Here is a 113,804-nt window from a genome sequence, read left to right as displayed (position 1 = left end):
GGGAACGCCCTCAAGCCCGCCCTCGTCGCCGATCTGCGCACGGCTCTCGTCGACTACCCGGGCGACCGTGCGCTGAACGGCCTTGTCGAGGAACTGCGTGCCACCAGTGCGGAGTTCACCCGGCTGTGGGACGAGGGCGTCGTCGGTCCGCATGTCTCGGCCCGCAAGACCGTCGTGCACCCGCAGGTCGGCGAGGTGCGGTGCGACTGCGACGTCCTCACCGTCCCGGGCTGCGACATCCGGCTCGTCGTCTACACGGTGGCCGCAGGATCCGCCGACGCGGAAAAACTGGAGTTCCTACGGGTCACGGGCGGCGTCCGCGCCGACGGCCCCTCGCCTCCGGGGCCGGGTCTGTTCTCCACGCCGTAGCAGGAGCGCCGGCCGGACCGACCAAGGGCAATTCGCCGGTGAGGCGGCGCCGGGGGTGTCGGTGGGACCTCGCCGACACCCCCGTGCCGAAGGGCTCAGGCCACGGCCGGGGCGGCGGGCCCGTCCGCCTCGTCCAGCAGGTCCATCAGGGTGGCCCGGGCGCGGGCCACGCGGGAACGGACCGTGCCGATCGGGCAGTTGCCTGCCTCGGCCGCCTCCGCGTAGGGCAGGCCGACCAGTTGGGTGAGGATGAACGCCTCGCGGCGCTCGTCCGGCAGGGACTCCAGGAGATCCAGCAGGGCGATGCCGTCGTCGAAGCCGGGCAGGTCGCGCGGCTGCGCGTTCTCCACGGCTATCTGCCAGTCCGGTGTGTCGGACAGGCGCGGCCGGGCGGCGGCGTACCGGTAGCTGTCGATGACCGCCCGGCGGGCGATGGACAGCAGCCAGGCCCGGGCCGAGGAACGGCCCTCGAACCGGTGCAGGCTGCCGAGCGCGCGCAGGAACGTGTCCTGTGCGAGATCGTCGACGGCCTGGGGGTCTGCGCAGAGGTGCGCGACATAGCGCTTCACGTCGAGGTGCAGGGCGCGTACGAAGTGCTCGACCGCGTCCGCGTCACCGCCGCGGGCGGCGAGCGCCCACGCGGTTGTCGAGTCGTCGAGCGATGCCGTTCTCTCGCCGGCGCGCGGCGAGACGGGCAGGACAGAAGTGATCACCTGGTGTCCTTCGTCATCCGTGATCCGGACCGGCGGCGCGCGCGGGCGGGCGCGGGCGGTCCGTGAGTGGGGAGACGGCCGTACGACGCCGGTGCGGGCGTACGACCGATGCCCGAGGCGCGCACAGGCGTGACCTCGGGACGCCGGCTGTCGTCAGGCGACAGCGGTCCCCGGAGGCGGACCCCGAGAGGTGATCGCGTGGACGAGGAGACGAAGGACGGGTGCCCGGTCCGAGCGGGGTCGGGGCACTCCGAGGCGCGGCCGGTCCGAGACGACGGGCAGGGCGAACAGCAGCCGGAGCGGCGCCGCCAGCCAGCCGGCCACGGTGCGCAGGATACGGAACGCGGCCCGCTCGCCGTGGGCCAGCCACAGGCCGGTGAGCAGCGCGGCGAGCAGGTGGGCGGCGAGCATGCCGAACGACGACGACCCGCCGCCCTCCATGAGATGCCCCGGGTGATCCATGTGGCCCATGCCCATATGGCCCGGGTGACTCATGTCCATGGAGCCCATCCGCATGGCCCCCATGCCGCTCATGTCCATGGAGTCGGCGCCCCCGGCCCCCGCCGCTGACTGGGCGAGCGAGAAGGCCGAGTGCAGTCCGGTCTGGGCGGCGACCACGACGGTCACGACCAGCGGCAGCCCACGTTCACGGCCCGCCAGGCCCCAGCCCACGGCGCCGGTCGCGGCAAGGCCCGCGGTCAGCGCCCACGCCGGGACGTCGGCGCCGGACATCATGACGTGACCCAGGGCGGCGAGCAGCACACAGACGGCCGCGAACACCGCGGCCCGTACCGTGCGAGAACACCACCCTGCTGTCATGGCGCCTCATCCTCGCATCCGACAACGGGCCGGCACCCGTGCGAGCGGATATTGCTCAGCCTTCGCACGCGACTCACAGCGCGTCGCTGCTCGGGCGCACCACCACCGCCAGGGTTCTGACCGCCTCGCTGTGCTCGAAGTACAGCGTGAAGGAGACCAGATCGCCGGCCTGCCAGTCCTCCTCCGCCCGCAGGGTGATGTCCAATCCCTGTGGCGACATGGACAGTTCACCGCCCGCCGGAACGGCGGCCGACGTCACGTCCTCCCGGGAGGCGGCGTTGCTCCCGGCCATGCGGTGACGGCTGAGGGCGATGTCTCCTCCGGTCTCGGAGGACGTCACCGCGACCAACCGGTCGTCCGCGCCACCGGTGTTGGTGAGGTCGAAGAAGGCCGCGGTCGCCGTGGTGTCGCCGTACGGCAGGAAGACCCGCCCGTTCGAGACGCCGATCCGGGCCGGGCTGCCCGCCTTCCCGGCGCCGACCCAGGTGGTCAGGCCGCCGAGGGCGATGCTGCACACGGCGATGGGCGCGAGCGCGGCGGACAGGGTGTCGGTGAGCCGACGGCGGGTCGGCCGCCAGGATGCGGTGTCGGTCATCGGGCGGCCTTCCCTCGCCCGGGCTCCGGCTGCCAGGCGCGCAGTCGCAGGCTGTTGCCGACCACGAGCAGCGAGCTGACCGACATCGCCGCCGCGGCCGGCATCGGGCTGAGCAACCCGACCATGGCCAGGGGCACGGTCACCACGTTGTACCCGAACGCCCACACCAGATTGGCGCGGATCGTGCCCAGCGTGCTCCGGGCCAGTCGTACGGCGTCCGCCAGCGCCTCGATGTCACCGCGGACGAGCGTCACGTCGGCGGCGCCGATCGCCACGTCCGTGCCGCCGCCCATGGCGATGCCGAGGTCGGCGCCGGCCAGGGCGGCGGCGTCGTTGACACCGTCGCCGATCACCGCGACCCGGCAGCCCGCTTCCTGAAGGTCCCGTACGAGAGCGGCCTTGTCCTCGGGGGTGCAGCGGGCGTGCACCTCGTCGATGCCGAGTTCCTTCGCGACCGCCCGGGCCGGTGCCTCCCGGTCGCCGGTGGCGAGCACCGGGCGGACACCGAGGCGGCGCAGCCGGTCGACGGCCCGGTAGCTGCCGGGTCGTACGACGTCCCCGACCTCGATCAGGGCTTCGGCCACGCCGTCGATCCGCACCAGGACGGGCGTGTGCGCGGCCGAGGGGTCGATGGTCAGGGTGGCGGGCAACTCGTCGTCGGGCGCGCCGACTTCGACCAGACGGCCCTCGACCCGGCCGCGCACACCCCGCCCGGGCTCGGCACCGAACTCCGTCACGTCGGGCAGCGTGCCCACCGTCCTGCGCGCATACGTCGTGACGGCCCGCCCCAGCGGATGCTCCGAGCCCTGCTCGACCGCCCCGGCCAGCCGCAGCACCGCCTCCCTGCCGAGCCCGTCGGGGACCGCCGTCACCCGGGCGACGGTCATGTGACCGGAGGTGAGGGTGCCGGTCTTGTCCAGTACGACGGTGTCGAGGTGCCGCAAGCCCTCCAGTGCCTGTGGTCCGCTGACGAGGACGCCGAGTCGGGCTCCCCGGCCGGTGGCGGCCATCAGGGCGGTCGGCGTGGCGAGGCCCAGCGCGCACGGACAGGCCACGACCAGGACGGCGACGCTCGCGGTGATCGCGGCCTGCGGTTCGGCTCCGGCGCCGAGCCAGAAGCCGAGCGTGGTGACGGCCAGCGTGAGAACGGCCGGTACGAAGCCGCCCGCCACCGAGTCGGCCAGCCGCTGCGCATTCGCCTTGCCGGCCTGCGCCTCGGTCACCAGCCGGGTGATGCGGGCGAGCTGGGTGTCGGCGCCGACCGCCGTGGCCCGTACGAGCAGCAGACCGCCGGCGTTGACGGCCCCGCCGGTCACCGCAGAGCCCGGCCCGACCTCGACCGGTTCGCTCTCTCCTGTCACCAGGGACAGATCCACGGCCGAGCTGCCCTCGACCACCTCGCCGTCGGTGGCGGCCCGCTCCCCGGGCCGGACGACGAAGACCTGCCCGGCTCGCAACTCCTCGATGGGGACGAGGCGTTCCGTGCCGCCCTCGCGTACCGACACTTCCTTGGCGGCGAGTTGGGCGAGCGAGCGCAGCGCCGCTCCGGTCCCACGCCGGGCCCGCGCCTCCAGGAGCCGTCCCGCGAGCACGAACAGCGGTACACCGACGGCCGCTTCGAGATAGATGTGGGGGACGCCGTCGGAGGCGGAGGGCACCAGGGTGAACGGCATCCGCATCCCGGGATCGCCGGCGCCGCCGAGGAAGAGGGCGTACGCCGACCAGGAGAAGGACGCGACGACGCCCAGGGAGACGAGGGTGTCCATGGTGGCGGTCGAGTGCCGAAGTCCGCGCACCGCGCGCAGATGGAAGGGCCACGCACTCCACACGGCAACCGGCGCGGTCAGCACGAAACACAGCCACTGCCAGTTGCGGAACTGAAGTCCGGGCACCATCGACAGCACGAGCACCGGCACCGCGAGCACGGCGGTGACCAGCAGCCTCTCCCGCTCCTGCCGGGCCTCCTCGGTCTCCGGGTCGCGCTGCCGCTGCTCCTTATTCGGCGGCTCGGGCAGGGCGGCGGTGTATCCGGCCTTCTCGACGGCCGCGACGAGTTCCTGCGGGGTGATCCGCGGCGGATGGTTCACCCGGGCCCGTCCGGTGGCCAGGTTCACGGTCGCGGTGACCCCGTCCAGCTTGCCGAGCTTCTTCTCGACGCGCCTGACACAGGCGGCGCAGGTCATGCCGCCGACGGTCAGGTCGGTCGTCACGGGGACGATCACCGGCTCGGCACCCATCAGTGGCCGCCTCCGTCCATGCCGGGCATGTCCTCCATGCCGCCGCCCCCTCCGCTGTCACCGTCACCGTCACCGTCGCCCGGGGTGCCGGCGGTGCCGTGCATGCCGGGGGCGACGGGTCCGGCGGCGGCGCCGACGCCGTACGAGACCGCGAAGATCAGTGCCAGCAGGAGCAGGAAGCCGCAGAGCGCGGGCGGGGGTGCCGACTTGCGCAGCACGCCGCCCGCGCGGGAGGGGGATTGTCTGGGCTGGTCCATCGCCGGGTCTCCAGATCGCGTCGTACGGCATCGGCCGGGGGTGGCCGTACCGGTTCAGAAGTCGGAGCGGTCGGAGTCCGGGTTCCGCGACGGGAGCGTGGCGCCTGTCACACACAATGCGGCGGTGGCGGCGGGGAGTTGTCGTGCGGTGTCGTGTGCGCGGCCTAGGTCTGCGGGATGTCCCTGACGAACACGATCCCGTCGTGGCCGGCCAACTGCGCCGGGTCCAGCGGGGCATAGCCGAAGTACGGGGACACCCGGGTGGCGGGCGGCGTCGCGGCGAGGGTGGTGGCGAGCCGGGGGGCGTCGATGAGGCAGGGGGTCTCGGGGAGGGCGTAGAGGAGTCCTTCGAGGGTGTCCGGGGGCGGGGTGTCCACGCCCTGGTGCCGGATGGTGCCGAGGGCGGTGGCCAGGAAGGCGTACCGCTCGCCCAGGCGGGCGCTCACGATCGCGCCGGCGCTCCACCACTCCACCGGCGGCTGGTCCCACATCCGCATCGAGCTTTTGTGCCGCTGGAGATGGCCGTTGTGGGCGTGGACGAGTGTCGGGCCCCGGTCGGCGAGGGCGAGGAGGTTGTCGGCCATCATCTGGTCCCGCAGGCTCACCATGCGTGTCATGCGGTTCGGCGCGGTGTCGGCCATCCAGTGGTGGTAGCGCAACAGGCCGGTGGCGGTACGCCCGTACAGGCGCGCCCGGTCCCAGTCCTCCCGCGAGGTCGCCTGGACGAGGTGCGGGGTCTGTGAGTCGAGCAGCGTCACCAAGTCGTCGGCGTACAGGCGCAGTTGACGGGCATCGGCGGACTGCCCGACAGAGCGGGCGGGGTCCAGCATGGCGGCGGGTTCGGTCCACCGGTCGTCGGCGCCGAGGAGCCGGTCGAGTGTGTCGGCGGCGCACGGGAGCAGGTCCGCGGGCACCTGGGCCGAGAGGTGGTCGTGGAGTGCGGTGAGGGCCTGCCGGGGGCTCGCGGCGGCGGTGATCTCCAGCGGGCCGTCGAATCCGGCGAAGCGCACTCGCTCGGACGCGGGCCGGGTGGCGTTGTGGTCGCGCATCCAGTGCACGAGTGCGCGGTTGGCGGCGGAGCGGCCGAAGCCGTGGCTGAAGCCGCGCTCCATGACCTCGTCGAGGGTGCCGGTGCCCGACGTGACGTAGTCGTCGACGATCAGGCCCATCAGGCAGTCGCTCTCGATCGCGATGGTCCGGTAGCCCTCCTGCTCGACGAGTTGCCGGAAGAAATCGTTGCGCACGTCGAGGAGGAGATCCTCGCCGTGGGTGGGCTCCCCCAGGGCGAGCAGCCGTGGCCGGGCCGGGAGCAGCCGCATGACAGCGACTGCTTCCACGGCGTGGACGGTGTCCTTGATGTCGGTAGCCATGCCCTCAACGCTATCGTTGAAGCTTCGGTTGAAACTTTCTCGCGTTGTCGGCAGGAACATGGGACGAAACCTTCAAACCACGGAGCGGCTCAGGCCGGTAGACCTGGCCCGCGGGCACGGTCTGTCCACCCAGGCGGTCAGGAACTACGAGGAGGCGGGCATCCTCCCGGCCGCCGAGCGCACCGCCCACGGCTACCGCACCTACACCCCGCTGCACGCGCGGGCCCTGCGCGCGTTCCTCGCCCTGGTGCCCGGTCACGGCCACCGGACGGCGACGGCGATCATGCGGGCGGTGAACGAGGCCGCCACCGAGGAGGCGTTGCGTCTCGTCGACGAGAGCCATGCCCAACTCCTCGACGACCGGCGGACCCTCCAGGCCGTGGAGCGCGCCCTCCGCGACCTGGAGCCCGCCGAGGCGGCCACGCCGACCGCCGGCATGTTCATCGGGACGCTGGCGCGACAACTCGGCCTCCGTCCGGCGACCTTGCGCACCTGGGAGCACGCCGGGCTGGTGCGCCCGAGCCGCGATCCGCGCACCGGCTACCGCGTGTACGACGAGGCCGACGTACGGGACGCCCGGCTGACCCACCAACTCCGGCGCGGCGGCTACCTGTTGGAGCAGATCGCCCCGCTGATCACCCAGGTCCGGGCAGCCGGCGGCACGGAACCCCTGGAGGCCGCCCTGCGCGACTGGCACGGCCGGCTGTCCGCCCGCGGGCGCGCGATGCTGACCGGCGCCGCGGAGCTGGAGGCGTACCTGCGCGCACGCGGATGAGCGATCCGCGGCCGGCCGCCACGCGTCGCGCGGTTCAGCGCACCTGGCGGAGGAAGTCGGTGAGCGTCGCCGTGAGTTCGGCCGGTGTGTCTTCCTGGACGAGGTGGCCCGCGCCGGCGAACCGTTCCAGTCGGGCGCCCGGGATGAGGGCGGCGAGTTCTCGGCCGCGGTCCACGGGGATCCAGGTGTCGTCCTCGCCCCAGCAGATCAGCGTGGGGATCGTGATGTCGGCGTAGCGCTGCTGTATCTCGTCGGTGTGGCGCTGGGTGGCCTGGGCGATCTGGCGGTAGAAGGCCGCCTGGCCGGGGTCGCCGAGCCAGGGTTCGACGAGTCGCTCGAGGACGGCCGGGTGGAGGCCGGGGCTGCTGGCCGAGCCGACGTATTCGCGCACCAGGGCCCGGTGCAGTGCGGGCGGCAGTTGTTCGAAGACCGCGGAGTGGTCGCCGACGAGGCGGAAAAACGGGGAACCCCAGGGGGCCACGGCGACCGGGTCGACCAGGGCGAGGGCACGGTAGCGGGCTCCGTGCAGGAGATGGGCCCGCAGACTCACCGCACCGCCGAAGTCATGGGCGACCACCAGGGGTTCGTCGAGTCCCCAGTGCGCCAGGAGTTCGGTGAGGACCCGGCCCTGGGCGGCCAGGGAGACGTCCTGGCCGGGGGCCTTCTCCGAGGCCCCGTAGCCGGGCATGTCCCACACGAACACCTGGTGCCGGCGGGAGAGTGCACGGGCCACGGAGCGCCAGACGTACGACGAGAAGGGCGTGCCATGCAGCAGCACGACCGGGTCCTGGCCCGGTGGGCCGAGGCTGTGCCAGCGCACGTCGCCCGACGTACTGCGGAAGCTCTCTGCCAACTCCCAGTCACCCACGGATGCCGCTCCTCTCGCCCTCTGCACGGTCAAGGGCGGCACCGTCGGATGTATTCCCTACGCGGGTCCTCCGGCGAGGCGGGAGGCGACGCAGGGCGGGAGGTTGGGGGCGTCCGTGGACAACCGGACATAGACCATGCCGTCCTCGACGAGTACCTCGTGCGTGCGCACCGGGAGCTTGGCCGGCGGGGCGTCCACCGCCCCCGTCCTCAGGTCGAACTTCGAGGCATGCAACGGGCACTCCACCTCGCACCCCTCCAGCCAGCCGTCCGCCAGCGAGGCGTCCTGGTGGGTACAGGTGTCGTCGATCGCGAACAACTCGCCCTCGTCGGTGTGGAACACCGACACCGGCGGATCGACATCGAGCCGGTGGGCCTCGCCTCGCGGAAGATCCTCGAGACGGCACGCGGGAATCATCATGACACCTCGGTGCGTATAGCGGAACGGATTGCGTTAAGCGCAACGCCAGTCTGAAGTCGCCCCCACCCCTTGTCAAGGCATCACGAGACCGTCAAAAACCCCGATCGATCCACACCTGGAGATGTGGGGCCTCGGCACCGATGACGGTCGCGTCACCGTGGCCCGTATGCACGGCCGTGTCCTGCGGCAAGGTCAGCAGCCGGTCGCGGATCGAGTCGATGATGGTCGGGAAATGGCTGTACGACCGTCCCGTGGCCCCCGGCCCGCCCGCGAACAGCGTGTCGCCGCTGAACAGCGCCTTCAGGGCCGGCGCGTACAGGCAGACCGCTCCTGGGGCGTGCCCGGGGGTGTGCAGCACCGTCAGCTCGACACCGGCCACCGACAGGCCCTGGCCGTCGGTCAGTTCGGCGTCCGGGGCCCGCTCGGGATGGGTCTGCTTCCACAGCGGAAGGTCGTCCGGGTGGAGGAGGACCGGGGCACCAGTGCGCTCCGCGAGTTCGGGCGCGGCGTCGATGTGGTCGTTGTGGGCGTGGGTGCACACGATCGCGGTCAGACGGCGGTCGCCGACGGCTTCGGCGATCGCCGCGGCGTCGTGCGCCGCGTCGATGACGATCACCTCGGTGTCGTCGCCGACGATCCACACGTTGTTGTCGACGTCCCAGGTGCCCCCGTCGAGGGAGAACGTGCCCGAGGTGACGAGGCGTTCGATACGGGCGGCCATCAGAGGATCACCACCGAGCGCAGGACGTCACCGTGGTGCATGCGCTCGAAGGCCTTCTCGACCTCGTCCAGCGCGATGGTCTCGGTGACGAAGGCGTCCAGGTCCAGCCGGCCCTGGAGATAGAGGTCGATGAGCATCGGGAAGTCCCGGGAGGGCAGACAGTCGCCGTACCAGGAGGATTTGAGGGAGCCACCGCGACCGAAGACGTCCAGCAGGGGCAGTTCCAGCTTCATGTCCGGTGTGGGCACCCCGACCAGGACGACCGTGCCGGCCAGGTCACGGGCGTAGAAGGCCTGCTTGTACGTCTCCGGGCGACCCACCGCCTCGATGACCACGTCCGCGCCGTGGCCGCCGGTCAGCTCACGGATCGCCTCGACCGCGTCGGCCTCCTTGGAGTTGACCGTGTGGGTGGCGCCCAGCTTCCGGGCCGTCTCCAGCTTGCGGTCGTCGATGTCGACGGCGATGACCTTCGCCGCGCCCGCCAGGCTCGACCCGGCGATCGCGGCGGCTCCGACTCCGCCGCAGCCGATGACGGCGACCGAGTCGCCCCGGCCGACGTTGCCGGTGTTGATGGCCGCACCGATGCCCGCCATCACGCCGCACCCCAGCAGACCAGCGGCGGCCGCCGACGCCTTCGGGTCGACCTTGGTGCACTGCCCGGCGGCGACCAGCGTCTTCTCCGCGAACGCGCCGATCCCGAGGGCGGGCGACAGTTCCGTCCCGTCGAGCAGGGTCATCTTCCGCTTCGCGTTGTGGGTGTTGAAGCAGTACCACGACTCGCCGCGCAGACAGGCCCGGCAATTGCCGCACACCGCACGCCAGTTGAGGATCACGAAGTCACCGGGGGCGACGTCGGTGACGCCCTCGCCCACCGCCTCCACGATCCCCGCCGCCTCGTGGCCCAGCAGGAACGGGAAGTCGTCGTTGATGCCGCCCTCCCGGTAGTGCAGATCGGTGTGGCAGACCCCGCAGGCCTCGACCTTCACCAGGGCCTCACCCGGGCCCGGGTCCGGCACGATGATCGTTTCCAGGCTGACGGGGGCGCCCTTGCCCCGCGCGACGACAGCACGGACCTGGTGCGTCATGGCCACTCCTCGGCTGATCGGAACTCACATCAGATGTTGCTCATTACGGCACGCATCTCACGTGCCGCAACACAGCATCGTCGAGCACCGACCGGGGGTCAAGGCACTCGACGAGGGTTCCCGTGGAGCGTGGCCGGAGCCCGGGACGGCAGCGCGAACGCCCGGCGGAGCCGTGGCCGACCAGGTCGGTGCCACGGCCCGCCGGGCGCGGGTCCGGCCGCTCTCAGTGGGCGGTGGAGGCGGGCTGCGTGGGCTGCGCGGATTCCTCGGACGGACCTGGTTGCGAGGCGTCCGGGCCGTCGGTGGGCGCACACGGGCCGATCTGCAGCTCGAAGTCACCGTCGTACTGCTCGTGTCCGGCGATGACGGCCGTTTCGATGGCCTCCTCGCCCCTGCGCCCGCGGATGATGAGCGGGTCATGGCGCAGATCGCGGGTGAGCGCGACGCACAGACCGACCATCACCAGGGTGAACGGGGCCGCGGCCAGGATGGTGAGGTTCTGCAGTCCGGTGAGCGCGTCGCCCTTGCCCCCGCCGATGAGCAGCATGACCGCGGCGACCGCGCCGGTCAGCACGCCCCAGAAGACGACGACGCCCCGGGTCGGCTCCAGGCAGCCGCGCTGCGAGAGCGTACCCATCACGATCGAGGCGGCGTCGGCGCCGGAGACGAAGAAGATCCCGACCAGGATCATCACCACCACGCTCGTCACCGTGGCGATCGGATACTGCTGGAGCACGTCGAAGAGCTGCCCCTGTGCGGTCGAGGCGTCACCGAGGCGCTTGTCCTCCTGAAGATGCATCGCCGAGCCGCCGAAGATGGCGAACCACAGCAGACTGACCGAGCTGGGCACGAGGATGACCCCGCCCACGAACTGCCGGATGGTGCGGCCGCGGCTGATCCGGGCGATGAACATACCGACGAACGGCGTCCAGGAGATCCACCAGGCCCAGTAGAAGACCGTCCAGCCGGCCAGCCAGTCGGCGACGCCCTCGCCGCTCGACGCCTCGGTACGCCCGGCCATCTGGGTCAGGTCGCCGAGGAAGGCCCCGATGGAGGTGGGCAGCAGGTCGAGGATGAAGATGGTCGGCCCGACGAGGAACACGAAGGCCGCGAGGGTCACCGCCAGCACCATGTTGATGTTGGACAGCCACTGGATGCCCTTGGCGATCCCGGACACGGCCGAAGCGACGAACGCCACGGTCAGCATCGCGATCACGACGACCAGCAGGCCGGTGCCTACCGAGCCCAGCCACCCGAGTCCCGTGAAGCCGCTGCCGATCTGGAGGGCGCCGAGCCCCAGGGAGGCCGCCGAGCCGAAGAGGGTGGCGAAGATGGCGAGGATGTCGATGACCCGGCCGCCCCAGCCGTTCGCCCTCCGCTCGCCGATCAGCGGGGTGAACACGGCGCTGATGAGCTGTCGGCGGCCGCGCCGGAAGGTGCTGTAGGCGATGGCCAGACCGACCACCGCGTACATCGCCCACGGATGCAGCGTCCAGTGGAAGAGGGTGGTGGCCATGGCGGTCTCCATGGCCTGGTTGGCGTCGGCCGGGTCGGTGCCCGGCGGCGGTGTGACGAAGTGCGACAGCGGTTCGCTCACGCCGTAGAACATCAGGCCGATGCCCATGCCCGCGCTGAACATCATGGCGATCCACGAGACGGTGCGGAACTCCGGCTGCTCGCCCTCCTGACCCAGGGTGATCCGGCCGTAGCGGCTCATCGCCAGCCACAGGGCGAAGACCACGAAGCCCGAGGCGGCGAGGACGAAGGCCCAGCCGCCGTTGCGTATGGTCCCGTCCAGCAGCCTCCCGGACACACTCTCCAGCGTGTCGGTCGCCGTGGCTCCCCAGACGACGAAGGCGAGGGTGAGGGCGGCGGCGACACCGAAGACGACCCGGTCGGTACGGGGGCGGGCGGAGGCCGTCGGGCCTCCTGGGGGTTCCGCGTCGACCGGATGGCTTCGACTCCCGTTCCTTTCACGGGTTTCGTTCATCGGCTCGTCCTTTCCACATACGGCGGCGGAATCTTCGTCGCGGACGACGAGAGAAGGGGAGGCGAGCGGCCGCCATGCCGTTCGTTGCGGATGGCGCATCAGACACCGCTATGAGCAACAACCATCTGGGCGCAGGACAGGGCTGTCAAGAGTGCGGACACGCGAACTGCCCGGACGCACCCGACGCCACCGTCAGCAGCCGGCGCGCCTTGAGCAGCGTCTCGGCCCATTCGCGCTCCGGGTCGGAGTCCCAGGTGATCCCGGCGCCGGTGCCGAAGCGCAGAGACGGACCGCCGGGAGCGGTGCGGTCGATCCAGAACGTCCTGATCCCGACGGCGAGTTGCCCCGTTCCGCGGTCGGCGTCCACCCATCCGAGGCCGCCGCAGTACGGGCCGCGAGGCACGGTCTCCAGCGCCGCGATGACACGCAGCGCGCTGGACTTGGGGGCACCCGTGACGGACCCGGGCGGGAAGGTGGCGGCGAGCAGCTCGGGCCATCCGGTGCCTTCGGCGAGTTCGCCGCGCACGGTGGAGACCAGGTGCACCAGACCCGGGTGTTCCTCCACGGCACACAGCTCGGGGACGGTCACGGAACCGACGGCACAGGCCCGCCCCAGGTCGTTGCGGACCAGGTCCACGATCATGACGTTCTCGGCGTGGTCCTTGGCGAGAAGGTCCGCCGCGGTACGGCCGGTGCCCTTGATGGGGCCGGACTCGACGGTGCGTCCGTCCCGGCGCAGGAACAGCTCGGGCGAGGCCGTGGCGATCTCGACGCCGTGCGCGGGCAGCCGTACCGTGCCCGCGTACGGGGCCGGATTGCCGCGCGCCAGCAGGGCGGTGAGGGCGTCGACGTCCGCGCGCTCGGGGTCGGGCAGCGGCGCGGACAGCACCCGGCACAGGTTGGCCTGGTAGACCTCCCCGGCCGCGATGTGCTCGCGGATGCGCCGGACCCCGGCGACATAGGCGGCCCGGTCGAGCGAGGACGCCCAGGTGTCAGGACCGGGCCCGCGCCATGCTCCGGGCGCGGCGGAGGGCACGGGCGCCCGGCGTACGTCCCCGAAACGCGCGCAGACCAGGTGGCCCTCGAAGTCGGCCACCACGGCCCAGAACCCGGTGGAGTCCAGGGCTGCGGGATCGCTGGTCACATCCCGCAGGTCGGTGGCGACCAGCGGGCCGAACCGGGCCAGCGGGGTGAGCTCGCGCAGGGGCCCGCTCATCGGTCACCGCCTCTCGGGAACCGTCAGCACTCGATGACGTTGACGGCGAGTCCGCCGCGGGCCGTCTCCTTGTACTTGACCTTCATGTCGGCGCCGGTCTCCTTCATGGTCTTGATGACCTTGTCGAGGGAGACGTGGTGCCGGCCGTCGCCGCGCAAGGCCATCCGGGCGGCGGTGACGGCCTTGACCGCGGCCATGCCGTTGCGTTCGATGCAGGGGATCTGGACGAGGCCGCCGACCGGGTCGCAGGTCAGGCCGAGATTGTGTTCCATGCCGATCTCGGCGGCGTTCTCCACCTGTTCGGGGCTGCCGCCGAGCACCTCGGCGAGACCTCCGGCGGCCATCGAGCAGGCGGAGCCGACCTCGCCCTGACAGCCGACCTCGGCGCCGGAGATGGAGGCGTTCTCCTTGAAGAGCATGCCGATCGCGCCCGCCGCGAGGAGGAAGCGGACGATGCCGTCGTCGTCGGCGCCCGGCACGAAGTCGAGGAAGTAGTGCAGGACCGCGGGGATGATCCCGGCCGCGCCGTTCGTCGGGGCAGTGACGACCCGGCCGCCCGCGGCGTTCTCCTCGTTCACCGCCATCGCGTAGAGCGTCACCCATTCCATGGCGCGGGCCGCCGGGTCGCCCTCGCTGCGCAGGGCCCGCGCCGCCGCCGCGGCCCGGCGACGGACCTTCAGCCCGCCGGGGAGGATGCCCTCCCGTCCCATCCCGCGTGCGACACAGGCCGCCATGACCCGCCAGATCTCCAGCAGACCGGCGCGGATCTCCGCCTCGGTGCGCCAGGCCTTCTCGTTCTCCAGCATCAACGCGGAGATCGACAGACCGGTCTCCTTGGTCAGGCGCAGCAGTTCGTCACCCGTGCGGAACGGATGCGCCAGGACGGTGTCGTCGGGCTTGATCCGGTCCGCGCCCACAGCGTCCTCGTCGACGACGAAGCCACCGCCCACGGAGTAGTACGTCTTCTCCAGCAGCGGCACCCCGTCGCCGTCGTACGCGAAGAGGGTCATGCCGTTGGCGTGGTACGGCAGCGAGCGTCGGCGGTGCAGGACCAACTGGGTGGAGGCGTCGAAGCCGATCTCGTGCGCCGGGCCGATCTCCGCGCCGAGGAGACGGATGCGCCCGGTGCCACGGATCCGCTCGACGTCCAGGTCGGCGCGGGCCACGTCGACCGTGTGCGGCTCGTTGCCCTCGAGGCCGAGCAGCACCGCCTTGGGGGTGCCGTGGCCGTGGCCGGTCGCGCCGAGGGAGCCGAACAACTCCGCCCGCACCGCGGCGGTCTGGGCGAGCACGCCGTCCTGCTTCAGCCGGGCGACGAACATCCCGGCGGCGCGCATCGGGCCGACCGTGTGCGAGCTGGACGGGCCGATGCCGATGGAGAACAGGTCGAAGACGCTGATTGCCACGCCGTACTCCGGGAGTTCGGGGAAGCGTGCCGAGTGGTCACGGACACGCCGCTGCGGGGAGGTGGTGGTCGGTCACAGGCCGGGGTACAGCGGGTGCTTGTCCGCCAGTGCCTTGACCCGGGCCTTGAGGTCCTCGACGTCGTACGAGGGCTTGAGTGCCGAGGCGATCACGTCGGCGACCTCGGTGAAGTCCTCGGCGGTGAAGCCGCGGGTGGCCAGGGCCGGGGTGCCGATCCGCAGACCCGAGGTCACCATCGGCGGACGCGGGTCGTTGGGGACGGCGTTGCGGTTGACCGTGATCCCGACCTCGTGGAGGCGGTCCTCGGCCTGCTGCCCGTCCAGCTCGGAGTCACGCAGGTCCACCAGGATCAGGTGGACGTCGGTGCCGCCGGACAGCACGTTGACACCGGCCTCCCGGGCGTCCGGGGCCGTCAGACGCCCGGCGAGGATCCGCGCACCCTCCACCGTACGCGCCTGGCGCTCCTTGAACTCCGCGCTCGCGGCGACCTTGAAGGACACCGCCTTCGCGGCGATCACATGCTCCAGCGGGCCGCCCTGGAAGCCCGGGAAGACCGAGGAGTTCAGCTTCTTCGCGAACGCCTGCTTCGCGAGGATGATGCCGCCGCGCGGCCCGCCCAGGGTCTTGTGGGTGGTGGAGGTGACCACGTCCGCGTGCTCGACCGGGTTGGGGTGCAGGCCGGCCGCGACCAGCCCGGCGAAGTGCGCCATGTCCACCCACAGGAACGCCTCGACCTCGTCGGCGATCCGGCGGAACTCGGCGAAGTCGAGTTGGCGCGGGTAGGCGGACCAGCCCGCGATGATGACCTTGGGGCGGTGTTCCTTGGCCAGGCGCTCGACCTCGGCCATGTCGACCAGGCCGGCCGCGTCGACGTGGTAGGCGACCACGTTGAACTGCTTGCCGGAGAAGTTCAGGCGCATGCCGTGGGTGAGGTGGCCGCCGTGCGCCAGGTCCAGGCCCAGGATGGTGTCGCCGGGGGAGGCCAGCGCGAACAGGGCGGCCTGGTTGGCGGAGGCGCCGGAGTGCGGCTGGACGTTGGCGTACTCGGCGCCGAAGAGGTCCTTGACGCGGTCGATGGCGATCTGCTCGGCGACGTCGACGTGCTCGCAGCCGCCGTAGTAGCGCCGGCCGGGGTAGCCCTCGGCGTACTTGTTGGTCAGGACCGAGCCCTGGGCCTCCATCACCGCCAGCGGCGCGAAGTTCTCGGAGGCGATCATCTCCAAGGTGGACTGCTGACGGTCCAGCTCGGCGTCGACCGCGGCCGCGATCTCCGGGTCGAGCTCATGCAGGGGCAGGTTGAGCAGGGTCATCGGCGGGCTCCTCGGGTGTGGGCGCGACGGTCAGGTCAGGCGACGGCGGCCGCTGCGGCCGGGACGAGGGTGCGGCGGAGCCGGTTGAAGAACTTCGGCTGGTTCAGGGAGAGCACGGCGACGGGGGCGCCTTCGCGCCGGTAGACGGCCGTGAAGGCGCGGCCGGCGATGTCGCCTTCGACGATCTCGGGCTCGGCTCCGGGGACGACGCATCCGGCGACCTGGATACGGACCCCGTACTGGTCGGACCAGAAGTAGGGCGCGGTGACCGGTGCGGGGGCCGAGACGCCGGTCAGCAGCGTACGGACAGCGGTCTTCGCCTGTTCGGTGGCGTTGGTCCAGTGCTCGACGCGGGCGTGCCGTCCGGTGAACGGATGCGGGCAACGGGCGACGTCACCGACGGCGACCACGCCCGGGACGCCGGTCGAACAGCCCGCGTCGCACACCACACCGTCGTCCACCCGCACCCCGGAGCCCACCAGCCAGTCGGTGTTGGGTCGCACCCCCACGCCGACCACGACGACGTCGGCGGGCAGCACCCGCCCGTCCGCCAGCCGTACGCCGGTGACCCGGCCCTCGCCGATGAGTTCCGCCACGCCGATGCCCGACAGCAGGCGGACCCCGTGGTCGTTGTGGAGCGAGGAGCACACCAGCCCCATCTCACGCCCGAGTTGGCGCTCCAGGGGCACCGGGAGGGCCTCGACGACGGTGGCGGGGAGCCCGAGCCCGCGTGCGGTGGAGGCCACCTCGGCGCCGATGAACCCGGCGCCGATGACGACGACCTCCGGCCGGCCGTCGAGCAGTTCGGCGCGCAGGGCCTGCGCGTCGTCCAGGGTGCGCAGGGTGTGGACGCCCGCCAGACCGTCCGTGCCGGGCAGGGTGCGGGGGGCGGCGCCGGTGGCGACGACGATCCCGTCGGTGCGCACATGCCGTCCTCCGGTGAGGGTGACGGTGCGGGCCACGGGGTCGAGCCGCACGGCACGCTCGCCGAGCAGCCACTGCACGTCGAGGGCCTCGTACTCGTCGGCGTCGCCGAGCGCGAGCCCCTCGGCGCCGATCGCGCCCTTGAGGAAGTCCTTGGACAGCGGGGGCCGGTCGTAGGGGGTGTGGCGCTCCTCCCCCACGACGACGACCTCGCCGTCGTAGCCCTCTGCGCGCAGCGCGCGGACCGTGCTCAGCCCTGCCAGCGACGCTCCGACGACGGTGATGCTCCTCATGCGGGCTCCAGACGGGGTTGTCTCACACATCCATGTCTCACATACCACAACTACATGCGCTATACGCAACATGCTTCCGGCGCGCAGCGCCGCTTGTCAAGGGCGGTGCCCCACCTCAGCGCCGAACGTCGAGCTTGTTCTGGAGCCAGGTGTGGAACTCGCCGATGTGGTGCTCGCTGGGCACCAGCACACCGCCCTTGGCGTATGCCTTCGAGCTCATCGCCGGCTGGGTGCGCTCACAGGCGTCGAAGTCCTGCTGGTTGACCCGGTGGAAGAGTTCCACCGACCGCTCCACGTCCCTGCCGCTCTCCACCACGTGCGGCAGGTACAGCCAGTCGCACTCGACGACCGTGCGGTCGGGTGCCATCGGGTACATCCGGTGGAAGATCACATGGTCGGGCACGAGGTTGATGAACACCTGCGGCCGGACGGTGATGGCGTAGTAGCGACGGTCCTGGTCCTCGGCGACGCCCGGGATGCGGTCCAGTCCCTCGGAGCCGTCGACGGTGAAGCCCTGGACGTCCTCGCCGAACTCGGCGCCGTGGCCGACGTAGTACTGGGCCGCGTAGCCGTCGGCGAACTCCGGCAGGACCTCGGTGAGTTCGGGGTGGATCGTGGCGCAGTGGTAGCACTCCATGAAGTTCTCGATGACGAGCTTCCAATTGGCCTTCACGTCGTAGGTGATACGGCGGCCCACCTGGAGGTTCTCGATGCCGTAGCGCTCGATGGACTCGACGTCGCCGAGCCGCTCGACGACCGCGCCCAGCACGTCCGCCTCGAAGGACGGCGGGTCGTCGGCCAGGCAGACCCACACATACCCGAGCCACTCCCGCACATGGACGTTGACCAGGCCGTACTCGGTCCGGTCGATGTCCGGCATCGACGTCAGGTTCGGCGCGGCGACCAGCTTGCCGTCCAGGCCGTAGGTCCAGGCGTGGTACGGGCACTGGAAGGCGCGCTTGACCTCGCCGGACTCCTCGGTGCACAGCTTGGCCCCGCGGTGCCGGCAGATGTTCAGGAACGCCTTGATCGAGCCGTCCCGCGCGCGGGAGATCAGCACGCTCTCGCGGCCGACCTGGTAGGTGCGGAAGGCGCCGGGCTTGGCCAGTTCGGGGCCGCGAGCCACGCAGAACCACATGTTCTCGAAGACCCGCTCCTGCTCCTGGGCGAAGATCTCGGGGTCCGTGTAGTACTCGCCGGGCAGCGTGGGGATCAGGCTGGGCGGCAGGTTCGTGATGGTCATCTCGCTACCTTCGGAAGATGTCGCACGCGTACGTGGCGGGGTCGGACAGGGTGAGTCAGTGGTCGGCCGGGGTCGCGGTCACAGGAGCACCACCGAGCGCAGCACGTCGCCGTGGCGCATCCTGGCGAACGCCCTCTCCACGTCGTCCAGGGTGATCGTCTCGGTGACGAAGTCGTCCAGGTCGAAGCGGCCCTGGAGGTAGAGGTCGACCAGGGCGGGGAAGTCCCGGGAGGGCAGACAGTCGCCGTACCAGGAGGACTTCACCGCCCCGCCGCGGCCGAAGACGTCCAGCAGGGGCAGTTCGAGGGTCAGCTCCGGCGTGGGCACGCCGACCAGGACGGCGGTGCCGGCCAGGTCGCGGGCATAGAAGGCCTGTCTGAAGGTCTCGGGGCGGCCCACCGCGTCCACCACGACGTCCGCGCCGAAGCCGCCGGTGAGCTCACGGATCGCCTCGACGGCGTCGGTCCTGGAGGAGTCGACGGTGTCGGTGGCGCCGAACCGCTCGGCCCACTTCAGCTTCCGCTCGTCGACGTCGACGGCGATGACGCGGCCGGCGCCGGCCACCTTGGCGCCCGCGATCGCGGCCATGCCCACGCCGCCGCAGCCGATCACCGCGATCGAGTGACCGCGGCGCACGCCGCCGGTGTGGACCGCGGCACCGAATCCGGCCATCACCCCGCAGCCGAGCAGTCCGGCCACGGCCGGCGCGGCGGTCTCGTCGACCGTGGTGCACTGACCGGCGGCGACCAGGGTCTTCTCGGCGAAGGCGCCGATGCCGAGGGCCGGGGACAGCGGGGTGCCGTCGGCCAGCGTCATCGGCCGGCCGGCGTTGCGGGTGGCGAAGCAGTACCAGGGCCTGCCCCGGCCGCAGGCCCGGCAGGTGCCGCAGACGGCCCGCCAGTTGAGGACGACGTAGTCGCCGGGGGCGATGCCGGTGACGCCTTCGCCGACCGCTTCGACGACGCCCGCGGCCTCGTGGCCGAGCAGGAAGGGGAATGCGTCGCCGATCCCGCCCTCCCGGTAGTGCAGGTCGGTGTGGCAGACGCCGCAGGCCTCCACCCGCACCAGCGCATCGCCGGGGCCGGGGTCCGGCACCAGGACGGTCTCCACCGAGACCGGTCCGCCCCTCCTTCGGGCGACGACGGCGCGTACCTCGTGTGTCACGGTCGATCCCTCTCGGTTGCGCATACCGCAACTACATTCGCTATAAGCAACGACTGCCCAAACTGTCTCCCCGCGGACATCCACTGTCAAGAGTCCGGCCGAGCCGACTTGTCGTCCGGCGAGGGGCACCGCTGTCTTCCATCAGCAGCGCGCGCCGTGCGACCATGCGGGCGACCGGATTCGGCCACCCCAGCCGACTCCCACGGACCCCTCGGGTTCATGGACCGCCGTGCGTATAGTTGCGCTATGAGCAACTACACCGCAGAGAGCGAAACAACAGGCCCCGCGGTGAACGGGGTTCAGTCCGTCGACCGCGCCGTGAGCGTCCTGGAGATCCTCGCCCAGCGCGGTGAGGCGGGCGTCAGCGAGGTGGCCGCCGAGATCGACGTCCACAAGTCGACCGCGTTCCGTCTGCTCGGCGCCCTGGAGGCGCGCGGTCTGGTCGAACAGGCCGCCGAGCGGGGCAAGTACCGGCTGGGCTTCGGCATCGTGCGGCTTGCCGGCGCGGTCACCGGTCGCCTCGACATCACACAGCAGGGCCGGGCCGTGTGCGAGCGGCTCAGCGAGGAGATCGGCGAAACGGTCAACATCGCCGTCCTCCAGGAGCACTACGCGGTCAACCTCCACCAGGTACGGGGCCCAGGCGCGGTCGGCACTCACAACTGGGTCGGGCAGCTCACGCCGGTGCACGCCACCTCGAGCGGCAAGATCCTGCTGGCGCATCTGCGGGACACCGAGCGCGCCGACGTGCTCGCGGCGTCCGGGGTGCAGAAGCTGACGCCGCGCACCCTGACGTCCAGGACCGAGCTGGAGAAGGACCTCGCCGCGGCGCGCGAGCGCGGCTACGCGGTCACGCTGGAGGAGCTCGAGATCGGGCTGCACGCCGTGGCGGCCCCGATCCGGTCCCGCGACGGCGAGGTCATCGCGGCGCTCAGTGCTTCCGGCCCCGGGTACCGCTTCACCGAGGAGCGCATCCACGAGTTCGCACCCGCGCTGATCGGCGGCGCGGACGAGATCAGCCGGCGGATGGGCTATCTGGGCTGAGGCTCCCGGCCGGGGCGTGGCCGGCCGGCGATCGTGTCGGCGCCGCTTCGAGGCCCAGGCGGGCCGTCACCCGTACCGCGTCGGCCGTCGAGGCGACATCGTGCACACGCAGGCACCAGACGCCCTGGGCGGCGGCGAGCGCGGACACGGCGGTGGTCGCGGCGTCGCGCAGCCGGGCGGGCCGGGGGCGGCCCGTCGTCCGGTCCGCCAGCAGAGCGCCCAGGAACGACTTCCGTGAGGCGCCCACCAGCACCGGGTGCCCCAGGGCCAGCACGTCCCCGAGACGCCCCAGCAGCTCCCAGTTGTGGTCGGGTGTCTTGGCGAAGCCCAGTCCGGGGTCCACGACCAGCGAGCCGGGCGCCACTCCGGCCGCCAGAGCGGCGTCGATCCGCAGGCGCAGTTCGTCCAGCACGTCGGTGACGACGTCGTCGTAGACGGCGCTCGCCTGCATGCCGGCGGAGTGCCCGCGCCAGTGCATCAGCACGTACGGCGTCCCCGCCCGGGCCATCAACGGCAGCATCGCGGGGTCGGCGAGGCCCCCGGAGACGTCGTTGACCAGCCGCGCGCCCGCGTCCAGCGCACGGGCGGCGACCTCGGCCCGCATCGTGTCGACACTCACGCTCGCGCCCGCCGCCGCCAGCCGCCGTACGACGGGCAGGACCCGGCGCAGCTCCTCCTCGACGGACGGACGGGTCGCGCCGGGGCGGGTCGATTCGCCTCCCACGTCCACGAGGTCCGCGCCCTGTTCGAGCAGCGCGAGCCCGTGCGCGACGGCCGCGTCCGGGGCGAACGACAGCCCGCCGTCGGAGAAGGAGTCCGGCGTCACGTTCACGACGCCCATGACCAGCGTCCGGCCGGGCCGGGGCAGCCCGTACGGGTGGCGTGCGGGCGTTCCCGGATGCGCGGGGGTGGTGGGGGCAGCCGTGACGCTCACAAGGGCCGGCCTTCCATGAGGGGGGACTCCATGCGGCTCAGACGTACTCCGCCGCCGCGTCGAGCAGCCAGTCCGCCAGATATCCGGCGAACGTCGACCGCACCAGGACCCAGAACCCGGCCCTGGGCTCGTCCCGGGCGACCAGGACGACCTGGGTGCGGCCCAGCGTCGTCTGGGCGCAGCGACCGGCGCCGAAGACGCGCGGATGCAGATCCAGCGGACAGCCGTGGGCCAGCAGGTCCAGGGCGAGAGGGCCCGTGACGAGGAGCGTGGTGCGCTGCGCGGAGACGTCGGTGACCGAGACGTGCTCGTCCCCCGCCGCCTCCCGGATCCGGTTCTCCAGATCCCGCTCGCCGCCCGGTGGCCCGACCAGCAGCCACTCGTCCGGGCCGAGCCACACCGCGGTCAACTCCCCCGCGCGGACGACGGTGTTCGGCTGGAGCGGCAGTTGCAGGTCCAGCGCGAGCCCGACGGTCTCCGCGGCGGCGCCCTTGGCGTCCAGGCGCACGTTGAGCTGCGTGAGGAAGGGGAGTTCGGCCAGCCGGATCGCGCCCCCGGAGGCGCGGGTCGCGGCGGCCAGCCGGTCGGCGGACTGTGCCAGCGGACTGCGGAGCGGGGCGGTAAGGGCGGTGTCAGCCATCGCGACGGGCTCCCTCGGGGTCGTAGAGGACGGGACTTGCGACGGTCACCGGCACCAGCCGGTCGCCCACGGGGGCGTACAGACGCTCGCCGATGCGCTCCCGGCCGCCCTTGATCAGGGCCAGCGCGAAGGTCCGGCCCAGGGCAGCGCTGCGGTAGCTGGACGTGACATGGCCGAGCATCGGGACGGGCGGCGCGGGCAGCACGCTGTCGGCGACCAGGTGGGTGCCCTCCGGCAGGAAGGTGCCCGGGTCCTCGGGGAGCAGGCCGACCAGGTGCTTGCGGTCGGGTCGGCCGGTGTCGGCGCGGGCGTAGGACCGCTTGCCGATGAAGTCCGGCTTCTTCTTCGACACCACCCAGTTCATGCCGAGATCCTGGGGGGTGACGGTGCCGTCGGTGTCCTGGCCGATGATCGGGTAGCCCTTCTCGGCGCGCAGGACGTGCATGGTCTCGGTGCCGTACGGGGTGATGCCGTACGGGGCGCCGGCCTCGTGGACGGCCTCCCACAGGGCGAGGCCCTGCCACGGCGACACGTTGATCTCGAAGGCGAGTTCGCCGGAGAAGCTGATCCGGCAGACCCGCGCCTCGATGCCCGCGACGGTCGTCTCCCGCCAGGCCATGAACGGGAAGTCGTCGTTGGCCACGGCGAGTCGGGGCGCGAGGGAGGCGAGGACCTCCCGGGACTTCGGGCCGACGAGGGCGACCGTGGCCCACTGCTCGGTCACGGAGGTGCAGTGGACCTTCAGCTCGGGCCACTCGGTCTGGTGCCACTCCTCCATCCAGTCCAGTACGGCGGCGGCGTTGCCCGTCGTGGTGGTCAGGAGGAAGCGCTCCGGGGCGACGCGGATGACGGTGCCGTCGTCGAAGACCATGCCGTCCGGGCGGCACATGACGCCGTAGCGGATCATGCCGACCTTCAGGGTGCTCATCATGTTGGTGTAGAGCAGGTCGAGGAAGACCCCGGCGTCCGGTCCCTGCACGTCGATCTTGCCGAGGGTCGAGGCGTCCATGAAGCCGACGCTCTCGCGGGTGGCCCGGCACTCGCGCAGCACCGCGGCCTCCATGTCCTCGCCGGCCTGCGGGTAGTACCAGGGGCGCTTCCACTGGCCGACGTTCTCGAACAGGGCGCCGTGCGCGACATGCCACTCATGGAGCGCGGTCGTGCGGACCGGGTCGCTCAGCGCGCCCCGGTCGCGGCCCGCGAGGGCGGCGAAGGAGACCGGGGTGTACGGCGGGCGGAACGTGGTCGTGCCCAGCGCGGAGATGTCCACCCCGAGGAGTTCGGCGACGACGCCGCTCGCCAGGACGCCGGAGGTCTTGCCCTGGTCGTTGGCGGTGCCGGCCGTGGTGTAGCGCTTGGTGTGCTCGACCGAGCGCAGTCCGGCGCCGGTCGCGCGGGCCAGGTCCTCGACGGTGACGTCCCGTTGGAGGTCGACGAAGCGGGGAGCTTCCGTGCCGCCCGGGACGACGTACACATGCATCGGGGGCGTGGGCGTAGGCTGCGCGGCCGTGGCGGGCAGGCGGGGTGTCTCCGGCTGGTAGCCCTCAGCCTCGACGGCTCGCGCTCCGGCGGCCGCGCCCTGCGCGAGGACCGTGGCCGCGTCCAGGGCACCGCTCGCGCTGCCCACGACTTCGAGCGCCTGATGGCAGGTGTCCGGGACGAAGGAGCCCAGCGTCTCGTCGTGGCGCAGCTTGCCGCCGGACTGGCTGAACAGGTGCGCCACCGGGTTCCAGCCGCCCGAGACCAGCAGCAGGTCGGCGGCGAACTCACGGCGCCCCACGGACTCTCCGTACGGCGCGACGGTCACGGCGCTGAGACGGGCCTCGCCCTCCGTCCCGGTGACGGCGTGCCCGGCCAGCACCTCGATGCCGGCCGCCCGGGCCCGCTCGGCCCACTCCCCCGGTTCGGGGCGGGCGTCGACGATCGCCGCGACGGCCAGGCCCGCCGAGGCCAGGTCCAGTGCGGCCGCGTAGGCGCTGTCGTTGGTGGTGAAGACGACCGCGTGCCGGCCGGGGAGAGCGCCGTGCCGGTTGACGTGGGTGCGGGCCGAGGAGGCCAGCATCACGCCGGGTCGGTCGTTGTCGGCGAACGCCAGCGACCGTTCGTGGGCGCCGGTGGCGAGGACGACCCTGCGGGCGCGGATACGCCAGACGCGTTCGCGGGAGACGTGTTCCGGGGCGGCGGCGCCGAGGTGGTTGGTGCGGCGTTCGACGGCGAGGAGGTGGTTGTCGTCGTAGTAGCCGAAGACGGTGGTGCGGGACAGCACGCGGACCTCGGGGGCGGCCTCGAGACGTGCGCGCACCTCGCCCACCCAGTCGAGGTGCTCGCCCGTGCCCAGGAGGCTGCCGCCGGGTTCCGGCTGGTCGTCGGCGAGGATGACGCGGGCGCCGCTGTTCGCCGCGGCGGCCGCTGCCGCGAGGCCGGCCGGGCCGGCGCCGACGATCAGCAGGTCGCAGTGGGCGTGTACGGCGTCGTAGCGGGCCGGGTCGGGGTCGGTGGCGAGGCGGCCCTGGCCGGGGAGGCTGCTCGCGACCAGGCCGTCGTAGAGCTCGACGGTCGTCGCGGGGAGCATCGGCTCGGGGAAGGGTTCCTCGATCTGGATGACCGCGTTGGGTTCTTCGACTCCGGCGGAGAAGATGCCGCGGGGGCGGCCGAGCTTGATGCTGGTGCCGGCCTGGATGACGCCGTTCGCCAGGAGGGCGGAGGCGAGGGTGTCGCCTCGGTAGCCCTGGTACTCGGTGCCGTCGAAGGTGAAGGTGAGGGGGGTTTCGCGGTCGATCCGGCCTCGGGTGGGGTGGCGGAAGGGGTTTTCCTCGCCCCCGCCGCCCCTACCCGTCCCATCCTGAAGGGGCTCCGCCCCTTCGACCCCGTTCGGCCCTGAAGGGGCCTCGTCCTCAAACGCCGGACGGGCTGGCAGCAGCGGCCTCGCCTCAGGAGTTTCCGGCCGTTCCTCTCCCGTCCTGTACACCGTCAGGATCTCGTTCGTCGACGTGTCCCGGACCGCGTTGAACCAGCGGCGGCAGCCCGCGGCGTGGCTCCAGCGTTCGGCGAAGGGGCCCTTGGGGTTGTCGCGGAAGAAGAGGTAGCGGGCCCAGTCCTCGTCGGAGAGGGACGCCGGGTCCGGGGGGTAGGCCACGTGGGCCTGGCCGCCGTAGTGGAACTCGGCCTCGTCGCGGGGCCCGCACCAGGGGCAGGGGATGAGCAGCATGTCGTTCGGCTCCCTTGAGGATCCCTAGTGGGCCACCGCGGCCGCGCCGTGCTCGTCGACGAGCGCGCCGGTGGTGAAACGGTCGAGCGAGAAGGGGGCGTTGAGGGGGTGGGGGGTGTCGTGGGCGATGGTGTGGGCGTAGACCGAGCCGACGCCGGGGGTGGCCTTGAAGCCGCCCGTGCCCCAGCCGCAGTTGAGGTAGAGGTTGTCGACGGGGCTGAGGCCGATGATCGGTGAGGCGTCGGGGCTCACGTCGACGATGCCGCCCCAGGTGCGCAGGACATGGGCGCGGGCGAAGACGGGGAAGAGCTCCAGGGCCGCCGCCATCTGCTCCTCGATGATGTGGAAGGCGCCGCGCTGGGTGTACGAGTTGTACGCGTCGATGCCCGCGCCCATCACCAGCTCGCCCTTGTGTGCCTGGCTGACGTACACGTGGACGGCGTTGGACATGACGACCGTCGGGTGCACCGGCTCCAGCAGTTCGGAGACCAGGGCCTGCAACGGGTGGCTCTGGACGGGCAGTTCGATGCCCGCCATGGCGGCGAGGACCGAGGTGTGGCCCGCCGAGCAGAGCGCGACCTTGCCCGCCGCGATGGGGCCGAGGTTCGTCTGCACGCCCACCACCCGGTTGCCGACCACGTCGAGGCCGGTGACCTCGCAGTTCTGGATGATGTCGATGCCCGCCGCGTCCGCCGAGCGGGCCAGGCCCCAGGCGACGTAGTCGTGCTTGGCGATGCCGGCGCGGGGCTGGTACGTGGCGCCCAGGACCGGGTAGCGCACGTCCTGCGAGATGTTGACGATCGGGCAGACTTCCTTGACGCCGTCCGCGTCGAGCCATTCCGCGTCCACGCCGTTGAGACGGTTGGCCTCCACGCGGCGCACGCTGTCGCGCACGTCCTGGAGGCTGTGGGCCAGGTTCAGCACACCGCGCTGGGAGAAGAGGATCGGGTAGTCGAGCTCCTCCGCCAGGCCCTCCCACAGCTTGAGCGCGTGCTCGTAGATGCCGGCGCTCTCGTCCCACAGGTAGTTGGAGCGGATGATCGTGGTGTTGCGGGCCATGTTGCCGCCCCCGAGCCAGCCCTTCTCCAGCACCGCGACATTGGTGATGCCGTGGTTCCTGGCGAGGTAGTGCGCGGTGGCCAGGCCGTGTCCGCCACCGCCGACGATGACGACGTCGTACGACCGCTTGGGCTCGGGGTTGCGCCACAACCAGTCGGGGTGGTCGGGGAGGTCGGCGCCAGGGGCGTGGGGACTCATCGCACGTCTCCGTTCAGCACGTTCATACGGTGTTCGCGTTCCTCTCGGCGGCCTCGACCACGTTGGCGAGCAACATCGCCCGGGTCATGGGGCCCACTCCGCCGGGCATGGGCGCGAGCCAGCCGGCGACCTGGGCGGCGTCCGGGTGGATGTCGCCGACCAGCCCCTGTTCGGTGCGGGTGATGCCGACGTCCAGGACCGCGGCGCCGGGGCGCAGCATGTCCTTGGTGACCAGTCCGGGCGAGCCGGCGGCGGCGATGACGATGTCCGCCTCGCGGGTGTGCCAGGACAGGCCCTTGGTGCCGGTGTGGCACAGGGTGACGGTGGCGTTCTCGGAGCGGCGGGTGAGCAGGAGGCCGATCGGGCGGCCCACCGTGATGCCGCGGCCGATCACGCAGACGCGCGCTCCGGCGAGGGGCACGTCGTAGCGGCGCAGGAGTTCCACGATGCCGCGCGGGGTGCACGGCAGCGGGGCGTCGACTCCGAGGGTGAGCCGGCCGAGGTTGACGGGGTGCAGTCCGTCGGCGTCCTTGGCCGGGTCCATGCGTTCCAGTACGGCGTTGGCGTCGAGGTGGCGCGGGAGCGGGAGCTGGACGATGTAGCCGGTGCAGGCGGGGTCGGCGTTGAGTTCGTCGATGACGTCCTCGACCTGCTCCTGTGAGGCGTCGGCGGGCAGGTCCCGGCGGATGGAGGCGATGCCGACCTGGGCGCAGTCGCGGTGCTTGCCGCCGACGTAGGCGCGGCTGCCGGGGTCGTCGCCGACCAGGACGGTGCCCAGGCCCGGCGGCCGGCCGTCGACGGCGGTCAACTTGGCCACCCGCTCCGCGAGTTCGCGGCGGATGTCGGCGGCGGTCGCCTTGCCGTCGAGCAACGTTGCGTTCACCGGCGGTGTTCCTTCCCTCGGAGTCGACGCGGGGTGTCAGCCACGCAGGCGGGACATGGTGGGGTCGAACAGGGGCTCCTCGGCGACGACCGCCTCGACGCGCTCGTCGAAGTAGCCGATCTGTACGGGCGTGCCGGGGGTGGTGAGTTCGGCCGGGAGCCACGCGTAGGCGATGCCCTTGCCGATGGTGTAGCCGTAGGCGGCGCTGGTGACGTAGCCGACCGGGCGGTCGCCGTCGTACACCGGTTCCTTGCCCAGGACGACCGAGCGCGGGTCATCGATGGTGAGGCAGGTCAGCTTGCGCCGTACGTTCTCCTTGCGGCGCTCCAGTGCGGCCTTGCCGACGAAGTCGCCCTTGTCGAGCTTGACGGCGAAGCCGACGCCGGCCTCGTAGGGGTCGTGCTCGTAGGTCATGTCGGTGCCGAAGGAGCGGTACCCCTTCTCCAGGCGGAGGCTGTTGAAGGCGCCGCGGCCGGCGATGACGCCGCCGAGCGGCCGGGCCGCCTGCCAGAGGGTGTCCCACAGCTTCTGGCCCTGGTCGGCGGTGGTGTACAGCTCCCAGCCGAGTTCACCGACGTAGCTCAGGCGCATGGCGGTGACGGGTACCGAGCCGATGTAGGCGCGCTTGGCGCGGAAGTACTTCAGGCCGTCGTTGGTGAAGTCCTCGTCGGTGAGGGGCTGGAGGACCTTGCGGGCCAGCGGGCCCCACAGGCCGATGCAGCAGGTGCCGGGGGTGATGTCGCGGACCTGGACCGTGCCGTCGGCGGGCAGGTGGCGGCTGAACCAGTCGAGGTCGAGGTTGCCGTTGGCGCCGACCTGGAAGAGGTCGCGGGCCAGGCGGGCGACGGTGACGTCGCTGCGGATGCCGCCGTCGTGGTCCAGGAGCAGGGTGTAGGTGACCGAGCCGACCGACTTGGCGACCTTGCCGGTGCACAGGCGCTCCAGGAACTCGGCGGAGCCGGGGCCGCTCACCTCCAGGCGCTTGAGGGCCGTCATGTCGTACAGGGCGACGGTCTCACGGGTGGCCTGGGCCTCCGCGCCGACGATCGGGGACCAGAACTGCGCCGCCCAGTCGTTGGGGGTCGGGATCGTGCGGCCTTCGACGAGGTCCGCGTTGGCCTCGTACCAGTGGGGGCGCTCCCAGCCGTTCGCCTCCAGGAAGAACGCTCCGTGCTCCTGCTGGCGGGTGTGGAAGGGGCTGGTGCGGATCGGCCGCGGGTCTCCGGAGGGCTGGAGCGGGTGGAGGATGTCGTAGACCTCGACGAAGTTCTGGCAGTCGCGGGCCAGGACGTACTCCGGGGACAGCTGGTGCGGCTCGAAGCGGTTGACGTCGCACTCGTGCAGGTCGAAGGACGAGCAGTGGCCGTCGACCAGCCATTCGGCCATGGCCCGGCCGACGCCCGCGGAGTGGGTGACCCACACCGCTTCGGCTACCCAGAAGCCCTTGACGTCCTGGGACTCGCCGAGCAGCGGGAAGTTGTCGGTGGTGAAGGAGAACAGGCCGTTGATGCCCTCCTCGACCTTCGCCTCGCGGGTCGAGGGGAGCAGGGACTGGGTCTCCGCCCAGGCCGGCTCGAAGTCCTCCTCGGTGAACTTCAGGACCGAGGGCATCTCGGCGTTCTCGTCGAAGGCGCGGATGTCGTCCGCGGAGATGGGCATCGGGCGGTGGCCGTAGTAGCCGATGCCGATGCCGTCGTAGCGGTCGCGGTAGTAGAGGTCGGCGTCCTGGTGGCGCAGGATCGGGCGGACGGCCTCCTCGGTCTGGCCGGCGAGGGCGGGGACCGGGCCGGTCCAGGCGAGCTGGTGGGCCAGCGGGGTCAGCGGCAGGTTCATGCCGACCATACGGGCGATCTTGGGGCCCCAGATGCCGGCGCAGCACACGACGATGTCGGCGGGGATCTCGCCCTGGTCGGTCAGGACGCCGGTCACCTCGCCGTCGGCCTTGAGGACGTCGAGGACCTCGTGGCGGGCCAGGAAGCGCACACCGCGCTCGGTGGCCCGGCGGATCTGCGCCTCGACGGCGAGGACGGCCTTGGCGAGGCCGTCGGTGGGGACGAGCAGGCCGCCGAGGACCCGGTCGCGGTCGACCAGGGGGTGCTGTTCGACGCACTCGTCGGCGGTCAGGATCCGTGACTCGATGCCCCAGGCGGTGATCCAGCCGTGCCGGCGGTGCAGTTCGGTCAGGCGCTCCGGCGTGGTCGCCACTTCGAGGCCGCCGACCTGGAGGAAGCAGGGCTTGCCGTCGACGTCGAGGGAGCAGAACTTCTCGACGGTGTAGCGGGCCAACTCGGTCATGGTCTTGGAGGAGTTCGTCTGGAAGACCAGGCCCGGGGCGTGCGAGGACGAGCCCCCGGTGGCCGGGAGCGGGCCCTGGTCGACCACGGTCACTTCGGTCCAGCCTCGCGCGGAGATCTCGTCCGCGAGTGCCGCACCGACGACTCCCGCTCCGATGATGACCACTCGGGGTCCCGCCATCGCCGCACCTCCGGTTGAGTTGCTTTCTGCGCAACGTGCTTCAGGTTGCGCAACTCAATGTGCCTTCCGTCCGGGTGGGTGTCAAGGGTTGCGGGACCTCGGAAAACAGGCCGGAAAACAGGCCTGGACACAGCGACGCCCGGCGGGTGGTGCGCAGGGGCTGCGCACCACCCGCCGGGCGGGTTCGGACCGGCTTTCGGCTCTCTCGTCGCCGGCGCTACTTGATCCAGGCGTCCACCTTGGCGCGGTTGGCGTCGACCCACTTCTTCGCCGCCGCCTCGGGGGTCATCTTGTCGACCGCGATGTACTTGGCCACGACGTTCTGGTCGTCGTTGGTCCAGGTGAAGTTCTTGACCAGGTCATAGGCCGGGCTGCCCGACTTGGCGAACTTCGCGCTGACGATCTTGTCCAGCTTGTACACCGGGTAGTCGCAGTCGACCTTGTCGGGCTCGGCGTCGCAGCCCGCCTTGTAGTCGGGCAGCTTGACCTTCTTCAGCGGCACCTCGGACATGAACCACTGCGGCTCGTAGAAGTAGCCGATCACCCATTCCTTGTTCTTCTCCGCCTTGCGGAAGGCCTGGATGAGCGCGGTCTCGCTGCCCGCGTACACCACCTTGTAGTCCAGCTTCAGGTTCTTCACCAGCGCCTCGTCGTTGGTGACGAACGACGGGTCGCCGTCGAGGAGCTGGCCCTTGCCGCCGGACTCGGAGGTCTTGAACTCGGCGGCGTACTTGTCGAGGTTGTTCCAGTCGAGGATGTCCGGGTGGGCCTTGGCCAGCCACGGCGGCACGTACCAGCCGATGAGGCCTTCGTTGCCGGTCGGGCCGGCCTCGACGGCCGTCTTCTGGTCGGTGATGTACTTCTTCTTCAGGTCGTCGTGGCCCCAGTTCTCCACGACGGCGTCGACCTCGCCGGTGCCGAAGCCCTGCCAGGCGATCTCCTCCTTGAGGTCCTTGGAGTTGACCTTGCAGCCGAGGTCGTTCTGCGCGACGTAGGCGAGGACCGCCGCGTTGGCCTCGTAGCCCACCCACGGGTTGACCGCGAGGTTGAAGGTGCCGCACTTGCCGGAGCTGCCCGAGCCGCCGGCGTCCGAGGAGCTGTCGCCGACCTTCGCCCCGCCGCAGGCGGTCAGGGTGAGGCCGAGGACCGCTATGCCGGCCGCGCCGGCCCGCCAGTGTCTTGCCATGATGTGGAGCTCCTTCATGCGGTGGTGCGGCGAGCCGCTGCCTGAGTGATCCGGTCGAACATGACTCCGAGAAGGACGATGGCCAGCCCTGCGGCGAGGCCCTTCCCGAACAACTGTCCCTGCGAGAAGCCGGCCACGACGTCGTAGCCGAGGGCGCCGGCTCCCACCAGGCCGCCCACCACAACCATCGACAGCACGTAGATCAGGCCCTGGTTGAGCGCGAGCGTCAGGGCGCCGCGTGCCATCGGCAGCTGGACCTTGGTGATGATCTGCCAGGTGTTGCACCCGGCGGAGGTGGCCGCCTCCACGGTCGTCGCCGGCACGTTGCGCACCCCGTCCGCGATGATCTTCATGGCGACGGGGGCCGCGTAGACGATGGCCGCGACGATCGCCGTGAAGCGGGTCGCCCCGAACAGGGCGAGGAACGGCACGAGATAGACGAACGGCGGCATGACCTGCGCCGCGTCCAGGGTGGGCCGCAGCAGCCGGTCCACCAGCGCGCTGCGTCCCATCCAGACGCCGAAGACGACGCCGAGCAGCATCACGAGCACGGTGGCGACGAGCGTGGACGCCAGCGTGGTCATGGCGTCGGACCACACGCCGGTGGCGACCAGCAGACCCACGCAGACGGCCGTGGTGACACCGGCGCGCCAACCGCCGAGGACGACGGCGAGCGCGATCAGTGCCGCGCCGACGAGCCACCACGGGGAGTCCGTGAGCAGCGCCTGGAAGGGGTTGAGCAGACTGTTGGTGAGGGCGTCCCGGAAAGCGTTGGTGAGGCCCGAGAGGTTGTCCTGCACCCAGGTGGTCACGCTGTCCGCCGTGCTCCTGATGTTGCTGCCGGTGCTCCCCTCGCCGGGGAACTCCGCCGCCCACAGATAGGTGTGGGACAGATAGGCCAGGACCACAGTGACCGCCGCGCCTGCCGCCAGCAGCGGGCGTCGCCAGGTGGCGAAGCGGTTCTTCGAAAGGCGGGCGGCCTCCTCGCGTGCGCTGGCGGCGGTGGTGACCCGGTCCAGCACGATGGCCATGACGACGATGGCCAGACCCGCGTTGAAGGCCGTGCCGACGTCGAGCGTCTGGAGTGCCTGGACGACGGTCTTGCCGAGGCCGGGCGCGTCGATCAGGGCCGTGATGGTCACCATGGCCAGGGCGGCCATGATGGTCTGGTTGACGCCCATCACCACGGTCCGCTTGGACATCGGCAGCAGGACCTTCATGAGGGACTGCCGTCGCGTGGCACCCAGCGAGTCGGCCGCCTCCACCGTCGTCTCGGGGACGGAGCGGATGGCGTGCGCGGTGATGCGGATCGTCGGCGGCGCCGCGTAGATCAGGGTGGCGATCGTGGCGGAGGCCGGGCCGATCTGGAAGAACAGCGTCATCGGGGCCAGGTAGACGAAGGTCGGCATGGTCTGCATGAGGTCCAGGAAGGGCGTCACGAACCCGTTGAACCGGTCGGACAGCCCCGCCCACACACCCAGCGGGATCGCGAACAGCAGCGCGACGAACACCGCGGAGAGGGTGAGCGCCAGGGTGTCCATGCTCTCCTGCCACAGGCCCTGCAGGCCCAGGAAGGTGAAGCCGGCCACCGCCAGCAGGGCGACCCGCCAGTTGCCCACGGCCCAGGAGACATAGCCGGTGATGCCGACGACACCGAGCCAGCCGATCTGCGGGAGGGGCCGGTCGCCGGAGGGCTGGGAGATCAGCTCCTGGACGAAGGTCACCACGGAGTCGATGACCAGGCGGATCTCGTTGAAGAAGTACAGGAACAGCGGGTTGGAGTTGCGGTTCGCGCCGATCGAGTCGTTGACGTCGTTGAACCACCGGTGCAGATCGGTCAGGTCGGCCGCCGCCAGCGCGAGGGTCTGCTTGCCGCGCAGGATCGCGAACAGCACCAGCCAGACGACCAGGATCGCGCCGAGCACCATGGACCGGCTGACCTTGCGCACGCTCTTGGCGGGAGGGGGCGGTTCGACGGTCCCGGTCTTCTGCGGTTGCTCCGTCTTCTCCACGGCGACGGTCATCACGCGCCGCCTTCCTGCCCGGCGACCACCGCGAGGATCTCCTCGTCGCCGACGATGCCGAGCAGCTTGCCGTTCTCCACGACCTTGACCGGCTTGTCGGCGGCGAGCACGGCGCGGGTGGCCTCCTTGACGACGACGTCCGGGCCGAGCTCCGGGCCGTCCAGGGGGTCGCCGTCGGCCGGCGGCCGCATGATCCAGCGCAGGGTGAGCACATCGCCGCGCGGCACGTCCTTGACGAACTCGCGCACGTAGTCGTCGGCGGGAGCGCCGACCAGCTCGTCACCGGTGCCGCACTGGACCATCTTGCCGTCGCGCATGATGAGGATGCGGTCGCCGAGCTTGAGGGCCTCGGAGAGGTCGTGGGTGATGAACACCATCGTCTTGCCGACCTCGTGGTGCAGCCGGATGACCTCGTTCTGCATGTCACGCCGGATGAGAGGGTCGAGCGCGGAGAACGGCTCGTCGAAGAAGAGCACGTCGGGGTCGCCGGCCAGGGCGCGGGCCAGGCCCACGCGCTGCTGCATACCTCCGGACAGCTGGTCGGGGTAGGAGTTCTCGTAGCCCGCGAGGCCGACCAGTTCGACGACCTCCTGCGCCCGCCTGGTGCGCTCGGCCCTGCCCATGCCGCGGATCTCCAGCCCGAACGCCACGTTGTCCACGACGCGCCGGTGGGGCAGCAGACCGAAGTGCTGGAAGACCATGGAGAACTTGCGGCGCCTGAGGTCGCGCAGCCGCTTGTCGTCGGCCTGGCGGATGTCCTCGCCCTCGAAGACGATCTCGCCGGCGGTGGGTTCGATCAGCCGGGTCAGACATCGCACCAGCGTGGACTTGCCGGAGCCGGACAGGCCCATCACGACGAAGACCTCGCCGGGCGAGACGTCGAAGTGGACGTCGCGTACGGCGGCGGTGCATCCGGTGCGGTCCATGAGCTCGCGGCGGGTGAGGCCGCACAGCTCCTCGGACTCCGGCACCCGGTCGGCCTTCGGTCCGAACACCTTCCACAGCCTGCGCACGGAGATGACCGGGGTGGAGCCCGAGTCCTGGGGCGTGCCGCGCCGCTGCGGCACCTCGGTCTGTGTGGTCACGTTCGACCTTCTTTCGGCGTTCAGCCGCGGAACCAGTGCTGCGGCCGGGGTTGGATGTTCTGCCAGATGTGTTTGGGCTCTCGGTACTCGTCCAGGCCGGTCGGTCCCAGCTCCCGGCCCACGCCGGAGTGCCCGAAGCCACCCCATTCCGCTTGCGGCACATAGGGGTGGTAGTCGTTGATCCACACCGTGCCGTGCCGCAGCCGCCGGGCGACCCGCTGGGCCTTGCCCGCGTCCTGGGTCCAGACGGCTCCGGCGAGTCCGTACTCGGTGTCGTTGGCGATGCGTACGGCGTCGTCCTCGTCGGTGAAGCGCTCCACGGTCAGGACGGGGCCGAAGGACTCCTCGTGCACCACGCGCATGTCCTGGCGGCACTCGTCGAGCACGGTCGGCGGGTAGTAGTGGCCGCCCGCCAGGGCGGGGTCGGTGGGGCGTGCGCCGCCGCAGCGCAGTACGGCGCCCTCGGCGAGACCGGCGGCGACGTAGGCCTCGACCTTCTCGAGGTGCTGGGCCGAGATCAGTGCGCCGGTCTCGGCCTCGGCGTCGAACGGGCCGCCCAGGCGGATCTGCCGGGCCCGGCGGACGACCTCGTCGACGAACCGGTCGTGCAGCGAGTCCTCGACGATCAGCCGGGCGCCGGCCGAGCAGACCTGTCCGGAGTGCAGGAAGACGGCGGTGAGCGCGAAGTCCACGGCGGTCTCGAAGTCGGCATCGGCGAAGACGACGTTGGGGTTCTTGCCGCCGAGCTCCAGCGCGACCTTCTTCACGGTCGCGGCGGCGGTGGCCATGATGCGCTTGCCGGTCTCCAGACCTCCGGTGAAGGAGACCATGTCGACGTCCGGGTGCTCGGAGAGCGGGGCACCGACCTCGGGCCCGGCGCCCAGGACGAGGTTGGCGACGCCGGCGGGGAGTCCGGCCTCCTCCAGTGCCCGCATCAGCAGGATCGAGGTGGAGGGGGTGAGCTCGCTGGGCTTGAGGACGATCGTGTTGCCGGCGAGCAGCGCCGGGGCGACCTTCCAACTGGCTTGCAGCAGCGGGTAGTTCCAGGGGGTGATCAGGCCGCACACGCCAATCGGCTCGTGGACGACGCGGCTCACGGCGTCGTCGCGGCCGGTGTCGATGACCCGTCCGGCGCTGGTGCCACCGAGTCCGCCGTAGTAGCGGAAGCAGGAGGCGACGTCGGCGATGTCGTACTCGCTCTCCACCAGTCGCTTGCCGGTGTCCAGGGACTCGGCGCGGGCGAAGGTCTTGGCGTCGCGTTCGATGATGTCGGCGGTGCGCAGCAGCAGGGCGCCGCGCTCGCGCTCGGGGGTGTGCGGCCAGGGGCCGGCGTCGAACGCGCGGCGGGCCGCGGCGATCGCGGCCTCGGTGTCGGGGCGGGTCGCCTCCGATACGGTCGTGGCGAGCGTGCCGTCGGCGGGACATCGGATGTCCCGCTGCCCGCCCGCGACCGGCTCGCGCCATTCGCCATCCACATACAGGTCTGCCACGCGACGAGCCTTTCAATGTGAATTCGTTGCGCATTGTGCACCGGATTGCTTGTGGTGGAACACAGTGTCGAATGGACAGACCGGCGTCAAGAGGTTGGCCGATGACGATTTCGCCATGCGCACCTTTACCCCTCCGCCCTTGACCGCAAGCCGCACCGAGCCGACCATGTTGCGTATCGCTCACCATGTTGTGCAATACGCACCAACGGAGGCCGCGCATGTCCCCTCGCCCGCAACCTGGCCGTGAGTACGTCCTCACCCTCTCCTGTCCGGACAGCGCCGGACTGGTCCACGCGGTGAGCGGCTTTCTCGTCAGGAACTCCGGAAACATCCTGGAAAGCCAGCAGTTCGACGACCGACTTCAGGGCCGCTTCTTCATGAGGGTCCACTTCGACGTGACCGACCCCGACGTCGAACTCGACGGTCTGAGCTACCGGTTCGGCCCGGTGGCCCAGGCCTACGGCATCACCTGGGCCCTCAACGAGGCGGCCACGCCGACCCGGACGCTGATCATGGTGTCCAAGTTCGGCCACTGCCTCAACGACCTGCTCTTCCGCCGGCGCACCGGCGCGCTCAACATCGAGATCCCCGCGATCGTCTCCAATCACCGGGACTTCGAGGGGCTCGCGGAGACCTACGGCGTCCCCTTCCACCACATCCCGGTCACCAAGGACACCAAGCCCGAGGCCGAGGCGCGGCTGCTGGAGCTGGTGCGCGAGCTGGACGTCGACCTCGTGGTGCTGGCCCGCTACATGCAGGTCCTCTCCGACGACCTGTGCAAGCAGTTGGAGGGCCGCGCCATCAACATCCACCACTCCTTCCTGCCCAGCTTCAAGGGCGCCCGCCCCTACGACCAGGCCTACCAGCGCGGGGTCAAGCTGGTCGGCGCGACCGCGCACTATGTGACGTCGGACCTGGACGAGGGCCAGATCATCGAGCAGGACGTGGTGCGCGTGGACCACTCCCTCGACCCCGGCGACCTGGTCACCGTCGGGCGGGACGTGGAGGCGCAGGTGCTCGCGCACGCGGTGAAGTGGCACAGCGAGAGCCGCGTGATGGTGGACGGCAACCGCACGGTGGTCTTCCGCTGAGCCGCGTACAACCGCATACAAAGGGGGGCGGGACCGGATGCCGGTCCCGCCCCCCTTTCGTATACGACGCCGCCGGAACGCCCGGCTCAGCCGCCCAGCCGGTCCAGCAGGGCGCGCCGCCACCGCTCCGTCTCGGCGATCTGGTTGAACGTGAACAGGTGCAGGCCCGCCACGCCCGCCGAGGGCTCGGTGAGTGCCTCCTGCGCGCGCGACAGCAGCCGTTCGGGCGCATAGCCGCCGGGCGCCGCGAAGCGCACGAACCACGAGGCGTGCTTGGTCAGGAAGCGCGTCGACTCCCCCACCCCGATCTTCGTGGCCATCGCCAGCAGCTTCGCCCGCTGCACGGGTCCGGCGATGCCCACATGGACCGGCAGCGTGACGCCCCGGCGCCGGATGCGCACCAGCCACTCCCCGAGCACCCGGGCATCGAAGCACAGGTTGCTCACGAGGTACGTGGCGTGCTCGCGCTTGTCCCACATCGCCTGGACGGTGATGTCGTCGTGGAGGAGCGGATGGCTCTCGGGGTAGCCGGTGACGCCGACCCGGGCGAAGGGCCCGCCCAGCTCGCCCAGCCTGCGCAGGACCGGCAGCGCCCCGTCGTAGCCCCCGGCGGGCGGGTCGGCGTCGCCCGCCGGGACGAAGACGTCGCTCACCCCGGCCTCGACGAGCCGGCCGACCACCTCCTTCAGGTGGACGTCGTCCCGCAGCAGCCGCGCGGGCACGTGCGGAACGACGCGATAGCCGTGCGCGGCGAGCCGCCCGGTGAGTTCGAGGGTCGGTTCCAGGCCCTTGACCGGCGACGCCGTCACGGTGACGACGACGTCGCGCGGCACATGGGCGAGGACCTTGTCCTCGGTCGTCCTCGCGGGCAGCACCTCGTAGCGGACGCTGTCCAGCAGCGTCCGTAGCCCTGTGGCGGCCAAGGTCTACCCCGCCTGCTTCTGGGCGTCGCGGTGGCGGTAGAACGCAGCCTTGGAGGGCGCCAGCGGCTCCTTGCCGAGGATCAGGTCGGCGGCCTTCTCGGCGACCATCATCACCGGGGCGTAGATGTTGCCGTTGGTGACGTACGGCATGACGGAGGCGTCGACGACCCTGAGACCCTCCATCCCGTGCACACGCATGCTGGTGGGATCGACGACGGCCATCTCGTCGGAGGAGGGGCCCATCTTGCAGGTGCAGGACGGGTGCAGGGCGGTCTCGCCGTCCTTGGCGACCCAGTCGAGGATCTCCTCGTCGGTCTCGACGGCCGGTCCGGGCGAGACCTCCCCGTTGTTGAAGGGGGCCAGCGCGGGCTGGTTGAGCAGCTTGCGGGCCACCCTGATCGCCTCGACCCACTCACGGCGGTCCTGCTCGGTGGAGAGGTAGTTGAAGCGCAGGGCCGGGTGCTCGCGCGGGTCCTTGCTCTTGATCTTCACCGAGCCGATCGCGTCGGAGTACATGGGCCCGACGTGCACCTGGTAGCCGTGTCCGCCGGCCGGCACGGAGCCGTCGTAGCGGACCGCGATGGGCAGGAAGTGGAACATCAGGTTGGGGTAGTCCACGTCCTCGTTGCTGCGGGCGAAGCCGCCGGCCTCGAAGTGGTTGGTGGCGGCCGGGCCCTTGCGGAAGAGCCACTGGAGCCCGATGAAGGGGGCGCGCCACTTCGCCAGGTAGGGCTGCATGGAGACGGGCTGCTTGCAGGCGTACTGGATGTACACCTCCAGGTGGTCCTGCATGTTCTCGCCGACACCCGGGAGGTCGTGCACGACGTCGATACCGAGGGCGCGCAGTTCCTCGGCGTTGCCGACGCCGGAGAGCTGGAGCAGTTGCGGGGAGTTGATGGCCCCGCCGCACAGGATGACTTCCTTGGCGCGGACCTGCTGGAGGGCGCCCTTGCCGCGCTGGTACTCGACGCCCACGGCCTTCTTGCCCTCGAACAGGACGCGGGTGACGAGGGCGCGGGTCTTGACGGTGAGGTTCGGGCGCTTGCGCACGGGCTTCAGATACGCCTTGGAGGCCGACAGCCGGCGTCCGCGGTGGACGTTGCGGTCGAACTTGGCGAAGCCCTCCTGCCGGTAGCCGTTGACGTCGTCGGTGGCGGGGTAGCCGGCTTCCTCGGTGGCCTTCTGGAACGCCGTGAAGAGCGGGTTGGTCGCGGGGCCCCGTTCCAGGACGAGGGGGCCGTCGTGGCCGCGGAACTCGTCGTCGGGGTCGGCCGCGAGACAGTTCTCCATGCGCTTGAAGTACGGCAGACAGTGCGCGTAGTCCCAGCTCTCCATGCCGGGATCGGCGGCCCAGCGCTCGTAGTCCAGGGGGTTGCCGCGCTGGAAGATCATGCCGTTGATGCTGCTGGAGCCGCCCAGTACCTTGCCCCGGGCGTGGTAGACGCGCCGGCCGCCCATGTGGGGCTCGGGCTCGGACTCGTACTTCCAGTCGTAGAACCGGCTGCCGATCGGGTAGGTCAGCGCCGCGGGCATGTGGATGAAGACGTCCCACGGATAGTCCGCCCGGCCCGCCTCCAGGACCAGCACCTGGTTCGCCGGGTCCGCGGAGAGCCTGTTCGCCAGTGCGCTGCCGGCCGATCCGCCGCCGACGATGACGAAGTCGTATTGCAGGGGAGCCATGGTGCCTCGTCTCGCTCGCGCCGTAGATATGCGAGGCATGCTAGCGCCGTAGCGTTATACGCACCAGGTTGCGAACGGCGCAACTTCGATGCTCATGTTTCGATGCCGTTGCTTGCAGTCGCGTTGTTTACTACGCGTATAGTTTCACTGTGAGCAACTACAGCACTGACACAGAAACGTCGAATTCACAAGCCGGCGGCGTGCAGTCCGTGGACCGTGCCATCAGCGTCCTGGAGATCCTCGCTCAGCGTGGCGAGGCGGGCGTCAGTGAGGTGGCGGGCGAGATCGAGGTACACAAGTCCACCGCGTTCCGCCTGCTCGGCGCCCTGGAGGCACGCGGTCTGGTGGAGCAGGCGGGCGAGCGCGGCAAGTACCGTCTCGGCTTCGGCATCGTGCGGCTGGCCGGCGCGGTGACCGGGCGTATCGACATCACCCAGCAGGGCCGCCCGGTCTGCGAACGTCTCGCGGAGGAGATCGGCGAGACGGTCAACATCGCCGTCATGCAGGAGCACTACGCGATCAACCTGTACCAGGTGCGCGGCCCCGGGGCCATCACCGCGCACAACTGGGTCGGCCAGCTGACCCCGCTGCACGCCACGTCCAGCGGCAAGATCCTGCTGGCCCATCTGCCGACCAAGGAGCGCGCGACGCTGCTGGCCGAGACCGGCATGAAGAAGGTCACCGCGCGGACCATCACCGCGAAGACGAAGCTCGAGAAGAACCTGGCCGACGCCCGCGAGCGCGGCTACGCCTTCACCCTCGAGGAGCTGGAGATCGGCCTGCACGCCATGGCCGCCCCGGTCCGCAACCGCGACGGCGAGGTCATCGCCGCACTCAGCGCCTCCGGACCCGCTTACCGCTTCACCGAGGACCGACTGCACGAGCTCTCCCCGGTGCTGCTCAAGGGCGCCGAGGAGATCAGCCACCGTATGGGCTACCTGGGCTGAGTCATCCCTGGGCGCCACCGAGGCGCTCGGTCACCCAGTCGTGGAAGGCACCGATGTGGTGCTCGCTGGGCACCAGCACACCTCCCTTGGCGTACAGCCGGGAGCTCATGCCGGGCTGGGTGCGCTCGCACGCCTCGAAGTCCTGCCGGTTGACCCGGTCGAAGAGCTCCACGGACCGGCTGACGTCCTTGCCGCTCTCGACGACGTGCGGGAGATAGAGCCAGTCGCACTCGACGATCGTGCGATCGACGGCCACCGGGTACATCCGGTGGAAGATGACGTGGTCGGGCACGAGGTTGATGAAGACCTGCGGTTTGACGGTGATCGCGTAGTAGCGGCGGTCCTGGTCGTCCGCCACCCCGGGGATGCGGTCCAGGCCCTCGGAGCCGTCGACGGTGAAGCCCTGGACGTCCTCGCCGAACTCGGCGCCGTGGCCGACGTAGTACTGCGCGGCGTAGCCGTCCGCGAACTCGGGGAGCACCTCGGTGAGTTCGGGGTGGATCGTGGCGCAGTGGTAGCACTCCATGAAGTTCTCGATGATGAGCTTCCAGTTCGACTTCACGTCGTAGACGATCCGCCGGCCGACCGAGAGGCTGTCGATGTCGTAGCGCTCGATCGACTCGACGTCGCCGAGGCGGGCGACGACCTCACCGATGACGTCCTCCTCGAAGGAGGGCGGGTTCTCCGCGAGGCAGATCCACACATAGCCCAGCCACTCACGCACGGCCACGCTCACCAGGCCGTACTCGGTGCGGCCGACGTCGGGCATCTTGGTGAGGTTGGGCGCCGCGACGAGCTTGCCGTCCAGGCCGTAGGTCCAGGCGTGGTACGGGCACTGGAAGGCCCGCTTGACCTCGCCGGACTCCTCCGTGCAGAGCTTGGCGCCGCGATGGCGGCAGACGTTGAAGTAGGCGCGGATCGAGTTGTCCCTGGCACGGGTGACCAGAATGCTCTCTCGGCCCACGTCGACGGTGCGGAAGGCGCCGGGCTTCGCCAGTTCGGAGGCGCGGGCGACGCAGAACCACATGGTCTCGAATATCCGCTCCTGCTCCTGGGCGAAGATCCCGGGATCGGTGTAGGAGGAGCCGGGCAGGGTGGCGATCAGACTGTCCGGCAGGCTGGTCGAGGTCACGGGGCACTCCTCGGGAGAACGTCGTGGCGGGGTCGGTCACACGCCGGGCAGGGCGACTCCGGACGGTGTTGTGCTGAGAGGTGTTGTGCAGAGAGGTGTTGTGTATAGATGTGTTGTGTATAGAGCAACGCCGCGTGCCATATGCAACCGCAGCATGGGATGCCGCCGGGGCGGTGTCAAGACGCGGCGGCGAGTTGCCTGCGCCAGCGCGTGAACAGCCGGGGCTGGTTCATCCCGAGCACGGCGACCGGGGTCCCGGCGCGCCGGTAGACGGCCAGGACGTCACGGTCGTCGGCGGCGCCCGCCTCGACGGTGACGCTGTCCGCGCCGGCCGCGTGACCGGTGAACTGGATCTTCACTCCGTACTGGTCGGACCAGAAGTACGGCGGCCGGGGCGGGCCCGGTTCCACGGCGCCGCCCGCCAGCAGGACGGCGACGGCGGCGTCCGGCCGCTCCCGGGCTCCGGTCCAGTGCTCGACACGGCGGTGCGCGCCGGCCCGGGGGTCGTACCAGTTGGCGCAGTCGCCGACCGCGACCACCGAGGCCAGGCTGGTGCGGCCGTCGGCGCCGCACTTGACGCCGTTGTCGAGAGCGATGCCGGAGCCCTCCAGCCACTCGACGCTCGGGCGCGCGCCCACGCCGACGACGACGATGTCGGCGGGGATGCTGCGGCCGTCCTCCAGCAGGACGGCGTCCACCCGCCACTGTCCGCTCAGCCCCTTGACGCCCACACCGCACACCAGTCGTACGCCGTGGTCGGCGTGGAGGGCGGAGACGACGGCGCCCATGGTCTCGCCCAGGGGGCCGGCGAGCGGGGTCGGGGCGGCCTCGACGACGGTGACCTCGAGGCCGAGGGCCTGGGCGGTGGAGGCGACCTCGGCGCCGATGAAGCCACCGCCGATCACCACCAGCCGTCCGCCGGCGGCGAGTTCGTCGCGCAGGGCGCGGGCGTCGTCCAGGGTGCGCAGGGTGTGCACCCCGGCGAGCCCCTCGGAGCCGGGCAGCTCGCGGGCGGCGGCGCCGGTCGCGATGACGATGCCGTCGGCGCGGACCTCTCGTCCGTCGGCGAGCCGGACGGCGCGCGCCGCGTGGTCCAGGCCGGTGGCCCGCACGCCCAGCAGCCACTGCGCCCCGAGGTCCTCCTCACCGGCCTCCAGGGCGAGGTCGGCCTCGCCGAGGGTGCCGGCCAGGAACTCCTTGGACAGCGGCGGCCGGTCGTACGGGCGATGGAGCTCGTCGCCGATGACGACCAGGCGTCCGTCGTAGCCCTGCTTGCGCAGTGAGCGGGCCGCCGACAGGCCGGCCAGCGAGGCGCCGACCACGGCGACCGTCCTCACGCGGGTCCTCCGGCGAGGCGGGAGGCGACGCACGGCGGCAGGTTGGGGGCATCCGTGGACAGGCGGACGTAGACCATGCCGTCCTCGACGAGCACCTCGTGCGTGCGCACCGGGAGCTTGGCCGGCGGAGCGTCCACCGCCCCCGTCCTCAGGTCGAACTTCGAGGCATGCAACGGGCACTCCACCTCGCACCCCTCCAGCCAGCCGTCCGCCAACGAGGCGTCCTGGTGGGTACAGGTGTCGTCGATCGCGAACAACTCGCCCTCGTCGGTGTGGAACACCGACACCGGCGGATCGACATCGAGCCGGTGGGCCTCGCCTCGCGGAAGATCCTCGAGACGGCACGCGGGAATCATCATGACACCTCGGTGCGTATAGCGGAACGGATTGCGGTAAGCGCAACGCCAGTCTGAAGTCGCCCCCACCCCTTGTCAAGGCATCACGAGACCGTCAAAAACCCCGACCGATCCACACCTGAGGACGTGCCCTCGCCGGGCCTAGTCGCTCGCGTTGAGCGCGTCCACCGCGCCCCGGGCGTCGCCGACCGTCGCGTAGTCCACCGCGATGAAGTTCACCGGCCTGCCGCGCTCCCGTTCACAGCGCTCGGCACGGTCCAGGACGTACTGGCGCGTGTTGACCTCGCCCGCGTCCAGCCGGCTGCCGCCGTTGGCGGTGATGAAGTGGTTGAGCAGGAACAGGCGCTTCCCGGTGCCGCCCCGATGGGGCACGCAGCTCATCTCACCGGGGCTGCGGAACGCGAACGGCGTCTCCATGCCGTAGCGGTAGAAGTTGCGGTACCAGGGGGCCGGGCCGTCCGCCTGTTCGGCGAAGACGACGAGACGGCGACCGTCGTCGATCATGTCGCCCAGCGTCGGCCACGGCTCCGAGGGGTCGGGATCCGGCGTGTATACAAGGTCGGCGAGTCCGGCCCGCTCCACTGCCTCGGCGGTGTCCTCGGCGGAGATCGCGTCCTGGACGATCAGGGTCAGCACCTCGGTCGGATGGTCCCGCAGCCAGTCGCCGATCTCGCGCAGCGTCGGCACGAGCTGGATCGCCCCCGCCCGGCACACGGCGTGGCACAGCCACAGGCCCTCGCGGGGCGGGTTGACCTTGTTGACGGCCGCCGCGACGAACGCCCGCTGCTCCGGGGTGAAGTCGGACTCGGCCAGCCGTGCGGTGATCTGGTCGGGCCGCTCCCAGCGGTAGGTGTCGAGCTGAAGGGCGCGCACCCCGTCGTCCAGTTGAGTGGTGATGGCCGGGTCCTGGAGCGGTCCGATGAACCGGTCGATGGTGGTCGACATGGCGTTGTGCGAGGTCAGATACACCACCTCGTCATACGGCCGGTCGCACAGCGCCACGCTGCCCTGGCACCGGCGCGGTGCCGAGGGGCTCGCGACGAGCGGTACCAGCACCAGACCGGCCAGGGTCACCGCGCACGTCCCGAGCGCCACCCACCGCACGTACGGCGCGGCAGTCCGCAGCGTGGGCCGGGTCTGGAGGGCCCAGCCGAATCCGGCGAGCAGCGCGCCGGCGACCAGCGGGACCAGTGCCGTGGACAGGGCCGCGGTCACGATGTCGTCGACGGCCCGGCGCTGGAGGTCGTCGACCAGTCGGGCCAGGTCGGGCGGCCAGCTCGCCGGTGGGTCGATCAGCCGGTCGCCGTTCAGCGCGCGTACCAGGACGACGACGAGCGCGGTGAGGGCACCTCCCGCTGCCAGGGCCCAGCCCAGCACGACGGGCCGCCGGCCGGGCGCGGCGGACGTGGTCCACCACAGCACCGCGAGCGTCGCGATCAGCAGGGCGGCGGCGACGGCCTCCACGATCCCGAGGCCGACCACCGTGTAGGTACGGGCCCGGTGCACGCCGCTCAGGTCGTTGCCGGACGTCTCCAGCGCCTTCTCCAGGTTCCAGCCGTTGCCGCCGGCGAGCGTCCGCAGCCGGGCGGTGGCGTCGGTGGTGCGCTCGGTCACCGCGAGGGGCGCCACGGCGGCCAGCGCGCTCGCGATGTCCCCGTCGGCCAGCGCCACTTCGAGCTCGTCGCGCAGCCCTTCCCGGTCCCGCGCGGGCAGGGCGCCCAGGAGTCCGTCGGCCGCCTGGGCCGCCTGTGCGTCGGACAGCGGCAGGGCGGGCAGCGCGCCGGGGGCGCGTCCGGCCACCACGTCCTTCAGCGCGGCGGACAGTCCGGCGGAGAACGCCGGGAAGTCCGGCTCGGACCGCTCCTGTACGGCGGCGACCAGGTCTCCGAAGTAGATCTGCGCCAGGTCGTTGATGTTGCTCAGCACCGGCCGCAGATCGACGGTCAGGGTGAGGTCGTCCCGGTCGCCGCCGAGGTAGCCGACCACGGCGTCGATCTGCTCGTTCGTGAGGTCCCGGACGGTCTCCGGGGGCAGGACCAGCTTCACGTTGGACGTGACCACGGCTTCGGGCACCGGCAGCCCGGCCAGCAGGCTGCGGGTCACGGCGGCCGCCCCGGGTTCGACCAGGACTTGGTCGTAGAGCCGGTCGTAGGCCGACTCCTCGTCCAGGACCGACTGGTAGAAGGCCGGGGAGACGACCGTGTCGCGGGCGGTGGCCGCCACGGTGACGATCACCGTGCAGAACGCTGCCACGGCGAAGGCGAGGACGCGCAGCCAGCTGCGCGGGGGCACGGTATCCATGGGCTGTCTGCTCCTCATGGTGATCGCGCCGCGTGGAAGCCGCAAACGGGGGGTGCGGTCCGCCGGAGAGGCGGTCGCCGGGCACCTACCGCTACGGCCTCGCGGGCGGCCCGGTGCCGGATCTCAGAGGCCGGCCTCCGCGAGGATGCGGTCCATCCGGGCGGGCCCGAGCGCCGGGTTGGCGGCGGCCTCGTCGGCGACCTCGGGTTCCGGATCCGCCAGCAGCCGCTCCAGCAGCTCGTCCGTGATGTTCGGGTGGCGGGCGACGCCGCGGCGCAGGAAGGGTTCCTCGGCGTCGGCGAGCCGCCGAAGGGCCGCCTCGGGCAGCTCGGGGTCCTGGAGGGCGACGTAGCGCGCGTTCGGGTTCGGTTCCTCGACGAAGGTGCGCAGCGTGTGGCGGGGGAAGTTGGGGTGTTCCACATGCAGTGGCCGGATGTGGAACACGTCGCCGTGGGCGCGGACCAGCCGCTCCAGGACGTCCGGTGGCGCGTCCGGCCGGCGGGCGGCGGCGCGGCGGACGCCCAGGTCCGGGTCGTCGTCCAGGCGGCGCCACGCCTGCTCGGGCAGGTCCCGGGAACCGGCCAGGACACGCCGGAAGATCGCGTGCGGGCAGTCCAGGTAGGTCAGCCGCTCCCCCAGGGGCGCTTCGCGCAGCCAGCCCGGTTCGGTGAAGTTCCAGGTCAGGGCCGCCTTCGCCTCATCGGCGTACAGCCGGTCGCGGGTGGCGGCGTCGATGTGGCGGCTCTGTGCCACGACGGCCCGCACCATCGGGTCGTCGAACTCCAGCAGCCGGGCCACCATGGCGGCCGAGAGATGCGGGTTCGCGGCCACGGCCAGCCGGATGTCCTCGTCCTCGGTTGCCGTGAGCTCGGTGAACTGGTCCCAGGTGAGCGGGACATACCAGGCGACGTTGCCCCGCACCGCCGGGTCGGCGAGGCAGCGGTCCCGCCACTCCGCCGGGACACCCGGGCTCGGTTGCACGGTGGCGGCCGCGCGCACCCGTGGATCCGGGTCGGCGAGCAGCCGCGTCTGCACCGCGAGCGGCCGGTCGTACCAGGCGCCCGCGACCGCGGCACGCAGCTTCGGATCGGGGTCGTCGGCGAGCTCCGTCCGGGGCCGGCCGTAGACCTGCTCCAGGTCGCCGAGATCCGCCCTCACCTCGCGGTCCACGAGATGCCGGACGAAGTTTGCGCGGGCGTCACGGATCGCCGGATCGGGATGCTCGGCGATCCTGCGGCGCATCGCCGGGGAGATCCGGTCCTCGCGCAGACCGACCACGACGATGTCGTCGCCGTGCGTCAGCAGGGCCTCGACCACGGCGTCCGCCAACTGCCCCCGGCGCAGCGCCATCCCGTGCCGGCCGGCCCTGTGGGCGGTCAGGCGCATCAGGACCTCGTCGGGGGCCGCCGGGTTACGTCCCAGGCCGGACAGACGCGGGTGATGCAGGTTCGTCATGGCGCCAACCTATGCGGCCCGTGCGGCAGGCCGTCCGTCGCCTTCCGTCCGTCGTCTTCGCTGTCGTGCCGCGGAGGAGTCGCCTTCCGTCCGTCGCCTTCGCCGTCGTGCCGCGGAGGCCCGGCAGCCGACCCGGGCCCCGCGCGACCTCCCCCTCGCCGAAGAGGTCGTACGGTCATGGCTCCGGGTCGGCCGGTCCGGGGTCAGGCGGCGGGCGCGCCGTTGAGGACCTCCACGCGGCCGGTGTCCAGCGAGTAGTACGCGCTGACCACGCCCAGGTCGCCCTTCTTGGCGAGCGGGGCGAGCGAGGTGTTGGTGCGCAGCGCGGCGGCGGTCTGCCGGGCGTGGATCCGGATCATGGTGTCGACGGGGTCGGCGGTCTTCTTCGCGACGGTCGCCTCGTACGCGGTGCGCAGCGAGTCGGCGATCGACTGGAGGTTGCCGGGCAGCGTCGTGCGGTCGTGCAGCGCCTTGTACGCCGCCTTGATGGCACCGCAGCGCTGGTGCCCCAGCACGACGATGAGCGGGGTGCCCGCGGTGAGGGGCCCGTACTCCACGGAGCCGGTGACGACCGGCGCGACCACCTGGCCGCCGGTGCGTATCACGAACAGGTCGCCTATCCCAGTGTCGAAGACGAGCTCCGGCGGCACCCGGGAGTCGATGCAGGACAGCACGACGGCGTACGGCTTCTGCTCCTCGGCGACCGCCTCACGCCGACGCGGGTCCTGGTCGGGGTGGAGCAGCGCGCCCTTCACCCAGCGCCGGTTGCCCTCCATGAGCCGGGTGAAGGCGGCGTTGGGCGAGGCCGGCGGAGCGCTCGCCGACGGTGACGGGGTCGATGCCGTGCCCGCGGCCCCGACCTGTGCCGCGGGCGTGGCGCCGGCGTTCGACGAACATCCGGTCAGCAGGGCGGCGGCGGTGGCCGCCAAGCCGCCGGTGACGATGGTCCTGCGCTGCGGATACCCGATGGTGCCCATGAACTGTTCCCCTCTGGCCTCCCGCACGGTGCGCCCTCGGGGGGCCGCGTCGTACCGAGACTCACGTGACTGCTGTGACGTGCCGCCACTCTTGCTGGCGGCCGGCAAGCGCAGATGCAGCACTGATGCAGCGCAGGGGAAGCGTTCGTCCAAGACCCGAGGGGACCTCACACCACCCGCCCGGGACGCCCGGACGACCCGGGCAAACCGCCCGCCGGTGCCGGGACTTGCGCCTCAGGCGGCGGGGTTCACGGGCTGGCCACCATGACGTCCTGCCGCCCGTGGGAGCAGCTCGCGGAGCGGTTCACACCGAACTCGCAGGAGACGTCATGAACAAGGGCATGGTCCAGATCGCGCTGGTGGGTCTGACGGAGGTGATCGCCCGTTCCATCGGGCTGACGGCGGACGCGGTCGCCGCGAACCGGCTCGGCGGCACCCGGCCGGACGCTGCGGGCGACACCGCTTCGGCGGACTCCGCCGACGGCACCGCCACCGACCACTCTCCGTCCCTGTTCGTGGGGGCACAGGCGGCGGAGGTGCGGCTGCAGAGCCGTGACGACAGCACCGTCTTCCCGACCTGGTTCTGGGGTGCGACGGCGCTGAGCGTGCGCAACGACGGCTCCTCGTACGGTGAGGCGCGTGTGCAGACCGTTCTGGGAGCGGACCCCGAGTGGCTCCCGCTGGCCCCGGGCGAGACCAAGACGGTGCGGCGCTGGTGGGGAGCCGTGCCGGTCCGGGTCACCAACAACGCGGACTCGCCGCTGACCGCCTGGACCAGGTGAGCCCGTGACAGCGGAGGCCCCGTCCCGTGCGGTTCGCGGGCCGGGGCCTCTCTTCGTACGGACGGATCCACCCGGCTTTGACACTGACATGCCCTGAACACAGGCCCGTTGTTCTCCGTACCGATCCGAAAGGGCCGTGATCGGAGCGTCATCGCGGCGCCGCTGTCGAGAGGTCGGTAGTCAGGTGAGGAAAGCAAGGCGAGCAGCGTCCGACGAGGCGACTTCGGGCCCCCCGGCGCCGGTCGCCCCTCGTCCGCCGGGCGCCCCGCCCCGGCCGGATCGGTCGCCCGGACGGCCGCCGAAGATGTCCCTCACCCGCAACTGGCGGGTGGCCCGGCGGTTGCGTGCCATCCTCCTCATTCCGGTCCTCGTCACGCTCGTGCTCGGCGGATTCCGGGTGTCGCGTGCCGTGGACACCTGGCAGAGCGCCGACGACGCGGTCCGGGTCGCGGAACTGGTGCAGGCGGCGAACAAGTACGCCAGCGACGCGATCAACGAGCGTGATCTGTCCGTCGTCCCGCTGCTCAAGGGCGACACCGACTCCGGCGTCGTCGCCCAGGCGCGCAAGGTCACCGATCAGGACCGGGCGGCCTTCGACAAGGCGGTCGAGCGGATGCCCCAGACCGCGCGGCTGCTGAGGCGGGTCGCGGTCGTGCAGAGCGGCGGCAAGCAGCTCGCCGGCATCCGCAAGGCGGCGTTCACGTCCGCGCTGCCCGGGGTGCAGACCGAGGAGAAGTACCACCTGATCCAGCACCCGCTGATGGAGCTCTCCAACGAACTCGGCTTCGGCAGCAGCAACCAGGCCAGCTTCGGCCGGGCCCTCTACGCCATCTCCCTCACCCAGGCGGCCGAGTCCCTGACCCGGGCCATCGGAACGCACATCCTGGCCCAGGACCGGGACAAGCTCCAGGAGGGCGAACTGGCCACCCAGCTCGCCTCGTTCCGCTCCTACGCCTATCTCCAGCGGGTCGCGTTGGTGGAGTTCGACGGCGCCGCCACCAGCCAGGACTCCGCGCGGCTCCAGAAGGCGCTGGCCGCCGCGCAGACCAAGGGCAAGCAGCAGGTCACCGAGGCCGCCGCGCAGGCCGAGGAAGCCGGGGAGGATTTCGTCGCCCCGCCGAGCATGACGACGATGATCAGCGAGATCGCGTCGGGGAAGCCCGCCTCGGAACTGGCGAAGCAGGGCATCACCACCGACTCCTTCTTCGCCGCCTCCACCCTGTCCTTCGACGCGTACCGCCAGGTCGAGGTCTATCTGAGCGACACCGCGCTCGCCAACGCCAAGGACATCGCCGCGAGCGCCCGCCGGGACGCCATCGTCCTGTCGGTCGTCGTGCTCGGCGCGGTGCTCGCCGCGTTCCTCATCGCGGCCGGGGTGGCCCGGTCGATGAGCAGCCGGATGAGCGTGCTGCGCGGCTCGGCGTTCCAGATCGCCGAACAGCGGCTGCCGGCGCTGCTCTCCCAGCTCAACCGCGCCACTCCGGGACGCGTCGACACCCGGGTGGCACCGATCCCGATCACCTCGACCGACGAGATCGGCGAGGTCGCCCGCGCCTTCGACCAGGTCCACCGGGAGGCCGTGCGCCTGGCCGCCGAACAGGCGGCGCTGCGGAGCAACATCAACGCCATCTTCACCAACCTCTCGCGCCGCAGCCAGTCGCTCGTCGAGGGGCAACTGGCCCTGATCACCGACCTGGAGAACAACGAGGCCGACCCGGACCAGCTGGAGAACCTCTTCCGGCTGGACCACCTGGCGACCCGGATGCGCCGCAACGGCGAGAACCTCCTGGTCCTCGCCGGCGAGGAGTCCAACTACCACGGGATACAACAGCTCGCCCTGGTCGACGTGTTGCGCGCGGCCGCCTCGGAGGTGGAGCAGTACGAGCGCATCGAGCTCACCGGGATCCCGCAGGCCGAGATCCACGGCCGGGCCGTGAGCGACCTCGTGCATCTGGTGGCCGAACTGCTGGAGAACGCCACCGCGTTCTCCTCACCGCAGACCAACGTGTACGTCACGGCGGGCCGGCTGCCCGACGGGCGGGTCATGGTGGAGATCCACGACAGCGGTATCGGCCTGACGGCCGAGGACTTCGCGGCCATCAACCACAAGCTGGCCCATCCGCCGACCGTGGACGCCAACATCTCCCGCCAGATGGGCCTGTTCGTGGTCGGCCGGCTCGCCGACCGGCACGGCATCCGTGTCCAGCTGCGACCCTCCCGTGAGCAGACGGGCACGACCTCGCTGATCATGCTGCCGCACACCATCACCTACACGGCACCGAACGAGGTCCCGGCCGACGCGACCGCCGACTTCCCCTACCCGCTGGAGGACACCCAGCCCTTCCCGGCCCTCGCCGGAGCCGCCCCGGAGTCCGCCGGCAACGGAGGGCACGCGCTGCGGGACCAGTCGGCGACGGACGCGATGAGCCGCTATCTCCACCGTGAGGAACGGCGCCGGCAGACGGGGCACGGCGACCACATGGACACTCCCCGGTAGCAGCGCGGCAAGTCCGGAGCGCGGCGCCCGCCCAACGCGGCGCCGCGCTCCGCGCGTTGGCGGCACATTCAAGATGTTCGACCTGTCGGACATTGTTCGAAACCTCTTGACGCTGCACCACACCCCGTTTGACACTCTCGCAACACGACGTCACACAGCCGAAACTCCAGGGTGTCCACGGCCGCGGCCACCCTCGTTCCCGGCCTGCTCACCCATGCCTTTCCCTCCCCCGTCAGCCATGCCTCAGCAGGGAAACCCCACATGACGTACTTCGCACGTCCGCGCACCCGCGCGAGACGCCGGGCAGGCCGGCTCGCCGGTCTGACCGTCGCGTCGCTGTTCCTGGGCCTCGTCGCGCCCCTCGTCCCCGCGCAGGCGGCGGACACCGCGGACGTCACCGACGGACTGGCGCTCTGGTACAAGCTCGACGCCTCCTCCGGCACCACCGTCACCGACGCCTCCGGCAACGGCCGCGACGGCACGGTCAACGGCACCGCCGGCTGGACGGGCACCGGCCAGGGCCTCGCCTTCAACGGTTCGGACACCTACATCAAGGTGCCCAACGACGTCATGAAGGGCATGAACTCCATCAGCGTCTCCATGGACGTGCAGATGGACGAGTCGCAGGTGGGCCCGTACTTCATCTACGGCTTCGGCAACACCACCAGCGGCGCGGGCAACGGCTACCTCTTCGCCACCGGCAACTCGCTGCGCACCGCCATCGCGTCCGGCAACTGGTCGACCGAGCAGAACACCCGGCCCACCGACTCGCACAACCTGACCCGCTCGGTGTGGAAGCAGCTCACCTACACCCAGACCGGCAACACGGCCGTGCTGTACGAGGACGGTGTGGAGGTCGGCCGCAACACCTCGGTCACCATCACGCCGGGTTCCATCGGCTCGGGCACGACGACCGCCAACTACATAGGCAAGTCGGTCTACACCAGCGACAAGCTCTTCAAGGGCAAGATCCGTGACTTCCGGATCTACGACCGCGCGCTCGCCGGCTCCGAGGTCGAGCAGCTCTCGCTCCCCATCGCCGAGGAGGGCCTGGCCGCCGACAAGGCCGCCCTCACCCTCGGCGACACCAGCGCGGTGACCGCCGACCTGAGCCTGCCGAAGACCGGCACGGCCGGGGGCTCCACCATCACCTGGGACAGCGACAACACCGACGTGGTCTCGGACTCCGGCGCGGTGACCCGCCCCGCCGCCGGGCAGCCGAACGGCCACGCCACACTGACGGCGACCCTGAAGAAGGGTCCGCTGAGCGCCACCAAGACCTTCGAGGTCACGGTCCTGCCCGCCTTCGACGACACGACCGCCGTCCAGCGGGCCGCCGAGGCACTGACCGTGCACAACCTCGACGACGTCCGCGGCAACCTCACGCTCCCGGCCACCGGCGACCTGGGCACCGAGGTCTTCTGGTCCTCCGCGAACCCGGACGTCGTCTCCGCCGAGGGTGTGGTCCACCGCCCCGCGCACGGCGAGGGCAGCGCGACCGCCGAGCTGACCGCGACCGTCACCAAGGGCGACGCGACGAAGACCCGCGTCTTCACCGCGAAGGTCCCCGAACTCCCCAAGAAGGAAGCCCTCAAGGGCTACATGTTCAGCTACTTCACCGGTGAGGGCACCTCGGACGGCGAGCAGCTGTACGCCGCGCTCAGCAAGGGCAACGACCCGCTGAAGTGGCGGGAGTTGAACGACGGCAAGCCCGTCCTGACCTCCACGCTCGGTGAGAAGGGTCTGCGCGACCCGTTCATCATCCGCTCCCCCGAGGGCGACAAGTTCTACCAGATCGCCACCGACCTCAGGATCTACGGCAACGGCGACTGGGACGCCTCCCAGCGCACCGGCAGCAAGTCCATCATGGTCTGGGAGTCCACGGACCTGGTGCACTGGACCGACCAGCGCCTGGTGAAGGTCTCCCCGGACGCGGCCGGCAACACCTGGGCCCCCGAGGCGTACTACGACGAGAAGCTCGGCGAGTACGTGGTCTTCTGGGCCTCCAAGCTGTACACCACCGCCGACCACTCCGGCGACACGTACAACCGCATGATGTACGCGACGACCCGGGACTTCTACACCTTCAGCGAGCCCAAGGTCTGGGTCGACCGCGGCTACTCGGTCATCGACTCCACGGTCATCCAGCACGACGGCGAGTACTACCGCCTCTCCAAGGACGAGCGGAACAACACCTCCTCCACGCCCAACAGCAAGTTCATCTTCGAGGAGAAGAGCGACACGCTCCGCAACCTCTCCTGGACCCCCGTCGCCGAGGGCATCGGCAAGGGCGCGATGAACGCCGCCGAGGGCCCGCTGGTGTTCAAGTCGAACACCGAGGAGAAGTGGTACGCGTTCCTCGACGAGTTCGGCGGACGCGGCTACATCCCCTTCGAGACGACGGACCTGGACTCCGGCAACTGGACCCCGTCCGCCGGCTACGACCTGCCGTCCAAGCCCCGGCACGGCACGGTGCTCCCGGTCACCCAGGCCGAGTACGACCGGCTGCTCAAGACGTACCAGCCGGACCAGATCATCACGAGCGCCGAGGACGTCAAGGTCGAGACGCGTATCGGCCAGGCCCCGGTGCTGCCCGCCACCGTCATCGCCGAGTCGGCGGACGGGGTGAAGCGTCCCGTCGCCGTCACCTGGGAGGACGTGGCCGCATCGCAGTACGCGCAGGCCGGCGTCTTCACCGTGAAGGGTGACCTGGCGGGCGACTCCGCGATCGACGTCAGCGCCGAGGTCACGGTCTCCACCGAGGGCCCGGACGTGCCGGCAGACCTGCTCCTGCACTACGACTTCGACGAGAGCGGCGGCTCCATCGCCCGCGACACCAGCGGCCACGGCAACCACGGCACCTACGTCCGTACGCCCGACTTCGGCACCGGCGTCGAGGACGGCTCGTTCAAGATGTCCGGTGACTCCGCCACGTCCCCGTACGTCAAGATCCCGAACGGCGTCCTGAAGAACGCCGACAGCGTCACCGTCTCCACGTACGCCAAGTGGAAGGGCGGCAGCAGCTTCCAGTGGCTGTTCGGGCTCGGCCCCGACAGCAACAAGTACCTCTTCGCCACCCCCTCCAACGGCGGCAACAGCCTCTACTCGGCCATCACCAAGGCCAGTTGGTCGGCGGAGTCGAAGCTGACCGGCGGCTCGCAGCTCACGCCGGGCGAGTGGGAACACGTCACGGTGACCCTCGACGGCGCGAGCGGCACGATGGTCCTCTACGTCGACGGTGTCGAAGCCGCGCGGACGACGACCGCCATCAAGCCGTCCGACATGTACGACGCCGCCAAGGACTACAGCGGCTACATCGGCCGCTCCCTGTACTCCGCCGACCCCTACTTCGCCGGCGAGGTCGACGACTTCCGCATCTACAACCGGGCGCTCACCGCGTCCGAGGTGCTGGAGCTCAGCGGCAACACGACGGGCATCGCGAAGGCGACCCACCCGTCCCTGAAGGTCGACGCGATCGTCGACGACGCCGACAGCAAGGTCACCCTGCCGCTCACCGAGGGCACCGATCTCACCACCCTGGCACCGGAGTTCGCCCTCGCCCACGGCGCGGCGATCAGCCCCGCCTCGGGCAGCGTGCACGACTTCAGCAAGCCGGTGACGTACGAGGTGACCGGCTCGGACGGCAAGAAGCGCACCTGGACGGTGTCGGCGCAGATCATGAAGAGCCCGGTCCTGCCGGGGCTCAACGCCGACCCGAACATCGTCCGCTTCGGCGACACCTTCTACATCTACCCGACCACCGACGGCTTCGAGGGCTGGAGCGGTACGCAGTTCAAGGCGTACTCCTCCACCGACCTGGTCCACTGGAAGGACCACGGTGTCATCCTCGACCTCGGTCCCGACATCTCCTGGGCGGACAGCAGGGCCTGGGCGCCGACGATCGAGGAGAAGAACGGGAAGTACTACTTCTACTTCTGCGCCGACGCGAACATCGGTGTCGCGGTGTCCGACTCGCCGACGGGTCCGTTCAAGGACGCGCTGGGCAAGCCGCTGCTCAAGGCGGGCGACTTCAGCGGCCAGATGATCGACCCGGCGGTGTTCACCGACGACGACGGTCAGTCGTACCTCTACTGGGGCAACGGGCACGCCTATGTGGCGCCGCTCAACGACGACATGACCTCGCTCGACCTGACGAAGATGAAGGACATCACCCCCAGCGGCTACAACGAGGGCACCTTCGTCATCAAGCGCAAGGGCACCTACTACCTCACGTGGTCGGAGAACGACACGCGTGACCCCAACTACCGTGTCGCCTACGCCACCGGCCCCTCCCCCACCGGTCCCTGGACCAAGCGGGGCGTGATCCTGGAGAAGGACCTCTCCCTCGGGATCAAGGGTCCCGGCCACCACTCGATCGTCCAGGTGCCGGGCACCGACGACTGGTACATCGCCTACCACCGCTTCGCGATCCCCGGCGGTGACGGCACGCACCGTGAAACGACCATCGACAAGCTGGAGTTCGACGCGGACGGCCTGATCAAGAAGGTCGTGCCGACGCTGACCAGCATCGACCCGGTCACCATCGTGCACGCCGGTCCCGACGCCAAGGGCGCCGAGGGCACCGCGATCAAGTTGGACGGCACGCTCTCCGGCGCGGGCAACGCCAAGTGGACCGCCGAGGAAGGGGCGCCCTGCACCTTCGCCGACGCCGGGGCCGCGAGCACGACGGTCACCTGCACCGACAACGGCACGTTCAAGGTGACGCTGACCGGCGGCCGCAGCAGCGACACGGCCACCGTCACGGTCACCAACGCGGCGCCGGCCCTCACGACCGTCACCGGACCGAAGTCCCCGGTGTCGGTGGGCAAGCAGGTGGTCGTCACGGCCGGGTTCACCGACCCGGGCACCAGCGACACCCAGACCTGCGCGGTGGACTGGAAGGACGGCACCCAGCCGACGACCGGCACGGTCACCGCGTCCGGCTGCCGGGCGGAGCACACCTACCGCAAGGCCGGCATCCGCAAGCCGGTGATCACGGTCACCGACGACGACGGCGCCTCGGACAGCAGGACGCTCTCCGAGCTGATCGTCTACGACCGCGACGCCGGACCCGCGTTCGGCACCGGTCTGTTCACCTCGCCGGCCGGGGCCTTCCCCGCCAAGCCGACGCTGACCGGAAAGGCCGGGTTCTTCTTCACCGCCTTCTACACCAAGCCGTTCACCGCCCCCCTCGGGCAGATGTCCCTGGACTTCGGACCGGCCAAGCTCAAGTTCCGTTCCACCGGCTCCGACTGGCTCGTGGTCACCGGCTCCCAGGCCGTCTACCAGGGCAGCGGAACGGTCAACGGCGCCGAGGGATACGGCTTCCGGGTCACCGCCACCGATACCCCGGACAGCTTCCACGTCAGGATCTGGAAGAAGTCCGGTGGTGACGTCGTCTACGACAACGTCACCGGCTCGAAGATCACCGGCATCGTCACCATCGGCAGCCGTCGAGAGTGAACCCCCGGCCGGGCGTACTGGTCGTGCCGTCCCCCCACACTCGACGGCCCCACCCCCACAGGAGGACCCGCATGAGTCCAGACCGGAACCAGAAACGCACCCGTACGGCCATACCCTGGCGCACCAAGCTCGTCGTCACGGCCCTGGCAGCAACGCTGCTGGCAGGGCCCGGCGTCGCCCAGGCCGTCCCGAAGGCGGCACCGGCGCCCCGGGAGCAGGTGGCCGCGGCCACCATCACCTGGACCCTGGAGCGGGCGAGCAACCCGACGCAGGACCAGCAGAGCGCGTACAACCTCATCACGGCGGCCATGAACGCCGCCGTGGCCCGCTACAACAACGTCAGCGACCTCGGTAAGTCCATCACCGTCCGCTACGACCCGAGCGTCCCCACCGCCGACGGCAACATCAACGGCACCATCCGCTTCGGCAACCGCGGTTACATGACCGAGCGGACGGCCCTGCACGAGATCGCCCACACCATCGGGGTGGGAACCAGCTCCGGCTGGTCCCGGCTGGGCGGCAGCGGCACCTGGACCGGCGCGCAAGCCACGGCACTGGTCCGGCAGTTCGACGGATCCGCCGCCAAACTGTCCACGGGCGGCGGCCACTTCTGGCCGTACGGCCTGAACTACGAGAACGAGATGTCCGGTACGGCGGCCGACCGCCATGTACAGATCGTCGCGGCGATGGTGCGCGACGGGCTGTAGGTCTCACGGCGCAGGGCATGGGGATGGCCCGGAGGTGTTCACCACCTCCGGGCCATCCCCTCATCCGTGCAGGGCTAGTTGCTCGGCGAGGTCCGTCAAGTCGGTCGCGTACAGGTCGAATCGGTCCGAGGGGGCGGGCGGGTCGCCCACCGGGCGGGCCACGTTGGCGGTGCGCAGGCCGAGGCTCTGCGCTCCGCGCAGGTCCCAGGCATGGGCGGCGACCATCAGCAGTCGCTCCGGCGGTCGCCCGGAGACGGTGACGGCCAGCCGGTAGACGGCCGGATCCGGCTTGTAGCTCCGGGCGTCCTCGGCGGACAGCGCCTGATGCCAGCGCAGTCCGGCGTGGGCGTTGACACCGAGGAGCGCCACCCGGCTCGCGTTGGAGAGCCCGATCAGCGGAAAGCGTTCGGCGAGCCGAGCGAGGCCCGCGACGGTGTCGGGCCACGGCGGAAGCCGACGACCGGAGAGAGCCACCGTCGCCACGACCGCCGGGTCGTCGACGCCGGCCGCCTCGGCGACGATCCGGGCGGCCTCCCGGTCCAGGACGTCACTGGCGACGAAGGGCCGTCGGCCCTCGACGATGCGGCGCTGTTCGCCGTCGATGTGCCGCTGCCACAACGACACCAGCTTCTCGATCCCGGGATCGTCGAGGGAGGGGTCGAGTGCCCGGATGCCGTCACGCAGGCCGGCGGGTTCGTCGACGAGCGTGCCGAGGACGTCGAACACGAGGGCGTCGATCTCCGGTTCCGGCATGGGAGAGGTCTCCTGGTGGAGTCGGGGCGCGCGAGCAGTTGTCCTGCCCAACCCCTGGGACGCCCTTCCGATTCCCGGTGCGGCTCATGCTCGGCGGCGTCGGCCGCTTCAGCTCACGGCCTTCTTCACGAGGGCGCTGATCTGCGCCTCCACCTCGGCGGTCAGGTCCGTCAGGGCGTAGGCGGTCGGGAACAGCGGGCCGTCGTCGAGGTTCGCCAGGTCGCTGAAGCCGAGCGTGGCGTAGCGCGTCTTGAACTTCTGCGCGCTCTGGAAGAAGCAGACGACCTTGCCGTCCCTGGCGTACGCCGGCATGCCGTACCAGAGCTTCGGCGTGAGTTCCGGCGCACTGGCCTTCACGACGGCGTGCAGCCGCTCGGCCAGAACCCGGTCCACCTCCGCCATCTCCGCGATCTTCGCGAGGACGTCGACCTCCGGATCCGCCTTGGCGGCGCCCCGTCCCCGGCGCGCGGACGCCTTCAGCTCCCGGGCGCGCTCCTTCATGGCGCCCCGCTCCTCGTCCGTGAAGCCGTCGTACTTCTCGCCGGACTCGGTGGCGCTCTTGCCGGAGGTCTGGGAGGCCTTCATGGCTGATTCCTCTCGTAGGAGCCCTGGTGGGATGACACCAGGTTAGGAATCCTCCGGCGCAGCGGCTTCTCCGAAACTGACCGGATGAAGCCCGGGGGACCACCGTCGCGCGGAGCGTGTGTGCCCCGCGCGGTGAACGGGTCGTGCTCGACCCTGGGTCGACAGGAAAGCAGCGTTCACCGGGCGTTGTCAGCCCCCGTGGCCGAAAGTCGCGACGGGTGGGGGTACAGAGGCGTATCGCTACGGCAGGGTCGGCGGGGCCTGCTCCGCGAACGCGAGGATCCCCGGCACCGCCGCGCGCAGGGTGGCGAAGTGACGGTGTACGCCGCTCACCGCCACCGCGGCGTTGACGCCCCACACCGTCATACCGGCCCGCAGCCCCGCCTCCACCCCCGACGGCGCGTCCTCGACGACCAGGCAGTCCTCGGGGCGCACCCCGAGCCGTCGCGCGGCCTGGAGATACGGCACGGGCGAGGGCTTGCCCTCCCGCACCGCGGCGGCATCCACGACGACGGGCGGCACCGGCAGGCCGGTGCGGGCGAACCGTCCCCGTACCCGGTGCTCGTAGTTGGAGGTCACCAGCGCCCAGGTCTGCGGCGGCAGCGCGCCCAACAGCTCCGACGCGCCGTCGAAAGCCGTGTAGACACCGGATCGGACGTCGTCGTCCTCCAGTTCGTGCAAGGCGGCCAGGCACTCGTGCGGATCGCGGTCCGGGACGACCTGGGCGAAGGTCTCCAGCGGCCGGGTCCGCAGCGCCACCCGGTAGACCGCGTCCGCGTCCAGTCCGTAGCGGCCCGCCCACGTGCCCCAGACGCGACGCTGGTTGTCGACGGCGTCGATCAAGGTGCCGTCGACGTCGAAGAGGACGCATTTGCGGGAACGGTCGGGCTGCACACGGTCACTGATCACCCGGTGATGATGCCAGGAGGCCCCCGGTCCGGCCTCGGGCTCCGACGCGCATGGCAAGATCCACAGGCATGAGCACCATCGAACCCACGGACCGCCCTGTCGCCCTGGTCACCGGGTCCACCTCCGGCATCGGCGAGGCGGTCGCGCGTCGGCTCGCGGCGGACGGCATGCGGGTCGTCGTGCACTCGCGGCGCAGCGCGCAGGCCGGCGAGGCCCTGGCGGCTGAGCTCGGCGGCGTGTACGTGCGGGCCGACCTCGGGATCGAGGACGAGGCCCGCGCCCTGGTCGAGGAGACGCTGGACCACCACGGCCGACTGGACGTGCTGGTCAACAACGCCGGTATCAGTTGGCCCATCCCACACGACGACCTGGCGGCCGCGACGCCGGCGGACTGGCGGCAGCTGCTGGAGGTCAACCTGATCGCGCCCTGGGTGCTCTGCACGGCCGCCCTGCCCGCGCTCCGCCGGTCCCCCGCCGGTGGCAGCGTCGTCAACATCACCAGCCACGCCGGGGTGCGCCCCAAGGGCTCGTCGGTGCCCTACGCGGCGAGCAAGGCCGCACTCAACCACGTCACCCGGCTTCTCGCCGCCGCCCTCGCCCCCGACGTCCGCGTCAACGCCATCGCCCCGGGCCTCGTCGACACCCCCATGACCAAGGACTGGACGCAGGCCCACGAACTGTGGCGCGACCGGGCCCCCATGGGACGCCCCGCCCAGCCCTCCGATGTCGCGGACCTCGTGGCGTCGGTCATCGCCCACACCTACCTCACCGGCGAGGTCATCGTCCTCGACGGCGGACTCAACCTGACCTGAGCGCCGGGCCGCGCCACGCGCCACAGTGGAGGCATGGACACCACCGACAAGAACTCGCTGGCACGCGGCCGAGTGGCGACCAGGCTGCCCGCCCAGGACCTGGAGCGGGCCCGGCGCTTCTACGCCGAGAAGCTGGGACTGGAACCCGTCGACGAACGCCCCGGCGGACTGCTCTACCGCTGCTCTGGCACGGAGTTCGCCCTCTTCGCCTCCACGGGAGCCTCGCCCGGCACCTTCACACAGATGGGCTGGGAGGTCGACGACGTCGAGGCCGTCGTGGCGGAACTCAAGCGGCGCGGCGTGGAGTTCGAGGACGTCGACCTGCCCGGGTTCCGCACGAAGGACTCCCTCGCCGACATCGACGGCAACTATCCCAGCAAGGGCGCCCGAGGCGAGCGGGCCGCGTGGTTCCGGGACAGCGAGGGGAACCTGCTGGGCATCGGACAGCCTGTCATCTGACCGAGGTTCCGTAGCCGACCCGCATGGGGCCGATCACCCCCGGCCGTGGCCAGCTACTCTTCCGCCGTGTACGCGTACGAGGAACTCACGGCGGCGGAACGACAGTTGTGGGACGCCTATCCCACGGGCCGTACGGTGGACTTCCGTACCGGCGGCGCGGAGGACGACCCCGAGCACGGGGGCGGGTGGGGCGAGGAACGGACCGTCAGGGCCGCTGTCGTGGCCGGTCTGCTGCTCGGAGTGATCCCGGCCGAGCCCGGACACGTGCCGGCGCTGAGGGTCGCGGGGGCTCGGATCAGCGGTGCGCTGGAGCTCGACGGCGCCGAGATCGGGCATGAGATGCGCTTCGAGGGGTGCTCGTTCGAGGAGGGTGTCGGGCTGGCCGGCGCCGGCACCCGGACGGTTTCCATCAAGGGCTGCAGGCTGCCGGGGCTCGACCTCACCACGGCCCGGGTGGAGGGACGCCTCTCCTTGCGCCGAACCGTGGTCAACGGCGAGCTCCAACTGCTCAACGCGCGCCTGACCGGGGAGTTGATCCTCACCGACGCCGTGCTGTCCCGCCCGGACGGCTGGGCTCTGCTGGCGGGCGGGCTCGTCATGGAGGGCGCGCTGTTCTGCCGCAGGACCACCGTGCACGGCGGTGTCCGGCTTCTGGGCGCCCAGTTGCCCGGCGGCCTGCACATGGAAGGGGCGCGGCTTCACCACCCCGGCGGCGTCGCACTGCTCGGCGACCATGCCGTGGTGCGCAGCCTCGCGCTGTCCAAGGGGTTCACGGCCGAGGGGACGGTCAGCCTGCGGGACGCGCAGATCACCGACCAGGTGAGCTTCGACGGCGCGGTCCTGCTCGGCAACGGTACGGCGCTGGACTGCGCCCGTATGCAGGCGGGCGTACTCGCCTTCACTCCGGCCGAGGCGCCCTCCGGCCTGGTGAACCTCGAGGACGCCCGGGTCACGGCCGTCCACGACCGTGAGGGCGCCTGGCCCGAGACCCTTCGACTCCAGGGCTTCACCTACGGCTCCCTGCACGAGAGCGGCGAGCATCAGGCGTCCTCCGTGGAGCGTCGCGCGGCGTGGATACGGCGGCATCCGGGCTACGCCGCCCAGCCGTACGAGCAACTGGCGGCCTGGTACCGGCAGATCGGCCACGACGACGACGCCCGGCGCGTCCTGCTGGACAAGCAGCGCCACCGCAGGAGGACCCTGGGCCTGCCCGCCCGGCTGTGGGGGCACCTCCTGGAGGCCACCGTCGGTTACGGCTACCGCCCCTGGCGTGCGGGACTGTGGCTCGCGGCGCTCGTCGCGCTCGGCAGCGCGGTCTTCGCGACGCACACACCGAAGGCGACCGAGCCCGGCCAGGTGCCGCCCTTCAACGCCTTCGTCTACACCCTCGACCTGCTGATCCCCATCGGCGGTCTCGGTCAGCGCACGTCCTGGTACTGGGAGGGCGGAACGGCCGCCTGGCTGTCGTACGCCCTCATCGCCGCGGGGTGGATCCTGACGACCGCGGTGCTCGCCGGCATCACCCGGACCCTCAACCGGAGCTGACTCCGCCGCCATCACCACTCTCCTGCAACCGATGGTTGCGCAATGCCCGGCCCGGTCGTAGGGTGATACGCAACCGATGGTTGCGAAAGGGAGTCGGGCATGGAGTACGGCAGCATCGAACGCGACATCCACGTCGACGCCTCGCCCGAGGTGGTCTTCGAGGTCGTCAGCCGCCCGGAGCACATGCGGGAGTGGTGGCCCGACGACGCGCGGTTCGAGCCCGCCGAAGGAGCGCCCGGGGAGCTCTTCTGGCGTGACGAGGCGACGGGCGAGACCATGACCGTCGCACTCACCGTGGTGGAGGTGGACCCGCCCAAGCGGTTCTCGTTCCGGTGGTGCCACACCGGCGCCGAACGCTCCGGGGACGCGCTGCTGGTCACCTTCGACCTCGTACCGACCCCGACGGGGACCCTGGTGCGGATGACCGAGACCGGGTTCCGCGAGATGGGGTGGGAGGTCGCCGTACTCGAGGAGCAGTACCGCGAGCACGCGAGCGCCTGGGACCACTACATCCCCCGGCTGGGCGCGTACGTCGCACGGCTGGGGTCGGCCCGATGAGCACGCCGGTCGACGACGACCTGTGGTCGGCCATCGGCGACCCGACCCGGCGCACGATGATCGACCTGCTCCTCGCCTCCGGGCCGGGCACCGCCACCTCGCTCAGCGCGAGCCTGCCCGTCACCCGGCAGGCGGTGGCCAAACACCTCGCCGTCCTGGACCGGGTCGGGCTGGTCCACGCGGAGCCGGCCGGACGGGAGCGGCGCTACCGCGTCGACGAGGCCCAACTCGCCCGCGCGGCCGCCCAACTGGCCGCCGTCGGGGCCACCTGGGACGCCCGGCTCCGCCGTATCAAAAGCATCGCGGAAGCCATTCAACGAAGCCGCACCACCACGGAAGGAGCATGAAAATGGTCGACATCCTGCATCGCGTCGGCGCCGTCGCGCCGCTGGACGAGGTCTACCGGGCCATCGCGACCCCCGAGGGCATCGCCGGCTGGTGGACCACCGACACCACGGGCAAGAGCGAGGTCGGCGGCCGGCTGGCGTTCCGCTTCGGCGACGTCGGCGGCTTCGACATGGAGATCCTGGAACTCGACCCCGCCGGCCATGTGCGCTGGCGGGTCACGGACGGCCCCGCGGAGTGGATCGGCACCGAGATCGACTGGCGGCTCAGCCGGCACGACGACTACACCGTCGTCCTCTTCAAGCACGAGGGCTGGCGCGAGCCGGTCGAGTTCATGCACCACTGCGGTACGAAGTGGGCGATCTTCCTGATGAGCCTCAAGGAGTACGCCGAGACCGGCCACGGCAGGCCGGCACCCGACGACGTCCGGATCAGCGACTGGCACTGAGCGCTCCGCTGGAGGTGGGGGGACGGGTCGCCGTTCGTCCGCGGCGCCGTCGTGGCCGGCCACGACCGCCACCCGGCCCGCTCAGCTGGTCGTCCGGCGGGACGCTGAGGGCGCGCCGACGACGAACCGGTCCAGAGCGGCGGCATCGGCCGTGCCGGACGCATGGCGGGATCCGATGCGGTCTGGGCAGACCACGAATTCGTTCAAGTCACGCAGGACGCCGCAATCCGCGTTGAGCGGGGGCCCGGTCCGTCCTACGGTGGCCCGGTGAGTGATGTGAAGCACGACGTGTTCTGCGCCGAAATCGCCACCCGTACCGACGAGTTGCGCGCCGCCGTGCGGGCCGCCGAGGCGGGGGCGGCCGGGACCTCCGTGCCCGGCTGTCCCGGCTGGAGCCTCGTCCAGCTCGCCCGGCACGTCGGAGGGACCCATCGATGGGCGGCGCGGATCGTCGGTACGCGGGCCGCCGGTCCCGTCCCGCACGACATGGTGGACGACGTTTTCTCGCCCGGCCCCGAGTCCGCCGCCGATCTGGACGCCTGGCTCGCCGAGGGCGCCGCGGAGCTGGTCGGCGCCCTGCGGGAGGCGGGACCGGACGCCCCGGTGTGGACGGTCGCGCCGAGTGGCCTCGCGGGATTCTGGGCCCGGCGGATGACTCACGAGACGACCCTGCACGCCGCCGACGCCGCCTTCGCCACGGGCGTCCCCTTCGCCGTACGCGAGGATCTGGCGCGGGACGCCCTGGACGAGTGGATGGGGTTCGGCGCGCTGCCCCGGGTCCTGGAGGCCGCCGGACCCGATGCCCCGCCGCTCACCGGACCCGGCCGCACCCTGCATCTGCACGCCACCGACGCGCCCCACGCCGAGTGGCTGGTGGACCTCACGGCCGTACCGGTCACGTGGCGGCACGCCCACGAGAAGGCCGCGGTGGCAGTACGGGCCCCGCTGACCGACCTCGTGCTGCTGCTCTACGGCCGCCGCACCCCGGCCGACGCCTCGGTCGAGGTGTTCGGGGACGCGGAGCTGCTGTCCCTGTGGCTGGAGCGCTCCGGCTTCTGGCTCCGCAAATAGCTCACGGCGCCGGGATCTTGAACTCCACCCACAGCGGATAGTGGTCCGAGATGTGCCAGGACAGCGCGTTCAGCGTCCGGTCGCCGCGCAGCTCGGGCACGAAGTCGATGTGGCCCCCGGCTCGGGCCTCCAGCGTCAGGACCGGCCGGCGCTTCTGGCCCTTGGTGAACCAGGCGATCTGGTCGTAGAAGTGCTCGGCGCCCGGGTCGTCGAAGATCGTGCGCGGCAGACCGTTCAGGGCCGGGGCGGGCACCAGGCCGGTGGAGGTGAAGGCCTGGAACAGGGGGTCGCCGGCGCGGTCGATGTTGAAGTCGCCCAGGGCGATGAGGTTGTGGTCCCAGCCGAACTCCTGCTCCGCCCAGTCGGCCAGCCACCGCGCGATCGCCCGCAGTTCCGGGACCCGGTCCGCGGCCTGGTCGCCGAACAGGACATGCAGGGTGACCAGGGTGAACGTCTGGCCCTGGGAGAAGAAGCTCACCGCGTAGGGGGTACGGGCGAACTGGCGGCCCAGATCGGCCTCCGGTACGCCCGCGTCCTCCTCGATGGGCACCACCAGTTCGCAGGCCAGCCCCGACAGCTTCACTCTGCGGGTGTCGAACAGGAACGCCAGCCGCTCGCTGTTGCCCGCGTCGCCCCGTGTCACATCGGTGAGGATGAACGCCCACTCCGCACCGAGGACCTTCAGCAGATAGCGCAGCGCGCGCAGGTTGCCGCGCACCTCCTGCACCGCCACCACGTCGAAGCGGCGAATCACCGACGCGATCAGGTGGATGTCGGTGAAGTTCCGCTTCGGCGAGACGCCTTCCGGAGTGGTCCATGCCTTGGTGAGGTCGGAGAAGGCGCGCAGGTTCCAGGTCGCGATCAGCAGGTTGGTCCCGTCGTCCTTGCCCGGTACCTGCCCGTCGAGGAAGGCGTCCCAGCGTGCGACCTGTTCGACCACCCGCTGGGGCGGCGCCAGGATGTCGGCTTCAGCGGGCACGGGTCCTCCTCGACGCCGGGAACGGGGCGATTCGAGCGTGCGAGATCCCCCGCACAGGGGGCAAGAGCCCGTTTCGGTGACTCGCCCCCGCCCCCGCTGCGGCGAACCGGCAGCGGGCCGACCCTGCCCGAGGTGCGCTCCGACCTGCCTCATAGGGTCGGAGACATGGTGAACCGATTCAGCGACGCGTTCCTTCTCGAGGCCGAACGGCATGCCGCGTGGGGCGCGGCTCAGCTCGAGGCGCTGAGCACGTTTCTGCCCGAGGGGCCGTGGACCGCCGATCTGCCCTCGTGCCTGTACCAGCAGGGGGACCTGGAGCTGCGGGTGGCCGTGCTGGGCACCTACGACATGGAGCAGCGGACCTGGATGTGGGGCTGGGCGAACCCGGGGCTGCGGGGCACCGAGGTGGCGGCGCTCAGCGGCGCGGTCCGGCGGTACGGGCGGGTGCACCGGATCACCGAACTCGCCGAGGGGACCGTGTCGTTGGCCGGGTTCGACGATCCCCGCCGGGCGGCGGAGATGCTCGCCTTCACGGGGATGGGGGTGGCCGAGGCGCCCGGGTACATCGGCGTTCCGGCGGGTCCGGCCACGCGGGTGTACTTCCTGCCCGACGACGCCCGGGTCCCGCGGGCCGGCCTGGACCCGGTCTCGCTGCCACGCACGCTGCTCACCGGAGCGGGACTGATCGGGTACTCGGCCCGGCATGTCGTCGGCGGCTACTTCGACCACCACGATGTGGCCCACCGGGTCGAGGGGGACCGGCTCGTGGCCGACCTGGGCGACGGCACCGCGGTCGAGGTGGACTTCGACGAGGTGGGGCGGATCGCGGGGGTTCAGGTGAAGGTACTGCCCTGAGGCGGCGCCCTGTCCCCGTGCGGGCGGTCAGGTCAGGCGCAGGCCGCCCGGCAGTTCGTCCTCGATGATCCCGACCAGCCAGTCGAAGACGGTGGGACCGCGTCCGGCACGGGCCTCCGCCAGATCCGCGCCCACGGAGGGCCTGTTGGCCGGGTGGCAGCGCGCGAGCCGCAGTTCGAGCTGCCGAGCGGTCTCCGGGTGCCCGAGGTGACGGCGGGACAGCTCGTGCTCACGCCACTCGATCACGTAGTCACCGTCGTCCGGCGTACCGAAACCGCCGCGCAGGCAGTCGGCGAAGGCGTCGAGGTTGCGGCCGAAGTACCCGTCGCTCCCGATGCTCTCCCCCACCACGAGCCAGAAGTCCTCCAGCGTCGTGATCCGCGAGCCGTCGAGTACGTAGGTGACCGTCACAGCCCGCAGGATACTTTCTGGGGCACGGAAGGCGATTGGCGGCGAAGATGGCTCCATGACCAAAGCATCCGGATCGTCGGCACAACCCGCCTGCTCCTCGAACTCCGTGCTGTCCCTGTGGTCTCAGGACTCGGTGCTGTCGATCGGTTCCGTGGGATCGGTGCTGTCCATCGGGTCGGTCGGCTCGGCACTGTCCGTCGGATCGATCGGGAGCGCGCTGTCCGTGGGTTCGATCGGTTCGGCCCTGTCCCTGGTGTCGTTCGGGTCCTGGCTGAGCACGGGCTCGTGTCTGTCCGCGCAGTCGCGGTGGTCGGTGCTGTCCTGGGGCTCCTCGCGCGGCTTCCGATCGGCCGGGGCGCTGGGGTTGGCGGGCATGGCCGCCCTGGTGGTGGCTCGGCAGGCGGGGCGAGCGAGGTAGCGGGGTCGGGGACCCTTCGGGGCGCCAGGCGCGGGGGCCCTCGCGGACCGTCGCGTCCCGGCGTGGCGGTCAGTCGCGTTTGCGGGCCACGCCGCCGTAGAAGCCGATCTGTTCGGAGCCGGGCGGCGGTGGGGTGTCAGGGCGCCAGAAGGGGGCCTGGACGAGGCCGGGTTCGATGAGGTCGAAGCCGGCGAAGCAGCGCTCGATCGCGGTGTGGGACCGGAGGTTGAGGCTGGCGGTGGCCTTGGTGTAGACGGCCTGGGCGGCGGTGCGGTCGGCGAAGTCGCCGGTGGCGTGGGAGAGGACGAGGTAGCTGCCGGACGGGAGCGCGTCACGGAGGGTCGCGATGATCTCCGCGGGCTGCTCGGCGTCGGTCAGGAAGTGCACGACGGCGACGAGGAGCAGGGCGACCGGCTCGTCGAAGTCGATGATCCGGCGGATGGCGGGGTGCTCCACCAGGGCGCGCGGGTCGCGCAGGTCGCCGAGCACGATGCCGGTCGCGCCGTCGCCGCTGAGCAGGGCGTCGCCGTGGGCCTTGACGATGGGATCGTTGTCGACGTAGGCGACGCGTACCTCGGGGGCGGCCTCGTGGGCGATCTCGTGGATGCCCGGCGAGGTGGGCAGGCCGGTGCCGATGTCGAGGAGTTGGCGGACGCCGCCCTCGGCGACGACGTGGCGGACGGCGCGCCGGAGGAAGCCTCGGTTGGCGCGCAGGCCGACCCGTACCTCCGGTGCGGCGGCGGCGAGTTCGTCGCCGGCCCGCCGGTCGACCTCGTAGTGGTCCTTGCCGCCCAGCAGATAGTCGTAGATCCGGGCCGGGTGCGGTCTGCTGGTGTCGATCTCCTCGGCACGCACACCGTTCCCGGTCACCCTGTGCTCCTCTCGACGACCGCCGCGGCCCGCGCCGCGTCCGGCGGGGATCAGCCTCGCACATCAACGCCCTTGCCCACGGCCCGAGTTCAGGCGTGGTGCAGTTCCACCGAGAGGTGCTCCGACAGTGCGTCGAGGAAGTCGGCCGCGTCGAAGATCTCCCCGGCGGAGGCGACGCCGACCGTCCTGGTGCGGCCGGTGAGGATGCGGTGGACGGCCTCGACGGCGAGGGGCGCGGTGATGGCGTAGATGTCGCGGCCCCGGGCCACGGCGCGCCGTTCGGTGCCGCCGGAGCGTACGACGGCGTCGACGAGGAAGGTCTGGTCGGAGCGGCCGTCGTCGTCGGCCGCGGTGGGCTCCGGGGTGTCGGGGGCGGCGAGGTCCCGGGCCGCCTCGGTCGCCATGTGGGTGCTGACCTCGGGGACGGCCAGGTGGCTGGGGATGGTGACGACGTCGGCCATGGTGAACTCCGCCATGACGTCCCGGATGCCCATCGGCTCGGGGAAGTGCCACTTCAGGACCGTCGGCTGGTCATCGTGGTAGTCGAGCCGACCCTTGGTGTAGCGGACGCGCTGTCCGCCGCGTCGGCCGTGGGAGACCGCGCCCGCGGCACGGGTCCCGGCGGTGGGGTGCCAGCTGCTCAGCCCGTAGGCGATGTGCGCCTCGTCGGCCGTCTCCCAGTCGCCCATCGCGACGGTGGCCAGCAGGTCGCCGAGACCGCCGTAGAAGGCCATCGCGGGGACGATCACCGCGTTCGCCTGTCGGGCGCGGAACGCGAAGTGGGTGAAGGTGTCGACGTTGGCCTCGATCTCGGCGGCCACGTCCACGTACGGGATCCCGGCGCGCAGGGCCGCCTCGATCACGGGAGCGGCGGTCGTGGCGAACGGCCCGGCGGCGTTGATCACGGCGTCCGCGCCGGCCACGGCCCGGTCGAGCGCGGCCGTGTCGTCGACCGCGGCGGGCCGGACCTCCAGTCCCGGGAAGTCGGCGGCCAGCGCCCGCAGTTTGCCGGCGTCGCGACCGGACAGCACCGGGACAAACCCGCGCTCCCGCAGGTGCGCCACCACGAAGCGGCCGGTGTGCCCGTACGCGCCGTACACCGTGACCGTCTGTCCCGATCGCATGAGCTCTCCCCTGTAGGCATGGATCAACTGTCCGACTGCCCACCGCTGTTCGGCGGGCTGTCGCTGATCGACTGAGACCATCCTGTCGAGTTCGGACGGCTCCCCGTGAGTGTCCGGAACGACGAGCCCCGTACACTTTCGGACATGACCACGGTCGCGCTCCCCCTCACCGAGGGCATGCTCCACTTCGAACTCTCCATGGCCTACGAGGTGTTCGAGGCGCGCCCCGTCGGGGTCTCCGTCCCCTGGTACGACGTGGCGCTGTGCGGTTCCGGCGCCGTGCGGGTCGGCCGGTTCCGTCTCGAGCCCGACGAGGGGCTGGACGGGCTGCGGCGCGCCGACACCGTGATCGTCCCCGGCTGGGCGGACGTCGATGTGGAGCCGCCCGCCGAACTGGTCGACGCGGTGCGGGCCGCCCATGAGGCGGGGGCCCGGGTGGCCTCCCTGTGCACGGGGGCGTTCGTGCTGGCCGCCGCCGGTCTGCTGGACGGCCGGCAGGCCACCACGCACTGGGCGCACACCGACATCCTGGCCTCCCGCTTTCCGCAGGTGGAGGTCGACCCGGACGTGCTCTACGTCGACAACGGCAGTGTGCTCACCTCCGCGGGCAAGGCCGCCGCGATGGACCTGTGCCTGCACCTCGTCCGTCTGGACCACGGCTCGGCCGTCGCCAACGCCGTGGCCCGCCGGCTGGTCGTGCCGCCGCACCGGGCGGGCGGTCAGGCGCAGTTCGTCGCCGCCCCGGTGCCCACCCGGGACGACCATCCGCTGGGCGCGCTGCTCCCCTGGGCGATCGACCGCCTCGACCAGCCGCTGACCGTGGAGGACCTGGCCCGCCGGGCGCGGATGAGCTCCCGGCACCTGGGCCGTCACTTCAGGGCGGCGACCGGCACCACCCCGCTGCAATGGCTGCTCACCCAACGCATCCGCCGCGCCCAGGAGTTGCTGGAGACCACCGACGACAGCGTCGACGCCATCGCCACGGCCACCGGCATGGGCACCGCCACGACCCTGCGCCGCCACTTCAACCGCACGCTCGGCGTGCCCCCGGACACCTACCGGCGCACCTTCCGCGCCGAGTCCCCCGGTTCAGTGTGATTCACGGCTGACGTCCGAACCGCTGGAGCCGATGAGGAAGTCGAGGTCGGCTCCGGTGTCGGCCTGGAGGACGTGGTCGACGTAGAGCCGCTCCCAGCCGCGTCGCGGGGCGGCGAAGCCGTCGAGCGTGGCCTGGTTCGGCTGGCGGCGGGCGAGTTCGTCGTCCGGTACGTCGACGTCGATCCGGCGGGCCTCGACGTCGAGGACGATGAAGTCGCCGGTGCGCACCAGGCCCAGCGGCCCGCCTGCCGCGGCCTCGGGGGCCACGTGCAGCACGACCGTGCCGTACGCCGTGCCGCTCATCCGGCCGTCGCAGACCCGGACCATGTCGCGCACCCCCTGTTCGAGGAGCTTCTTCGGCAGCGGCATGTTGGAGACCTCGGGCATGCCCGGATAGCCCTTGGGTCCGCAGCCGCGCAGGACGAGGACGGAGTCGGCGTCCACGTCCAGGTCGGGGTCGTCCACGCGGGCGTGGAAGTCCTCGATGGAGTCGAAGACGACGGCCCGGCCGCGGTGGCGCAGCAGGTGCGGGGAGGCCGCGGCGGGTTTGACCAGGGCGCCGTCGGGGGCGAGGTTGCCCCGCAGGACGGCGATGCCGCCCTCGGCCACCAGGGGTTCGGCGCGGGTGCGGATGACCTCGGCGTCCCAGATCGGGGCGTCGTCGAGCGCGTCGACCAGGGGCTTGCCGGTGACGGTCAGCGCATCGGGGTCGAGCAGGTCGCGGACCTCGCGCAGGACGGCGAGGAGTCCTCCGGCTCGGTGGAAGTCCTCCATGAGGAAGCGTCCGGCGGGCTGGAGGTCGACCAGGACCGGGACGTGGGAGCCGATGCGGTCGAAGTCGTCGAGGGTCAACTCGATGCCCAACCGGCCCGCGATCGCGAGGAGATGGACGACCGCGTTGGTGGAGCCACCGATCGCGGCCAGCGCCACGATCGCGTTGTGGAAGGAGGCCTTGGTCAGGAAGGTGCCCGGCCGCCGGTCCTCGGCGACCATGTCCACCGCCAGCCCTCCGGTGACGTGCGCGGCCTCCAGGAGCCGGCTGTCCGGCGCGGGCGTCCCGGCCACACCCGGGATCACCGTGCCCAGCGCCTCGGCCACCAGCGCCATCGTGGAGGCCGTGCCCATGGTGTTGCAGTGGCCGCGGCTGCGGATCATCGAGGACTCGGAGCGGGTGAACTGCTCCTGGGAGAGCGTGCCCGCCCGCACCTCCTCCGACAGCTGCCACACCCCGGTGCCGCAGCCCAGCAGCCCACCACGGAAGGTGCCGTTGAGCATCGGACCGCCGGGGACCACGACCGCGGGCAGGTCCACCGAGGCGGCGGCCATCAGCAGCGACGGGATCGTCTTGTCGCAGCCGCCCAGCAGGACCACGCCGTCGATGGGGTTGGCGCGCAGCATCTCCTCCGTCGCCATCGCGGCCATGTTGCGCCAGAGCATGGCGGTGGGCCGCACGTTCGTCTCGCCGAGGGACACCACGGGCAGGTCCAGCGGGATGCCGCCCGCCTCGTAGACGCCGTTGCGGACCGAGGCGGCGACCTCGTCGAGGTGGGCGTTGCAGGGGGTCAGGTCGGAGGCGGTGTTGGCGATGGCGATCTGGGGCCGGCCGGTGAAGGCGTCGCCGGGCACGCCCCGGCGCATCCAGGCCCGGTGGATGTAGGCGTTGCGGTCCTGACCCGCGTACCACTGTGCGCTGCGGAGCCTCACCATGGAATCCCTTCCAATAGTCGGTACGGCGGTCTACTGTTCGAAACACGATGAAGCCTACGCAGACGTACGACGTACCGACAGACCCCGGCGCCGACGCGGCGACCGGCCTGGACGCCGCGACCGGCGACGACGGGTCGACCGCCGTGGACAGCGGCCGGCTCGTGGGCTCGGACCGGGTGCTCGCGGTCCTCAAGGAGCTCGCCCGGTATCCGCAGGGCGTGGGTCTCGAGGAGCTGACCCGCGTGATCGGCAGCCCCAAGCCCACCGTGCACCGGGCACTGGGCGCCCTGCGCCGGGCGGGGCTCGCCGACCAGGACACGCGCGGCCGTTACGTACTCGGGGACGAGTTCCTGCGCATGGCGTTCGCCCATCACGAGGCGCGGCCCGACCATGTCCGCATCCAGCCCGTGCTCGAAGCGCTGGCTCACCGGTTCGGGGAGACGGCGCACTACGCGGTGCTCGACGGCCACGAGGTCGTCTACCGCGCCAAGGTCGACCCGCCCGCCGGCGCCGTGAAGCTGACCTCGACGATCGGCGGACGCAACCCCGCGCACACCACGGCCGTCGGGAAGCTGCTGCTCGCCCGGGAGTTGACCGCCCTGGAGGAGGTCGAGGCCTGGGTCGCCGAAGCCGCCCCGGAGCGCCGTACACCCCGGAGTCTGTGCACGGCGTCCGACCTGCACCGTGATCTCGCCGCCACCCGGGAGCGGGGGTACGGCGTCGACGACCAGGAGAACGAGACCGGGGTCAACTGCCTTGCCCTGCCGGTGTATCTGACCTCGCCCACGATCCCCTCCGGAGCGGTGAGCGTCAGCGCGCTGGCCTACCGGACGCCGCTGGCCTCCCTGGTCGGCGCTCTCGACGAGATCCGCGCGCTGCTCACCGGCCCGAACAGCTGAAGCCCCACCGACCCCAGGAGACAGTCCCCGTGTACCTCATGCGCATCGGCGCCCCGGGCGCCGAGAAGCCCGTCGCCCGCCTCGACGACGAGACGTACGTCGATCTCTCCGACGTCGTCACGGACTTCGACGAGGCGTTCTTCGGCTCGGGCGGCCTGGACCGCGTCCGCCCTGTCGTGGCCGAGCGGGTGGCGGCGGGGCGGGTGTCCCGTTTCGCCGGGGAGCGGGTCGGGGCGCCCGTCGCGCGTCCGCACCAGATCCTGTGCATCGGGCTCAACTACCGGGACCACGCGGCCGAGAGCGGCATGGCGGTGCCCGAGGAGCCGATCCTGTTCACCAAGTCGCCCAACACCCTCGTCGGCCCCGACGACGACGTGCGCATTCCGCGCGGTGCCACCAAGACCGACTGGGAGGTGGAGCTCGGCATCGTGATCGGGCGGCGCACGAGCTATCTGGATTCGGTGGCCGAGGCGCGGGACGCCATCGCCGGCTATGTGGTCGTCAACGACGTGAGCGAGCGCGGCTTCCAGCTGGAGCGCGGCGGGCAGTGGGCCAAGGGCAAGTCCGCGGAGACCTTCAATCCGGCGGGGCCCTGGCTGGCCACCGCCGACGAGATTGACGACGTGCTCGCGCTGGACATGTGGCTCGACGTCAACGGGGTGCGCCGGCAGACCGGCAACACCAAGACGATGATCTTCGATCCGTACTTCATCGTGCACTACCTCAGCCAGTTCCTGGTCCTGGAGCCCGGCGACCTCATCAACACGGGCACCCCGCCCGGGGTGGGCATGGGCCTCAACCCGCCCGTGTACCTCCAGCCGGGCGATGTGATGGAACTCGGCATCGAGCGGCTCGGCACGCAGCGTCAGCGCGTGCTCGGGCCCCGGTGAGCCGCCCGGTATGCGCGCGTTCGTACTGACCGGCCCCGGCACCTACGAGGTCCAGGACCTCCCGGCGCCGGTGGCCGGTCCCGGCGAGGTCGTCGTCGACGTCGAGCGGGTCGGGGTGTGCGGCACCGACGTGGAGTTCTTCACCGGCGAGATGGCCTACCTCCACCAGGGACACTCCGCCTATCCCATGCGGCTGGGCCACGAGTGGTCCGGGCGCGTCACCGCGGTCGGCGACGACGTGGACCCCGGCTGGCTGGGCCGCCGGGTCATGGGTGACACGATGCTCGGCTGCGGCACATGCCGCCGCTGTCTGCGAGGGCGGCGGCATGTGTGCGAGAAGCGGCAGGAGGTCGGCATCCGAGGGGGCCGGGCCGGCGCCCTGGCGGAGCAACTCACCGTGCCTGCCTCCTCGTTGCACGCCCTGCCCGAGTCCGTCGACGCCGAGCTCGGCGCGCTCGTGGAGCCCGGCGGGAACGCGCTGCGCGCGGCCCGGGCCGCCGAGCCCCGGCCCGGGGACCGTGCCCTGGTGCTGGGTCCGGGGACGATCGGGCTGCTGGTCGCGATGTTCCTGCGGGCCGCCGGTGCCGAGGTGCACCTGATGGGTGTCACCGAGAGCTCCCTCGGCTTCGCCCGCGACCTGGGCTTCGCGCACACGTGGACCGAGGAGGCGCTGCCGGACCTGGCGTTCGACTCGGTCGTGGACGCCTCGACCGCGCCCCATCTCCCCAACCGCGCGCTGGAGTTGGTGGAGCCGACCGGCCGCGTCGTGTACATCGGACTGGCCGGCGAACCCGCCCGGCTCGACCATCGCACGCTCCTCCTCAAGGACATCACGGCGGTGGGCGTCCTGTCCGCGTCCCCCGGTTTGGACGCGACGATCCGGGCCTACGCCGACGGCTCGGTGGACCCCCGGCCGCTGGTCGCCGCGACCGTGGGGCTCGACGAGGTCGGTCCGGTGCTCGCCGGTCGGCGCCCGGCGGGGGCGGGGCCGGGGCCCAAGATCCACGTCGATCCGAGGCTCGGCGGGAACGGGCGAGCCTGAACCGCAGTCGGGACCCGCACCGGCCGCACAGGGTGCCCTGAGGTCGGCCCGGTGCTCGCCGGACGGCGCCTGCCCGGGGCGGAACCGTCGGGCGAGCCTTACCGCGGCCGGGCCCGCGCACGCCGCATGGGGCACCCCCAGCGCATGGGGTGCCCTCAGGCCGTACACATCCCTCTCACAGCTCGGCGCGGGAGGGTCGGCGCATGTCTGGCTTCTCCGCTCACCGTGACGGCACGGTCCGCGTCCTCATCGTCGACGACGAACCCGAGCTCACCGAGCTGCTGTCCGCGGCGGTGGCCGAGGTGGGCTGGCGGCCCTTCGCCGCGGCGGACGGCCGTGGCGCGCTGCTGATCGCCCGGGACTGCTCCCCGCACCTCGTCGTCCTCGACGGGATGCTGCCCGACGTGGACGGCGTCGACGTACTGCGCAGGCTCCGCGGCGAGAACGCCCGGCTGCCCGTACTGATGCTCACCGCCCGCGACGCTCTGGAGCACCGGATCGACGGGCTGTCGGCGGGCGCGGACGACTATGTGACCAAGCCCTTCTCCCTGGAGGAGGTCATGCTGCGCCTGCAAGGGCTGCTGCGTCGGGTCCGCCCCGACGAGGCGCCCTCGGGGGAACCGGTGCGGGTGCTCGGCGACCTCGTCCTCGCGGAGAGGACCCGCGAGGTACGGCGGGGCGGCACGCCGATCCCGCTCACGGCCAAGGAGTTCGACCTGCTCGGCTTCCTGATGAGCCACCCCCACCAGGTGCTGAGCAAGGCCCAGATCCTCGAGCACGTCTGGAACGCCTCGTTCGACGGCGAGGGCAACCTCGTCGAGGTGTACGTCTACAGCCTCCGCTCCAAGATCGACAAGGGGCGGGCGTCGATGATCCACACCGTGCGGGGTGTCGGGTACGCGATCAGAGCCGCGGACCACGGGGCATGACGGCACTCGAGCACGGTGCGGGGCTCCCCCGGCCCCGGCTGGGCCGCCGCTCGCTGCGGGCCCGGCTGGTGCTCTTCATCTCCGTGACCATGGTCGTCGTGTGCGCGGCCATGGCGCTCACGACGGTGTTCGTCCAGCGTGCCTATCTGCTGGGGGATCTGGACCAGCGGGTCACCGACGCCGCCGAGCGCGGTCAGGGCGGACTGCAACGACGCACGGGCGGCGCGACGGACCTCGGCTTCCTCAACGAACGCGGACAGCCCACCGGGACCCTCGCGGCCCGCTTCGGCGACGACGGCGTCATCGCCGCCGAGGTCGTGACGGAGGACGGCCGCCGACAGGTCCTCACGGCGGCCCAGCGCGCCGCCCTCGACGGGATCACCACGGACGGCTCGCTGCACACCCGTACCGTCCCCGGCCTCGGCACCTACCGGGTGACCGCCATCGCAGGCGACGGCGTCCCCGTCCTCGCCGGACTGCCCATGGGCGACGTACAGCGCATGATCGACCGTCTGGTCGTCGTCGAGGTGGTGATCGCCGTCGTCGGGCTGGCCGCCGCGGCGGGCGCCGCGACCGTGGTCGTACGACGTCAGCTGCGCCCTCTCGGCCGGGTCGCCGCCACCGCCGCCGAGGTCGCCCGCGTCCGGCTGGACCGCGGTGAGGTCACCGGCCTCACGCGTGTCCCCGCCGCGGACACCGATCCCGGCACCGAGACCGGTCAGGTCGGCGTGGGGCTCAACCGGCTGATCGACCATGTGGAGTCCTCGCTCGCCGAACGCCAGCGCACCGAGGACCGCATGCGGCGCTTCCTCGCCGACGCCAGCCACGAGCTGCGCACGCCGCTCGCCTCGATCGCCGGCTACGCCGAGCTGATGAAGCGCGGCACGCGCCGGATGGAACCGGAGCTGGCCTGGCACCGGGTCGCGGCCCAGTCGTCCCGGATGACCGGGCTCGTGGAGGATCTGCTGCTCCTGGCGCGCCTCGACGAGGGACGACCGCTGCGGTCGGAGGAGGTCAACCTCGCGACGCTGGTCGCCGAGGCGGTGTGGGACGCGCGGGCCGCGGGCGGCGCGCACGACTGGCGGCTCGCCCTGCGTCTCGACGGTGGGCGGGCGGCCGTGGTCGGAGATCCCGCCCGGCTCACCCAGGTGCTGGCCAACCTGTTGGCCAACGCCCGTCAGCACACACCCCCGGGCACCGGGATCACCGTGGTCGTGGAGGCCACGGACACGCACTGCGTGGTCCGGGTCCAGGACGACGGCCCCGGCATCCCGACCGACCTCCTCCCCTCGGTCTTCGAGCGCTTCACCCGCGCCGACGCCTCCCGTTCCCGGGTCCCCGGCGAGGAGGGCGGCGCGGGGCTGGGTCTGGCCATCGCCGCGGCGATCACCGAGGCGCACGGCGGGCGCATCGACGTGCTGAGCGAGCCCGGGCGGACGGAGTTCGCGGTCACGCTGCCCGCCGCCGACGGCGGCCGAGCTGACTGCCAGGGACTCTAAGCATCTCCACATGTTCGCAGGTCAGTTGGGTCGTACCCGGCCGTCCGAACCCTCGCCCCGCCCACCCTGAAGGGCCCGTTTCAGCTCCGACTCAGTTCGCTCCCCCACAGTGATCACCAGGCGGCCGTCCGGCGGGGACGTGCCCCTCACGAAGGGAATCAGCGACGATGACCGAGCTCGACACCGGTGAGCCCACGGCCCAGGAGCCGCAGTCCGAAGGCGGCCGCCGTGCTCACGCGAGCCGCCGCAACTTCATGCGGAAGGTCTTCTTCGCCAGTGGCGCGACGGCCGTCGTCACCATGGGCGGCGCTGGAGCCTTCGCCGCGATGGCCGACGACACCACGGGCACCGCCGACGCCACGGCGAGCGCCGCACCGAGCGGTGCAGCCGGCGAGGGCCCGGGCGGCGGCACCGGCGGCCCCGGAAACCAGTCGATCACCGAGGAGTTCTTCGGTCTCACCACCGACGGCAAGCGGGTCGACGACCTGTTCACGATCCACTCCACGGGCGTGGCGACCGCTCCGGTGATCTCGGCCGCGAACGCGTTCCTGGCCGGGCTGAGCGACACCCAGAAGTCCTCGACGCAGTTCACGATCCACTCCACCGAGTGGCGGCTGTGGAGCAACATCGACTCCTACGAGCGCCAGGGCGTCTCCCTCGCGGACCTGAGCGACGATCAGAAGGCCCTGGGCACCGCCCTGTTGAAGGCCGCGCTGAGCGCCGACGGGCTGGAGACCACCGAGAAGATCCGGAAGATCAACCAGGCGGCCGGCGAGGCGATCGGCAACACCGGCTCCTTCAACGAGGACGCCTACTACTGGACGTTGATGGGCACCCCGTCCGCGACCGAGCCCTGGGGCTTCCAGTTCGACGGCCACCACCTGGTGATCAACTACTTCGTGCTCGGCGACCAGGTCGTCATGAGCCCCTGCTTCTGGGGCTCCGAGCCGACCTCCATGGAGATCGACGGCGAGACCGTGAGCGTGTGCCGCGAGGAGGTCGTCGCGAGCCTCGCCTTCATCAACTCCCTGACCGAGGCGCAGCAGAAGGTCGCCATCGAGACCGCGACCAAGTCGAACGAGTCCATGAAGGCGGGCGCGTTCTCCGACAACACCGTTCAGGCCTACACGGGCCTGCGCGGCAACGCCCTGACCGGCAGGCAGAAGACCAAGCTCCTCGGGATCGCGGAGTCCTTCGTCGGCCGCGCCAAGGCCGACGTGGCGAAGGTGAAGCTGGCCGAGGTCCGCAAGCACCTCGACGACACCTACGTCACCTGGGCCGGGGGCACCGGCGACGACGACGCCTTCTACGTCCGGGTGCACAGCCCGGTGGTGTGGATCGAGGTGGACTGCCAGGCGCCGGGTCCGCTGGCGGGCGCGTACGGCGCCACGCAGGGCAGCGGGGCGACGCAGAAGCACGTGCACCCGATCATCCGCACCCCGAACGGCAACGACTACGGAAGGGAGCTCCTCAGGCAGCACTACCTGACCTCGCCGCACCACCAGTGACACGGGCGGCGTGACCCCGAAGTTCCCGTCATGGTGAAGGGCCGCACCCTCTGGAGGGTGCGGCCCTTCGCCGTGCGCCGTCAGCGGCGCAGTTTCACCTTGCTGATCGCGGCCACGCCAAGGGCCGCGAGGGCGATCTGGATGAGCCACTCGACCCAGTCGACGCCCTCGGTGTCGGCGACGTCGAGGCCGGAGGCGATGCCGGTTCCGATGAACGCGGCGACGATGCCGATTGCGATCGTCCACAGAATGCCGATGCGCTGACGGCCGGGTATGACCAGCCGGCCGAGCACACCGATCACGATGCCGATCACGATCGCGCTGATGACGCCTGATATCTCCATGAGCGGTATGCCACCCCTCACTTGGTTGGTGACATACGAGTGCCCGTTCGGATCGATGCCACTCCGATCCGTCGCGCGGACATGAAATCCGGTGCGGCCGGGGGCCGCGAAGGCCTACCCTCCGGCTGTGCGTTGATCTTCCGAGCGGTGGCCCAGTGCCGCCGCGGACGGTACTGGCGCCCGCGCCGCGGGCCGCCCCGCAGGCATGCCGTCAGCCTCCTCCCGACACCGGAGGCCGGACACCGGAGATCACCCATGACCGCTGGACAACCGCTCACCTACGACGCCTTCGTGGCACGCGCCACCGCCGACCCCGCCGTCGTCGGCCTGGTCCTCAAGGGCTCCCGAGCCCACGAGGACATGGTCACCGAGCACTCCGACCACGACCTGTACGTCGTCCTCGCCGACGCCGCGGCCACGGAGCTCACCCGCTTCGGGGGCCACCGCACCCCCGGGCTCGATCTCGTCGTCGTCTCGCTCACCGAGTTCCGCGCGGCCGGCATGCCCGGCTTCGAGCGCTACGCCCTCGCCCGCGCCCGGATCGTGCTCGACCGGCTGGACGGAGGCATCGCCCGGATCCTGGCCGCCAAGGCACACCTGGACGCAGACGAGGCGCGCGGGGACGCACAGGGCTGGCTCGACGCCTACGCGAACTCCCTCTACCGGTCGATCAAGAACGCGCGCGACGGACAGGGGCTCGCCGCCCGTCTCGACGCCGCCGACAGCGCGCGGTTCCTGCTGGAACTGCTCTTCGCCCTCGACCGCCGCCCCCGTCCCTACAACAAGTACCTGGAGTGGGAGCTCGCCCGGCATCCGCTCCCCGGCTGGGACACCGGCCTGCTTCTGGACACCGTGGACCGCGTCGCGCGCACCGGAGACGTGGCCGAGCAGCGGCGCCTGTTCGCCCGCGTCGAGAAGGTGGCCCGGCGGGCCGGGCACGGGGCGGTGCTGGACGACTGGGGTGCGGACCTCGGCCTGATGCGGCCCCGGTGACGGACCGAGGTCAGTTCCGGTCACGGGCGGCCCGTACCAGGGCCGCCTGTACGAGGGCGTCGAAGAGGCCTTGCTGGGCCGGGTCCTCGTGGGCGGTGTCCTCGGGGTGCCACTGGACGGCGGTGAACCAGCCGCGCGCGGTGGGGAGTTCGAGCCCTTCCACCGTGCCGTCGGCGGCGCGCGCGGTGACCGTCAGTCCGGCGCCGAGGCGGTCCACGCGCTGGTGGTGATAGCAGGAGGCCTCGGCCTTCTGGGCCCCGGTGGCCCGCTCCAGCAACGTGCCCCGCTGGAGTTCCACCGGGTGCACGAGGTGCCGGTGTTCCCCGCCCGGTCCGCCCATGTCCTGCTCCAGGGTGCCGCCGAGGGCGACGTTGACGACCTGAAGGCCCCGGCAGACCGCCAGCAGGGGCAGGCCCAGGTCCAGGGCGTGCCGGGCGACTTCGAGGTCGAAGGCGTCCTGTGTCTCGTCCACGTCGTAGACGCTGTCGTGGACGCCGGGCGCCCCGTAGCGGTGCGGGGCGAGGTCGCCGCCGCCGGGGAGCAGGACGCCGTCGAAGCGGGCGAGGCGGGCGGGGACGTCGGTGGTGGCGGGGTGGATGCTCGCCGGTTCGCCGCCGGCCCGCCAGACGGCCTCGATCAGGGCGCGGGCGTTGACCTCGGCGGCGTAGCGCAGTGCGGAGGTGGTGGCGGCGAAGCGGGCGGGGACGGCGATGAGCGGTCGTACGGGCGTCGTCACAGCTGGATCCAGGTGGTCTTCAGTTCGGTGTACTTCTCGAGCGCGTGGGCGGACTTGTCGCGGCCGTTGCCGGACTGCTTCATGCCGCCGAAGGGGACGGTGAGGTCGCCCTCCTCGTAGCAGTTGACCCAGACCGTGCCCGCCTTGAGGCGGCGGGAGACCTGGTGGGCGGTGGTCAGGTCGGAGGTCCACAGGCCGGCCGCGAGGCCGTACTCGGTGGCGTTGGCCAGGCGTACGGCCTCGTCGAGGTCGTCGAAGGTGAGGACGGACAGGACCGGGCCGAAGATCTCCTCGCGGGCCAGCCGCATGCCGGGGTCCACGTCGTCGAAGACGGTGGGGGCCAGGTAGCTGCCGCCGGTGTCGGCGAGCGCGCGTTCGCCGCCGGTGCGCAGCCGCGCGCCCTCCTCGACTCCGGTGCCTATGTGGTCCAGGACCCGCGCGAGGTGGCTCTCGCCCACCAGGGCGCCCATCTCGGCCGCCGGGTCGAGGGGGTCGCCGACCCGCAGTTCCCGGGCGCGGGCCACGATCGCCTCGGTGACGCGCTCGGCGACGGAGGTGTGCACCAGCAGCCGGGAGGGGGCGGTGCACATCTCGCCCTGGTTGAAGAAGATGCCCCAGGCGGCGGTGGCGGCGGCCCTGTCCAGGTCGGGGGCGTCGGGGAGGACGATGTTGGGGGACTTGCCGCCGAGTTCGAGCCAGACGCGCTTGAGGTTGGAGTCGGCGGCGTAGCGCAGGAAGTGGCGGCCCACGGCGGTGGAGCCGGTGAAGGCCAGGACGTCGACGTCGGGGTGCAGGCCGAGGGCGCGTCCGGTGACGGGGCCGTGGCCGCCGACGACGTTGAGCACGCCGGGCGGCAGTCCGGCCTCGGTCGCGATCCGGCCCAGCAGCAGTGCGGACAGTGGGGAGTTCTCGGAGGGCTTCAGGACGACCGTGCAGCCCGCCGCGAGTGCCGGGGCGACCTTCCAGCCGGCCAGGGTGAGGGGGAAGTTCCAGGGCACGACGGCACCGACGACGCCGGCCGGTTCGCGGGTGACCAGGGCGAGGGCGTCGGGTGCGGTGTGCGGGGACTCGTCGGTGAGTTTGTCCGCCAACTGCCCGTACCAGCGGAAGGTGTTGATGACGGCGCGCAGTTCGATCTCGTAGGCGTCGGTGATGGGCTTGCCCATCTCCAGGCTGACGGTGAGCGCCAGTTCCGCGCGCCGCTCCTGGAGCAGGTCGGCGATCCGGATCAGCAGCCGGCCCCGTTCGGCGGGCGCGAGGCGGGGCCACGGGCCGGTGTCGAAGGCGCGGCGGGCGGCGGCCACGGCCGCGTCCACCTCGGCGGCGCCCCCGTCGGCGACCTGCGCCAGCACCCGGCCGTCACGGGGTGAGACGGCTGCGAAGACCGCGCCCGACCCACCTTCGTCGACCCCGTCGATGTGATGGGCTCCGGACGGTTCCAGGGACTTGGCGCGGCGCTGCCACTCCTCGTGGGTGATGTCCAGCATGCGGAGACCTCCAGAGAACTTATTTGAACCCAAACGATAGAATGCGTACGGAGCCGCCACAAGGGCTCGAGGGATCGATCCGGCAGGTCCGCGGACCCCGGGGAACGGAGCACACCGTGCGCGCACTCGTCGTCCGGCACGAACACATCACCGAGCCCGGCGCGGTCGGCGCCCGGCTCACCGAGCGCGGCTACGACCTCACGGTCCTCACCGTCGTACCGGAGGCGCGGCATCACACCCCGGACGTCCGCTTCGACTTCCCCGACGCCGGCGAGTGGGACCTGATCGTGTCCCTCGGCGCCCCGTGGTCGGTGTACGACGAGGGGGCCATAGGCACCTGGATCGGCGGTGAACTCGCGCTGCTGCGCAAGGCCCACCACCTCGGCGTCCCGGTGCTCGGAGCCTGCTTCGGCGCGCAGGCGCTCACCACCGCGCTCGGCGGCTCGGTCGAGGCGTCGCCGCGCCCGGAGATCGGCTGGGTGGAGGTCGAGACGGACGACCCCGCCCTGGTGGGGCCCGGCCCGTGGTTCCAGTGGCACTTCGACAGCTGTCTGCTGCCGCCGGGGGCCGTGGAGGTGGCCCGGAACGCGGTGTGCGCGCAGGCGTTCCGGGTCGGACGGAGTCTGGGGGTGCAGTTCCATCCGGAGATCACCACCGCGATGGTCAGTGGCTGGCTCGCCCACGGGGGCGCGGAGCAGTGCGTACGGCAGGGAGTGGACCCCGAGGAACTCCTGGACCGCAGCCGGGCGCTGGAGCCGGTGGCGCGGGCGGGGGCGCGCCGGCTGGTCGACGGGTTCCTCGATCGAGTGGCCGGCTGACGCGGATCGGGTGCGGCCGGTCCGTTCCCTGGGGAGCGGGAAGGGACCGGCCGCACCGCGCGGTGGTGGCCTCAGAGCTCGGCCGGCGCCCGGTCCCGCGTCACGCGGGCGGCTACGACGCCGAGGACCAGGACCGCCGGGACGGTGAGCTCCAGCCAGGTCGCCGTGGTCGAGTCGCCGCCGATGAGGGTCGTGAAGTTGGCCAGGATCACCCAGATCGCACCGGCGATGCCCACCGCGCCCAGGACGGGGGCGATCAGGGTGTTCCACGGGCGGGTGTCGAGCCGCTCACGGCGGAAGAACACCACGACCGACACGGAGGTCAGGAAGTACAGGAGCATGATCGCCAGCACGCCCACCCCGCTGAACCACGAGAAGAGGGTCAGCACCGGGTCCTTGCCCAGCAGGGCGAAGGGCAGCACGAACGCCACGGCGATCACGGTCTGCACGGTGCCCGCGACCCACGGGGAGTGACGGCGGTTGATCGCGCAGAGCCCGCCGGGCAGCAGGCCCTCGCGGCCGAGGGAGAACAGGTAGCGGTTGGCGGAGTTGTGGAAGGCGAGCAGGCCCGCGAAGAGGGAGGTCGCCAGCAGGATCGGCAGCACGTCCCCGGCCCAGTCGCCGAACTCCGCGGTGATCGGCGCGAAGACCCAGGCGGCGGCGTCCCCGCTCTCCAGCGCCTTGCCCGCCTCGGCCGTGGCCTGTGAGGCGCCGTGGGCGGAGACCAGCATCCACGAGGTGAAGGCGAAGAACCCGGTGACCACGGCGACGGAGAGATAGGTGGCCCGGGGCACGGTCTTACGGGGCTCCCGCGCCTCCTCGCCGTAGATGGCGGTGGCCTCGAAGCCGAACATCGACGCGACGGCGAACATCAGCGCCACGCCCGGGGCGCCCTGGAGCGCGGCGGACGGCGAGAAGCTGTCGGAGAAGCCGAGGCCCTCGGGACCGCCGCCCTTGAAGAGGGTGACCACGGCGAAGACGAGCAGGATGGAGAACTCGGCGAGCACGAAGACGGCGAGGATCCGGGCCCCCATCTCGATGCCCAGGGCGCCCAGGAGCTGAACGACCACCATGGTGCCCAGGGCCCAGACCCACCAGGCGATGTGGACGTCGGCGTGGTGCTCGACCAGGCCGCTCACCGTGGCGCCGTAGAGCCCGTACATGGCGGCCTGGATCGCGCAGTAGGCGAAGAGGGCGACGCCGGCGCTGCCGGAGCCCGCGGTGCGGCCGAGCCCCTTGCCGATGTACCGGTAGAAGGCGCCCGCGTCGACGACATGGCGCCCCATGGCGACGAAGCCGACGGAGAACAGCAGGATGACGGCGCCGGCCGCGGCGTAGGCGGCGGGGGCGCCCGCGCCGTTGCCGATGGCGACGGCGATGGGCACGGCGCCGGCGATGCCGGTCAGCGGTGCCTGCGCGGAGAGGACGAAGAAGAGGATGCCCAGAACGCCGAGGGAGTTGGGCTTGAGTCGGCCTGCGGTGGGCTCGTCCTGCACGGTCGGTTTGCTCGGGACCGTTTGACTGTCCACGCGGATCACCTGCCAGAAGAGGGAAAGGGCGGATTGTTTTGAGCCAAACGAGTTGCCTCATAGTGGTGGGGAACTATCCACCTGGCAAGGGGTTCGGCGATGATTTTTCCGGACCGGAACAAGGCCCCGGAGCAGGCGCGTCCGGGGCCTCGTGAAGTGCGGCTCAGGGCCTACTCGTCAGCGGTGCCGCCGTCGGCGTCGAGCAGCCGCAGCAGGTTGCGCAGCTCCTCCACGGCGGCGTCGGTGACCTCCGGCTCGCCGAAGACGAGCTGGTGCAGGACGAGCCCGTCGAGGGCGGCGAAGACCAGCCTCGTCAGCGCGCGGTCGGCGCCGCCCGGCAGGATGCGCCCCAGCTCGCGCCCGGTGGCGTCGAAGTACTCGTCGTACAGCTCGCGCAGCGGTGCCGACAGCTCCGGCCTGCGCCGGGACTCCAGCAGCAGTTCGTACTGGAAGGCCTGGGTGTCCGGGTCGGACGTGACCATCTCCGACAGGCCCACCGAGAAGTCCGCGACCTTGCCCGTGCCGGGCTCGACGTCGCTGACGTTGAGGCTGGTCCGCACGGCGTACGCCAGCGACTCCTCGATCAGCGCGTCCCGGGAGCCGAAGTGGTGCACCACCAGCCCGTGCGTGACCCCGGCCTCCTCCGCGACCGCCCGATAGGTGAGCTTGCGCAGGCCGCCGCGCGCCACGACGCGTACGGCGGCGTTGAGCAGGGCCTCCCGGCCCTCTCCGTAGCCGACCCGGCGGCGGCGCGCGCGTGGCTCCTCGGGGGTGTCGGCGGAGTCGCTCATGCAGGTGACCCTACCCGCCCCATTCCGTGCGGGGACGTCACCGCCGGGGCGGGCGGATACCGCGGAACTCCCAGTCGCCGCCGAGCGCGGTGGACAGCACCTCCTCGGACTCGGTGGGCTGGGCGCCGACGTCGGTGCGGATGGCGGTCGGGCCGGTGACGACGTGGTTGGTGAGCCGGCCGAGGCCCTCGACCTCCACCTCCACGACGTCACCGGGCTGCACGGGCCGGGAGTTGGCCGGGGTGCCCGACAGGAGCACGTCGCCCGGATACAGGGTGATGGTGCGGGCGATGTCGGCGACGAGGTAGTGCATGTCCCACTGCATCTCGTCGGTCGAACCGTCCTGCACCACCTCGCCGTTGACGTACGTCCGCAGGCTCTTGCCGTGGAAGTCCCAGTCGGTGACGAGTCCCGGGCCGAGCGGGCAGAGGGTGTCGGAGCCCTTGACCCGCAGCATCGAGCCGGCGTCGGTGTCGCGGAAGTCGTGCAGGCCGTAGTCGTTGGCGACGGTGTAGCCCGCGATGTACTCCCCCGCCTCGTCCGGGGAGATGTTCCGCGCGGTCCGGCCGATGACGATGGCGACCTCGCCCTCGTAGTTGAGCCATTTGCAGCCCTCGGGGCGGACGATCGCGCCCCGGTGGGAGTTGAGGGCCGAGGTCGGCTTGTGGAAGTAGGTCGGGGTGTCCGGGAGGCTGATCCCGAACTCGTCCACGCGGCTGCGGTGGTTGAGGTGGACGGCGATCACCTTGGACGGGACGACCGGCGGCAGGTGGCGCGCCTCGTCGGTCTTGACGCGGCGGCCGTCCCCGGCGACGAGTTCGTCCCCGTCGACGGTGACCTGCACGGCGGCGCCGTCGAGGAGGATGCGGCGGTACTCGGGCATAGGAGCTCCTAGACGCGGGAGTGGGGGTTGTGCGGGGCGGACAGGCCGGTGCCGGTCCAGCCGTCGGCCGGGCGGTCGAACCACAGATGCGCCTGGCCGGTGCCGACGGAGTTCTCGTACTCCCCGTACTGACGGGCCCTGGCGACACAGCGCTGCTCGCCGAGGGCGCCGGCCATCATCAGGTAGTGGAAGAACTTCGCCTCGGGCTTGTGCTTCCAGAACTCGTCCATGGTGTCGAGGACCTTGTCGTGGCGGCCCTCCTTGAACCAGGCGATGCGTTCGTGGTCCGCCGCGCGGGCTTCCGGTGTGCGGATGTGCGCCGGGTCGCTCGCCTCGTGGTCGCGCAGCTCGCGCAGCGGCCAGAAGGTGTGCGAGAGGGCGCCGGAGGCGATGACCAGGACCCGGCGCCCGGGGGTGGCGGCGATACCGTCGGCGAGCGCCCGCCCGAGGCGCAGATGGTCCTCCATGTCGCCGGTCTGGCAGACGCCGACGGTGACCCACCGCTTGTCCGGCAGGCCCTCGCCGAGGAACTTCCAGAGGTTGGTGGTGGCGTAGTAGATCGGCAGGTACTCGTCCTCGATCGCGGTGATCCAGGTGCCGTGCTTGTCGGCGAACTTCTCGACGTTGCGGGCGAGTTCGGGGTCGCCGGGGAAGTCGTAGGGCATCCGACACATTCCGCGCGGCAGTTCCTCGGAGGTGAAGAGACCGGCGCGGCGCTGCTGGGCGGTGATCACGAACTCGACGGTCGTGGCCCAGTGCGAGTCCAGGACGACGACGGTGTCGTAGTCGTCGCGTTCGAAGACATCCCGGCGGAGCTGCCGGAGGCCGGTGACGAGGGTGATCTCCTTGCCCTCGTTGAGCTCCAGCCGGTCGGCCTCCGGGAGCACGATGGTGGGGACGTGGGCGAGCAGGCCCGCCCCGACGATCTCACCCATGGTTGGTCCATCCGTTCGGTGCGGTGACCGTGTTCTTCAGGTCGCAGTAGAAGTCGAAGCTCCAGGTGCCGCCCTCGCGGCCGACACCGGAGTGGCGGGAGCCGCCGAAGGGGGCCTGGAGGTCGCGGACGAAGAAGCAGTTGACCCAGACCGTGCCGGCCACCAGCCGCTCGGTGACGCGGGCGGCGCGCTCGGGGTCCCTGGTGGCGACGGTGGCGGCCAGTCCGAAGCGGGTGTCGTTGGCGAGGCGGACCGCCTCGTCCTCGTCGGTGAAGGTCTGGAGGGTCAGGACGGGCCCGAAGACCTCCTCCTGGACGATCTCGGAGTCCTGGGCGACGTCGGTGAGCAGGGTCGGCGCGTAGTACTGGCCGTCCTTGCGGTGCCCGCCGATGACGGCCCGGGCCCCGGCCTCGACGGCCCGCCGCACGAACCCGTCGATCTTCTCCAGTTGGCGGGGGTGGATGTTGGGCCCGATGTCGGTGGCCGCCTCCCGCGGGTCGCCCTGGGTCAGCTGCCCGGCCTTCTCCACGAACCGTCGCGTGAACTCCTCGGCGACCGACTCCTCGACGAGGAACCGGGTGGCGGCCAGACACACCTGACCGGCGTTGTCGTACTGCTCCACCGCGAGGTCCACCGCGAGGTCGAGGTCGGCGTCGGCGAACACCAACAGCGGTGACTTGCCGCCCAGTTCGAGGCTGAGCGGGGTCAGGTTGGCGGCGGCCGACCCGGCGATCCGCCGGGCGGTCGGCACCGAGCCCGTGAAGCTGATCCGCCGTACGTCCGGGTGGGAGGTGAGGGCGTCGCCGATCTCGGAGCCGTAGCCCTGGACGACGTTCAGCACGCCGGCCGGCAGTCCCGCTTCGGCGGCGATGTCGGCGAGCAGGGACGCGGTCAGCGGCGACCACTCGGCCGGCTTCAGGACGACGGTGTTGCCGGCGGCGAGCGCCGGGGCGACCTTCCAGGTCGCCAGCATCAGGGGCGCGTTCCACGGCGTGATGAGCACGGACGGCCCCGCCGGGTCCCAGCTGACGTGGTTGGTGTGGCCGCGCGTCTCGAAGTCCTCGTGGTCCAGGTTCAGCAACCAGTCCGCGAAGAAGCGGAAGTTGTGTGCCACGCGGGGCATCACACCCCGGCGGTGCGAGCGCAGCAGGGCGCCGTTGTCGGTGGTCTCGACGATGGCGAGTTCTTCGAGCCGCTTCTCGACCCCGTCCGCGATGGCGTGCAGGATGCGGGCGCGTTCGGCGCGGGAGGTGGCGGCCCAGGCGGGGAAGGCGGCCTTGGCGGCGGCGACTGCGGCGTCCGTCTCCTTGGCGGTGCCGCGGGCGATCTCGCCCAGGACGCTGCCGTCGATGGGTGAGATGTCCTCGAAGGTGTCGGCGGAGGCGACGCGTTCACCGCCGATCCAGTGCCGGGTGTCGACGGTGACCCCGGCGACGGTGAGGGTGTGCTGTGCGGTCATGGTGTCCGGATCTCCCAGTCCTCGATGTCGTACGCGGGTCACTCGGCGCCGGAGGTGTTGGACTCCAGCAGGCGGCCGCCGTCCCAGACCACGCCGACCTGCCGGTAGTACGCGGCGATCGGCTCGCGGATCTCCAGCCGGGCCAGCTCCTCCGTGGGCGCCTCGAAGAGCTCCAACTCGGCGTCGCCGACCCAGGCTTGGCCGCCTTCGAAGGAGGCGGCGCCGGTCTCGATCAGCTCGTCCAGGGCGAGCCCCTTGCCCTTCTCGATGGAGGGCAGCCAGCGGTGGTGGGCCATGGGGTGGCTGTTGACGAAGCCGTTCGTCTCCGACGGCTCCCGCAGGGTCACGACGGCCTGGGCGAGACGCCGGTCCGCCGCCGCGAGGGTCGCCCCGAACCGCGCCCCGGCCTCGATCCGCGGGGCGGGACCGTACGGATGGGGACGCGTCTGGTGGATGGACCCGAGCTTCTTCGGATACCCCTGGTGCAGACCACGGGCGATGGCGAAGTCCTTGTCGACCCAGATGTACACGCACCGGGTGTAGGTCTGACCCCGGTACGTGCAGCGAACGACCGCGAAGGCCTCCTTGTACTGGCTGAGCACCGGGTCGAGCAGTTCCGCGCCGGACTCCGAGCAGGACTGCCAGTCGGCCCAGATCAACGCGACGGCGCCCGGGTCCTCGTCGGCCAACTCCAACGGCTCGGGCAGCAGTTCACGTACCCGCGCCGGATCGGTCCGGTACTCGACGGTGAGCAGGTCGCCGGAGTAACGCCAGGGCGGTGACGGGATCAGCGACGAGGCACCGCTCGCCGTCTTGGGATGGAAGTAACCACGGACAGCAGACATGGCGGGGATTCCTTACGCGGTGAGGGCGGGCTGCTCGATCAACTGGGCGCGGTACTTGGCGGCGCCCGTCGCGGCGCTGTGGCCGCCGAGCGCCACGACACCGACCAGCCGGTCGCCGGTGTGGTAGCCGACCAGCACATCGCCGTGCGGGTCGCCGTCCAGCACGCGGACGTCGCCGAGGCCGAGGACGGGGGCCCCGAAGGACTGCAACCGGAAGTCGTGCTGGTCGCTCCAGAAGGTGGGCAGCGGCGCGAAGGGCGCCAACTCGGTCTCGGTGTCGGTGAGATGGGCGACGAGGGCCTTCGCGGCGTGTTTGGCGGTGTCGGTCGGGATGGACCAGTGCTCCACGCGGCGGGGCACGCCGTCGTAGCGGGCGTTGGGGAAGCGGGCGACGTCTCCGACGGCGACCACCTCGGGCCGTCCGCCGACCCGGAGCCGCTCACAGGTGAGGACACCGTCGGCGAGGTCGAGCCCGTTGCCCTCGAGCCACTCGACGTTGGCGACCGAGCCGACCGACTCGACCACGACATCGGCGGGCAGCACCCTCCCGTCGCTCAGCACGACGCCCGTGACGCGGTCCTCGCCCTCGAACCCGGCGACTCCCGTGCCGAGCCGGAAGCGCACCCCGCGCTCCTCGTGCCGCTCGAGCAGCGCCCGGCCGAGGAGTTCGCCGAGCGGTCCGACCATGGGCAGGGGCAGCGGGTCGACGACGGTCACCTCGCGCACACCCAGCCCTACGGCGGTGGCGGCGACCTCGCAGCCGATGAACCCGGCGCCGACCACGACCAACCGGATGCCGGGGCGGGTCAGTTCGTCGCGCAGGCCCTGGGCGTCGGCGAGGGTGCGGACCGTGTGCCGGCCGGTGAGCGGTCCGGGGCAGCTCAGCCGCCGGGGGCGCATTCCGGTGGCGACCACGAGTCCGTCGTACGAGAGGGTGGTGCCGTCGTCGAGTGCGACGGTGCGTTCGGCGAGCCGGGCGGCGGTGACCCTGGTGCCCAGGCGCCACTCCACGTCGGCGGCGGCCGCCTTCGGGGTGAAGGCCAGTGACTCGAAGGGTGCCTTGCCGGCCAGTACGTCCTTGGACAGCGGAGGCCGGTTGTAGGGCATGTGGGGCTCGTCGCCGACGACGGTGATCGCACCGGTCCAGCCGGCCGCCCGCAGTTGCTCGGCGGCGCGCAGGCCGCCCATCGAGGCGCCCGCGACGACCACGCGTGCGGTCATGGGGCTCAGCCCTCGATCCGGATGGCCTGGAGCGGGCAGACGTCGGCCGCTTCCTCGACCTCCTCGCGCAGGGTGTCGTCGGGGTCGGCGACGTACAGCAGGTGTCCGTCGTCGTCCAGCGAGAAGACGTCGGGGGCGGCGAAGACGCACTGGCCGTGGTCCTGGCACTTGTTCATGTCGACGACGACCTTCATGGCGGTCCTCCTGGGGCCACGGCGGGATGGAAGGGCCCGGCCGGAGGCGGCCGGGCCCCGGGCCAAAGGGGTGCGAGAGCCGCACCCCTGACTCGTTTGGCTTCAAACAACATAGGAAGCCGCCCGGCCCTGGTCAATAGCTGTCCAGATGGATAAATTTTTCGGGCGACCCCCTTGCGAGCGGCGACACCCCTCCATATCGTTCGGAACCAAACGACCAACCGGGGGCTGCCCTCTCTCCCGCACCCCGGCTTTCTCTCCCCCACGCCACCCATCCGTCCGAGGAGACATCGGTGAGCGCATCCGACATCCCAGACATCCGCCGGCACATGGAACGGCTCGCCGCCGAAGGCGTCGACGTGGTCCGGGTGGTCTACCCCGACCTGATCGGCACCGACCGCGCCCGTGACGTGCTCCTCGACCATCTGCCGTCGGCCTGCGAGCACGGTCTGGCCTTCTGCCGCGCCGTCTACCACACCACCCCGCAGGGCGACGTGGTCCCGGTCGCGGGCGGTCTGGACGCCGGCCTGCCCGACGTGCACGTACGCCCCGACCTGTCGACCCTGGCCGTACTGCCCTGGGAGCCCGGGGTCGCCACCTGCCTCGGCGAGGTCCTCGACCCGGCGACCTCGGCGCCCGCCCCCGAGTCGCCGCGCGACCTGCTGCGCACCGTCCTGGCACGCTGTGCCGAGCAGGGCCTGCACCCGGTCGTCGGCCCCGAACTGGAGTACTTCCTGCTGGAGCCGGCCCCCGGCACCCCCACCGGCTGGCGCCGCTCACCGGAGACCACCGGCGCCGTCTACACCGCGGGACTGCGCTCCGACCCCGACAACCATCTGCTGCGCACCCTGCGGCAGCTGCGCGATCTCGGCCTCGGGGTGGTCACCGGCAACCACGAGTTCGACGGCGGCCAGTACGAGATCAACCTGACCCACTCCGCGGCCCTCGACGCCGCCGACCGCGCCTTCCGCTTCAAGGCGGCCGTCAAGGAGCTGGCCCGCAAGGAGGGCAACCTGGCCACCTTCATGGCCAAGCCCTTCGGCGACGCGGGCGGCTCCGGCTTCCATCTGCACCTGTCGTGCGAGACCTCCGAAGAGGAAGGCGCCGGCAACGCCTTCGACGACCCGTCGGGCGCCTACGGCCTCTCGGCCACCGCCCGGCACGCCCTCGCCGGCATCCTCGCCCACGCCCCCGCGCTCGCGGCCCTGGCCAACCCGACCGTGAACTCCTACAAGCGCTTCGGCCCGGACACCCTCGCCCCCTGGCTGATCGACTGGGGGCTCGACAACCGCAGCGCCATGCTCCGCATCCCCCCGGAGCGCGGCTCCGGCACCCGGCTGGAGCTGCGCCTCGGCGACGCGAGCGCCAACCCTTACCTGCTGATCGCGGGCACGGTCGCCGCCGCCCTCCTCGGCGTCCGGGCGGGCGAGGAACCACCGGCCCCGCTGGAGGGCTACGGCTACGACACCGACCGCTCGGCCCTGCTGCCGACGACTCTGACCGGTGCCCTGGACGCGCTGGAGGCGGACACCGACCTGGCCGACGTCCTGGGCAAGGAGTTCACCGCCTCCTTCCTCACCTACAAACGCAACGAGATCGAACGCTTCCAACGGCACGTCACCGACTGGGAGTTCACCGAGTACGCCTACCACCTGTGATGCCCGGGAGCCACCGATGACCGAGATCCTGACCCCCGCCGTGAACGAGCCGATGCCCTTGTCGGACGTGAATCTCGCCGACCTCGACAACTTCACCGACGGTGTGACGCCCTGGCGGATGTTCCACACCCTGCGCCACGAGGACCCGGTGCACTGGCAGCCGGAGGAGGCCCCCAACTCCGGTTTCTGGGCGGTGACCCGGCACGCCGACATCGCCCGCGTCGACCGCGACGCGGAGACCTTCACCTCGACGAGGTTCGTCAACCTCGAGGAGGTCGACGACGACCAGATCAAGAAGCGGGCCTCCATCCTGGAGATGGACGGCGTCCGCCACCGCGCCCTGCGCAGCGTGATCCAGCGGCAGTTCGGCGCCGGCGTCATCAACAGCTACACCGACTTCCTGCGCGGCCTGACCGCCAAGACCCTGGACGCGGCCCTGACCAAGGGCACCTTCGACTTCGTCGCCGACGTCTCCGCCGACTTCCCCATCAACGTGCTGGCCCGGCTCCTCGACGTGCCGCCGGAGGACAACCAGCAGCTCATCGACTGGGGCAACCGCATCATCGGCAACACCGACCCCGACTACGCGGACGTACTGCTGCACAGCGAGGAGAGCGAGAAGTACCGCGACCTGCCGTTCCGCTCCCCCGCGTCGATCGAGGTCTTCGAGTACGGCCGGGAACTGGCCCGGCAGCGGCGCGGCGGCGACGGCCAGGACCTGGTCTCCAAGCTCGTCAACACCACCCCGCGCGACGGGATCCCGCTCTCCGCGCAGGACTTCGACAACTACTTCCTGCTGCTGGTGGTCGCCGGCAACGAGACCACCCGGCACACCATCACCCACTCCATGCTGGCCCTGCTCCAACACCCCGAGCAGCTGGCCCGGTTGAAGGACGACCCCGCCCTGATCCCCACGGCGGTCGAGGAGTTCCTGCGCTGGGCCTCCCCCGTCTACCACTTCCGCCGCACCGCGACCCGGGACGTCGAACTCGGCGGCAAGCGGATCAAGGAGGGCGACAAGGTCGTCATGTGGTACGCCTCCGGCAACCGCGACGAGGAGGTCTTCGGCAACCCCTACGACCTGGACGTCGCCCGGCAGCACAACGACCACGTCACCTTCGGCAAGGGCAGCCCCCACCTGTGCCTGGGCAACCTCCTCGCCCGCACCGAGATCCGCATCATGTTCGAGGAGCTCATCCCGCGCATCGCCGACATCAGGCTGGCCGGCGAGGTCCCCCGGGTCCGCTCCAACTTCGTCAACGGCATCAAGAAGCTGCCGGTCGAGGTCACGCTCGCCTGAGAGGGCCGAGGGCGCGGGTCACTCGGGCAGGGTGGCGGCCGTCAGGAAGAACGTCACCGCGTACGTGAACCGGCCCGTGCGCACGGCGTCGTCGTAGAGGGCGACGAACCGGTCCGCGTCCGCGGGGTCGACGTGCCCGCGGGCCGCGGCGGTATGGGCCCAGGTGCGCAGGCCCATGACGTTGTCGACCGCCGACGGATCGCGGACGACCAGGGTGCGGGCCTCCACGGTGAGGTCGTGCAGTCCACGGGCGGCGAGGAGACCGGCCTGCCGGTGGGCCAGCGTGCCGTTGCGCAGCAGCACGTCCGCGCGGAAGCGCAGCACCCGGCGGGCGAGTTCCCGATCGTCGATGTCGAGTACCTGGGTGTCGTAGTCCGGATCGGCCAGTGCGATCCGGCCGCCGGGGCGGATCACGCGCAGCAGCTCGTCCAGGACCCGGTCGGGGTCGGCGACGTGCTGCAGGACGCGGTCGGCCCAGGCGCCGTCGAACCGGTCGGCGCCGAACGGCAGTCGGTGTCCGTCCGCGACCACGGCACGGGCCAGTCCGCGTGTCCGTGCCCGCGCGGCCATCGTCAAGGAGCTGTCGAGCGCGACGACTTCGGCGTTCCAGCGTGCGCGCAGTGCCCGTGCGGCGTCGCCCGTCCCCGCTCCGACCTCCAGGAACAGCTCGCCCGCCGTGGGGCGCAGCAGCTCCCGCAACCGTCGTTTGTAGGCGGCGTAGAACGGCTCCGCGGCCACTCGGTCCAGAACGGTCACCCAGTCGCCGGGCCGGGTCTGCGAGTCCACCGATGTGAAGCCGTGAGCGGCGCCGGGTTCGTCCATGAGGACAGGCTAGTGACGCACCGCCGCGTCCAGGAGGGGGCCGAGTTCCCGGGCCACGGTTCTCAGGGCGCGGACGTCCTGCTCGGCGCGGGCCATGAGGAGGGCTCCCTCCAGGCTGCTGATCATGAGCGTGGCGAGCGCGACGGTCCGTTGCTCGGGTACGCCCATGTCGGCCAGGGCCTGGGCCACCGGTCCGGTCCAGGTGGCGAACGCGGCGGACGCGGCCTCTCGCGTGGAGGCGGTGGACTCCGCGCAGTCCACCGTGGCGGCGGCCACGGGACAGCCGCCGGCGAAGCCCTCGGCCTCGTACTCGTCGGTCCACTGCCGCACCATCTCGGCGAACAGTCCGCCGGGCGTCGGCTCGTCCAGAGCGGCGACGAAACGGGCGACGCGCTTGCCCGCGTACCGGCCCGCCCAGCCGACCGCCTCGTTGACCAACTGTTCCTTGCCGCCGGGGAAGTAGTGCTGGAGCGAACCGCGGGGCGCTCCGGCGTGCGCGGCGACCTCCCGCATGCCGGTGGCGGCGACCCCGTCGCGCCGGATGAGCTGGGCCGCGCTGAAGACCATCCGCTCACGCGGCCCTCGTTCGGACATCCTCGGTCTCCCGTTCGCCCAATGGTGCGACTCCCACTCTATGACCGCTGTCATAACGACGGCTACTATGACCGCTGTCATAGCGGGAAGCGGCAGACCGGCCACAGGGTGAGCCGGAAAGGCGGCGCGTCATGTACGTCGGTTTCGTCGGCCTCGGGCTCATGGGGCAGCCCATGGCGCTCAACCTCGCCCGCGCCGGGACCCCGCTCGTCGTGTGGAACCGCACGCCGGGCCGTGCCGAGCCGCTGCGCGCGGCGGGGGCCGAGGTCGCGGCGAGTGCGGCCGAGGTCTTCGAGCGGGCCGGGACCGTGATCCTGATGCTGGCCGACGAGGCCGCCATGGACACGGTGCTGGGGCGTGGCACCCCGGACTTCGCCGAGCGGGTGGCCGGGCATGTCGTGGTCCACATGGGGACGACTTCGGCCGAGTACTCGCACGGGCTTCAGGACGACATCAGGGCCGCGGGCGGCCGCTATGTGGAGGCCCCGGTCTCCGGTTCCCGTGTCCCGGCCGAGCGAGGCGAGCTGGTGGGGATGACGGCGGGCGACGAGGACGCCGTGGCGGCGGTACGGCCCCTGCTGGCGCCGATGTGCCGGGAGACGTTCGGGTGTGGTGCGGTGCCGGGCGCGCTGCTGATGAAGTTCTCGGTGAACCTCTTCCTGATCACCCTGGTCACCGGGCTCAGCGAGGCGTTCCACTTCGCCGACGGGCACGGACTGGACCGGGGGCTGCTACGGGACGTCCTGGACGCGGGTCCGATGGCCAGTGCCGTCTCCCGGATGAAGGGGCCCAAGCTGCTGGCCCGCGACTTCGGCGCCCAGGCGGCCGCCGCGGACGTACTGAAGAACAACCAGTTGATCGCGGAGGCGGCCCGCAAGGCCGACATCGCCTCCCCGTTGCTGGATGTCTGCCACGCCCTCTTCGGCGAGACGGTCGACCAGGGTCACGGCGGCGAGGACATGGTGGCGGTGCTGCACGCGCTGGAGACCCGCACCGCGCTCGGCTCCCCGGGGAACCGCGAACCGGGCCGCGAGCGTTGTGATGAGGGAGTGGAGGGCGGGCCCTGACCCTCCGGCGACGGGAATGAGGACGACCCCATGAGCGACAAGGCCCGGATCCTGTTCGAAGCCCTCGACCTCGACCGGAACGGGACCCTGACCCGGGCGGAGATCATCATCGCCCTGCGGACGAAGGGACCGACGCTCGCCGCGTCGGGTGCGCTGCCGTTCTGGGCTCTCGGTGACGCCGACGCCTCCTCGGCACTGTTCGACGCCGCCGACCAGAACGGGGACGCGGTGCTCACGCTGGAGGAGTTCGCCGCCGTGGTGGACCGGCGTTTCGGCTGGCGCTGAGCGTGATGCGAGGGCGCAGTGCGGTGAGGCGGCGGCCCTTGAGGGCGGAGAGCCATACGCCGGCGCCGTAGGCGAGGTCGTCGAGGCGGCGGGCGGTGCCGTAGCGGAGGGGGTCGAGCGCGGCCCGGTCCCGGCGGTACTCGAGGGCGATGTCGGTGAGGGCGGCGAGCGTCGTGGCGCGGCGTGCCCGACGGGAGAGCACGCATCCGGCGGCGGCCAGCGGCCACCAGTGGCGGATGAGCAGCGCGGAGGTCTGTGCCAGGGTGCCCAGCGCGCCGTTCGCGGTGAGGCGGGCTGCCAGGCGGTAGGGGTGCCGGGTGCCGTCGAGCTTGCGGGCGATGCGCACGGTGACGACGCCCAGGACGGCGCCCGCGACCGGGACCGACCAGCGCCGCTGGGCGAGCAGGGCCGCGGCGAACGCCAGGCCCCACGGGGCGAACACGGCGGGCGCGATGTGCTCGGGATGCCGGCGGGCCAGGGGGTGGGCGCCGGTGCCGTACACGGCCTTGCGGCGCAGCCAGTCCCCCACCTGTACGCGGTGCTCGTGGCAGGCCCGTACGGCGGGCTCGTACCGCACGCGTGCGCCGGCCGCGATCAGCCGCCAGCACAGGTCGACGTCCTCGCCGACCCGCATGCGCGCGTCGAAGCCGTCGGCGAGCGCGTCCACCCGCGCCACCATGCAGGCCGAGGAGGCCCAGGAGACGGGGGTGCCGGGGCGGACCGGGGCGGGGTGCGCGCCGAGGTCGAGTGAGGACCTGGCGTTCTCGTACCGTTCGATCCAGGTCGTCGCGGGGGCGGGCAGCCCGGCGATGCGGGGGACGGCCAGGGCGACGCGCGGGTCGGCGAAGTGCCGGAGCAGGGTCGGGACGGTGTCCGGGTCCAGCACGATGTCGGAGTCGACGAAGACCACGTACGGCGTGCCGACCAGGCGCAGCCCGGCGTTGCGCGCTCCGGCCGGTCCGGCGTTGACGGCGAGGGTCACCAGTCGGGCGCCGTGCTCGGCGGCGACGCCCGCCACGGCGGCCGGGTGGTGCGAGGCGTCGTCGACCACGATCACGGGGGTGTCGGTGCCGATGCTCCGCAGCAGACGGTCGAGTTGGCGCGGACGGTCGCGGACCGGGACCACGACCGTGTACCGGGGGTCGGGGGGCAGCGGAAGGGATGCGGCGACGGGGTGGGCCATGCCGATGTCCAGGAGCCGGTCCGCGAGGAGCGCGCTCGGGGCATCGCGTACGGAGAGCGTTCTGCCGTCGAGGAGCCCTCGGGCCTTCGGGGTCAGTCTCACCAGCCGGGTCGGGAAGCCGCCGAGGAGGGCCCGGCCGCCGTCGACCACCCGGGTGTGCCGGTCGAGTCGGGCCACGAAGCCGAGGGGAAGGGTCATCTGCCCACGCCCTCGGTGCGGGCCGGGTCGGTGAGGCGGCCCCGGGCGTCGCAGGTCCACGCGGTGACCCGGCGGACCGTGGCGCAGACCATCGCGTCCAGCGCCCGGCGCCCTTCCTCGGCCGAGGCGCCGGCGGGATCGCCGAGCACGCCGCTGGGCGAGACCGCGCGGACGCCGTGGGCGATCAGGTCGGGCAGGAGGACGGCCAGCGGTCGGGTGTCGCCGGCGAGCGCGGCGTCGAGGCGTACCCGGTCCGGCGCCAGGTGCAGCATCAGCGAGGTCTCCGTACGGCCGGCGTGCGCGTCGCCGCCCGGTGTCCCGCACCCGGTCCAGGCGGCGTCGTGGCCCTCCGCGCGCAGCAGGCCCAGTGCCGTGTCGAGGGTGGCGGTGTTGCCGCCGTGGCCGTTGACGAAGACGATGCGCCGGGCCCACAGGGACAGGGAGCGCGTCAGCTCCACGACCACCGCGCGCAGCGCCTCGTGCCCGATCGAGACGGTTCCGGGAAAGTCGGCGTGTTCGCCGCTCGCGCCGTACGCGAGCGGCGGCGCCGGCAGACACGGGCTCGGCAGCGCCTGGGCCGTCCGGTCCGCGACGGCTTGGGCGACCACGGTGTCGGTGTCCAACGGCAGGTGCGGGCCGTGCTGTTCGGTGGAGCCCACCGGGACCAGGACGAGCGCGCCGGGAGGCACTCGCGGCCACACCTCGTCGGCCAGTGCCATGGTCAGGCGGCCGGAGCGGGGCGTGGGACCGACGCCTGCGAGTCGCCCAGAGTCAGGCGGAAGCCCGGTGGTATCACCAGGTCGTCGGGCGTCAGTTCGTGGATCGAGGAGTGCCCGAGGCCCAGCACGGCCGAGTCGAGCCCGCCGCGCAGGATGTCCAGCACGTTCTCGACGCCGGCCTGTCCGTTCGCGGCCAGCCCCCACAGATAGGCGCGGCCGATCAGGACGGCCCGGGCGCCGAGGGCGAGGGCCTTGGCCACGTCGCCGCCGCGCCGGACACCTCCGTCCAGCAGGACTTCGACCTGGTCGCCGACCGCTTCGACGACGGAGGGCAGGATCCGGATGGTGGCCGGGGTGGTGTCCAGGTTGTTGCCGCCGTGGTTGGACACGGACAGCGCCGACACCCCGGCGTCGACGGCCCGCTTGGCGTCGTCGACCCGGGTCACGCCCTTGAGGAGGAAGGGGCCGCCCCACTCCGCACGCAGCCACTTGACGTCCTCCCAGGTGGGCGGCGGGGTCTGCATCCACTCGCCGTAGGCGCCGAAGAAGGTCGGGGCGGCCGCGCCGGGGGCCCGGAGGTTGGGCACGGTGAGGTCGGGGAGGCGGCCGGACCTGGCGTACTTCCACAGCCAGCCGGGGCGGGGCAGCACGTCGGGGGCGAAGCGGAGCATGGTCTTCAGGTCGAGCTTGTCCGGGATGGCGGGGCTGCCCCAGTCCCGGCCGTGCGAGAAGGACCAGTCGAGGGTGACGATGAGCGCCTTGGCACCGGCGGCCCTGGCCCGGTCCATGCGCTGCACCATCGTCTCGCGCGACCCGCTCCAGTACAGCTGGAAGAAGAGGTCCGGCCGGGCGGCGGCCACCTCCTCCACGGGCCGGCTCGCGAACGCGCTGAGCCCCATGATCACGCCCCGGCTCGCCGCGGCGCGGGCCACGGCGACCTCCCCGTCCGGGTCGACGGCCTGCACCCCGGTCGGCGAGATGAGCACGGGCAGTTCGGTGGGCACGCCCAGGACGGTCGTGGACAGATCCCGCCGCGCGTGGTGGCCCACCACCCGGGGGGCGAAGCCCAGTTCGGCGAAGGCCGCCAGGTTGGCGTCGATCGTACGACCGCGCTCGGAACCCGCGACCAGCGCGCCGTAGACCGGGCTCGGCAGGCGTTTGCGGGCCCTGCGCTGTGCTTCGGCGACGGTCTCGAACCAGGGGTTCCTAGGCATGTGCCGCGTCCTTTCCGGTCCGTGTGGAGGCAAGCCCGGCCAGTGGGTTCTCGTCGCAGTCGCTGATCGGTGGCCGCCGGGTGAGCACGAGGTCCACCGTCCGCCGGGAGTGGTCGGCGGCCGGCCTGGGCAGCCGGCTTCCGTCGCGGCGGGCCAGCAGGTCCTCCCCGTGCCCTCGCACGCACTCCGGGTCGGGGCCGTCCAGCGGCAGCCCGGTGAAGAACTTCGCCGCCATGCAACCGCCCTTGCAGGAGTCGTAGAACGCGCAGGAGGCACAGGCTCCGCCGTGCCGCGGGGTACGCAGCCGCCGGAACAGCTCGGAGTCACGCCACACCCCGCGGAAGCCGTCGGGTGTACGGACGTTGCCCGCCAGGAACTCCTCGTGGATGGCGAACGGACAGGCGTACACGTCCCCGACGGGGTCGATGAGGCAGACGACCCGTCCGGCGCCGCACAGGTTCAGGCCGGGCAGGGCCTGGCCGTAGCCGGAGAGGTGGAAGAAGGAGTCGCCGGTGAGCACGTTCTCGCCGTGCGCCAACAGCCAGTCGTACAGCTCGCGTTGCTGTGCGGCCGTCGGGTGCAGCTCGTCCCAGACGTCGGCGCCGCGACCGGAGGGGCGCAGCCGGGTCAGGCGCAGCTGGGCGCCGTAGCGGTCGGCGAGTGCCTTGAACTCGTCGAGCTGGGCGATGTTGTGGCGGGTGCAGACCACCGAGATCTTGAAGTTCTTCATGCCGGCGGCGGCCAGGTTCTCCAGCGCCTTGAGCGCCGTGGCGTACGAACCCCGGCCGCGTACCGCGTCGTTGACGTCGGCGGTGGCGCCGTCGAGGGAGATCTGGACGTCGACGTAGTCGTTGGCGGCGAGGCGTGCGGCGGCCTCGGGAGTGATCCGGACGCCGTTGGTGGAGAACTTCACCCCGACGTGGTGGGCCGTCGCGTACTCGAGGAGTTCCCAGAAGTCGGCGCGGACCGTGGGCTCTCCGCCGCCGATGTTGACGTAGAAGACCTGCATGGCCTCCAGTTCGTCGATGACGGCCTTGGCCCCCTCGGTGGTCAGTTCGCGCGGGTCGCGCCGGCCGGAGCTGGACAGACAGTGGGCGCAGGCCAGGTTGCAGGCGTAGGTCAGTTCCCAGGTGAGGCAGATCGGCGCGTCGAGCCCGTGCTCGAACAGGTCGACCAGCCGTGACGGGGCGCTCATGGGGTCCTTCCGACGAGCATCGAGGACTCGGCCAGCGCGGCCAACGCCCTGCCGTACCGGGGCAGTTCGGCCTCGTCGACACCTGCGGCCAGACAGGCGGCCCGGGCCGTACGGGCCTGGGCGAGGTGCTGGACGCACGCGAGCAGCCGGCTGTCCTTGAGGAAGGTCAGCCTGCGGGTGCCGAAGTGGTAGAGCAGCGCGCCGAAGGGTTCCGGCCGCACCGAGACCTGCGGGTGCAGGTCCCAGGCGCGGTCGAGGTCCATCGCGGTCACCGGGCGGCCACCTAGTAGACGCCGCACATGCCGTCGATGGAGATCTCCTCCAGGAGATCCTCGGCTTCGATCAGGTCGGACGACGTCTCGGTCGGATCGGCCGCGTCGGGCTGGGCCGGGGCCGGGGCTTCTTCGGTCGGGGCGGAGCGGAGTTCGTTCATGCGACTCTCCCTGGAGACCGTTCCTCTCGGATGCCCGGGAGACTAATGGCACACGGTGTCAAAAGTGAAGGGGTCTGCGGCGTCGGCCAGTTGTACGTCCGGCACCGGGGCAAAGGCATGCCGGTGAGGCCGCCCACGCCAAGAGTCGAACTACGCGCGGGCGCCGAGCTCGCCGTATCCGGCCGCCAGCTGCCGTATCGCCTGATCCAGCAGGCCGCTCAGGTCGGCGTCCTCGTCGGTCAGCCACTGCTCGTAGGCGGCGACGCACGCGGCCAGGACCGTGCTGCCGATCAGCCGGGGCAGCAGGTCGGAGGCGGGAAGGTCCAGGCGCCGGGCGGCGAACTCGGTGACCAGGGTCCGCCAGGAGGCGTAGCGCACGGCCGAGTCCGCCTGGAGGGTCGGCACGCGCAGGATGAGTGCCATGCGCTGCCGGTGCCAGGGCACCTCCGCCGGGTCGAAGCGGTTGAACTCGACGACGGCCTCGCGCAGCGCGTCCATCATCGAGGTGCTCGGCTCTGCCGCCTTCAACAGTGTGTCGAGCCTGGCCAGTTGCTCTTCGAAGTCGCCCCACACGAGGTCGTTCTTGGAGGCGAAGTAGCGGAAGAAGGTGCGCCGGCCGATCCCCGCCACGTCGGCGATGTCGTCGACCGTCGTGCCGTCGAAGCCCTGCCGCGCGAACAGCTCGAAGCCCAGTCGCTCCAGCACCGCCCGCGACGTGGCGCGCGGCCGGCCCGTCCGGGCGGACCCCGCACAGTCCGCCGGCCCGTTCGGCAGCGACTCCATCCGTGCTCCCCCTCCTCCTCGGCCCGCGCTGATCCATCAGCAGGGCCCCAGCCCGCACGCCGTGGTCCGTCATCCTCGCACTGGAGCCGGCGGGCACCCGAGTCACGGTCCGGGCCCTGAGCAGGCTGGGCGACGTCGACCACGGTTCGGCAACGCCCTCAAGGGGCGCGGGGCTGTGACATATGCGACTCCGCCGCGTGGGCGCGACCAGCCACAACGGCGCCGCAGCCGAACGACGGCACCACGCGCCACTTCCAGCGGAGCGCTTAGTCGGGCAGCCGTTCCAGGGCCGCCGAGATCCCGGACCTGCCCACCACGTCGATCAGTGCCTGGCCGATCACCGAGACGGGCTCGCGGGCTGGCAGGACCAGGCCGATCTGTTCCGAGCGGACCGGGCGGACCAGGGGTACGGCGTGCATCCCCGCGGGGACACCGAAGACGTGCAGCCAGGCGTACGGCACGATGCTCGCCCACTGTCCGGCCCTGACCTGGGCGAACAGGGAGCCGATCGAGTCGGTCTCGACGCGCGGGGTGACCGAGACGCCCACGGCCGCGAAGACCGCGTCGAGGATCTGGCGCCCCTGCATCATCGGGTCGAGCAGACACAGGGGGTACTGGGCCGCCTCCTCCCAGGAGATCTCGCCGAGTCCGGCGTCGGGGGCGGACCGCTGGGTCAGCAGGACATGGCGCTCCCGGTACAGCGGGACGAACTTGAAGTCGTACTCCGCGACGGAGCTCTGGTAGGTCACGGCGGCGTCGAGCTCGTAGGCGCGCAGCCGGTCCACGATGTCCTCGGCCCGCAGGTCGGTGAAGACCTGGACGGTGGCGAGCGGGTTGGCGGCGCAGAACGGCTGGGTCAGCAGGCCCACCGCCGTGGAGGCCGTGGGTACGGTCCCGATCCGCAGCCGGCCGCTGAGGCCCGCCCGCAGTGCCTGGATCTCGCTCTCCATGGCGTCACGGTCGGCGAGGATCCGCTGCGCCCACAGGACGACCCGCTCGCCCTCCGGGGTCAGCCCGTCGAACCGGCGCCCCCGCCGGACCAGGGGGATGCCGAGTTCCTCCTCCAGCTTCCGGATGCCCTCGGACAGGGCCGGCTGGGAGACGTAGCAGGCCTGCGCCGCCTTGGCGAAGTGGCGGACCCGGGCGAGGGCGACGAGGTACTCGAGTTGACGGAGCAGCACGCCCCAATGATCCACCGCTTCGCGCGAACGGGACAGAAGGCTCCGCCGGTGTGATCGGTACGGCCTATCACGCGATAACAACTACCGCTTTGACCTGGGGCGATGTACTGGCGAAGAGTGAGGGGCGATCGGCTGGGAGAGGGCGTGGTGCTCGGTGCGGGACATCGACGAACCGGATGAGGGCGAGCTGTCGGTGACGGCTCCCAAGACCTGGGCGGCGGGCGTGCCCGGCGTGGCGCACGCCCTGACGTATGCGCTGGGCCAGACCTCGCCCCGGCGCACCGCGCTGACCCTGCTCAACATCAACCAGGCGAAGGGGATCGACTGCCCCGGCTGTGCCTGGCCGGAGCCGGCGCCGGGCGAGCGGCATCTCAACGAGTACTGCGAGAACGGCGCCAAGCACATCAGCGACGAGGCGACCTCGCGGCGGGTGACCGCCGAGTTCTTCCGGACGTACTCCGTCGACGAGCTGAGCCGTAAGTCGGACTACTGGCTCAACCAGCAGGGCCGGCTGACCGAGCCGATGGTGCTGCGGGAGGGCGCGGAGCACTACGAGCCCATCGGCTGGGACGAGGCGCTGGAGCTGCTCGCCGAGGAACTGCGTGCCCTGGACCACCCGGACGAGGCGCTGTTCTACACCTCCGGTCGGCTGGCCAACGAACCGGCGTTCCTGCTCCAGCTGTTCGCGCGGGCCTTCGGCACCAACAACCTCCCCGACTGCTCCAACATGTGCCACGAGTCCAGCGGCTCCGCGCTCGGCGAGACCCTCGGCATCGGCAAGGGCAGCGTCAGCCTCGACGACCTGTACGACGCCGACCTGGTGTTCGTCGTCGGCCAGAACCCCGGCACCAACCATCCGCGGATGCTGTCCGCGCTGGAGGAGACCAAGCGCCGCGGCGGCAGCGTCGTCGCCGTCAATCCGCTGCCCGAGGCCGGGCTGATGCGCTTCAAGAACCCGCAGAAGGCGCGGGGCGTGATCGGCCGGGGCACGGCCCTCGCCGACCAGTTCCTCCAGATCCGGCCCGGCGGCGACCTGGCGCTCTTCCAGGCGCTGAACCTGATGCTGCTGGAGGCCGAGGACAAGGAGCCGGGCACCGTCCTGGACCGGGAGTTCATCGAGGCGCACACCACCGGCTACGAGGCCTTCGCCGAGCAGCTGCGCGCCACCACGTCGTGGGACGAGGTCCTCGAGGCCACGGGGCTGAGCCAGGACGAGATCGAGCGGGTCCACGAGCGGGTCCTGGCCAGCCGCAGTGTCATCGTCTGCTGGGCCATGGGCCTGACCCAGCACAAGCACGGCGTGCCCACCATCCGGGAGGTCGTCAACTTCCTGCTGCTGCGCGGCAACATCGGCCGGTCCGGCGCGGGAGTGTGCCCGGTGCGCGGGCACAGCAACGTCCAGGGTGACCGCACGATGGGCATCTGGGAGCGGATGCCGCAGGCGTTCCTGGACCGGCTGGGGGACGAGTTCCGGTTCACTCCGCCGACAGCGCACGGCCTGGACTCCGTCGACTCGATCCGGGCCATGCTCGCCGGGCGGGCCAAGGTCTTCCTCGGGGTGGCGGGCAACTTCGTGCGGGCCTCGCCCGACAGCGACGTCACCGAGCGCGCCATGCGCAACTGCCGTCTGACGGCGCACATCTCGACGAAGCTGAACCGCTCGCACACGGTGTGCGGCCGCACGGCACTGATCCTGCCCACGCTCGGCCGCAGCGACCGCGACGTCCAGGCGGGCGGGGAGCAGTTCATGACGGTCGAGGACTCCATGAGCGAGGTCCACGCCACCCGCGGCCGGCTCGCCCCCGCGTCCGCGCGGCTGCTGAGCGAGGTCGCCATCATCAGCCGTCTCGCCCGCCGGGTGCTCGGCGGCGAACCGGACATCGCCTGGGCGGACTTCGAGGCCGACTACGACCTGGTGCGCGAGCGGATCGCCCGAGTCGTCGAGGGCTTCGAGGACTTCAACGAGCGGGTACGGCGCCCCGGTGGCTTCCGGCTGCCCAACCCGGTCAACGACCGGGTGTTCCGTACGCCCAGCGGGAAGGCCGTCTTCACCGTCAACGACTTCACCATGCTCCGGGCGCCGAAGGGCCATCTGATCCTTCAGACTCTGCGCTCGCACGACCAGTGGAACACGATCCCCTACGCCATGGACGACCGCTACCGCGGCATCAAGGGCGGCCGCCGCGTCGTCCTGGTGAACTCCGCGGACCTCGCCGACCTCTCGCTTACGGACGGCGGTCTCGTGGATCTGGTCAGCGTCTGGTCCGACGGCTCGGAGCGCCGCGCGGACGCCTTCCGGGTCGTCGCCTACCCCACTCCCCCGGGTTCGGCCGCCGCGTACTACCCGGAGACCAACGTCCTGGTCCCGCTCGACAGCGTCGCGGACATCAGCAACACCCCGACCTCGAAGAGCGTGGTCGTACGGCTGGAGGCGAGGCCGGCGCCGACGTCGTAGCGCCGCCGTCGGGGCCGCGGCCCGGTGCCGGCGCGGCCCCGACCGGCCCGGGGCGGGTCAGCCGACGGGCGCGGTGCGGATCGCCGCGATGTCGAACTGGAGGCGGACCTTCTCGCTCACCATGGCGCCGCCCTCGGCCAGTTTGGAGTTGTAGTTCAGGCCCCACTCCGTGCGGTTGATCGTGGTGGTGCCGTCGAACCCGGCCCGCTGATAGCCGAAGGGGTCGGTGACATGGCCTATGTAGGTCAGTTCCAGCACCACGGGGCGGGTGACGGCCTTGATGGTCAGGTCGCCGGTCATCCGGTAGACATCGTTGCCGGTCATCTCGACGGCGGTGCTCGCGAAGCGCATCCGCGGGTAGTTCCTGGCGTCGAGGAAGTCGCGGCCCACGAGGTGGGCGTCGCGCTGTTCCACACCGGTGTCGACGCTGCCGGTCGACAGCACGATCTCCGCCTGTGAGCGGGAGGGATCGCGGCCATCGAAATACAGACGGCTCTGGTACTCCGCGAAGGAGCCGCGAACCGTGGTCACCATGGCGTGCCGTACGGAAAAGCCGATCCTGCTGTGGGCGGGGTCGATGACCCATTCGCCGGTCAGGGGCGCCAGCGCCGGATCCGGAAGGACCGCGGTGCCGACGGCCGGTGACATCGTGGGGGGCGGGGGCGTGACGGTCCGCTCCGAACGGCGGAGCGAGGTGTCACGGCTGAACAATTTCATGATTCACCTAATTACTGCACGGGAGTTGTTGTCGCAAGCCCTGATCAACAATGGACAAAAACTCCACAAGTCCGCCATGCCATCGCCTAGTCCACTCCGACGAGGGTGCGCACCTCGAAGTCGTCGAAGCTTTCGGACGGATCGGGCCGGCTCAACACCGAACCCAGCCAGCCGAGGAGGAATCCGGCCGGAATGGAGACAATGCCCGGATTCTGCAGGGGAAACAGGGCGAAGTCCGCGGACGGGTAGAGCGAGGCGGGAGTGGAGGAAACCACCGGCGAGAACACCACGAGCAGGACGGAGCTCAGCAGGCCGCCGCAGAGACTGAGCAGAGCGCCCTGTGCGGTGAAGCGCCGCCAGAACAGAGTGTAGACGAGGGTCGGCAGGAGAGCGGAGGCGGCGATCGCGAAGGCGAGGAATGCCAGGGTGGCCGTATTCGCGCCCCAGGAAATCAGGGCGAGCAGCATGCCGAGAACACCGATGACGGCGGCCGCGAGCCGGGCCACGGCCAGTTCCTCGGTCTCCTTCGCCTGCCCCTTGCGGATCACCTCGCCGTAGAGGTCGTGGGCGAGGGAGGAGGCCGCGGCCAGGGTGAGGCCGGCGGCGACGGCGAGGAGCGTGACGAAGGCCAGGCAGGACAGCAGGGCCGTCAGCAGACCGCCGCCGAGGTTCTGGGCGAGCAGCAGGACGGCGGCGTCGCCCTTGCGGTCGGTCTGCGCGATGGTGTCGCGCCCCACGATGGCGGTGGCCCCGAGCCCGAGGATGCCGGCGGCCAGACAGACGAGGCTGACCAGGCCCATCGCCCACACCACCGAGGAACGCAGGACGGCGACCTGCTTCGGGGCGAGGAGCCGCATCATGACGTGCGGGAGCGCGGCGAGGCCGAGCACGATGGCCAACTGGAGGCTGAAGAAGTCCAGTTTGCTGGTGGTGCTGGCGCCGTAGCGCAGTCCGGGTTCCAGGAACCGTTGCCCCTGGCCGCTGTTGTCCGCGGCGGCGGCCAGCAGGGCGTCGAAGTTCCAGTCGAAGCGGTGCAGCACCATCACGGCGGTCACCGTGACCCCGGAGATCAGCATGACGGCCTTGACGACCTGGATGAAGGTGGCGCCGGGCATACCGCCGATGGCCGCGTACACGATGACGATGACACCGATGACGACCACGCACAGGGTGCGGGTGGTGGCGCTCGGCTCACCGGTGAACTGGGTCAACAGCGCGACGCTGCCCACGAGTTGGGCGACCAGATAAAGGGTGGCGATGGCCAGGGTGCACAGGGCCAGGGCGAGGCGGACCGGCCGCTGCAGGCGCGGCAGGCGGTACGCCAGGGTGTCGCCCAGGGTGAACTTGCCCGCGTTGCGCAGGGGTTCGGCGATGATCAGCAGGACCATCATCCAGGCGACGGCGGTGCCGCACAGGTACAGCAGTCCGTCGTAGCCGGTCAGCGCGACCAGGCCGGTGCTGCCCAGCAGGGTCGCGGCCGACAGATAGTCGCCGCACATGGCAAGGCCGTTGCGCAGCGGGGACATCAGGCGGTTGCCGAGGTAGAACTCGCTGATCTCGTCGCCCTGCGGTGCGGTCAGCAGCGCGGTGAAGAGGGTGACGACGACCACCGACAGGAAGAGCACGAGCGTCAGTTGCAGGCTGAAGCGGTCCGCGACCGCGGCGCCGGTCGTCACCATCGGCGAAGGTCCCCCTCACGGGGAGCGGCCGTCGTCCGGGCCCGTCCCACGGCGGCTTCCTGATGTCGGACGAGCCCGCGCAGACTGCGGACCACGGGGGTGACGCGGGTGCGGTGGTGCACGAGGTAGCGCCACACGATGACGCCCATCAGCACGAACTGCCCCAGCCCGAGAGCCAGTCCCAGGGTGAGGTGTCCGCTCACGGAACGGTTCATCACAGTCGGCGCGAAACTCGAGAGCAGGACGTAGAGAAGAAATCCGCCGACGGCGACGGACGTTGCCTTCACGCCGAATTGCCGATGGGTACGACGGAGTGTCCGATATGCGGGATCGTGCGCCACCGGCATATGTTCCGCTGGGCCGTGGGGAGTTTCGGAGTACGGCGGCGGCGCGCCGAACGGCGTGGAGTGCCGTGACACAATGCACCTTCTTCGCTGCTTTGCGCGGAGGCAGGCCAGAGCCAAGCTCTGTGCAGACTTCGTGGGGGATTTGTGAATCAGAAATTCGCGTGATTCGAAAATTTCGCGACGCGGTCGGGACCGGGATTCTCGCAGCGTGCCCGTTGAACTATCAACGGGATGAACGGGGTGGATCCGCGCCGTGACTCATTCGCACGCCAAGGCTTGCGCGCGAGCTCCCCCACAGCCTGCGAAAAGCCCCTTCCCGGGAATAGGTCTGCACCTTCTCCCCCGCCAGGTTGTCTCAAACGCACCGCACAGCCGGGCGAGCGCGGACCGCGTCCCCATCAAGGACGGCCCTGGAGATGACCAAGATCCGCCCAGCAACTCGTCACGTTTCCCCCTCGCTTCACCATGGTTCGGTAACGAGAGGGATCCGCACCGGACTCGGTCATACGTTCGTCTCCGTGAACTCTCAAGACACCCCCGACAGAGCCGGGCGCCGCGCACTCCTGCGCGCCGGGCTCACCGGCGCCGCGGCGATCGGCGCCGGCCTCACCCTCGGCGCCGGCCCCGCCTCCGCGACCCCCCTCGGCAGCCGTCCCCGTCCCGGCACCCCGGGCGAGGCCCTGCGCGAACTGGCGGCGGGCAACCTGCGCTGGCGCACCTACCGCGAGCGTCATCCGGACGAATCACCGGCCGTGCGACAGAGCCTGACGACGGCTCAGCACCCCTTCGCCCTCGTCCTCGGGTGCATCGACTCCCGCGTTCCCCCGGAGCTCGTCTTCGACCAGGGTCTCGGCGACCTGATGACCGTCCGCAGCGGCGGCGAGGTGCTGGACGAGGCCGTGCTCGGCAGCGTCGCCTACGGGGTGCTCGAACTCGACATCCCCCTGGTGCTGGTCCTCGGACACCAGTCCTGCGGTGCCGTGAAGGCCGCCGTCGAGACCGACATCTCCGGTGCGCAACTGCCGGCCCACATCCAGTATCTGGCCGACCAGATACGCCCCAACATCGACCGCACCAAGGACGGCGCCGCCCGCGTCGACGCCACCATCGACGCCAACGTCCGCGCGATCCGCTCCCGCATAGCCGCCGAGCCGGACCTCGCCGCGAAGGTGGCCACCGGTGAACTCGCGGTCGTCGGCGCCCGCTACGAGCTGACCACCCAGCTCGTGCACCGCCTGTCCTGATCCTCGGCCCACAGGCGCCGCCGGTGAACTCACCGGCGGCGCCCGCGCGTTCGCCCGCGCGCACCCCGCACCTCACGTCGATCGCCTTGGCCCTCGCCCCCTTCGCCTGTATAGGCTGACCCCGCAGCTGGTTCGCCCTGCCCGCCAGGCAGGCGCGTCGCAAGAGGGAACCCGGTGGGAATCCGGGACTGCCCCGCAGCGGTGAGCGGGAACGACCGCCGTCATACGCACTGGATCCGGTGAAGCGGGTCCGGGAAGCGACGGCCAGTAGGTGCCTCGTACGTCACGAGGTGTGCCCGCGAGTCCGAAGACCTGCCACTGCCCGCGTACGACGGACTCGTGCGCGGAGATCCCGGTGACCTCGAGGGCGGGTCGGCGAACACTCCAGGCAGGCACGGTTTTCAGTGCACTCGCCCGGGAGTGCCGTTCACCTTCGCGTTCTCCCCTCGCCGGGGTCGTCCGACGAGAACAGCTCGCGAAGGAGAGTTCCGTGACCACCGACTCCACGGCCGTGGCAGCGCGCGCCACCGTCTACGGCTACCCCCGCCAGGGCCCGGACCGGGAACTGAAGAAGGCGATCGAGGGCTACTGGAAGGGCCGCGTCAGCGCCGAAGCCCTCCACCGCACCGCCGCCGATCTACGCCGGTCGAACTGGCGGGAGCTGGCCGAGGCCGGTCTCCACGAGGTGCCGACCGGGGACTTCTCGTACTACGACCACGTCCTGGACACCACCGTCATGGTCGGCGCGGTCCCCGCGCGCCACCGCGCGGCCGTCGAAGCGGACCCGCTGGACGGCTACTTCGCCATGGCCCGCGGCGGTCAGGACGTGGCGCCGCTGGAGATGACGAAGTGGTTCGACACCAACTACCACTATCTGGTCCCCGAGTTGGGCCCCGACACGGTGTTCGCCGCGGACGCCTCGAAGCAGGTCGGTGAGGTACGCGAGGCCCTCGCGCTCGGTCTGGCCGCCCGGCCCGTCCTGGTCGGCCCGGTCACTTACCTGCTGCTGGCCAAGCCCGCGCCCGGTGTCCCCGCCGACTTCGACCCGCTCACCCTCCTCGACCGGCTGCTGCCCGTCTACGCCGACGTCCTCGCCGACCTGCGGGCCGCCGGCGCCGAGTGGGTGCAGCTGGACGAGCCCGCCCTCGTCCAGGACCGGACCCCGGCCGAGCTGAACGCCGCCGCCCGCGCCTACCGTGAACTCGGCGCACCGACCGACCGGCCGAAGCTGCTGGTGGCCTCCTACTTCGACCGGCTCGGGCCGGCCCTGCCCGTCCTGGCCAAGGCACCCGTCGACGGACTCGCCCTGGACTTCACCGGCCCGGCCGCCGCCAACCTCGACGACCTCGCCGCCGTGGGCGGGCTGCCGGGCAAGCGGCTGGTCGCGGGCGTGGTCGACGGACGCAACATCTGGATCAACGACCTCGGGACGTCACTGGCCACGCTGGGCACCCTGCTCGGGCTCGCCGACCGGGTCGACGTGGCTGCCTCCTGCTCCCTGCTGCACGTCCCGCTCGACGTGACGGCCGAGCGCGACATCGCCCCGCAGATCGCCCGCTGGCTCGCCTTCGCCCGCCAGAAGACGTCCGAGACCGTCACCCTGGCGCGCGGCCTGACCCACGGCACCGCCACGATCGCCGCCGAACTCTCCGCGAACCGCGCCGACCTGGCGTCCCGCGCGGCCTCCCCGATCACCCACGACGCGGCCGTGCGCGCCCGGACGGCAGCCGTCACCGAAGCCGACACGCGCCGGCCACAGCCCTACGCCGATCGGGCCCCGGCCCAGCGCGCCCATCTGTCGCTCCCGCCGTTGCCCACCACGACCATCGGATCCTTCCCGCAGACCGGCGAACTGCGCACCGCACGGGCCGACTTGAAGGGCGGCCGGATCGACACGGCGGCCTACGAGGCGCGTATCGAGGCCGAGATCCGCGAGGTGATCTCCTTCCAGGAGAAGACCGGCCTCGACGTCCTCGTGCACGGCGAGCCCGAACGCAACGACATGGTCCAGTACTTCGCCGAGCAGCTCACCGGCTACCTCGCCACCCGGCACGGCTGGGTCCAGTCCTACGGCACCCGTTACGTCCGCCCGCCGATCCTCGCCGGCGACATCTCGCGCCCCGAGGCGATGACGGTCCGCTGGACGACGTACGCCCAGTCCCTCACCGACCGGCCGGTCAAGGGCATGCTCACCGGTCCGGTCACCATGCTCGCCTGGTCCTTCGTCCGTGACGACCAGCCGCTCGCGGAGACCGCCCGCCAGGTCGCCCTCGCCCTGCGCGACGAGGTCGCCGACCTGGAGGCGTCCGGCGCCTCGGTGATCCAGGTCGACGAGCCCGCACTGCGCGAGACCCTGCCGCTGCGGGCCGCCGGCCGCCCCGCGTATCTGGCCTGGGCCACCGAGGCGTTCCGGCTCTGCACGGCGGGCGTACGGCCCGAGACGCAGATCCACACCCACATGTGCTACGCGGAGTTCGGCGACATCGTCGGCGCGATGGACGATCTCGACGCCGACGTGATCAGCCTGGAGGCGGCCCGCTCGCACATGCAGGTGGCCCGTGAACTGGCTGCGCACGGCTATCCGCGCGAGGCGGGGCCGGGCGTGTACGACATCCACTCGCCGCGGGTGCCGGGCGTGGCGGAGGCGGCGGCCCTGCTGCGCGAGGGACTTGAGGCGATCCCGGCGGAGCGGCTGTGGGCGAACCCCGACTGCGGTCTGAAGACCCGGGACTGGCCCGAGGTGCGGGCGTCGCTGGAGAACCTGGTGGCGGCGGCGCACGCGGTGCGGGGCGAGGTGTCCTGAGTCGACCGCGGGTGCGGTCCCGGCCGGTTTCGCCGGGGCCGCACCCGCTTGTTCCCCTAGGTCACGAGGAGAGCCACTCGGTGGCGTTCAGGGCGAGGGCCGCGTTGGTGGCGCCGGTGTCGTTCCAGCCGTCGTACAGGGTGTTGCCGGACTGGCCGGTGCCGTCGTCGATCGGGGAGCTGTCGCCCCAGAACGCGATCTTTCCGCTGCCGAAGGTGCTGGTGGCGAAGAAGGCGCCGGTGTTGCCGGAGTAACCACTGCGGTACAGCAGGCCCTTGACGGCGGAGTTGTCGGCGGGCTTGAGGGTGGC

102 protein-coding genes and 1 riboswitch (2 of these 103 running past the window's edge) are annotated in these 113,804 nt (G+C 71.4%); of the genes, 34 read left to right on the top strand and 68 right to left on the bottom strand.

Annotated elements, in window-relative coordinates:
* Positions 1–369, top strand: partial view of a helix-turn-helix domain-containing protein gene (locus ABKA17_RS22085; RefSeq protein WP_353693889.1) — the 3' portion only. The gene continues 510 nt to the left of window position 1, outside the view; only the last 369 of its 879 coding nucleotides appear in the window; its start codon lies beyond the left edge, outside the window; it ends in the stop codon at positions 367–369.
* A 95-nt stretch (positions 370–464) separates the two neighbouring features.
* Here ABKA17_RS22085 and ABKA17_RS22080 read toward each other — a convergent pair whose 3' ends face one another.
* The 6 genes from ABKA17_RS22080 to ABKA17_RS22055 form a co-directional block, all read right to left on the bottom strand.
* Positions 465–1,082 carry a sigma-70 family RNA polymerase sigma factor gene (locus ABKA17_RS22080; protein WP_353693888.1) on the bottom strand — a complete coding sequence of 206 codons (618 nt, stop codon included), beginning with the start codon at positions 1,080–1,082 and terminating at the stop codon, positions 465–467.
* A 153-nt stretch (positions 1,083–1,235) separates the two neighbouring features.
* Positions 1,236–1,901 (bottom strand): hypothetical protein, encoded by a 666-nt coding sequence (locus ABKA17_RS22075; RefSeq protein WP_353693887.1) that lies wholly within the window; start codon positions 1,899–1,901, stop codon positions 1,236–1,238.
* Positions 1,902–1,974: 73 nt separating this feature from the next.
* Positions 1,975–2,496, bottom strand: coding sequence for a copper chaperone PCu(A)C (locus ABKA17_RS22070; protein ID WP_353693886.1), 522 nt, complete (start codon positions 2,494–2,496; stop codon positions 1,975–1,977).
* On the bottom strand, positions 2,493–4,733 hold the full coding sequence (locus ABKA17_RS22065) for a heavy metal translocating P-type ATPase (RefSeq protein WP_353693885.1): 2,241 nt from the start codon (positions 4,731–4,733) through the stop codon (positions 2,493–2,495). Before ABKA17_RS22065 ends, ABKA17_RS22070 begins: the two co-directional genes overlap by 4 nt.
* On the bottom strand, positions 4,733–4,990 hold the full coding sequence (locus ABKA17_RS22060; RefSeq protein ID WP_353693884.1) for a hypothetical protein: 258 nt from the start codon (positions 4,988–4,990) through the stop codon (positions 4,733–4,735). Before ABKA17_RS22060 ends, ABKA17_RS22065 begins: the two co-directional genes overlap by 1 nt.
* 164 nt (positions 4,991–5,154) lie before the next feature.
* On the bottom strand, positions 5,155–6,360 hold the full coding sequence (locus ABKA17_RS22055; protein ID WP_353693883.1) for an erythromycin esterase family protein: 1,206 nt from the start codon (positions 6,358–6,360) through the stop codon (positions 5,155–5,157).
* A gap of 58 nt (positions 6,361–6,418) precedes the next feature.
* On the opposite strand from ABKA17_RS22055, the gene ABKA17_RS22050 reads away from it, so the two are divergent.
* Complete coding sequence (locus ABKA17_RS22050) at positions 6,419–7,135, top strand: TioE family transcriptional regulator (protein ID WP_353693882.1); 717 nt, start codon at positions 6,419–6,421, stop codon at positions 7,133–7,135.
* 34 nt (positions 7,136–7,169) lie between these two features.
* Here the strand turns inward: ABKA17_RS22050 and ABKA17_RS22045 are convergent, their stop codons facing one another.
* The 11 genes from ABKA17_RS22045 to ABKA17_RS21995 form a co-directional block, all read right to left on the bottom strand.
* A complete protein-coding gene (locus ABKA17_RS22045; protein ID WP_353693881.1) occupies positions 7,170–8,003 on the bottom strand; it encodes an alpha/beta fold hydrolase in 834 nt (277 codons plus the stop codon).
* A 57-nt stretch (positions 8,004–8,060) separates the two neighbouring features.
* Positions 8,061–8,423, bottom strand: a complete 363-nt coding sequence (locus ABKA17_RS22040; protein WP_353693856.1) for a bifunctional 3-phenylpropionate/cinnamic acid dioxygenase ferredoxin subunit — start codon at positions 8,421–8,423, stop codon at positions 8,061–8,063.
* A gap of 91 nt (positions 8,424–8,514) precedes the next feature.
* Positions 8,515–9,144 (bottom strand): MBL fold metallo-hydrolase, encoded by a 630-nt coding sequence (locus tag ABKA17_RS22035; protein ID WP_353693880.1) that lies wholly within the window; start codon positions 9,142–9,144, stop codon positions 8,515–8,517.
* Positions 9,144–10,229, bottom strand: a complete 1,086-nt coding sequence (locus ABKA17_RS22030; protein WP_353693879.1) for an S-(hydroxymethyl)mycothiol dehydrogenase — start codon at positions 10,227–10,229, stop codon at positions 9,144–9,146. The genes ABKA17_RS22035 and ABKA17_RS22030 overlap by 1 nt, the downstream gene beginning before the upstream one ends.
* 223 nt (positions 10,230–10,452) lie before the next feature.
* Positions 10,453–12,219 carry a BCCT family transporter gene (locus ABKA17_RS22025; RefSeq protein ID WP_353693878.1) on the bottom strand — a complete coding sequence of 589 codons (1,767 nt, stop codon included), beginning with the start codon at positions 12,217–12,219 and terminating at the stop codon, positions 10,453–10,455.
* A 145-nt stretch (positions 12,220–12,364) separates the two neighbouring features.
* Positions 12,365–13,423, bottom strand: a complete 1,059-nt coding sequence (locus ABKA17_RS22020; protein ID WP_353694228.1) for a chorismate-binding protein — start codon at positions 13,421–13,423, stop codon at positions 12,365–12,367.
* A gap of 35 nt (positions 13,424–13,458) precedes the next feature.
* On the bottom strand, positions 13,459–14,841 hold the full coding sequence (locus ABKA17_RS22015) for an L-serine ammonia-lyase (RefSeq protein WP_353693877.1): 1,383 nt from the start codon (positions 14,839–14,841) through the stop codon (positions 13,459–13,461).
* Positions 14,842–14,913: 72 nt separating this feature from the next.
* Positions 14,914–16,170 carry a serine hydroxymethyltransferase gene (gene glyA / locus ABKA17_RS22010; protein WP_353693876.1) on the bottom strand — a complete coding sequence of 419 codons (1,257 nt, stop codon included), beginning with the start codon at positions 16,168–16,170 and terminating at the stop codon, positions 14,914–14,916.
* 35 nt (positions 16,171–16,205) lie between these two features.
* Positions 16,206–17,387: an NAD(P)/FAD-dependent oxidoreductase gene (locus tag ABKA17_RS22005; RefSeq protein WP_353693875.1), complete on the bottom strand. Its 1,182-nt coding sequence runs from the start codon at positions 17,385–17,387 to the stop codon at positions 16,206–16,208.
* Positions 17,388–17,502: 115 nt separating this feature from the next.
* Positions 17,503–18,630 (bottom strand): aromatic ring-hydroxylating oxygenase subunit alpha, encoded by a 1,128-nt coding sequence (locus ABKA17_RS22000; protein ID WP_353693874.1) that lies wholly within the window; start codon positions 18,628–18,630, stop codon positions 17,503–17,505.
* A gap of 78 nt (positions 18,631–18,708) precedes the next feature.
* Positions 18,709–19,794, bottom strand: a complete 1,086-nt coding sequence (locus tag ABKA17_RS21995; RefSeq protein ID WP_353693873.1) for an S-(hydroxymethyl)mycothiol dehydrogenase — start codon at positions 19,792–19,794, stop codon at positions 18,709–18,711.
* Between the two features lie 246 nt (positions 19,795–20,040).
* On the opposite strand from ABKA17_RS21995, the gene ABKA17_RS21990 reads away from it, so the two are divergent.
* Positions 20,041–20,838, top strand: a complete 798-nt coding sequence (locus ABKA17_RS21990; RefSeq protein ID WP_353693872.1) for an IclR family transcriptional regulator — start codon at positions 20,041–20,043, stop codon at positions 20,836–20,838.
* Here the strand turns inward: ABKA17_RS21990 and folP are convergent.
* The 10 genes from folP to ABKA17_RS21940 form a co-directional block, all read right to left on the bottom strand.
* The gene (gene folP / locus ABKA17_RS21985; RefSeq protein WP_353694227.1) at positions 20,810–21,679 is read right to left on the bottom strand and encodes a dihydropteroate synthase; all 870 of its coding nucleotides are present in this window, start codon (positions 21,677–21,679) and stop codon (positions 20,810–20,812) included. The two genes, ABKA17_RS21990 and folP, sit on opposite strands and share 29 nt — an antisense overlap.
* A gap of 130 nt (positions 21,680–21,809) precedes the next feature.
* A complete protein-coding gene (locus ABKA17_RS21980; RefSeq protein WP_353693871.1) occupies positions 21,810–22,412 on the bottom strand; it encodes a sarcosine oxidase subunit gamma in 603 nt (200 codons plus the stop codon).
* Entirely contained in the window at positions 22,405–25,620 is a 3,216-nt protein-coding gene (locus ABKA17_RS21975) for a sarcosine oxidase subunit alpha family protein (RefSeq protein WP_353693870.1), read from the bottom strand. Before ABKA17_RS21975 ends, ABKA17_RS21980 begins: the two co-directional genes overlap by 8 nt.
* Before the next feature lie 24 nt (positions 25,621–25,644).
* Positions 25,645–26,877, bottom strand: coding sequence for a sarcosine oxidase subunit beta family protein (locus ABKA17_RS21970; RefSeq protein ID WP_353693869.1), 1,233 nt, complete (start codon positions 26,875–26,877; stop codon positions 25,645–25,647).
* 22 nt (positions 26,878–26,899) lie between these two features.
* Positions 26,900–27,760, bottom strand: a complete 861-nt coding sequence (locus tag ABKA17_RS21965; RefSeq protein ID WP_353693868.1) for a bifunctional methylenetetrahydrofolate dehydrogenase/methenyltetrahydrofolate cyclohydrolase — start codon at positions 27,758–27,760, stop codon at positions 26,900–26,902.
* A 36-nt stretch (positions 27,761–27,796) separates the two neighbouring features.
* Positions 27,797–30,235 (bottom strand): GcvT family protein, encoded by a 2,439-nt coding sequence (locus ABKA17_RS21960; RefSeq protein ID WP_353693867.1) that lies wholly within the window; start codon positions 30,233–30,235, stop codon positions 27,797–27,799.
* Positions 30,236–30,452: 217 nt separating this feature from the next.
* Positions 30,453–31,421, bottom strand: coding sequence for an ABC transporter substrate-binding protein (locus tag ABKA17_RS21955; RefSeq protein WP_353693866.1), 969 nt, complete (start codon positions 31,419–31,421; stop codon positions 30,453–30,455).
* A 14-nt stretch (positions 31,422–31,435) separates the two neighbouring features.
* Positions 31,436–33,445, bottom strand: a complete 2,010-nt coding sequence (locus tag ABKA17_RS21950; RefSeq protein ID WP_353693865.1) for an ABC transporter permease — start codon at positions 33,443–33,445, stop codon at positions 31,436–31,438.
* Entirely contained in the window at positions 33,445–34,530 is a 1,086-nt protein-coding gene (locus ABKA17_RS21945; RefSeq protein ID WP_353693864.1) for a quaternary amine ABC transporter ATP-binding protein, read from the bottom strand. The genes ABKA17_RS21950 and ABKA17_RS21945 overlap by 1 nt, the downstream gene beginning before the upstream one ends.
* A 20-nt stretch (positions 34,531–34,550) precedes the next feature.
* Complete coding sequence (locus ABKA17_RS21940; RefSeq protein ID WP_353693863.1) at positions 34,551–36,020, bottom strand: aldehyde dehydrogenase family protein; 1,470 nt, start codon at positions 36,018–36,020, stop codon at positions 34,551–34,553.
* Positions 36,021–36,238: 218 nt separating this feature from the next.
* On the opposite strand from ABKA17_RS21940, the gene purU reads away from it, so the two are divergent.
* Positions 36,239–37,111, top strand: coding sequence for a formyltetrahydrofolate deformylase (gene purU, locus ABKA17_RS21935; RefSeq protein WP_353693862.1), 873 nt, complete (start codon positions 36,239–36,241; stop codon positions 37,109–37,111).
* 86 nt (positions 37,112–37,197) lie between these two features.
* Here the strand turns inward: purU and ABKA17_RS21930 are convergent, their stop codons facing one another.
* Positions 37,198–38,034, bottom strand: coding sequence for a methylenetetrahydrofolate reductase (locus ABKA17_RS21930; protein ID WP_353693861.1), 837 nt, complete (start codon positions 38,032–38,034; stop codon positions 37,198–37,200).
* 3 nt (positions 38,035–38,037) lie between these two features.
* On the bottom strand, positions 38,038–39,714 hold the full coding sequence (gene betA, locus ABKA17_RS21925; RefSeq protein WP_353693860.1) for a choline dehydrogenase: 1,677 nt from the start codon (positions 39,712–39,714) through the stop codon (positions 38,038–38,040).
* A 200-nt stretch (positions 39,715–39,914) separates the two neighbouring features.
* On the opposite strand from betA, the gene ABKA17_RS21920 reads away from it, so the two are divergent.
* A complete protein-coding gene (locus ABKA17_RS21920; RefSeq protein ID WP_353693859.1) occupies positions 39,915–40,661 on the top strand; it encodes an IclR family transcriptional regulator in 747 nt (248 codons plus the stop codon).
* A gap of 1 nt (position 40,662) precedes the next feature.
* Here ABKA17_RS21920 and ABKA17_RS21915 read toward each other — a convergent pair whose 3' ends face one another.
* From ABKA17_RS21915 to ABKA17_RS21890, 6 genes are all read right to left on the bottom strand, one after another.
* Positions 40,663–41,793, bottom strand: coding sequence for an aromatic ring-hydroxylating oxygenase subunit alpha (locus ABKA17_RS21915; RefSeq protein WP_353693858.1), 1,131 nt, complete (start codon positions 41,791–41,793; stop codon positions 40,663–40,665).
* A 176-nt stretch (positions 41,794–41,969) separates the two neighbouring features.
* Positions 41,970–43,130, bottom strand: coding sequence for an NAD(P)/FAD-dependent oxidoreductase (locus tag ABKA17_RS21910; protein ID WP_353693857.1), 1,161 nt, complete (start codon positions 43,128–43,130; stop codon positions 41,970–41,972).
* Positions 43,127–43,489 (bottom strand): bifunctional 3-phenylpropionate/cinnamic acid dioxygenase ferredoxin subunit, encoded by a 363-nt coding sequence (locus ABKA17_RS21905; protein ID WP_353693856.1) that lies wholly within the window; start codon positions 43,487–43,489, stop codon positions 43,127–43,129. The genes ABKA17_RS21910 and ABKA17_RS21905 overlap by 4 nt, the downstream gene beginning before the upstream one ends.
* Positions 43,490–43,627: 138 nt before the next feature.
* Positions 43,628–45,787 (bottom strand): phosphoinositide-specific phospholipase C-related protein, encoded by a 2,160-nt coding sequence (locus tag ABKA17_RS21900; RefSeq protein ID WP_353693855.1) that lies wholly within the window; start codon positions 45,785–45,787, stop codon positions 43,628–43,630.
* Between the two features lie 123 nt (positions 45,788–45,910).
* On the bottom strand, positions 45,911–47,242 hold the full coding sequence (locus ABKA17_RS21895; RefSeq protein ID WP_353693854.1) for a hypothetical protein: 1,332 nt from the start codon (positions 47,240–47,242) through the stop codon (positions 45,911–45,913).
* A 203-nt stretch (positions 47,243–47,445) separates the two neighbouring features.
* Positions 47,446–48,219: a carbonic anhydrase gene (locus tag ABKA17_RS21890; protein ID WP_353693853.1), complete on the bottom strand. Its 774-nt coding sequence runs from the start codon at positions 48,217–48,219 to the stop codon at positions 47,446–47,448.
* 329 nt (positions 48,220–48,548) lie between these two features.
* On the opposite strand from ABKA17_RS21890, the gene ABKA17_RS21885 reads away from it, so the two are divergent.
* The 4 genes from ABKA17_RS21885 to ABKA17_RS21870 all read left to right on the top strand — a co-directional run bounded on the left by ABKA17_RS21885 (position 48,549) and on the right by ABKA17_RS21870 (position 57,668).
* Positions 48,549–49,001 carry a hypothetical protein gene (locus tag ABKA17_RS21885; protein ID WP_353693852.1) on the top strand — a complete coding sequence of 151 codons (453 nt, stop codon included), beginning with the start codon at positions 48,549–48,551 and terminating at the stop codon, positions 48,999–49,001.
* A gap of 304 nt (positions 49,002–49,305) precedes the next feature.
* Positions 49,306–51,498 (top strand): sensor histidine kinase, encoded by a 2,193-nt coding sequence (locus tag ABKA17_RS21880; RefSeq protein WP_353693851.1) that lies wholly within the window; start codon positions 49,306–49,308, stop codon positions 51,496–51,498.
* Between the two features lie 261 nt (positions 51,499–51,759).
* Positions 51,760–56,961, top strand: a complete 5,202-nt coding sequence (locus tag ABKA17_RS21875) for a family 43 glycosylhydrolase (protein WP_353693850.1) — start codon at positions 51,760–51,762, stop codon at positions 56,959–56,961.
* Positions 56,962–57,032: 71 nt separating this feature from the next.
* On the top strand, positions 57,033–57,668 hold the full coding sequence (locus ABKA17_RS21870; RefSeq protein ID WP_353693849.1) for a hypothetical protein: 636 nt from the start codon (positions 57,033–57,035) through the stop codon (positions 57,666–57,668).
* A gap of 60 nt (positions 57,669–57,728) precedes the next feature.
* Here the strand turns inward: ABKA17_RS21870 and ABKA17_RS21865 are convergent, their stop codons facing one another.
* The 3 genes from ABKA17_RS21865 to ABKA17_RS21855 all read right to left on the bottom strand — a co-directional run bounded on the left by ABKA17_RS21865 (position 57,729) and on the right by ABKA17_RS21855 (position 59,915).
* Entirely contained in the window at positions 57,729–58,421 is a 693-nt protein-coding gene (locus ABKA17_RS21865; RefSeq protein ID WP_353693848.1) for a haloacid dehalogenase type II, read from the bottom strand.
* A 108-nt stretch (positions 58,422–58,529) separates the two neighbouring features.
* The gene (locus ABKA17_RS21860; protein WP_353693847.1) at positions 58,530–59,006 is read right to left on the bottom strand and encodes an iron chaperone; all 477 of its coding nucleotides are present in this window, start codon (positions 59,004–59,006) and stop codon (positions 58,530–58,532) included.
* A 240-nt stretch (positions 59,007–59,246) separates the two neighbouring features.
* Complete coding sequence (locus tag ABKA17_RS21855; protein WP_353693846.1) at positions 59,247–59,915, bottom strand: HAD family hydrolase; 669 nt, start codon at positions 59,913–59,915, stop codon at positions 59,247–59,249.
* Positions 59,916–59,983: 68 nt separating this feature from the next.
* Here ABKA17_RS21855 and ABKA17_RS21850 point away from each other — a divergent pair, with 68 nt between their 5' ends.
* The 7 genes from ABKA17_RS21850 to ABKA17_RS21820 all read left to right on the top strand — a co-directional run bounded on the left by ABKA17_RS21850 (position 59,984) and on the right by ABKA17_RS21820 (position 65,153).
* Positions 59,984–60,727, top strand: a complete 744-nt coding sequence (locus ABKA17_RS21850; protein ID WP_353693845.1) for an SDR family NAD(P)-dependent oxidoreductase — start codon at positions 59,984–59,986, stop codon at positions 60,725–60,727.
* A 33-nt stretch (positions 60,728–60,760) separates the two neighbouring features.
* Positions 60,761–61,186 (top strand): VOC family protein, encoded by a 426-nt coding sequence (locus ABKA17_RS21845; protein WP_353693844.1) that lies wholly within the window; start codon positions 60,761–60,763, stop codon positions 61,184–61,186.
* A gap of 66 nt (positions 61,187–61,252) precedes the next feature.
* Positions 61,253–62,731 carry an oxidoreductase gene (locus ABKA17_RS21840; protein ID WP_353693843.1) on the top strand — a complete coding sequence of 493 codons (1,479 nt, stop codon included), beginning with the start codon at positions 61,253–61,255 and terminating at the stop codon, positions 62,729–62,731.
* Positions 62,732–62,830: 99 nt separating this feature from the next.
* On the top strand, positions 62,831–63,289 hold the full coding sequence (locus ABKA17_RS21835) for an SRPBCC domain-containing protein (protein ID WP_353693842.1): 459 nt from the start codon (positions 62,831–62,833) through the stop codon (positions 63,287–63,289).
* Entirely contained in the window at positions 63,286–63,636 is a 351-nt protein-coding gene (locus ABKA17_RS21830) for an ArsR/SmtB family transcription factor (protein WP_353693841.1), read from the top strand. Before ABKA17_RS21835 ends, ABKA17_RS21830 begins: the two co-directional genes overlap by 4 nt.
* Positions 63,637–63,638: 2 nt before the next feature.
* Positions 63,639–64,082, top strand: a complete 444-nt coding sequence (locus ABKA17_RS21825; RefSeq protein WP_353693840.1) for an SRPBCC family protein — start codon at positions 63,639–63,641, stop codon at positions 64,080–64,082.
* A gap of 267 nt (positions 64,083–64,349) precedes the next feature.
* The gene (locus ABKA17_RS21820; RefSeq protein WP_353693839.1) at positions 64,350–65,153 is read left to right on the top strand and encodes a maleylpyruvate isomerase family mycothiol-dependent enzyme; all 804 of its coding nucleotides are present in this window, start codon (positions 64,350–64,352) and stop codon (positions 65,151–65,153) included.
* A gap of 1 nt (position 65,154) precedes the next feature.
* On the opposite strand, the gene ABKA17_RS21815 is transcribed toward ABKA17_RS21820, so the two are convergent.
* Positions 65,155–66,132, bottom strand: a complete 978-nt coding sequence (locus tag ABKA17_RS21815; protein WP_353693838.1) for an endonuclease/exonuclease/phosphatase family protein — start codon at positions 66,130–66,132, stop codon at positions 65,155–65,157.
* 165 nt (positions 66,133–66,297) lie between these two features.
* Between ABKA17_RS21815 and ABKA17_RS21810 the strand changes: the two genes are divergently transcribed.
* Positions 66,298–66,987 (top strand): DUF6882 domain-containing protein, encoded by a 690-nt coding sequence (locus tag ABKA17_RS21810; protein ID WP_353693837.1) that lies wholly within the window; start codon positions 66,298–66,300, stop codon positions 66,985–66,987.
* A gap of 27 nt (positions 66,988–67,014) precedes the next feature.
* Here the strand turns inward: ABKA17_RS21810 and ABKA17_RS21805 are convergent, their stop codons facing one another.
* Positions 67,015–67,398 (bottom strand): barstar family protein, encoded by a 384-nt coding sequence (locus ABKA17_RS21805; RefSeq protein WP_353693836.1) that lies wholly within the window; start codon positions 67,396–67,398, stop codon positions 67,015–67,017.
* A gap of 55 nt (positions 67,399–67,453) precedes the next feature.
* Here ABKA17_RS21805 and ABKA17_RS21800 point away from each other — a divergent pair, with 55 nt between their 5' ends.
* Positions 67,454–67,816 (top strand): hypothetical protein, encoded by a 363-nt coding sequence (locus ABKA17_RS21800; protein ID WP_353693835.1) that lies wholly within the window; start codon positions 67,454–67,456, stop codon positions 67,814–67,816.
* A 69-nt stretch (positions 67,817–67,885) separates the two neighbouring features.
* Here the strand turns inward: ABKA17_RS21800 and ABKA17_RS21795 are convergent, their stop codons facing one another.
* Together ABKA17_RS21795 and ABKA17_RS21790 are read right to left on the bottom strand one after the other, a co-directional pair.
* Positions 67,886–68,686: an SAM-dependent methyltransferase gene (locus ABKA17_RS21795; protein WP_353693834.1), complete on the bottom strand. Its 801-nt coding sequence runs from the start codon at positions 68,684–68,686 to the stop codon at positions 67,886–67,888.
* A gap of 89 nt (positions 68,687–68,775) precedes the next feature.
* Complete coding sequence (locus ABKA17_RS21790) at positions 68,776–69,810, bottom strand: saccharopine dehydrogenase family protein (RefSeq protein ID WP_353693833.1); 1,035 nt, start codon at positions 69,808–69,810, stop codon at positions 68,776–68,778.
* Between the two features lie 144 nt (positions 69,811–69,954).
* Here ABKA17_RS21790 and ABKA17_RS21785 point away from each other — a divergent pair, with 144 nt between their 5' ends.
* The gene (locus ABKA17_RS21785; protein ID WP_353693832.1) at positions 69,955–70,908 is read left to right on the top strand and encodes a helix-turn-helix domain-containing protein; all 954 of its coding nucleotides are present in this window, start codon (positions 69,955–69,957) and stop codon (positions 70,906–70,908) included.
* Here the strand turns inward: ABKA17_RS21785 and ABKA17_RS21780 are convergent.
* Entirely contained in the window at positions 70,900–72,615 is a 1,716-nt protein-coding gene (locus ABKA17_RS21780; protein WP_353693831.1) for an IlvD/Edd family dehydratase, read from the bottom strand. The genes ABKA17_RS21785 and ABKA17_RS21780 overlap by 9 nt on opposite strands.
* Positions 72,616–72,662: 47 nt before the next feature.
* On the opposite strand from ABKA17_RS21780, the gene ABKA17_RS21775 reads away from it, so the two are divergent.
* From ABKA17_RS21775 to ABKA17_RS21750, 6 genes are all read left to right on the top strand, one after another.
* Positions 72,663–73,514, top strand: a complete 852-nt coding sequence (locus tag ABKA17_RS21775; protein ID WP_353693830.1) for an IclR family transcriptional regulator — start codon at positions 72,663–72,665, stop codon at positions 73,512–73,514.
* A gap of 29 nt (positions 73,515–73,543) precedes the next feature.
* Positions 73,544–74,404: a fumarylacetoacetate hydrolase family protein gene (locus ABKA17_RS21770; RefSeq protein ID WP_353693829.1), complete on the top strand. Its 861-nt coding sequence runs from the start codon at positions 73,544–73,546 to the stop codon at positions 74,402–74,404.
* Between the two features lie 10 nt (positions 74,405–74,414).
* A complete protein-coding gene (locus ABKA17_RS21765) occupies positions 74,415–75,446 on the top strand; it encodes a zinc-dependent alcohol dehydrogenase (RefSeq protein WP_353693828.1) in 1,032 nt (343 codons plus the stop codon).
* Between the two features lie 203 nt (positions 75,447–75,649).
* The gene (locus ABKA17_RS21760; protein ID WP_353693827.1) at positions 75,650–76,375 is read left to right on the top strand and encodes a response regulator transcription factor; all 726 of its coding nucleotides are present in this window, start codon (positions 75,650–75,652) and stop codon (positions 76,373–76,375) included.
* Entirely contained in the window at positions 76,372–77,874 is a 1,503-nt protein-coding gene (locus tag ABKA17_RS21755) for a sensor histidine kinase (protein ID WP_353693826.1), read from the top strand. Before ABKA17_RS21760 ends, ABKA17_RS21755 begins: the two co-directional genes overlap by 4 nt.
* A 167-nt stretch (positions 77,875–78,041) precedes the next feature.
* Positions 78,042–79,382: a DUF3500 domain-containing protein gene (locus ABKA17_RS21750; protein ID WP_353693825.1), complete on the top strand. Its 1,341-nt coding sequence runs from the start codon at positions 78,042–78,044 to the stop codon at positions 79,380–79,382.
* Positions 79,383–79,462: 80 nt separating this feature from the next.
* Here ABKA17_RS21750 and ABKA17_RS21745 read toward each other — a convergent pair whose 3' ends face one another.
* Positions 79,463–79,726 (bottom strand): GlsB/YeaQ/YmgE family stress response membrane protein, encoded by a 264-nt coding sequence (locus tag ABKA17_RS21745; protein ID WP_353693824.1) that lies wholly within the window; start codon positions 79,724–79,726, stop codon positions 79,463–79,465.
* Positions 79,727–79,981: 255 nt separating this feature from the next.
* Between ABKA17_RS21745 and ABKA17_RS21740 the strand changes: the two genes are divergently transcribed.
* On the top strand, positions 79,982–80,719 hold the full coding sequence (locus ABKA17_RS21740) for a hypothetical protein (RefSeq protein WP_353693823.1): 738 nt from the start codon (positions 79,982–79,984) through the stop codon (positions 80,717–80,719).
* Positions 80,720–80,729: 10 nt separating this feature from the next.
* Here the strand turns inward: ABKA17_RS21740 and ABKA17_RS21735 are convergent, their stop codons facing one another.
* Positions 80,730–81,455, bottom strand: coding sequence for a gamma-glutamyl-gamma-aminobutyrate hydrolase family protein (locus ABKA17_RS21735; RefSeq protein WP_353693822.1), 726 nt, complete (start codon positions 81,453–81,455; stop codon positions 80,730–80,732).
* Positions 81,452–82,942: an aldehyde dehydrogenase gene (locus ABKA17_RS21730; RefSeq protein ID WP_353693821.1), complete on the bottom strand. Its 1,491-nt coding sequence runs from the start codon at positions 82,940–82,942 to the stop codon at positions 81,452–81,454. The genes ABKA17_RS21735 and ABKA17_RS21730 overlap by 4 nt, the downstream gene beginning before the upstream one ends.
* Positions 82,943–83,058: 116 nt before the next feature.
* Between ABKA17_RS21730 and ABKA17_RS21725 the strand changes: the two genes are divergently transcribed.
* Positions 83,059–83,760 carry a type 1 glutamine amidotransferase gene (locus ABKA17_RS21725; protein WP_353693820.1) on the top strand — a complete coding sequence of 234 codons (702 nt, stop codon included), beginning with the start codon at positions 83,059–83,061 and terminating at the stop codon, positions 83,758–83,760.
* A 71-nt stretch (positions 83,761–83,831) separates the two neighbouring features.
* On the opposite strand, the gene ABKA17_RS21720 is transcribed toward ABKA17_RS21725, so the two are convergent.
* The 8 genes from ABKA17_RS21720 to ABKA17_RS21685 all read right to left on the bottom strand — a co-directional run bounded on the left by ABKA17_RS21720 (position 83,832) and on the right by ABKA17_RS21685 (position 91,617).
* On the bottom strand, positions 83,832–85,289 hold the full coding sequence (locus ABKA17_RS21720) for an APC family permease (protein ID WP_353693819.1): 1,458 nt from the start codon (positions 85,287–85,289) through the stop codon (positions 83,832–83,834).
* 170 nt (positions 85,290–85,459) lie between these two features.
* Positions 85,460–86,080, bottom strand: coding sequence for a TetR/AcrR family transcriptional regulator (locus ABKA17_RS21715; protein WP_353693818.1), 621 nt, complete (start codon positions 86,078–86,080; stop codon positions 85,460–85,462).
* A gap of 37 nt (positions 86,081–86,117) precedes the next feature.
* Entirely contained in the window at positions 86,118–86,963 is an 846-nt protein-coding gene (locus ABKA17_RS21710) for a fumarylacetoacetate hydrolase family protein (protein WP_353693817.1), read from the bottom strand.
* An 8-nt stretch (positions 86,964–86,971) separates the two neighbouring features.
* A complete protein-coding gene (locus ABKA17_RS21705) occupies positions 86,972–87,898 on the bottom strand; it encodes a 3,4-dihydroxyphenylacetate 2,3-dioxygenase (protein WP_353693816.1) in 927 nt (308 codons plus the stop codon).
* On the bottom strand, positions 87,891–89,357 hold the full coding sequence (locus ABKA17_RS21700) for an aldehyde dehydrogenase (protein WP_353693815.1): 1,467 nt from the start codon (positions 89,355–89,357) through the stop codon (positions 87,891–87,893). Before ABKA17_RS21700 ends, ABKA17_RS21705 begins: the two co-directional genes overlap by 8 nt.
* A 38-nt stretch (positions 89,358–89,395) precedes the next feature.
* Complete coding sequence (locus ABKA17_RS21695) at positions 89,396–90,202, bottom strand: acetoacetate decarboxylase family protein (RefSeq protein ID WP_353693814.1); 807 nt, start codon at positions 90,200–90,202, stop codon at positions 89,396–89,398.
* 12 nt (positions 90,203–90,214) lie between these two features.
* On the bottom strand, positions 90,215–91,423 hold the full coding sequence (locus ABKA17_RS21690; protein ID WP_353693813.1) for an NAD(P)/FAD-dependent oxidoreductase: 1,209 nt from the start codon (positions 91,421–91,423) through the stop codon (positions 90,215–90,217).
* Between the two features lie 5 nt (positions 91,424–91,428).
* Positions 91,429–91,617 (bottom strand): ferredoxin, encoded by a 189-nt coding sequence (locus ABKA17_RS21685; protein ID WP_353693812.1) that lies wholly within the window; start codon positions 91,615–91,617, stop codon positions 91,429–91,431.
* Positions 91,618–91,910: 293 nt separating this feature from the next.
* Between ABKA17_RS21685 and ABKA17_RS21680 the strand changes: the two genes are divergently transcribed.
* Positions 91,911–93,275: a glutamine synthetase family protein gene (locus tag ABKA17_RS21680; RefSeq protein ID WP_353693811.1), complete on the top strand. Its 1,365-nt coding sequence runs from the start codon at positions 91,911–91,913 to the stop codon at positions 93,273–93,275.
* Between the two features lie 16 nt (positions 93,276–93,291).
* On the top strand, positions 93,292–94,575 hold the full coding sequence (locus ABKA17_RS21675; protein WP_353693810.1) for a cytochrome P450: 1,284 nt from the start codon (positions 93,292–93,294) through the stop codon (positions 94,573–94,575).
* A gap of 18 nt (positions 94,576–94,593) precedes the next feature.
* Here ABKA17_RS21675 and ABKA17_RS21670 read toward each other — a convergent pair whose 3' ends face one another.
* Together ABKA17_RS21670 and ABKA17_RS21665 are read right to left on the bottom strand one after the other, a co-directional pair.
* Complete coding sequence (locus tag ABKA17_RS21670) at positions 94,594–95,397, bottom strand: methyltransferase domain-containing protein (RefSeq protein WP_353693809.1); 804 nt, start codon at positions 95,395–95,397, stop codon at positions 94,594–94,596.
* Between the two features lie 9 nt (positions 95,398–95,406).
* Entirely contained in the window at positions 95,407–95,991 is a 585-nt protein-coding gene (locus tag ABKA17_RS21665) for a TetR/AcrR family transcriptional regulator (RefSeq protein WP_353693808.1), read from the bottom strand.
* A gap of 131 nt (positions 95,992–96,122) precedes the next feature.
* Between ABKA17_RS21665 and ABKA17_RS21660 the strand changes: the two genes are divergently transcribed.
* Positions 96,123–97,058, top strand: coding sequence for an NAD(P)-dependent oxidoreductase (locus ABKA17_RS21660; RefSeq protein WP_353693807.1), 936 nt, complete (start codon positions 96,123–96,125; stop codon positions 97,056–97,058).
* A 30-nt stretch (positions 97,059–97,088) separates the two neighbouring features.
* The gene (locus ABKA17_RS21655) at positions 97,089–97,343 is read left to right on the top strand and encodes an EF-hand domain-containing protein (RefSeq protein WP_353693806.1); all 255 of its coding nucleotides are present in this window, start codon (positions 97,089–97,091) and stop codon (positions 97,341–97,343) included.
* Here the strand turns inward: ABKA17_RS21655 and mftF are convergent.
* The 8 genes from mftF to ABKA17_RS21615 form a co-directional block, all read right to left on the bottom strand.
* Positions 97,291–98,724 (bottom strand): mycofactocin biosynthesis glycosyltransferase MftF, encoded by a 1,434-nt coding sequence (mftF, locus tag ABKA17_RS21650; protein WP_353693805.1) that lies wholly within the window; start codon positions 98,722–98,724, stop codon positions 97,291–97,293. The two genes, ABKA17_RS21655 and mftF, sit on opposite strands and share 53 nt — an antisense overlap.
* A complete protein-coding gene (gene mftE, locus ABKA17_RS21645) occupies positions 98,721–99,443 on the bottom strand; it encodes a mycofactocin biosynthesis peptidyl-dipeptidase MftE (protein WP_353693804.1) in 723 nt (240 codons plus the stop codon). The genes mftF and mftE overlap by 4 nt, the downstream gene beginning before the upstream one ends.
* A 2-nt stretch (positions 99,444–99,445) precedes the next feature.
* Entirely contained in the window at positions 99,446–100,657 is a 1,212-nt protein-coding gene (mftD, locus tag ABKA17_RS21640; RefSeq protein WP_353693803.1) for a pre-mycofactocin synthase MftD, read from the bottom strand.
* Positions 100,650–101,852 carry a mycofactocin radical SAM maturase gene (mftC, locus tag ABKA17_RS21635; protein ID WP_353693802.1) on the bottom strand — a complete coding sequence of 401 codons (1,203 nt, stop codon included), beginning with the start codon at positions 101,850–101,852 and terminating at the stop codon, positions 100,650–100,652. The genes mftD and mftC overlap by 8 nt, the downstream gene beginning before the upstream one ends.
* On the bottom strand, positions 101,849–102,115 hold the full coding sequence (gene mftB, locus ABKA17_RS21630; RefSeq protein WP_353694226.1) for a mycofactocin biosynthesis chaperone MftB: 267 nt from the start codon (positions 102,113–102,115) through the stop codon (positions 101,849–101,851). Before mftB ends, mftC begins: the two co-directional genes overlap by 4 nt.
* 20 nt (positions 102,116–102,135) lie before the next feature.
* Complete coding sequence (mftA, locus tag ABKA17_RS21625; protein WP_353693801.1) at positions 102,136–102,285, bottom strand: mycofactocin precursor MftA; 150 nt, start codon at positions 102,283–102,285, stop codon at positions 102,136–102,138.
* A 150-nt stretch (positions 102,286–102,435) separates the two neighbouring features.
* Complete coding sequence (gene mftR, locus ABKA17_RS21620; protein WP_353693800.1) at positions 102,436–103,068, bottom strand: mycofactocin system transcriptional regulator MftR; 633 nt, start codon at positions 103,066–103,068, stop codon at positions 102,436–102,438.
* Between the two features lie 266 nt (positions 103,069–103,334).
* Entirely contained in the window at positions 103,335–104,249 is a 915-nt protein-coding gene (locus ABKA17_RS21615; protein WP_353693799.1) for a LysR family transcriptional regulator, read from the bottom strand.
* A 154-nt stretch (positions 104,250–104,403) separates the two neighbouring features.
* On the opposite strand from ABKA17_RS21615, the gene ABKA17_RS21610 reads away from it, so the two are divergent.
* The gene (locus ABKA17_RS21610; RefSeq protein ID WP_353693798.1) at positions 104,404–106,704 is read left to right on the top strand and encodes an FdhF/YdeP family oxidoreductase; all 2,301 of its coding nucleotides are present in this window, start codon (positions 104,404–104,406) and stop codon (positions 106,702–106,704) included.
* 57 nt (positions 106,705–106,761) lie between these two features.
* Here ABKA17_RS21610 and ABKA17_RS21605 read toward each other — a convergent pair whose 3' ends face one another.
* The 3 genes from ABKA17_RS21605 to ABKA17_RS21595 all read right to left on the bottom strand — a co-directional run bounded on the left by ABKA17_RS21605 (position 106,762) and on the right by ABKA17_RS21595 (position 109,447).
* Positions 106,762–107,421: a YceI family protein gene (locus ABKA17_RS21605; protein ID WP_353693797.1), complete on the bottom strand. Its 660-nt coding sequence runs from the start codon at positions 107,419–107,421 to the stop codon at positions 106,762–106,764.
* Positions 107,422–107,507: 86 nt separating this feature from the next.
* The gene (locus ABKA17_RS21600) at positions 107,508–109,100 is read right to left on the bottom strand and encodes a sodium/solute symporter (RefSeq protein WP_353693796.1); all 1,593 of its coding nucleotides are present in this window, start codon (positions 109,098–109,100) and stop codon (positions 107,508–107,510) included.
* Positions 109,094–109,447 (bottom strand): DUF485 domain-containing protein, encoded by a 354-nt coding sequence (locus ABKA17_RS21595; protein WP_353693795.1) that lies wholly within the window; start codon positions 109,445–109,447, stop codon positions 109,094–109,096. The genes ABKA17_RS21600 and ABKA17_RS21595 overlap by 7 nt, the downstream gene beginning before the upstream one ends.
* Before the next feature lie 518 nt (positions 109,448–109,965).
* Here ABKA17_RS21595 and ABKA17_RS21590 point away from each other — a divergent pair.
* Both ABKA17_RS21590 and metE read left to right on the top strand, forming a co-directional pair.
* Positions 109,966–110,691 (top strand): carbonic anhydrase, encoded by a 726-nt coding sequence (locus ABKA17_RS21590; protein ID WP_353693794.1) that lies wholly within the window; start codon positions 109,966–109,968, stop codon positions 110,689–110,691.
* A gap of 110 nt (positions 110,692–110,801) precedes the next feature.
* A riboswitch (cobalamin riboswitch) is annotated at positions 110,802–111,025 on the top strand.
* A 156-nt stretch (positions 111,026–111,181) separates the two neighbouring features.
* Positions 111,182–113,494 carry a 5-methyltetrahydropteroyltriglutamate--homocysteine S-methyltransferase gene (gene metE, locus ABKA17_RS21585; RefSeq protein WP_353693793.1) on the top strand — a complete coding sequence of 771 codons (2,313 nt, stop codon included), beginning with the start codon at positions 111,182–111,184 and terminating at the stop codon, positions 113,492–113,494.
* A 61-nt stretch (positions 113,495–113,555) separates the two neighbouring features.
* Here the strand turns inward: metE and ABKA17_RS21580 are convergent, their stop codons facing one another.
* Positions 113,556–113,804, bottom strand: partial view of a hydrolase gene (locus ABKA17_RS21580; protein WP_353693792.1) — the end only. Its footprint extends 690 nt past the window's final position; 249 of the gene's 939 nt are visible here — the last part of the coding sequence; its start codon lies beyond the right edge, outside the window; the stop codon is at positions 113,556–113,558.

The sequence above is a fragment of the Streptomyces sp. RG80 genome (genome assembly GCF_040446465.1).
Taxonomy (GTDB): Bacteria; Actinomycetota; Actinomycetes; order Streptomycetales; family Streptomycetaceae; genus Streptomyces.
The sequence above is the reverse complement of the archived record's forward strand: the minus strand, read 5'-3'. Positions and strand labels throughout refer to the sequence as shown.

Excerpts from the sequence above, each read along its gene's own strand:
- ABKA17_RS21730 (WP_353693821.1), bottom strand. The coding sequence starts at position 82,942 with ATGCTGGACATCACCCACGAGGAGTGGCAGCGCCGCGCCAAGTCCCTG.
- ABKA17_RS21900 (WP_353693855.1), bottom strand. The coding sequence starts at position 45,787 with ATGGATACCGTGCCCCCGCGCAGCTGGCTGCGCGTCCTCGCCTTCGCC.
- ABKA17_RS21750 (WP_353693825.1), top strand. The coding sequence starts at position 78,042 with ATGACCGAGCTCGACACCGGTGAGCCCACGGCCCAGGAGCCGCAGTCC.
- mftF (WP_353693805.1), bottom strand. The coding sequence starts at position 98,724 with ATGACCCTTCCCCTCGGCTTCGTGGCCCGACTCGACCGGCACACCCGG.
- ABKA17_RS22005 (WP_353693875.1), bottom strand. The coding sequence starts at position 17,387 with ATGAGGAGCATCACCGTCGTCGGAGCGTCGCTGGCAGGGCTGAGCACG.
- ABKA17_RS21990 (WP_353693872.1), top strand. The coding sequence starts at position 20,041 with ATGAGCAACTACACCGCAGAGAGCGAAACAACAGGCCCCGCGGTGAAC.
- mftE (WP_353693804.1), bottom strand. The coding sequence starts at position 99,443 with ATGGCACTGGCCGACGAGGTGTGGCCGCGAGTGCCTCCCGGCGCGCTC.
- ABKA17_RS21860 (WP_353693847.1), bottom strand. The coding sequence starts at position 59,006 with ATGAAGGCCTCCCAGACCTCCGGCAAGAGCGCCACCGAGTCCGGCGAG.
- ABKA17_RS22025 (WP_353693878.1), bottom strand. The coding sequence starts at position 12,219 with ATGAACGAAACCCGTGAAAGGAACGGGAGTCGAAGCCATCCGGTCGAC.
- ABKA17_RS22035 (WP_353693880.1), bottom strand. The coding sequence starts at position 9,144 with ATGGCCGCCCGTATCGAACGCCTCGTCACCTCGGGCACGTTCTCCCTC.
- ABKA17_RS21790 (WP_353693833.1), bottom strand. The coding sequence starts at position 69,810 with ATGCGATCGGGACAGACGGTCACGGTGTACGGCGCGTACGGGCACACC.
- ABKA17_RS21905 (WP_353693856.1), bottom strand. The coding sequence starts at position 43,489 with ATGATGATTCCCGCGTGCCGTCTCGAGGATCTTCCGCGAGGCGAGGCC.
- ABKA17_RS21950 (WP_353693865.1), bottom strand. The coding sequence starts at position 33,445 with ATGACCGTCGCCGTGGAGAAGACGGAGCAACCGCAGAAGACCGGGACC.
- ABKA17_RS21980 (WP_353693871.1), bottom strand. The coding sequence starts at position 22,412 with ATGGCTGACACCGCCCTTACCGCCCCGCTCCGCAGTCCGCTGGCACAG.
- ABKA17_RS21880 (WP_353693851.1), top strand. The coding sequence starts at position 49,306 with ATGTCCCTCACCCGCAACTGGCGGGTGGCCCGGCGGTTGCGTGCCATC.
- ABKA17_RS21690 (WP_353693813.1), bottom strand. The coding sequence starts at position 91,423 with ATGACCGCACGCGTGGTCGTCGCGGGCGCCTCGATGGGCGGCCTGCGC.
- ABKA17_RS21780 (WP_353693831.1), bottom strand. The coding sequence starts at position 72,615 with ATGGTGAGGCTCCGCAGCGCACAGTGGTACGCGGGTCAGGACCGCAAC.
- ABKA17_RS21850 (WP_353693845.1), top strand. The coding sequence starts at position 59,984 with ATGAGCACCATCGAACCCACGGACCGCCCTGTCGCCCTGGTCACCGGG.
- mftA (WP_353693801.1), bottom strand. The coding sequence starts at position 102,285 with ATGAACGAACTCCGCTCCGCCCCGACCGAAGAAGCCCCGGCCCCGGCC.
- ABKA17_RS21875 (WP_353693850.1), top strand. The coding sequence starts at position 51,760 with ATGACGTACTTCGCACGTCCGCGCACCCGCGCGAGACGCCGGGCAGGC.
- purU (WP_353693862.1), top strand. The coding sequence starts at position 36,239 with ATGTCCCCTCGCCCGCAACCTGGCCGTGAGTACGTCCTCACCCTCTCC.
- ABKA17_RS22060 (WP_353693884.1), bottom strand. The coding sequence starts at position 4,990 with ATGGACCAGCCCAGACAATCCCCCTCCCGCGCGGGCGGCGTGCTGCGC.
- ABKA17_RS21685 (WP_353693812.1), bottom strand. The coding sequence starts at position 91,617 with ATGAAGGTCGTCGTCGACATGAACAAGTGCCAGGACCACGGCCAGTGC.
- mftB (WP_353694226.1), bottom strand. The coding sequence starts at position 102,115 with ATGGACCTCGACCGCGCCTGGGACCTGCACCCGCAGGTCTCGGTGCGG.
- ABKA17_RS21605 (WP_353693797.1), bottom strand. The coding sequence starts at position 107,421 with ATGAAATTGTTCAGCCGTGACACCTCGCTCCGCCGTTCGGAGCGGACC.
- ABKA17_RS21660 (WP_353693807.1), top strand. The coding sequence starts at position 96,123 with ATGTACGTCGGTTTCGTCGGCCTCGGGCTCATGGGGCAGCCCATGGCG.
- ABKA17_RS21845 (WP_353693844.1), top strand. The coding sequence starts at position 60,761 with ATGGACACCACCGACAAGAACTCGCTGGCACGCGGCCGAGTGGCGACC.
- ABKA17_RS21975 (WP_353693870.1), bottom strand. The coding sequence starts at position 25,620 with ATGCTGCTCATCCCCTGCCCCTGGTGCGGGCCCCGCGACGAGGCCGAG.
- betA (WP_353693860.1), bottom strand. The coding sequence starts at position 39,714 with ATGGCTCCCCTGCAATACGACTTCGTCATCGTCGGCGGCGGATCGGCC.
- ABKA17_RS22050 (WP_353693882.1), top strand. The coding sequence starts at position 6,419 with ATGGGACGAAACCTTCAAACCACGGAGCGGCTCAGGCCGGTAGACCTG.
- ABKA17_RS21755 (WP_353693826.1), top strand. The coding sequence starts at position 76,372 with ATGACGGCACTCGAGCACGGTGCGGGGCTCCCCCGGCCCCGGCTGGGC.
- ABKA17_RS21745 (WP_353693824.1), bottom strand. The coding sequence starts at position 79,726 with ATGGAGATATCAGGCGTCATCAGCGCGATCGTGATCGGCATCGTGATC.
- mftD (WP_353693803.1), bottom strand. The coding sequence starts at position 100,657 with ATGCCTAGGAACCCCTGGTTCGAGACCGTCGCCGAAGCACAGCGCAGG.
- ABKA17_RS22000 (WP_353693874.1), bottom strand. The coding sequence starts at position 18,630 with ATGACCATCACGAACCTGCCGCCCAGCCTGATCCCCACGCTGCCCGGC.
- ABKA17_RS21760 (WP_353693827.1), top strand. The coding sequence starts at position 75,650 with ATGTCTGGCTTCTCCGCTCACCGTGACGGCACGGTCCGCGTCCTCATC.
- ABKA17_RS21700 (WP_353693815.1), bottom strand. The coding sequence starts at position 89,357 with ATGACCGCACAGCACACCCTCACCGTCGCCGGGGTCACCGTCGACACC.
- ABKA17_RS21800 (WP_353693835.1), top strand. The coding sequence starts at position 67,454 with ATGACCAAAGCATCCGGATCGTCGGCACAACCCGCCTGCTCCTCGAAC.
- glyA (WP_353693876.1), bottom strand. The coding sequence starts at position 16,170 with ATGACCCTGCTCAACCTGCCCCTGCATGAGCTCGACCCGGAGATCGCG.
- ABKA17_RS21775 (WP_353693830.1), top strand. The coding sequence starts at position 72,663 with ATGAAGCCTACGCAGACGTACGACGTACCGACAGACCCCGGCGCCGAC.
- ABKA17_RS22040 (WP_353693856.1), bottom strand. The coding sequence starts at position 8,423 with ATGATGATTCCCGCGTGCCGTCTCGAGGATCTTCCGCGAGGCGAGGCC.
- ABKA17_RS21970 (WP_353693869.1), bottom strand. The coding sequence starts at position 26,877 with ATGAGTCCCCACGCCCCTGGCGCCGACCTCCCCGACCACCCCGACTGG.
- ABKA17_RS21890 (WP_353693853.1), bottom strand. The coding sequence starts at position 48,219 with ATGGGCACCATCGGGTATCCGCAGCGCAGGACCATCGTCACCGGCGGC.
- ABKA17_RS22030 (WP_353693879.1), bottom strand. The coding sequence starts at position 10,229 with ATGACGCACCAGGTCCGTGCTGTCGTCGCGCGGGGCAAGGGCGCCCCC.
- ABKA17_RS22055 (WP_353693883.1), bottom strand. The coding sequence starts at position 6,360 with ATGGCTACCGACATCAAGGACACCGTCCACGCCGTGGAAGCAGTCGCT.
- ABKA17_RS22075 (WP_353693887.1), bottom strand. The coding sequence starts at position 1,901 with ATGACAGCAGGGTGGTGTTCTCGCACGGTACGGGCCGCGGTGTTCGCG.
- ABKA17_RS21895 (WP_353693854.1), bottom strand. The coding sequence starts at position 47,242 with ATGACGAACCTGCATCACCCGCGTCTGTCCGGCCTGGGACGTAACCCG.
- ABKA17_RS21655 (WP_353693806.1), top strand. The coding sequence starts at position 97,089 with ATGAGCGACAAGGCCCGGATCCTGTTCGAAGCCCTCGACCTCGACCGG.
- ABKA17_RS21960 (WP_353693867.1), bottom strand. The coding sequence starts at position 30,235 with ATGGCGGGACCCCGAGTGGTCATCATCGGAGCGGGAGTCGTCGGTGCG.
- ABKA17_RS21695 (WP_353693814.1), bottom strand. The coding sequence starts at position 90,202 with ATGTCTGCTGTCCGTGGTTACTTCCATCCCAAGACGGCGAGCGGTGCC.
- ABKA17_RS21705 (WP_353693816.1), bottom strand. The coding sequence starts at position 87,898 with ATGGGTGAGATCGTCGGGGCGGGCCTGCTCGCCCACGTCCCCACCATC.
- ABKA17_RS21710 (WP_353693817.1), bottom strand. The coding sequence starts at position 86,963 with ATGCCCGAGTACCGCCGCATCCTCCTCGACGGCGCCGCCGTGCAGGTC.
- ABKA17_RS21865 (WP_353693848.1), bottom strand. The coding sequence starts at position 58,421 with ATGCCGGAACCGGAGATCGACGCCCTCGTGTTCGACGTCCTCGGCACG.
- ABKA17_RS22065 (WP_353693885.1), bottom strand. The coding sequence starts at position 4,733 with ATGGGTGCCGAGCCGGTGATCGTCCCCGTGACGACCGACCTGACCGTC.
- ABKA17_RS21595 (WP_353693795.1), bottom strand. The coding sequence starts at position 109,447 with ATGCCGGTGGCGCACGATCCCGCATATCGGACACTCCGTCGTACCCAT.
- ABKA17_RS21955 (WP_353693866.1), bottom strand. The coding sequence starts at position 31,421 with ATGGCAAGACACTGGCGGGCCGGCGCGGCCGGCATAGCGGTCCTCGGC.
- ABKA17_RS21870 (WP_353693849.1), top strand. The coding sequence starts at position 57,033 with ATGAGTCCAGACCGGAACCAGAAACGCACCCGTACGGCCATACCCTGG.
- ABKA17_RS21825 (WP_353693840.1), top strand. The coding sequence starts at position 63,639 with ATGGTCGACATCCTGCATCGCGTCGGCGCCGTCGCGCCGCTGGACGAG.
- mftC (WP_353693802.1), bottom strand. The coding sequence starts at position 101,852 with ATGAGCGCCCCGTCACGGCTGGTCGACCTGTTCGAGCACGGGCTCGAC.
- ABKA17_RS21835 (WP_353693842.1), top strand. The coding sequence starts at position 62,831 with ATGGAGTACGGCAGCATCGAACGCGACATCCACGTCGACGCCTCGCCC.
- ABKA17_RS21830 (WP_353693841.1), top strand. The coding sequence starts at position 63,286 with ATGAGCACGCCGGTCGACGACGACCTGTGGTCGGCCATCGGCGACCCG.
- ABKA17_RS21675 (WP_353693810.1), top strand. The coding sequence starts at position 93,292 with ATGACCGAGATCCTGACCCCCGCCGTGAACGAGCCGATGCCCTTGTCG.
- ABKA17_RS21715 (WP_353693818.1), bottom strand. The coding sequence starts at position 86,080 with ATGAGCGACTCCGCCGACACCCCCGAGGAGCCACGCGCGCGCCGCCGC.
- ABKA17_RS21785 (WP_353693832.1), top strand. The coding sequence starts at position 69,955 with ATGACCACGGTCGCGCTCCCCCTCACCGAGGGCATGCTCCACTTCGAA.
- ABKA17_RS21740 (WP_353693823.1), top strand. The coding sequence starts at position 79,982 with ATGACCGCTGGACAACCGCTCACCTACGACGCCTTCGTGGCACGCGCC.
- ABKA17_RS21810 (WP_353693837.1), top strand. The coding sequence starts at position 66,298 with ATGGTGAACCGATTCAGCGACGCGTTCCTTCTCGAGGCCGAACGGCAT.
- ABKA17_RS21885 (WP_353693852.1), top strand. The coding sequence starts at position 48,549 with ATGAACAAGGGCATGGTCCAGATCGCGCTGGTGGGTCTGACGGAGGTG.
- folP (WP_353694227.1), bottom strand. The coding sequence starts at position 21,679 with ATGGGCGTCGTGAACGTGACGCCGGACTCCTTCTCCGACGGCGGGCTG.
- ABKA17_RS21665 (WP_353693808.1), bottom strand. The coding sequence starts at position 95,991 with ATGTCCGAACGAGGGCCGCGTGAGCGGATGGTCTTCAGCGCGGCCCAG.
- ABKA17_RS21600 (WP_353693796.1), bottom strand. The coding sequence starts at position 109,100 with ATGGTGACGACCGGCGCCGCGGTCGCGGACCGCTTCAGCCTGCAACTG.
- ABKA17_RS21765 (WP_353693828.1), top strand. The coding sequence starts at position 74,415 with ATGCGCGCGTTCGTACTGACCGGCCCCGGCACCTACGAGGTCCAGGAC.
- ABKA17_RS21670 (WP_353693809.1), bottom strand. The coding sequence starts at position 95,397 with ATGGACGAACCCGGCGCCGCTCACGGCTTCACATCGGTGGACTCGCAG.
- ABKA17_RS22070 (WP_353693886.1), bottom strand. The coding sequence starts at position 2,496 with ATGACCGACACCGCATCCTGGCGGCCGACCCGCCGTCGGCTCACCGAC.
- mftR (WP_353693800.1), bottom strand. The coding sequence starts at position 103,068 with ATGGAGTCGCTGCCGAACGGGCCGGCGGACTGTGCGGGGTCCGCCCGG.